The sequence below is a fragment of the Methylobacterium sp. ap11 genome, from assembly GCF_900110515.1.
GTDB classification, from domain to species: Bacteria; Pseudomonadota; Alphaproteobacteria; order Rhizobiales; family Beijerinckiaceae; genus Methylobacterium; species Methylobacterium ajmalii.
Genome location: NZ_FOEB01000018.1, coordinates 1 through 115,343, shown reverse-complemented (window position 1 = coordinate 115,343; position 115,343 = coordinate 1). Strand labels below are relative to the sequence as shown.

Annotated in this window: 79 protein-coding genes, 2 tRNA genes, 1 rRNA gene and 2 pseudogenes (1 of these 84 running past the window's edge); 32 read left to right on the top strand and 52 right to left on the bottom strand. The window is 70.7% G+C overall.

The annotated features are described in order from the left end of the window. From BMX97_RS33885 to BMX97_RS22695, 5 genes and pseudogenes are all read right to left on the bottom strand, one after another. A protein-coding gene (locus tag BMX97_RS33885; RefSeq protein ID WP_091753513.1) for a calcium-binding protein crosses the window boundary here: on the bottom strand, positions 1-16,085 show its 5' portion. It extends 3,610 nt beyond the left edge of the window; the window shows 16,085 of its 19,695 coding nt (coding positions 1-16,085); the start codon lies at positions 16,083-16,085; its stop codon lies off the left edge, out of view. Positions 16,086-18,132: 2,047 nt separating this feature from the next. Further along, positions 18,133-18,624: a hypothetical protein gene (locus BMX97_RS32320; RefSeq protein ID WP_143074697.1), complete on the bottom strand. Its 492-nt coding sequence runs from the start codon at positions 18,622-18,624 to the stop codon at positions 18,133-18,135. Between the two features lie 178 nt (positions 18,625-18,802). Next, positions 18,803-19,423, bottom strand: coding sequence for a hypothetical protein (locus BMX97_RS32315; protein WP_143074696.1), 621 nt, complete (start codon positions 19,421-19,423; stop codon positions 18,803-18,805). A gap of 80 nt (positions 19,424-19,503) precedes the next feature. Continuing rightward, positions 19,504-20,043, bottom strand: coding sequence for a toxin-activating lysine-acyltransferase (locus BMX97_RS22700; protein WP_091753512.1), 540 nt, complete (start codon positions 20,041-20,043; stop codon positions 19,504-19,506). Between the two features lie 540 nt (positions 20,044-20,583). Further along, positions 20,584-21,690, bottom strand: a pseudogene (locus BMX97_RS22695) (hypothetical protein). Positions 21,691-22,112: 422 nt separating this feature from the next. Here BMX97_RS22695 and BMX97_RS22690 point away from each other — a divergent pair. Then, positions 22,113-22,551, top strand: a pseudogene (locus BMX97_RS22690) (LysR substrate-binding domain-containing protein); the annotation flags it as partial. Between the two features lie 271 nt (positions 22,552-22,822). Continuing rightward, complete coding sequence (locus BMX97_RS22685; protein WP_091753528.1) at positions 22,823-24,172, top strand: pentapeptide repeat-containing protein; 1,350 nt, start codon at positions 22,823-22,825, stop codon at positions 24,170-24,172. Between the two features lie 36 nt (positions 24,173-24,208). Here BMX97_RS22685 and BMX97_RS22680 read toward each other — a convergent pair whose 3' ends face one another. The 6 genes from BMX97_RS22680 to BMX97_RS22655 all read right to left on the bottom strand — a co-directional run bounded on the left by BMX97_RS22680 (position 24,209) and on the right by BMX97_RS22655 (position 29,476). After that, on the bottom strand, positions 24,209-24,958 hold the full coding sequence (locus BMX97_RS22680) for an ABC transporter ATP-binding protein (RefSeq protein ID WP_091753511.1): 750 nt from the start codon (positions 24,956-24,958) through the stop codon (positions 24,209-24,211). Beyond that, entirely contained in the window at positions 24,946-25,701 is a 756-nt protein-coding gene (locus BMX97_RS22675) for an ABC transporter permease (protein ID WP_091753510.1), read from the bottom strand. The genes BMX97_RS22680 and BMX97_RS22675 overlap by 13 nt, the downstream gene beginning before the upstream one ends. 10 nt (positions 25,702-25,711) lie before the next feature. Continuing rightward, positions 25,712-26,752 carry an ABC transporter substrate-binding protein gene (locus BMX97_RS22670; RefSeq protein ID WP_091753509.1) on the bottom strand — a complete coding sequence of 347 codons (1,041 nt, stop codon included), beginning with the start codon at positions 26,750-26,752 and terminating at the stop codon, positions 25,712-25,714. 192 nt (positions 26,753-26,944) lie between these two features. Continuing rightward, entirely contained in the window at positions 26,945-27,268 is a 324-nt protein-coding gene (locus BMX97_RS22665; protein ID WP_091753527.1) for a YnfA family protein, read from the bottom strand. 263 nt (positions 27,269-27,531) lie between these two features. Further along, entirely contained in the window at positions 27,532-28,530 is a 999-nt protein-coding gene (locus BMX97_RS22660) for an SDR family oxidoreductase (protein WP_091753508.1), read from the bottom strand. A 97-nt stretch (positions 28,531-28,627) separates the two neighbouring features. Next, entirely contained in the window at positions 28,628-29,476 is an 849-nt protein-coding gene (locus BMX97_RS22655) for a formyl transferase (protein WP_091753507.1), read from the bottom strand. A 598-nt stretch (positions 29,477-30,074) separates the two neighbouring features. On the opposite strand from BMX97_RS22655, the gene BMX97_RS22650 reads away from it, so the two are divergent. Continuing rightward, on the top strand, positions 30,075-31,307 hold the full coding sequence (locus tag BMX97_RS22650) for an ATPase (RefSeq protein WP_091753506.1): 1,233 nt from the start codon (positions 30,075-30,077) through the stop codon (positions 31,305-31,307). Beyond that, a complete protein-coding gene (locus BMX97_RS22645) occupies positions 31,304-31,963 on the top strand; it encodes a hypothetical protein (protein ID WP_091753505.1) in 660 nt (219 codons plus the stop codon). Before BMX97_RS22650 ends, BMX97_RS22645 begins: the two co-directional genes overlap by 4 nt. A gap of 31 nt (positions 31,964-31,994) precedes the next feature. Here the strand turns inward: BMX97_RS22645 and BMX97_RS22640 are convergent, their stop codons facing one another. The 5 genes from BMX97_RS22640 to BMX97_RS22620 form a co-directional block, all read right to left on the bottom strand. Further along, positions 31,995-33,056: an MBL fold metallo-hydrolase gene (locus BMX97_RS22640; protein ID WP_091753504.1), complete on the bottom strand. Its 1,062-nt coding sequence runs from the start codon at positions 33,054-33,056 to the stop codon at positions 31,995-31,997. 508 nt (positions 33,057-33,564) lie between these two features. Beyond that, positions 33,565-33,957 carry a PilZ domain-containing protein gene (locus BMX97_RS22635; RefSeq protein ID WP_091753526.1) on the bottom strand — a complete coding sequence of 131 codons (393 nt, stop codon included), beginning with the start codon at positions 33,955-33,957 and terminating at the stop codon, positions 33,565-33,567. Positions 33,958-34,082: 125 nt separating this feature from the next. Beyond that, positions 34,083-34,310 (bottom strand): hypothetical protein, encoded by a 228-nt coding sequence (locus tag BMX97_RS22630; protein WP_048431149.1) that lies wholly within the window; start codon positions 34,308-34,310, stop codon positions 34,083-34,085. A 241-nt stretch (positions 34,311-34,551) separates the two neighbouring features. Continuing rightward, entirely contained in the window at positions 34,552-34,953 is a 402-nt protein-coding gene (locus BMX97_RS22625) for a cysteine hydrolase family protein (protein WP_091753503.1), read from the bottom strand. 78 nt (positions 34,954-35,031) lie between these two features. Next, complete coding sequence (locus BMX97_RS22620; protein WP_091753502.1) at positions 35,032-37,074, bottom strand: NAD(+) synthase; 2,043 nt, start codon at positions 37,072-37,074, stop codon at positions 35,032-35,034. 1,261 nt (positions 37,075-38,335) lie between these two features. On the opposite strand from BMX97_RS22620, the gene BMX97_RS33880 reads away from it, so the two are divergent. The 3 genes from BMX97_RS33880 (at position 38,336) to xth (ending at position 43,622) form a co-directional block, all read left to right on the top strand. Continuing rightward, on the top strand, positions 38,336-41,668 hold the full coding sequence (locus BMX97_RS33880) for a DNA translocase FtsK (RefSeq protein WP_244538596.1): 3,333 nt from the start codon (positions 38,336-38,338) through the stop codon (positions 41,666-41,668). Between the two features lie 154 nt (positions 41,669-41,822). After that, on the top strand, positions 41,823-42,791 hold the full coding sequence (locus tag BMX97_RS22610; RefSeq protein ID WP_091753501.1) for an outer-membrane lipoprotein carrier protein LolA: 969 nt from the start codon (positions 41,823-41,825) through the stop codon (positions 42,789-42,791). A 21-nt stretch (positions 42,792-42,812) separates the two neighbouring features. After that, positions 42,813-43,622: an exodeoxyribonuclease III gene (gene xth / locus BMX97_RS22605; protein ID WP_091753500.1), complete on the top strand. Its 810-nt coding sequence runs from the start codon at positions 42,813-42,815 to the stop codon at positions 43,620-43,622. A 98-nt stretch (positions 43,623-43,720) separates the two neighbouring features. On the opposite strand, the gene BMX97_RS22600 is transcribed toward xth, so the two are convergent. After that, on the bottom strand, positions 43,721-44,254 hold the full coding sequence (locus BMX97_RS22600; RefSeq protein WP_091753499.1) for a YciE/YciF ferroxidase family protein: 534 nt from the start codon (positions 44,252-44,254) through the stop codon (positions 43,721-43,723). Positions 44,255-44,572: 318 nt separating this feature from the next. Here BMX97_RS22600 and rpsO point away from each other — a divergent pair, with 318 nt between their 5' ends. Then, complete coding sequence (rpsO, locus tag BMX97_RS22595) at positions 44,573-44,842, top strand: 30S ribosomal protein S15 (protein ID WP_048427462.1); 270 nt, start codon at positions 44,573-44,575, stop codon at positions 44,840-44,842. Between the two features lie 245 nt (positions 44,843-45,087). Then, on the top strand, positions 45,088-47,256 hold the full coding sequence (gene pnp, locus BMX97_RS22590; protein ID WP_091753498.1) for a polyribonucleotide nucleotidyltransferase: 2,169 nt from the start codon (positions 45,088-45,090) through the stop codon (positions 47,254-47,256). Positions 47,257-47,367: 111 nt separating this feature from the next. Here pnp and BMX97_RS22585 read toward each other — a convergent pair whose 3' ends face one another. The 4 genes from BMX97_RS22585 to BMX97_RS22570 all read right to left on the bottom strand — a co-directional run bounded on the left by BMX97_RS22585 (position 47,368) and on the right by BMX97_RS22570 (position 50,821). After that, a complete protein-coding gene (locus BMX97_RS22585) occupies positions 47,368-47,877 on the bottom strand; it encodes an OsmC family protein (protein WP_091753497.1) in 510 nt (169 codons plus the stop codon). A 116-nt stretch (positions 47,878-47,993) separates the two neighbouring features. Then, entirely contained in the window at positions 47,994-48,776 is a 783-nt protein-coding gene (locus BMX97_RS22580; RefSeq protein WP_091753496.1) for an ABC transporter ATP-binding protein, read from the bottom strand. Between the two features lie 236 nt (positions 48,777-49,012). Continuing rightward, positions 49,013-49,765: an ABC transporter permease gene (locus BMX97_RS22575; protein WP_244538595.1), complete on the bottom strand. Its 753-nt coding sequence runs from the start codon at positions 49,763-49,765 to the stop codon at positions 49,013-49,015. A gap of 84 nt (positions 49,766-49,849) precedes the next feature. Beyond that, complete coding sequence (locus BMX97_RS22570) at positions 49,850-50,821, bottom strand: aliphatic sulfonate ABC transporter substrate-binding protein (protein ID WP_091753494.1); 972 nt, start codon at positions 50,819-50,821, stop codon at positions 49,850-49,852. Between the two features lie 253 nt (positions 50,822-51,074). Here BMX97_RS22570 and BMX97_RS22565 point away from each other — a divergent pair, with 253 nt between their 5' ends. Beyond that, positions 51,075-53,915, top strand: coding sequence for a [protein-PII] uridylyltransferase (locus BMX97_RS22565; protein ID WP_091753493.1), 2,841 nt, complete (start codon positions 51,075-51,077; stop codon positions 53,913-53,915). Positions 53,916-53,974: 59 nt separating this feature from the next. Then, a complete protein-coding gene (gene grpE, locus BMX97_RS22560; protein ID WP_091753525.1) occupies positions 53,975-54,571 on the top strand; it encodes a nucleotide exchange factor GrpE in 597 nt (198 codons plus the stop codon). Between the two features lie 44 nt (positions 54,572-54,615). Here the strand turns inward: grpE and BMX97_RS22555 are convergent, their stop codons facing one another. Further along, positions 54,616-57,747: an efflux RND transporter permease subunit gene (locus tag BMX97_RS22555; protein WP_091753492.1), complete on the bottom strand. Its 3,132-nt coding sequence runs from the start codon at positions 57,745-57,747 to the stop codon at positions 54,616-54,618. A 20-nt stretch (positions 57,748-57,767) separates the two neighbouring features. Continuing rightward, positions 57,768-59,150 (bottom strand): efflux RND transporter periplasmic adaptor subunit, encoded by a 1,383-nt coding sequence (locus BMX97_RS22550; protein ID WP_091753524.1) that lies wholly within the window; start codon positions 59,148-59,150, stop codon positions 57,768-57,770. Between the two features lie 166 nt (positions 59,151-59,316). Between BMX97_RS22550 and BMX97_RS22545 the strand changes: the two genes are divergently transcribed. Together BMX97_RS22545 and BMX97_RS22540 are read left to right on the top strand one after the other, a co-directional pair. Further along, positions 59,317-59,994 carry a response regulator transcription factor gene (locus BMX97_RS22545; RefSeq protein WP_091753491.1) on the top strand — a complete coding sequence of 226 codons (678 nt, stop codon included), beginning with the start codon at positions 59,317-59,319 and terminating at the stop codon, positions 59,992-59,994. Next, the gene (locus BMX97_RS22540; RefSeq protein WP_091753490.1) at positions 59,987-61,360 is read left to right on the top strand and encodes a sensor histidine kinase; all 1,374 of its coding nucleotides are present in this window, start codon (positions 59,987-59,989) and stop codon (positions 61,358-61,360) included. Before BMX97_RS22545 ends, BMX97_RS22540 begins: the two co-directional genes overlap by 8 nt. A gap of 6 nt (positions 61,361-61,366) precedes the next feature. On the opposite strand, the gene BMX97_RS22535 is transcribed toward BMX97_RS22540, so the two are convergent. The 10 genes from BMX97_RS22535 to glmU all read right to left on the bottom strand — a co-directional run bounded on the left by BMX97_RS22535 (position 61,367) and on the right by glmU (position 73,515). After that, a complete protein-coding gene (locus tag BMX97_RS22535) occupies positions 61,367-62,725 on the bottom strand; it encodes a DUF2254 family protein (protein WP_177202313.1) in 1,359 nt (452 codons plus the stop codon). A gap of 97 nt (positions 62,726-62,822) precedes the next feature. Further along, positions 62,823-63,485, bottom strand: a complete 663-nt coding sequence (locus BMX97_RS22530; protein WP_091753488.1) for a glutathione S-transferase family protein — start codon at positions 63,483-63,485, stop codon at positions 62,823-62,825. Further along, positions 63,482-64,705 carry an ABC transporter substrate-binding protein gene (locus BMX97_RS22525; RefSeq protein ID WP_091753487.1) on the bottom strand — a complete coding sequence of 408 codons (1,224 nt, stop codon included), beginning with the start codon at positions 64,703-64,705 and terminating at the stop codon, positions 63,482-63,484. Before BMX97_RS22525 ends, BMX97_RS22530 begins: the two co-directional genes overlap by 4 nt. A gap of 351 nt (positions 64,706-65,056) precedes the next feature. Then, the gene (locus tag BMX97_RS22520) at positions 65,057-66,670 is read right to left on the bottom strand and encodes an acyl-CoA synthetase (protein ID WP_091753486.1); all 1,614 of its coding nucleotides are present in this window, start codon (positions 66,668-66,670) and stop codon (positions 65,057-65,059) included. A 314-nt stretch (positions 66,671-66,984) separates the two neighbouring features. After that, positions 66,985-67,809 carry a carbohydrate ABC transporter permease gene (locus tag BMX97_RS22515; protein WP_091753485.1) on the bottom strand — a complete coding sequence of 275 codons (825 nt, stop codon included), beginning with the start codon at positions 67,807-67,809 and terminating at the stop codon, positions 66,985-66,987. Next, entirely contained in the window at positions 67,806-68,744 is a 939-nt protein-coding gene (locus BMX97_RS22510) for a carbohydrate ABC transporter permease (protein ID WP_091753484.1), read from the bottom strand. The genes BMX97_RS22515 and BMX97_RS22510 overlap by 4 nt, the downstream gene beginning before the upstream one ends. Next, complete coding sequence (locus tag BMX97_RS22505) at positions 68,744-70,081, bottom strand: ABC transporter substrate-binding protein (protein WP_091753483.1); 1,338 nt, start codon at positions 70,079-70,081, stop codon at positions 68,744-68,746. Before BMX97_RS22505 ends, BMX97_RS22510 begins: the two co-directional genes overlap by 1 nt. A gap of 617 nt (positions 70,082-70,698) precedes the next feature. Continuing rightward, a complete protein-coding gene (locus BMX97_RS22500) occupies positions 70,699-71,436 on the bottom strand; it encodes an anti-sigma factor (protein WP_091753482.1) in 738 nt (245 codons plus the stop codon). After that, a complete protein-coding gene (locus BMX97_RS22495; RefSeq protein WP_091753523.1) occupies positions 71,433-72,026 on the bottom strand; it encodes a sigma-70 family RNA polymerase sigma factor in 594 nt (197 codons plus the stop codon). Before BMX97_RS22495 ends, BMX97_RS22500 begins: the two co-directional genes overlap by 4 nt. Positions 72,027-72,171: 145 nt before the next feature. Then, a complete protein-coding gene (glmU, locus tag BMX97_RS22490; protein WP_091753481.1) occupies positions 72,172-73,515 on the bottom strand; it encodes a bifunctional UDP-N-acetylglucosamine diphosphorylase/glucosamine-1-phosphate N-acetyltransferase GlmU in 1,344 nt (447 codons plus the stop codon). A gap of 279 nt (positions 73,516-73,794) precedes the next feature. Here glmU and BMX97_RS22485 point away from each other — a divergent pair, with 279 nt between their 5' ends. Next, positions 73,795-75,390, top strand: coding sequence for an OpgD/OpgG family glucan biosynthesis protein (locus BMX97_RS22485; protein ID WP_348273134.1), 1,596 nt, complete (start codon positions 73,795-73,797; stop codon positions 75,388-75,390). A gap of 29 nt (positions 75,391-75,419) precedes the next feature. Continuing rightward, complete coding sequence (gene mdoH, locus BMX97_RS22480; protein ID WP_091753522.1) at positions 75,420-77,534, top strand: glucans biosynthesis glucosyltransferase MdoH; 2,115 nt, start codon at positions 75,420-75,422, stop codon at positions 77,532-77,534. Between the two features lie 47 nt (positions 77,535-77,581). Here mdoH and BMX97_RS22475 read toward each other — a convergent pair whose 3' ends face one another. Both BMX97_RS22475 and BMX97_RS22470 read right to left on the bottom strand, forming a co-directional pair. Next, on the bottom strand, positions 77,582-78,085 hold the full coding sequence (locus BMX97_RS22475; RefSeq protein ID WP_091753479.1) for a GNAT family N-acetyltransferase: 504 nt from the start codon (positions 78,083-78,085) through the stop codon (positions 77,582-77,584). A 28-nt stretch (positions 78,086-78,113) separates the two neighbouring features. Further along, complete coding sequence (locus tag BMX97_RS22470; protein WP_091753478.1) at positions 78,114-78,818, bottom strand: class I SAM-dependent methyltransferase; 705 nt, start codon at positions 78,816-78,818, stop codon at positions 78,114-78,116. Between the two features lie 145 nt (positions 78,819-78,963). On the opposite strand from BMX97_RS22470, the gene BMX97_RS22465 reads away from it, so the two are divergent. From BMX97_RS22465 to BMX97_RS33000, 4 genes are all read left to right on the top strand, one after another. Then, positions 78,964-79,614: a GntR family transcriptional regulator gene (locus BMX97_RS22465; RefSeq protein WP_091753477.1), complete on the top strand. Its 651-nt coding sequence runs from the start codon at positions 78,964-78,966 to the stop codon at positions 79,612-79,614. A gap of 103 nt (positions 79,615-79,717) precedes the next feature. Next, positions 79,718-80,275 (top strand): biotin transporter BioY, encoded by a 558-nt coding sequence (locus BMX97_RS22460; protein ID WP_091753476.1) that lies wholly within the window; start codon positions 79,718-79,720, stop codon positions 80,273-80,275. Continuing rightward, positions 80,272-81,255, top strand: coding sequence for a biotin synthase BioB (gene bioB / locus BMX97_RS22455; RefSeq protein WP_091753475.1), 984 nt, complete (start codon positions 80,272-80,274; stop codon positions 81,253-81,255). The genes BMX97_RS22460 and bioB overlap by 4 nt, the downstream gene beginning before the upstream one ends. A 139-nt stretch (positions 81,256-81,394) precedes the next feature. Beyond that, positions 81,395-81,532: a hypothetical protein gene (locus BMX97_RS33000; RefSeq protein ID WP_167543904.1), complete on the top strand. Its 138-nt coding sequence runs from the start codon at positions 81,395-81,397 to the stop codon at positions 81,530-81,532. Here the strand turns inward: BMX97_RS33000 and BMX97_RS22450 are convergent. Then, complete coding sequence (locus BMX97_RS22450) at positions 81,505-82,725, bottom strand: DUF2336 domain-containing protein (RefSeq protein ID WP_091753474.1); 1,221 nt, start codon at positions 82,723-82,725, stop codon at positions 81,505-81,507. The genes BMX97_RS33000 and BMX97_RS22450 overlap by 28 nt on opposite strands. Before the next feature lie 40 nt (positions 82,726-82,765). After that, the gene (locus tag BMX97_RS22445) at positions 82,766-83,791 is read right to left on the bottom strand and encodes a transglycosylase SLT domain-containing protein (protein ID WP_091753521.1); all 1,026 of its coding nucleotides are present in this window, start codon (positions 83,789-83,791) and stop codon (positions 82,766-82,768) included. A 354-nt stretch (positions 83,792-84,145) separates the two neighbouring features. Here BMX97_RS22445 and BMX97_RS32310 point away from each other — a divergent pair, with 354 nt between their 5' ends. The 3 genes from BMX97_RS32310 to BMX97_RS22435 all read left to right on the top strand — a co-directional run bounded on the left by BMX97_RS32310 (position 84,146) and on the right by BMX97_RS22435 (position 86,277). Then, positions 84,146-84,379: a hypothetical protein gene (locus BMX97_RS32310; RefSeq protein ID WP_143074695.1), complete on the top strand. Its 234-nt coding sequence runs from the start codon at positions 84,146-84,148 to the stop codon at positions 84,377-84,379. 64 nt (positions 84,380-84,443) lie between these two features. Continuing rightward, the gene (locus BMX97_RS22440) at positions 84,444-85,151 is read left to right on the top strand and encodes a spermidine synthase (RefSeq protein WP_091753473.1); all 708 of its coding nucleotides are present in this window, start codon (positions 84,444-84,446) and stop codon (positions 85,149-85,151) included. A 97-nt stretch (positions 85,152-85,248) separates the two neighbouring features. Continuing rightward, positions 85,249-86,277 carry a helix-turn-helix domain-containing protein gene (locus BMX97_RS22435; protein WP_091753472.1) on the top strand — a complete coding sequence of 343 codons (1,029 nt, stop codon included), beginning with the start codon at positions 85,249-85,251 and terminating at the stop codon, positions 86,275-86,277. 15 nt (positions 86,278-86,292) lie between these two features. Here BMX97_RS22435 and BMX97_RS22430 read toward each other — a convergent pair whose 3' ends face one another. Then, the gene (locus BMX97_RS22430) at positions 86,293-86,640 is read right to left on the bottom strand and encodes a hypothetical protein (RefSeq protein ID WP_091753471.1); all 348 of its coding nucleotides are present in this window, start codon (positions 86,638-86,640) and stop codon (positions 86,293-86,295) included. A 258-nt stretch (positions 86,641-86,898) separates the two neighbouring features. Here BMX97_RS22430 and BMX97_RS22425 point away from each other — a divergent pair, with 258 nt between their 5' ends. Then, the gene (locus BMX97_RS22425; protein ID WP_091753470.1) at positions 86,899-88,074 is read left to right on the top strand and encodes a multidrug effflux MFS transporter; all 1,176 of its coding nucleotides are present in this window, start codon (positions 86,899-86,901) and stop codon (positions 88,072-88,074) included. 132 nt (positions 88,075-88,206) lie between these two features. Next, positions 88,207-88,845, top strand: a complete 639-nt coding sequence (locus BMX97_RS22420; protein WP_091753469.1) for a transglutaminase-like cysteine peptidase — start codon at positions 88,207-88,209, stop codon at positions 88,843-88,845. A 2-nt stretch (positions 88,846-88,847) separates the two neighbouring features. Here BMX97_RS22420 and BMX97_RS22415 read toward each other — a convergent pair whose 3' ends face one another. Then, positions 88,848-89,111 carry a hypothetical protein gene (locus tag BMX97_RS22415; RefSeq protein ID WP_091753468.1) on the bottom strand — a complete coding sequence of 88 codons (264 nt, stop codon included), beginning with the start codon at positions 89,109-89,111 and terminating at the stop codon, positions 88,848-88,850. A 289-nt stretch (positions 89,112-89,400) separates the two neighbouring features. On the opposite strand from BMX97_RS22415, the gene BMX97_RS22410 reads away from it, so the two are divergent. Then, complete coding sequence (locus tag BMX97_RS22410) at positions 89,401-90,777, top strand: DUF459 domain-containing protein (protein WP_091753520.1); 1,377 nt, start codon at positions 89,401-89,403, stop codon at positions 90,775-90,777. 46 nt (positions 90,778-90,823) lie between these two features. Here the strand turns inward: BMX97_RS22410 and BMX97_RS22405 are convergent, their stop codons facing one another. From BMX97_RS22405 to gltB, 4 genes are all read right to left on the bottom strand, one after another. Further along, positions 90,824-92,848 carry a TonB-dependent siderophore receptor gene (locus tag BMX97_RS22405; protein ID WP_244538594.1) on the bottom strand — a complete coding sequence of 675 codons (2,025 nt, stop codon included), beginning with the start codon at positions 92,846-92,848 and terminating at the stop codon, positions 90,824-90,826. Positions 92,849-93,382: 534 nt separating this feature from the next. Beyond that, positions 93,383-94,810 (bottom strand): glutamate synthase subunit beta, encoded by a 1,428-nt coding sequence (locus BMX97_RS22400; RefSeq protein WP_091753466.1) that lies wholly within the window; start codon positions 94,808-94,810, stop codon positions 93,383-93,385. A gap of 45 nt (positions 94,811-94,855) precedes the next feature. Next, positions 94,856-95,458, bottom strand: a complete 603-nt coding sequence (locus tag BMX97_RS22395; protein ID WP_091753465.1) for a glutathione S-transferase family protein — start codon at positions 95,456-95,458, stop codon at positions 94,856-94,858. A gap of 226 nt (positions 95,459-95,684) precedes the next feature. Continuing rightward, a complete protein-coding gene (gltB, locus tag BMX97_RS22390) occupies positions 95,685-100,394 on the bottom strand; it encodes a glutamate synthase large subunit (RefSeq protein ID WP_091753464.1) in 4,710 nt (1,569 codons plus the stop codon). A 718-nt stretch (positions 100,395-101,112) separates the two neighbouring features. Here gltB and BMX97_RS22385 point away from each other — a divergent pair. Beyond that, positions 101,113-102,174: a threonine aldolase family protein gene (locus BMX97_RS22385; protein ID WP_091753519.1), complete on the top strand. Its 1,062-nt coding sequence runs from the start codon at positions 101,113-101,115 to the stop codon at positions 102,172-102,174. Positions 102,175-102,177: 3 nt separating this feature from the next. On the opposite strand, the gene BMX97_RS22380 is transcribed toward BMX97_RS22385, so the two are convergent. Further along, entirely contained in the window at positions 102,178-102,807 is a 630-nt protein-coding gene (locus BMX97_RS22380) for a carboxymuconolactone decarboxylase family protein (RefSeq protein WP_091753463.1), read from the bottom strand. A 182-nt stretch (positions 102,808-102,989) separates the two neighbouring features. Here BMX97_RS22380 and BMX97_RS22375 point away from each other — a divergent pair, with 182 nt between their 5' ends. The 6 genes from BMX97_RS22375 (at position 102,990) to BMX97_RS22350 (ending at position 109,608) form a co-directional block, all read left to right on the top strand. Beyond that, positions 102,990-104,045, top strand: coding sequence for a hypothetical protein (locus tag BMX97_RS22375; protein ID WP_244538598.1), 1,056 nt, complete (start codon positions 102,990-102,992; stop codon positions 104,043-104,045). Between the two features lie 217 nt (positions 104,046-104,262). After that, complete coding sequence (locus BMX97_RS22370; RefSeq protein ID WP_091753461.1) at positions 104,263-105,477, top strand: ABC transporter substrate-binding protein; 1,215 nt, start codon at positions 104,263-104,265, stop codon at positions 105,475-105,477. 90 nt (positions 105,478-105,567) lie between these two features. Beyond that, complete coding sequence (locus BMX97_RS22365) at positions 105,568-106,440, top strand: branched-chain amino acid ABC transporter permease (protein WP_060848453.1); 873 nt, start codon at positions 105,568-105,570, stop codon at positions 106,438-106,440. A gap of 78 nt (positions 106,441-106,518) precedes the next feature. Next, positions 106,519-108,573: a branched-chain amino acid ABC transporter ATP-binding protein/permease gene (locus tag BMX97_RS22360; RefSeq protein ID WP_091753460.1), complete on the top strand. Its 2,055-nt coding sequence runs from the start codon at positions 106,519-106,521 to the stop codon at positions 108,571-108,573. A 4-nt stretch (positions 108,574-108,577) separates the two neighbouring features. Beyond that, complete coding sequence (locus BMX97_RS22355) at positions 108,578-109,300, top strand: ABC transporter ATP-binding protein (RefSeq protein WP_091753459.1); 723 nt, start codon at positions 108,578-108,580, stop codon at positions 109,298-109,300. 89 nt (positions 109,301-109,389) lie between these two features. Then, the gene (locus tag BMX97_RS22350) at positions 109,390-109,608 is read left to right on the top strand and encodes a putative hemolysin (RefSeq protein WP_244538592.1); all 219 of its coding nucleotides are present in this window, start codon (positions 109,390-109,392) and stop codon (positions 109,606-109,608) included. 90 nt (positions 109,609-109,698) lie between these two features. On the opposite strand, the gene BMX97_RS22345 is transcribed toward BMX97_RS22350, so the two are convergent. The 8 genes from BMX97_RS22345 to rrf form a co-directional block, all read right to left on the bottom strand. Continuing rightward, positions 109,699-111,306: a B12-binding domain-containing radical SAM protein gene (locus BMX97_RS22345; RefSeq protein WP_091753457.1), complete on the bottom strand. Its 1,608-nt coding sequence runs from the start codon at positions 111,304-111,306 to the stop codon at positions 109,699-109,701. Positions 111,307-111,503: 197 nt separating this feature from the next. Next, positions 111,504-112,211 carry a 50S ribosomal protein L1 gene (gene rplA / locus BMX97_RS22340; protein WP_091753456.1) on the bottom strand — a complete coding sequence of 236 codons (708 nt, stop codon included), beginning with the start codon at positions 112,209-112,211 and terminating at the stop codon, positions 111,504-111,506. Positions 112,212-112,223: 12 nt separating this feature from the next. After that, positions 112,224-112,673 (bottom strand): 50S ribosomal protein L11, encoded by a 450-nt coding sequence (rplK, locus tag BMX97_RS22335; RefSeq protein WP_048430287.1) that lies wholly within the window; start codon positions 112,671-112,673, stop codon positions 112,224-112,226. A gap of 181 nt (positions 112,674-112,854) precedes the next feature. Continuing rightward, the gene (nusG, locus tag BMX97_RS22330; RefSeq protein WP_048435103.1) at positions 112,855-113,388 is read right to left on the bottom strand and encodes a transcription termination/antitermination protein NusG; all 534 of its coding nucleotides are present in this window, start codon (positions 113,386-113,388) and stop codon (positions 112,855-112,857) included. A gap of 63 nt (positions 113,389-113,451) precedes the next feature. Beyond that, positions 113,452-113,736, bottom strand: a complete 285-nt coding sequence (gene secE, locus BMX97_RS22325) for a preprotein translocase subunit SecE (RefSeq protein ID WP_060848447.1) — start codon at positions 113,734-113,736, stop codon at positions 113,452-113,454. A 193-nt stretch (positions 113,737-113,929) separates the two neighbouring features. Then, positions 113,930-114,006: transfer RNA gene (locus BMX97_RS22320), tRNA-Trp, on the bottom strand. A 1,081-nt stretch (positions 114,007-115,087) separates the two neighbouring features. Then, positions 115,088-115,164 (bottom strand) — tRNA-Met (locus BMX97_RS22315). Positions 115,165-115,213: 49 nt separating this feature from the next. Then, positions 115,214-115,329, bottom strand: a 5S ribosomal RNA gene (gene rrf / locus BMX97_RS22310). Positions 115,330-115,343 lie beyond the last annotated feature (14 nt).

Below are 115,343 nucleotides of genomic sequence, written 5' to 3'. Positions count from 1 at the left end.
ATTCCCGCCGTCGAGCGGTCGCCGGTCGCCCGGAAGCGCAGGGTGTCGCTGCCACCGCCCGCCGTGAGGATCACGGTCGCCATGCGCGGCTCGGCTTGGTCGGCGGTGAGCGCGGAGACGGTCGCGCCGTTCCACATAACCTCGAGGCCACGTGTCCCGGCTTCCGCCGGCAGGCCGTAATCGAAGTGCAGCACGAGCCGCTCCCCGGCCCGCAGGCCGGGGACGACCTGGCTCACGTCCATGTGGGCGAGGAACGCCTCCATGTCGACGGCGTAGCCGTCGGCGCTCCCATCGGGACGGTAGCGGAAGGCCCGGCCGGCCGCCTCGGTCCAACCCGGGATCGTGCGCAGGCGCAGCGTCCCGCCGGTATCCTCCAGCACCTCGTCCGACGCGTAGGCGGCAAAGCCGCCATTGGTCAGGAGGTTGTCCTCGCGCCGGGTCGGGAGGGCCAGCCGGTCGCCGCCGTCGCCGCCCTTCTGCGCGCGCGCCAGCACGTCGCTCCAGCTCCAGTTCCCATCCGCGAAGGTGATCGTCTCGATGGCGCTGGCGCCGTCGAGCGCGCCGAGAATCCGGATGCGGCCGCCATCCTCGGCGATGCGCAGCTCCACGGCCCGCCCGACCTGGACGACGTTCACCTCGGCGCTGGCGATGCCCGAGAACACGATGCGGTCGGTGCCGCCGAGGTCCGAGAGGGTGTCGCGCCCGTCGCCGCGGGCGAAGCGATAGGTGTCCGTCCCGGTCCCGCCGGCGAGCCGGTCGTCGCCGCGCCCGCCCGCGAACACGTCGATATCGGTCGCGAGGCTGCCGTCGCCGTAGCCGACGAGGACGTCGTCGCCCGCGCCGCCGGCCATGACGTCGCTGCCGCCGCCGCCGACAATCCTGTCGGCTCCCTCCTCGCCCGCGATCTGATCGTCGCCGAGTCCCCCATCGATGAGGTCGCCGTCGGTGCCGCCGGCGAGGCGGTCGTTGCCGGCCAAGCCCCGGATCGTGTCCGCCCCGCCGTTGCCGAAGATGCGGTCGTCGGAGGCGGAGCCGTCGAGGCGGTGGCCGCCGTCGTCGTCGCCGAGGCTGACGGCGTTGTCGACCGTCACCGGGACGCCGTCGAAATTCGCCGCGGTCAGCGCCGTCGCCTCGACGCCCAGGAGGCGCACCAGCACCTCGTCGGGTCCGCTGGCCGCGCGGCGCAGGACGAGCGTGTCGGCGCCCGACTGGCCGAGCCGGATCAGGCCGGCCTCGAACGGGTTGGGATGGGCCATCGCGAGCCGGATGACGTCGCCGCCGGGCCCGGCCCGAAAGTCCGTGATCACGTCGGCGACGATCGCGCCCTCCCCGCCCACGGGCAGGAACGCGTAGATGTCGCGGCCGTCGCCGCCCGTCAGGGTATCGGTCGAGCCGTCGACGGACAGGTCGAGGAAGAGGTCGTCGCCCCCGCCACCGGCGAGGACGTCCGCGCCCTCCCCGCCCCGCAGGACGTCGTCGCCGTCGCCGCCGGTCAGGCTGTCGTCGCCGAGGCCGCCCGCGAGCCACCGCCCGCCGGCCGCGACGTCGTCCACCAGGCGTGCGCGGATCTCGTCCAGGGACAGGACGAGGCCCGAATCCGCGACCTCGACGGAGTCCAGGCGCGCGCCCACTTCGTCGCCGAGACCGCCCAGCACAGTGATGCGGTCGGCACTGTCCGCGAAGCGGATGACGAGGTCGCGGCCGCGGGCGCCGAAGCGGATCCGCTCGAGGGCGTGGCCGGCGATCCGCAAGGTGTCGAACGCGCCGTCGCCCCGCTCGTCGATCGTGTCGGCGCCGTCCCCGGCCGTGAAGAGATAGAGGTCCGCGCCGGCGCCACCCACGAGGGTGTCGCGGCCGCGCCCGCCCGCCAGCCGGTCCGCCCCGCGCCCCCCGCGCAGGACGTCGTCCCCGTCGCCGCCGGCGAGCGCGTCGTCGCCCTCGAGACCGTCGAGGACGTCGTTGCCGGCCCCGCCGTCGATCCGATCCGCACCGGCGCTGCCCGCCGTGACGTCGTCACCGTCGCCGCGGGCATAGGACAGGTTCCTGATGTCCGCCGCGGACCAGGCCGTCCCATCCGCGAAGACGACGCTCTCGATCGCGTTCGCGGCGGCGGAGAGGATGTCGGTGAGCACCAGCTCCTCGCCGGTGTCGCGCAGGCACAGCACCAGGCTCGTCGCGCCACGGATGCTCACGCGCAGGTCGCTCGGCGCGACGCCGGCGCCGATCTCGACGCGGTCGGTCCCGCCGCCCTCCGTGAGCACGTCGTTGCCCGAGCCGCGGCCCCAGCGATAGACGTCGTCTCCGGTCCCACCCGCCAGGGTGTCGTTGCCGGAGCCGCCGTCGAGAAGGTCGGCGCCGGCGGAGCCGGTGAGGACGTCGTCGCCGGCTTCGCCGAGCAGAGTGTCGCGGCCGCCGGCGGCAATCAGCCGATCGTCACCGGCGCCCCCCGCCAGGATCTCGTCGGGGCCGGTGCCCAGGATGACGTCGGCGTCCGCGGTCGCGGTCTTCCACCGCGCCGCGAGGTCGTCGCGGGTCCAGACCGTGCCGTCGGCGAAGGCGATGATCTCGATCGAGGCGGCGTCGGCAATCGTGATCCGGTCGTCGCCGCCGCGGAGGACGAGCGCCAGGGTCGTCGCATCGCCCAGGAGCCGCACGGTCACGTCGGCCGGCGCGATTCCCCTCGCGAAGACGATGCGGTCGGTCCCCGCGGTGTCGGTGATCGTGTCGCGCCCGTCGCCGGGCGAGAAGTGGTAGATGTCGTTGCCCGCGCCGCCCGCGAGCCGGTCGACCCCGCGCCCGCCCGTCAGGGTGTCGTTCCCGGCGCCGCCGTCGAGAACGTCGTTGCCGTCGCGGCCGTCGAGGACGTCTTGGCCGCCGCCGCCCGCGATCGTGTCGTCGCCGCCGGAGCCGCGCAAGGTGTCGTCGCCCTCGAAGCCCGAGAGGAGGTCGTGTCCGACGTCGGCGCTGGCGATCCCCTCGGCCCGGGTGAGCCGGACGTTGTCGAGCGAGGCGCCGTATCCGTCCGACGATCCGATGCCGCGGAAGCCGAGCCGGTTGGTGCCGGCGCTGGCGGTGACCAGCACCGCCCCCGCCCGCATCCGGTTGTCACCCTCGACGACGCTCGCCACGACGGCGCCGTTCCACAGGACCTCGAACGCGCCGGTGGCGCTGGCGGCGCGGTTGGCGGAATCGAAGCGGATCAGCATCGCCTCGCCCTCGGCGAGGCCCTGGACGTCCTGGGCGAGATGCACGTTGCCGCTGCCCCCCGGGCCCGGATCGGCATCGAGGTCGAGCCAGTAGGTCCCGTCGCTCGCCGCGACCCGGTCCACGCCGGAGGCGACGCGCTGGAAGCCGCGGGCGGTGGCGGGCTGGTTGCTATCGAGGCGCGTCCAGCCGGGCAGGCTGGTCGAGGCCTCGCCCCACCACGGCTTGGCGGCGTCGGCCGCCCCCTGCTCGAAGCTGCCGTTGACCAGAAGGTTGTCGCCGACCGGCAGCCACCGGAGGGATCCGGTCCCGTCGATCTCGTCCGGCCCGGCGGTACCGGTCAGGGTATCGCTGCCGGCGGTGCCGACGACGCGCGCGCCGCCGGTCGAGCCGGCGATCGTCGGAGCCTCGACGTAGGTCAGCCGCGACTCGATGTCGGCGGCGCTCCAGACGGTCCCGTTCGCGAAGCGGATCTCGGCGATCACCGCGTCGTGGCCCGAGCGCGAGACCCAGATCCGGTCCTCGCGGCCGGCGACCGACACGGAGAAGCTGCCCCAAAGGTCGGAGGCCCGGGCGCAGATCTCGACCTGCCCCGGGTCGACCGAGGCGTCGAGCACGATAACGTTGCGCTCGCCGGCGGCAGCGGAATCGTAGATCCAGTCCTCGCCGGATCCGGCCGAGAAGACATAGGTGTCGCTGCCGGCCTCGCCGTAGAGCGTGTCGCTCCCCGCGCCGCCGGTGAGCACGTCGTCGCCCTCCAGGCCTTGGAGCGCGTCGTTGCCGCCCCGCCCCTCGATGGTGTCGGCGCCGGCCGAGCCGCGGATCACGTCGTCGGTCGCCCCGCCGATCATCGGGATGCCGCTCTGGTCACCCGATAGCGTCGACGGCGCGACCTCGACCGCCGCCGCTTCGATTTCGGCAGGTGTGACCGTCGTACCGTCGGCGAAACGGATGTCGTAGCGGATCTCGTAGCCCGGCGCGCCGAACCCGTTCCGCAGGGTGATGCGGTCCTCACTCCCGGCGATCCGCAGCACGATGTCGCTCGACGGACCGTACTCATTGCTCGGCCGCTCGACGACGAGGGCGCCCCGGGTGATCGTCGCGTCGAAGACGATGTGGTTGACGATGTCCGCCGCGCCCCACGCCTCGGCGATCGTGTCCTGGCCGAAGCCGGCGGAGAACCGATAGGTGTCGGCGCCCTCGCCGCCTTCCAGCCGGTCGTCGCCGCCGCCGCCCTCCAGGGTGTCCTCTACCCTTGAGCCGCGAAGCGTGTCGTCGCCCCCGCGGCCGGAGAGGTGTGAGGCGCTGTCCGGGATCGCGTCGAGACCGTCCGGTCCCTCCGTGCCGAGGAGTTCGCTGCCCTGGTCGCCATGCCGCTCGACGCCCTCCGGGTCCGCGAGCCTGGCCGACATGTCGGCGTAGGACCAGACCGTGCCGTCGGCGAAGCTGATCGTGTCGAGGTCGTCGAAGCCGATGATCTCGAGGCTGTCCGTGCTGCCCGCGATCGTCAGCACGATGCCGTCCGCGGGGTGCATCCCGCGCGAGGCCAGCCGGACGTCGGCCGCTGCGATCGTGGCGTCGAACGCCACGACGTCGGCGTCCCGCGGGCCGTAGCCGTGCCCATAGGAGGAAGAAGCGACCCGAACCAGGTCCTGGCCGAATCCGGCGGAGAACCGATAGGTGTCGGCGCCCTCGCCGTAGCCGCCGTCGAGCGTATCGTTGCCGCTGCCGCCCTCGAGCGTGTCGTCGCCCCATCCGCCCTGCAGGCTGTCGTTGCCGGCCCCGCCGAGGAGCAATTCGTCGCCCATTCCACCGGTGATGACGTCGTCGAAGGCCGAACCGGCGAGCGTCCCGTCGGCTTCGCTGCCGGCGAGCGCGATGCCGGGCGCCGCCGCGGCCATGGCCCGCAGCTGGTCGCGGGTCCAGGCGGTCCCGTCGGCGAAGCGGACCTCGTCGACACCGTAGGCCCCGTTCAACCAGGCCGCTTCGAGCGTGATCGCGTCGTCGGACACCCGCGAGCGCAGGGTCAGGCCCCAGCCGTCCGGCGAGACCTGGACCGCGATGTCCGCCGCCGTCACGGTCGCGTCGAAGACGATCGCGTCGACCATCCCCTCCTCGCGCCGGTCCCGGATCGAGTCGGTGCCGAAGCCGGCGGAGAAGCGGTAGGTGTCGCCGCCGCTGTCGCCCATGAGCGTGTCGGACCCGGCCCCACCCTCCAGGACGTCGGCGCCGTCGCCGCCGACGAGCAGGTCGGACCCCGCCCCGCCCGTCAGCGTGTCGCGGCCGGCCCAGCCGATCAGGGTGTCTGCCGCCGCGGTTCCCGCGAGGCGGTCGTCGGCGGGCACGCCACGCTGCACCAGGCCACCGGCCGGAACCGCCGCCGCGGCGAGGTCGGCGAGCGTCAGGACCGTCCCGTCGGCGAAGCGGATCCCCGCGACGGCGTCCGCGCCCTCCCGCAGCGCGTCGGGCAGTTCCACGACGTCCGCGGTCCCGCGCAGACCGACGAGCAGCGTATCGGAGAGCTCGCCGGCATCCCACGGCCTGGCGGGCCGCCGCACCACGATGTCGGCGCGGTCGACGGTGGCGTCGAACACGATCCAGTCGCGGCCGGCATCGCCGGGCGAGACGACGTCGTGGCCGAACCCGGCCGAGAGGCGGTAGACGTCGGCACCGGCGCTGCCCTGCAGATCGTCGTTGCCGGTCCCGCCGATCAGGACGTCGTTGCCGGTGCCGCCTTCCAGGGTGTCGTTGCCGGCGCCGCCCTCCAGGGTGTCGTCGCCTCCGCCGCCGTCGAGAGACTCGTCCCGTGCCGAGCCCGCAAGCCTGTCGGCGACGCCGAAATCGGAGGAATCGAGCGCGCGCTCGATGCTGCCGTAGGCGACCGAGCGCGCGATGATCTGCTGGCGGTCGAGGGTGGTGCCGTCGGCGAAGCGGATCCGGGCGATCGCGTCGAGGTCGTTGATGGCGATCCGGTCCTCGGTCCCGGCGAAGCTCAGGCGGGTCCGTCCGTAATCGATCCGTCCGCCCCAGGACATGCGGCTGACCTCGATCACGAGGTCGGCAGCGGAGAGCGAGGCGTCGAACTCGATGGTCGTGTCGGCGTTCGACCAGTCCCATTCCTCGATCGTATCCTGGCCGAACCCGGCGGAGAACCGATAGGCGTCGGCGCCCGCGCCGCCCGCCAGGCTGTCGTTGCCGGTGCCACCAATGAGCACATCGGCCGCGCCGCTGCCTACGAGGGTGTCGTGCCCGCCCCGCCCGTCCAGGGTGATGCCGGCGGCGAAGGCGGAAGCGTCGAGGCGCTCGGCACCCCCGCCGCCCACGATGCCGCCGGACCCGGCCCGGCCGGCGATGGAAAGGCCGCCGGCCTCGGCGGCGATGCGGGCCTGAAGGTCCGCGAAGGTCTTCACGGTGCCGTCGGCGAAGCGCAGCTGCTCGACGCGGTAGTAGGTGTTCGTGAACCCGTTGACGACGCGCAGCCGGTCCGCGGTGCCGAGGAACCTGATCACCAGGTCGTCGCCTGCGGCCGAGAGCGCGAGATCCGTCCAGCCGATGCCGGGGCCGAACGCGATGGCGTCGTTGCCGCCCGAGGCGAAGTCGTAATCCTCGCGCCGGTCTGTGATCGTGTCGTCGCCGTCGCCACGCTCGAACACGTAGACGTCGTCGTCGCCGCCGCCCTTCAGCGCGTCGTTGCCGCGTCCCCCCACCAGGGTATCGTTGCCCCAGTAGCCCGACAGCGTGTCGTCGCCGGCCCCGCCCCGGATGAGGCTCGCGCGGGAATCGTCGAGGAGCGCGTCGTCGCCATCCGCGCCGGTGGTCAGGATGTCGAGGATCGCGTCGTAGCTCGCCGTCGTGCCGTCGGCGAAGCGCAGGGTCTCGATGCGGTAATACGGGTTGCGGAAGCCGTAGACGATGCGGATCCGGTCCTGGCCGTCTCCCACCTTGACGAGGAGGTCGTTGCCCGCGGCCGCGAATCTCAGGTCGGCGAGCGCGATGCCGGGGCCGAACGCGATCGTGTCGTTGCCGCCGGAGGCGAAGTCGTAGTCGTCGCGCCGGTCGGTGATCGTGTCGTCGCCGTCGCCGCGCGAGAAGACGTAGACGTCGTCGTCGCCGCCGCCGAGGAGTGCGTCCCGGCCGCGCCCGCCCACCAGGGTATCGTTGCCCCAGTAGCCCAACAGCGTGTCGTTGCCCGCCTCCCCGGTCAGCAGGCCTGCACCGGAATCGTCGACGAGGCCGTCGTCGCCGGCCCCGCCGGTGGTTAGCCGGCGCATGAGCGCGTCGTAGCTCAACGTCGACCCGTCGGCGAAGCGCAGGGTCTCGATGCGGTAATGCGGATTGCGGAAGCCGTAGACGATGCGGATCCGGTCCTGGCCGTCTCCCACCTTGACGAGGAGGTCGTTGCCCGCGGTGGCGAATCTCAGGTCGGCGAGCGCGATGCCGGGGCCGAACGCGATCGCGTCGTTGCCGCCGGAGGCGAAGTCGTAGTCGTCGCGCCGGTCGGTGATCGTGTCGTCGCCGTCACCGCGCGAGAAGACGTAGACGTCGTCGTCGCCGCCGCCCTTCAGCGCGTCGTTGCCCGGCCCGGCGACGATCCGGTCCGCGCCGGCATGGCCGAGAAGCGTGTCGTTGCCGAAGCCGCCCTGGAGCAGGTCGGCCCCAGTGGTGCCCTCGACGGACCGGTCTGAGACGACACCGAAGCCGGCACCCGCGAAGTTGACGGCCGTGAGGCTCGCCGCCGGGACGTTGGCGAGGCGCAGCAGCAGGCGCGCATCCTCGAGCCGCCGCACGCCCTCCTCGACGAAGTAGACCAGGGTGTCGGCGCCGCTCGCCCGAGCGAGCAGCATGCCCGGCAGCCCCTGCGCGACCGCGACGTTCAGGACGTCGCCGGTGTCGCCGGGGCGGAAGTCTGTGATCGCGTCGACGCCATCGCCCCAGCGGGCGAGCGGCACGAACACGTCGTAGGTGTTGCGTGCGGCCGCTCCCGCGAGCTCGCGCGAGAACAGGCCCGAGCCGATCTGCCCGACAGTCCCAACCGTCGACGGATCGGCGCCCAGGCCCTCCACCGTGGCGACCGAGACGATCTCGACCCGCTGGTCGTTGGTTGCGCCGCCGGTCGCGCCGCCGAAGCCGTACCATACCTTGGACTCGCCGCCGAACAGGGCCGCGACCGGATCGTACACTTTGCTGCCGGCCAGCACGCCGTCGACCCGGTAGGCGAAGGTCTTGCTCGGCGCGTCCCAGGAGATGACGACGTCGTGCCAGGTCCCGTCCTCGAGCTGTTCGAAGTCGCGCCGCGGCTCCGCACTCGCGCTGCCGACATCGCCGTTGACCACGATACGGCTGAAGTCGGTCCACTGGCCGTAGGTGTCGAACAGGATGCCGTAGGAGCCGGGGACCAGGGCGCCCATGTGGGAGACCGAGGGCAGGATCGCGGTCGGCCCGGTCTTCTGAAGCGCGAAGGCGACGCCGTCGGCCCCGCCCTCGGCTGCGCCGAAATACATCCGCGTCGTCCAGACGACGCTCTGAGACAAATCGATCGTGCCCCAGACCGTGCCGGCCTGCCAGCCCTTGTCGGGGGTCAGCTGATAGAGGCCGCCGCCGAGCGAGGAGGCGGAACCGACCGCGGCGAGGTCGTGGACCGGCCGCAGCCGGGTCGGGAAGCGGGCAAGGCCGATCGTCGAGGCCCGCAGGGCGCTGCCGGCGCCCGTTCCGCTGCCGGTGCCGGAGAACGCCGGATCGGCGAAGGGATCGCCGGCGCGGGCGGGCGCGAGGGCCCGCTCGGCAGCCTCCGGCGGCAGGATCCGGGCCGCCAGCATCGCGGCGGACCACTGCGTACCGTCGGCGAAGCGCACGCGGTCGATCGGCGGGGCGCTCGCCGTGGCCTGCCCGCGCAGGGTCAGGCGGTCGTCGCTGCCGACGAGGCGTAGAACGAGGTCGTCGCCGCTGCGCATCACCACGAGGTCGGCCGGCGCGATGCCGGCGCCGAGCCGCAGCGTGTCGGTCGATTCCGTCCAGTCGGCCCCCTCGACGATCGTGTCGCGGCCGGAGCCGCGCCCGAACACGTACGTCGTGTCGCCGCGGCCTCCGGCCAGGAGATCGTCGCCGGCGCCGCCGTCGAGGGTGACGGCGACCGCCGACCGGGCGCCGAAGTCGATCGTGTCGCTCCCCGCGGTCGCCGAGGCGGCGGCCCGCGCCAGGATGTCGGCGAATTCCCAGACGGTCCCGTCGGCGAAGGCGAACCGCTCGACGCTCGTATCGGTCGATCCGCCGGCGCGGAACATGTCCCGGATGGTCAGGCGGTCGTCGCTGCCGGCAAGGCCAATGACGAGGTCGCGCGGCCCGACCGACAGGAACCGGACGTCGCCCGGCTGGATGCCGGCGGAGAAGCTTACCCGATCGGGGCTCGCGCTATCCGCGGTCGCGATATCCGCGATGGTGTCCTGGCCGTCGCCGCGCCCGAACACGTAGGTGTCGGCGGCCTCGCCGCCCTCGAGCCGGTCGTCGCCCCGGCCGCCCGTGATGACGTCCGCCCCGCGTCCGCCCTCGATCCAGTCGTTGCCGGCGCCGCCGACGATCTCGGAGCCGATCCCCGGCTGCGCGAGGTCGGACGGGACGACGACGTGGTCGTCCCGGTCGCTCGGCGCGATCGAGGCCGCCAGCGCCCGATAGCCGAGTCGCCGCCCGTCCGCGAAGGCGATCACGGCGACGACCGGGTCCGGGTCGCCGGCAGGGTCGACCAGCGTGACGCGGTCGTCGGTGCCGCGGATCGTCAGCACCACGTGGCCGTCACGGTCGCGGGTCGCGTCCAGGTCCTCCGGCGCGATGCCGGGCCCGAACAGCAGCGTGCCGCGGCCGTCCGCGTTTCCGGTGCTCTCGATGCGGTCCTGGCCGTCGCCGCGCCCGAAGCGGTAGACGTCGTCGCCGCCGCCGCCGCGGATCACGTCGTCGCCGCGCCCGCCCTCGAAGGTCTCGTCGCCGGAGGTGCCGACCAGGCGGTCGTCCTGAGGGGTTCCGGCCGCGGTGACCATCTCGCGCAGGCGCGCCAGCGTCAGCGCAGTGCCGTCGCCGAACCGGACGGTGTCGATCCCGCTCCAGTCGGCGGTGTAGCGCAGGAGGATCTGGTCGGCCGAGCCGGCGAAGGTGAGCACCAGCTCGGTCCGGGACGGATCGATCTGCGACACCCGCAGCTCGTCGGGCCGGTAGCCGGCGATGGCGAGCACGTCGCGGCCGGCGGCGTCCTCGATGACGTCGCGCCCGTCGCCACGGGCGAAGGTGTAGGTGTCGTCGCCGTCACCCCCGCTCAGCGAATCGTCGCCCGGGCCGCCCGCCAGGGTGTCGGCCCGGCCGCTGCCGGCGACGATGTCGTGGCCCGGGCCGGCCTGGCCGGCGATCGCCGCCCGCATCAGGGCGGCCTCGTCCCAGACGACGCCATCCGCGAAGGCGAAGTCCGGCAGGCGGCCGGAGCCGAGAGCGCCCCGGACGACGATCTGCGCGCCGGTGGCGAAGGCCAGGACGAGATCGCGCGACCCGAGCGAGGCCCGGCGCACCGCGACGTCGGTCGAGGTCGCGCCCTCCAGCAGCACCGTGGCGTTCTCCACGCCGTCGGACATCTCGACCCTGTCGATGCCCTCGCCGGGGCCGACGACGACCCTCGCGCCCTCCGCCAGGATCAGCCGGTCGTGGCCGGCGCCTGGACGCGGGGCCGCGCCCTCCGGCAGCCCGGCGAGGTCGACGAGGTCCTGGCCGGCATTCGGCAGCGCCTCGCGGATCAGGCCGCGCACCTCCGCGATCGACAGGGCGGTGCCGTCCGCGAACTCGAACCGCTCGACCGGCCGGGCGCGCAGGCCCGACAGCACCACGAGACGGTCGTCGCCCCCGAGGCCGGCCTCGACCGCGCCGAAGGCGACCACCAGGTCGTCGCCGACCGCGCGGAACCGCACGACGTCGCGGGTGATCCCCTGCCCGAACATCACCCGGTCGACGCCGCCGGTGTCGATGATGCTGTCGCGGCCGTCGCCGAGGCCGAAGCGGTAGGTGTCGTCGCCGCGTCCGCCCTCGAGCGCGTCCGAGCCGGCCCCGCCCGAGAGCGTGTCGTCGCGGCCGTCGAAGCCGACGAGGTGCTCGTCGGCGTCGGTGCCGGCCAGCATCCGGTCGACGATCGCCTCGATCGACAGGGCGGTGCCATCCGCGAACTCGAACCGCTCGATCCGGCGGTCCGTCAGGCCCTCGACGACCGTCAGCACGTCGACGCCGTTGCCGAGGTCGAGCACGAGGTCGTCGCCGCGGCGGGCGACGCGCAGGTCCTCTCGGCGCACCGAGGCGCCGAACACCACCCGGTCGACGATGCCGGCGCGGTCAGACCGCTCCAGGATCCGGTCGAAGCCGTAGCCGGCCGAGAAGGCGTAGGTGTCGGCGCGCTCGCCGCCGTGCAGGGTGTCGTCGCCCTGGCGCCCGTCGAGCACGTTCTCCCGGTCGACCAGGCCCTCGACCAGGTTGTCGCCGCGGTTGCCGCCGGCGATCTGCAACAGGTCCTCGACGTCGGAGATCCGGATCTGCGAGCCGTCGAAGAAGCGGAACAGCTCGACGCCGTCCTCCGCGTCGCGGAACTGCGCCCGGACGCGAAGGGTGTCGGGCCGCCCCTTCAGCGAGATCAGCAGGTCCTGGCCGTCCTTGGTGAACACGACCGAGTCGCGGGCGATGCCGCCGCCGAACTGCACCACGTCGTCGACCGGGACGCGCACGCCGCGCCGGTCGCTCCAGCCCGCCCGCGCCCGGCGGTCGACGATCACGTCCGCGCCGTAGCCGGCGTCGAACAGGTAGGTGTCGCCGCCATCGCCGCCGGTCAGGGTGTCGTCGCCCGCTCGGCCGTCGAGGCGCTCGGCGAAGTCCGAGCCGGTGATCGCGTCGGCCCCGTCGGTCCCGACGAGGTCGATGTCCTCCGGGTTGACGTCGACGAACGAGACGGTGTGGTCGGAGAAGACCAGGGATTCGACCGCGAAGGCCTGCTGCCCGTCGCGGACGTACTGGTTCTCGAGGACGAAGCGCTGGCCGGTGGCCCGCACGGTGACGACGAGGTCCAGCGCGGTGCGGGAGAATTCGACGTCGCCGGAGGCGATCCCCTCGAACGCCACCCGGTCCTCGCCCGAGGAATCGACGATGGTGTCGCTCCCCTCCCCGGCCGCGACCCGATAGGCGTCGTTGCCGCCGAAACCCACCAGCCGGTCGTCGCCGGCCCCGCCGTCGATCGCGTCCGAGAGCGCGTCGTAGCCGTAGATCGTGTCGTTGCCGACGGTCCGCGCCACGTCGATGACGTGCTGGGCGAGCTTGAACCCGCTCCAGGTGGTGCCGTCGCCGAAGACGATCTCCTCGATCAGGTTGACGAAGCCGAAGATCGGCACCGTGTCGAGGAAGTCCTGCAGCACCACCTCGTCGCCCGTGCCCTTGACGCGCAGGCGCAGGGTGTCGCTCGGACCGTCGCGCAGGAAGTCGAGGTCGGTCCAACGGATCTCGTCGATGAAGGTGAGCCGGTCGTGCGCCGGCGGGTCGAACAGGCCGTTGAGCCCGTTGTCGAGGATCACGTCGCGGCCGTAGCCGCGGCCGAACAGGTAGGTGTCGTCGCCCTCGCGGCCGGACAGGAAGTCGTCGCCGGCGCCGCCGTCGAGCGTGTTCGAGTTCAGCATGCCGAAGATCGCGTCGTCGCCCGCAGTCTTGGCGTTCTTCAGGACCTTCTCGACGATCTGCCCGAAATCGAGGCTGGTGCCGTCGTCGAACAGGAAACGCTCGATCAGGTTCGGGGAGACGTAATCGAGCCCGTCGCTGCTCTCGAGCATCTTCGCGAAGATGCCGACGCCGGTGCGCACGCCGCCGAACTGGCCGACGATCTCGATCGCGTCGCCGGTCTCGCGGCCTTCCGCGTCGAGGATCACGATCTTGAGGTTCTGGCTCTCGCCGTCGCGGATCAGCCGGAGGTTGTCGGCGGTGATGCCGCCCTTGAAGGCGAGGACGTCGATGCCCGCCTTGGCGATGCCGAACGAGAACGCGCCCTGGTCGTCGATGACGTCCTGGCCGTCGCCTCGGGCGAAGACGTAGATGTCGCCGCCCGCGCCACCCGACAGGTAGTCGTTGCCGCGTCCGCCCCACAGCACGTCGGCCGAGCCCGAGCCCATCAGCGCGTCGTTGAACACGCCCGCCGCCCGGGCCTTGTCGACGACCTCCATCGACATCCGGAAGCGGTCCCACACCACCCCGTCGGCGAACACGATCGACGCGACGCCCGAATCCGCCCGGCCGCCGCCGGGCAGCAATCCGTTCAACTCACCCAGGAACTGATCGGCAAGACGCAACGAAAAGTTGTGTCCGCGGGCGTGCAAAACCAGATCCTGCCCGTCGCGCACCGCCTCGACCTCGTCCGACAGGACGTCGGTGAAGCGTAGCTGGTCGGCCTCGCCGTTGTCGCGGTCCTCGACGACGTCGTTGCCCGACTCGCGCCCGACGAAGTAGACGTCGGCGCCGCGCCCGCCGCGCAGGGTCTGGTCGCCCTTCGTCAGGTAGAAATAGTCGATGCCGCCGGTGCCGGCGACCGCGGTCGCCTCGGCCGCATGGGTGACGAGGCGCTCCTCGCTGATGCCGAGCGCGTGGGCGACGCCGCGGATGTCGAGATCGAGACCGACGGTCTCGAAGGCCGGCAGCAGCATCTGCAGCACGAAGGGCTGGTCCACCGCCAGCGTGCTGCCGACGAGGTTGCCCTCGCCCGAGGGGCGGTAATCCGGATAGACCTGGGACAGCACGCCGTGCCAGCCGGTCAGGTAGTCGAGGACCGCGTCGTCCCGGTTGCTCGCCGGTGCCTGGCGGAAGATCGCCTCGAAGAGCGGCGCGAGCTCGCGGTTCGTCGTCGGCCGGTAGCTGTCGGAGGCGACGTCGTAGGCGATGCCGGCGAAGGCGTCCTTGAGGCCGCCCTGCATCGCGAGCCGCACGGCGTAGCGGCGCGAGGTCGCGACGTACTGCTCCATCACCGGCTGCAAGAGCGCGATCATCGCGTCGATGCCCGAGACGTAGGCCGCCGGGTCCGCCGACAGGTTGGCCCGCCCCGTGGGCCCGACCGCGTAGGCGAGGTGCCCGGTGGCCGAATCGAGCCGCGCCGTCAGCATCTCGGGCCGGAAGTCGATGCCCGCGAGCGAGGTCGCGAAGTGCACTTGCGCCGGCGTCAGCATCTCGACCCGGTAGGTCGAGGCATCGGTCGAGCCGACCTCGTCGAGGTGATCGACGTCGATCGCGTCGTTGCGCAGGTTGAATTCGCGGCTGTCGCCGGTCTTCCACTCGAGCTGCAGCGCCCGGTCGAGGTTGCGCGCCCAGACGTGGAACGTGCCGTCGCGGTCGGTGACCTGCACCGTATAATCGACCGCGATCCCGTCGGTGAACCGCACCCCGATCCGGTCGACCGGCAGGGCGGCGAGCGGGTTGAAGCCCAAGGCCTCGCGCCGCCACTCCGTGCCCGCCGGATGGGCAAGCGCCAGGATCGCCTCGGCGCTGGCGTAGCGGGTGCCGGGGTCGGAGGCGAGGATCCAGCTGCCATCGGCCTGGCGTACGCCGTGATCGAGGATCACCGCGCGGCCGTCCACCACCCGCATCAGGTAGGGCGCCGCCTCGCGGTGGCTGAGCGCCGCGGCGCGCTCGGGAGGCGACCAGGTCTGCTCCAGGCGCCAGCCGGCGCCCTGCGCCAGCACGTCCTCCAGGGTGGCGCGGGCGATCACCGCACCGGCGGCATCGCGCAAGGCGGCGCCCGAGGCGAGCGTCCAGTACCCGCCCGCCGCATCCTCGACGTAGATGCCGCGGTCGAGCAGCACCGGCGCACCGGCGGCGTCGAGGCCGGTCAGCACCGGGGTGAGCTCGCGGGTCTCTTCCTGGCTCGCCCCCCAGGCGCCGAGCAGGTCGCCGACCTGGGCGACGAGGTCGCGCATCCGCGGCGCCGTCATCGCGGCGGCGGTGGCGGCGTCACGCTGTCCGAGCGCGATGTCGTTGGCGGCGGCGACCGCGAGGTCGGTGATCCGGCCGAAGCCCTTGAGGTCGAGGCGGGTTTGGCCCTGCCAGGCGGCGCGGCCGGCCTCGCCGGCATAGCGGGTGTCGGTGTCGTTGGCCGGCAGCACCGCGTCGAAGATGCGGCGGGTGCGGCCATCGGCGAAGGTGACCTGGCCGGCGGCGGTCAGGCGGGTGCCCTGCGGGGTGGTGGCGTCGAGACCTTGCGTGGCCAGGCCGATCTCCCTGATGCCGAGGGCATCCAGCGTCATCAGCTCGCCGACATCGGTCTGTCCGTCGCCGTCGCGGTCGCGCCAGACCTGGAGGGTGGACCAGAGCAGGTCGGCCTTGGTGATGCGGCCGTCCCCGTCGGAATCGAGCGCCGCGAGGTCGGCGAAGCCTGAGCGCCCGACGCCGCCGAACATCTCCGAGATGTCGTCGATGCGGCCGTTGCCGTTGCGGTCGCGGACCAGGAAGCCGTCATCGGCGCCGATCCATCCGGTGCGCTCGGCGAAGAGATCCTGGTCGAGGTCGAAATAGACGCCGGAGGTGGCGAGTTCGGTGGTCTCGATGCCGTCGCCGTCGAGGTCGATGACGAGGGGGTCGGTGCCGGTGGCCCAGGCGGCGCCCTTGGCGAAGCGGGTGGTGGCGGCCGACAGCGTGAGGGCCTGCTCGACGAGGGTGAGGCCGCCGAGCGAGGCCGCCAGCCCCTGACCGATGGCGGTGTGGAGCAGCGGCGCCATGAGGGCGAGAAGGTCGGCGATTGGGTTGGCAGCCTTGAACACCATGTTGAAGGTGCCCCGGCGGTCGAGCCCGGTTTGCAACGCGCCAAGATAGCTGCCGACGAGGTCGAAGTTCTCGACCTTCATCCAGCCCTTGAGGATGCCTTGCTTGTCGAGTTCCTGCTGCGCCTTGTAAGCCTCGCTTGATGTTCCGCCGAAAATGGCGGTAAAAAGTTGGTCAAATGTATTCGTAACATACATGTCGAGATTGCCCCTAGCGTTGGGGCGGAAAATATAAGTCATCCACGGAAAAAGATGGTCGAAGTAGATTGAACGAGCGGGATCGTATTTTCCTCTTTCGTCAAGAGAAATGGCGAGATTAGCCAGTCCGGCCACGGCGCCGACCGCACCAAAATTGATAAGCCCAGCTACGCCGCCTTCAGCGTTTCCACCGGTCAACGTAAGTCCGTAAAACTTGAGAAAATCGTGATGTTGCGCATCTTTGACAACAGTGTTTGGTGAATACCAAATATTGTCGCTATTTTCTACACTATCTTTGATCGTATAAATTTCTGTCTTTTTTGTTCCGTCAGGATTGAGGACGATATTACCTTGTACATCACGAATTAATTTTTCATACGTCCCACTCGAGGTATCACCATAGATGATGCCACCTTTTGAGCGATTGTAGATCCAATCCCGGCCTGCGCCGCCAGCTGTCAGAACGCCTTCGCCGCGAATTGCGAATACGATATCGTTGTCGGCACCGCCATCTAGTCGGAGCACGCGATCGATCAGCGACTTCGGGCTATCCGGAAGATCCGGTAACTCTTTGAGCAAAGGCAAAGATAAATTTACACGTTCTACGTTTTCAATTTTTATTCTATTATTTTCCTGACGCCGCTCCTCCGCAGCCTCATCCATCCATGGCTGCAGAGAATCTCCTGCCTTTACTACTTTTCCATCGATACCGACAACAATATCCTGCCCTTCGTCTCCGTTCGACGACCCAAACCCCACGTGATATATTTCATCCGCGCCGCCGCCGCCTCCTATAGTCGAACCATTTCTACCATAGAACAACTCGCTTCTTTTTGTTCCATTGACTTGATCAGGATAATTTAAATCGGCACCGTCGGCGATATATTTTGTGTCAATACCAGGAATAACGGGCAAACCAAGATCGCTAGCGCCAGCAATCGAGTCTTTTACCCAATTGTATAACACTTCTTCACCAAGCTGCTTGATGAAGTTGGTATTTTCCTGTATAACGTTTGGTATCGCCCCGATATTATCGGGAACATTTTTGATACCTGCAGCATCTTTAGCAATTTTTGCGATTATATTTCCGATTGAAACACCCGCATCAATTACACCCAGGATACCTAATCCAGCTGCGACGAATGGAGCGGCGGCAGTTCCTGCAACTAACGATGTAGCCAGAGCAATACCTGCAAATCCGAGCGCGGCCGCCTGTCCAAATTTTGCGCTTTCGATCCAGAATTGCGCCCACTTCTTATCTTTAGCACCCGCTCTAAAAGCATCATATACGGTATCTGCGTACCCGACACCTAAACCGCCCATCGAGGCTTTGAAGCCTGTGAGCCGATTTTCTCCAAGCTGAGCTGCGATTGACGTCGCTTTCTGACCAATCGTAATAGCACTGCGGTGGATAGCGCGACTCGCTTCCTGGTCAAATTCCGAAAAATGTTCAGGAAGGCTGGATCCATGTTGATTTAGCAGCTCGACAAATTTAGTCTGATTCTGGACTTCAGCCTCCAATTTTTGCAGAGTGGCATTTCTGTCAATTATGCCGATTGCTAACCCTTCAGCCAAGGCGCGATTAAAAAATCCTGGCACGTCTCCGATATTTACTTCTAAATTGCTGGAAAGATCACGATAGAGCAAAATTCCAGCATTACGTATGCTTGCTTCGCCCGTTCTGGACTGTCCAAGCATATTTAACACATCATTATATTGATCTGGGTTAATGCTTCCTCGCGCAATAGCCTCTGCGGCTAGTTTTTCGACCGATGCAAATCGCGCTGGATTATCTGCAAGCTGATGAGTCATCGAACTAGCCGACAGCACTTTAATATGTGCATCGAGACGCTCTCGCACATTTTTTTCTAAAGCAACATCTAATTTATTAAATATACCTGGATCGAAAGCCCCGTCGCGGATTTCAAATGCATTATAAAAAATCTTTGTCAGTCCCCAAAACACCCAGGGGTACACCGGTTGCCCCTTTGATTCTGCCAATTGCAAGGTCATCAGTAAATTTATGCAAATCTATTATGGCATATTTTAAACCGTCTTGGGATATATAAAGCGGATCGGCCGATGACAACTCTGAACGCGCGATCCACGAATCAATCAGCTCGATTTGAAACTGAGTTTTTCCTTCCTGAAATCCGCCAACGTTAGTATCACCTCCGCGGTGGAGAACAGTGCCCCAACCAGATTCGATCAGCGTGGTTTTAAATGGATGGTCATCAGGTATGCTTGCCAATTGATTAATGATGTCTGCGCTCGTGAAAAGCGAACGCCGATTGCCCATCATATCCCTTGTCAGACCAAATTTGTTTAATACTTGGGAACGCTTAGGCGATTCAAATACTTTTTTTGAGTACAGATGTTCGCTTTCAAATTCTCCGAAGAACTGAGGTCCGCTCATCCGCGCCATAATCTATCTCCTTGGCATGTATGCAAGATTGTACGCAGGAAAGCGGCACTCTACGGAGACAAATTGCTCCGCATAACGATTATAAGCTTTGTGGTTTTGCGGTACAGTTTTTTTGGCGCTGCTTTCATATCTCTTCAGGCAGCGATACTGCATGTCGATGTATTATCACCAATATACTTCATGATATATAAGACTTTACAATGCGAAATGGCTTATCTAATTCCGCTTCACTAAGCGCGTCTCCCAGCGACTTACTTAGAAACAGAGATTTGAATAGCATCTTATCGATCCATACGTCTGGGCCGATTGCCGATTGACTCGAAACAGCAATATCACCATCATGTAGGGCTCCTGGTAGAGTCCACCATAATCCTGGAATTGCAGGCTTTCTAAGATTTTTTGACATATCTGGAAGAAATGCATCTTTGACACATCCAAATGTCCAGCAAAAATAATTTCCGTCTAGGCGAGTCTCCCGATCTGTCTGAAACACGCCTTCCCTCACGGGATAAAGCGCACCCTCGCCCAGTGAGAACCCGCTGATTATATCTGCGGCCCTCTCTGAAACTATCCACTGGCCTTTCGCCCAAAACAAATCTGGCATTTTTCTCATTTTTCTCTTTGTGTCATGCAACCATATTTTTTTAGGGCATAAATCTTCTGGGACATGCATTCCTTTGCTACTAAGATCTTCACCTCTAATAGCCATTTCAGTATTTCCTATAGATATATCCGTTTCGACAGGCATTATCAAACGGGTGTCCTGCCGTGCATCGCTCAACCATACATATTCATTCATGATTTTGATTCCTAATCAGCAAAATAGCCAAGATCATTGGCGCGACCCTTATATTTAATAACGAGCCAAGGCTATGGTTCCTACGGAATTCTAATACGCATCCGCTCCAACACCGCCGGATCCACAAGCTGCGCCACGACCGGATGTACCCGCACCGCACGGTCCTGCACCACCTGACGAAAATTCGCCAGAACCGCCGTCGCCACCCGCTGCGACGGCGCGATCACGTCCAGAAGCCACGCCGTCTCCCCGCTCGTCCACTCCTCCGGCTGCAGACGAACCGGGAATACCCGCGCCTGAACCTGCTCGCGGATCTTGGCGTCCACCGCGTCCGACACGCTCGCCCAGATCGCGATCCCCGCCGTCTCCTCCAGGCGCCCCTCCCCGCCCGTCCGCGCGATCGCGATCCGGTCCCGCGTCAGCGGCTCGATCACCAGAGGCAGAAGCTCCGATACCGCGAGGTGCCGGTAGCGCGGCAGGCTCACCAGGGCCAGCACCACCTCGCCGAGGCTCGCCTGCAGCCGGGTGCGGAACGCCGTCACCTGCGCCAGCAGCGCCGGATCGAGCGCCCCGTCCTGACCTGTCTGCGCCGCCGCGCTCGCCTGGATGCCGTCCGCCATGATGCGTCCTCTGCGTCAACCAACTGTCGTGCCGCCGGCCCGGTCCACATGGGAACCGGACCCGCCACCCGTCGGTGCGGCCCGCCTCCGATGAAGCACCGGACCACGAGCCGTCTTCCTCTGCGTCACGTCCCATGCGGGGCGGCACGCGCGAGCCTCTCCGCTCCACGGAATAGCAAAGCTTGCGCAACGTCGAGGATAATGTAGATATCTCTTATTTTTCTTAATCGGTCATTTGCTGACGGATTCGCAATTGGGATGGTCGATAAAAAGGCAACAATTGCTGCTATCAAAGCAGATTTCCAAATACAATTTTGATTTATTATTCGATTAAATTGGTATAAATCGAATCTAACTAATGAATTATCCGATTTTGATCAACAGACTGCCTGGAAAATTCATCGTAGCGCCATTCAAACAGGACAGAAAATTACCTCGCTAGCGGCGCAGATTGTGGTAAATTGACTTACGGGCTTCAAAGATTCTACCGCTGTCTGGGGTACCGGATATATTTATGCCGTCTACGATACATTTAAAAAACTAGGACGCCAAAGTTTGCTGGTAAGCTTGGCTTTCGAGTTCGGCCAAGTAGGCGTCTGCATCCTGGCGGAAGCGGGTGCGGGCGGTCCGGGCCTGCCGGCGCTTGTCGAGCGAGCGACGGAGATCTCGCCAGCACGCATGCTCGACCTGGCCGTGGTCGCTTGCGGATCTGATCTGTGCCCGCGTGCCGAGGCCTGCGATCAGCCGCACCGATCCCCGCAGGACTGCGCTTGGGTGAGGCGGTCTTGCGTCCGGTGGCGCGCCGCTCGTGGTAGCGATATGAACCGAACAGTTGCTCCAGGCCGTCGTCCGAGATCGCGCTGCGGACCGCCGCCGCATAGCCGCGCACCAACTCCGCGTCCGGATCGTCCCGGCCCTCCACGGCCCGCTCGATCGGCCGCACGCCGTGCATGCGCTTCTTCAACTCCTTCTTGGCGTGCCGGTCGGCCTCGAAGATCGGCAGCGCCGCCTCACGCAGGAAGTGGAAGTGACGGAGCTGGTGGGGCACGCCCGGCAGGGCCGTGGCGACCGCCTTGCGGATCGGGTGCTGGCCGTCGCTGATCACCCCCGCCACCGGCAGGCCGGCGGCCGCGACCGCCTCGTGCAGGAGCGGGCGAAAGCCTCGCCCGTGCTCGACAGAAGGCTGCGTGCCATGAGCGCCAGGCCCGAGAGACAGTCGCGCAGCACCCGCGGCACCTCGTGGCCGACGTCGGGCTGGAGCCCGTCGAGCGCCAGGACGATCCGGTCCTGCACGGCCAGGTACGCGCGCAGATGCTGCGGGTCGGCCAGTTGGGCGGCCAGCACCTCGTCGTAGCGGTCGACGACGGTGGTGACGCCGCGCTCGGCGATGGCCACGCCGCGGCCGAGCAGCAGGGCGTGGATCTCCGGGACCGAGCGGTGCTCGCGGTCGCGCAACGCGCCCACCAGCGCCACGACGTCGAGGCCGAACTCGTGCGGGGGCAGCGCGAGGGCGCCCTCGGCCTCAGGGCGGTAGGGCTCGTGGAAGCGGGGGCAGTCCGCCGCTTCGCAGCGGCGGATCTTGAGCCGCAGCCGGACCGTGCCGGTGAGCGTCACCAGCGTACGCCGGTTCTCGCAGCGGATCGGCATGGCTTGGCCGCAGGCAGGACAGGCCCGGCAAACCGGCGTCGGGATCTGCTCGCGATCAGCAACGCGGACCTGAATGCGGGACATGAGTGGCACCGCCCGCCTGCCATCCTAAACCCGCACCCCAAAACACAGCAAATGTTGTCGTCCTGGAAAAAAAACATCTGACGCGCCAGTCCACCCAGGTGGCACGCTCCAAGCTCTCCTGCTTCACCCGGGGCCTGCGCCGGATCGCAAAGCTTATGCAGGCCATGCGGATAACATAAAAACTGATACATGGTCAGATCGCCTCCCGCTCGTCTGTCCCCGTCACTGGAAGCGTGTGACCATCACCGAAGATCGGGCCCACCGCAGCCATGAAACGGGCAACGAGGATCACGACGCGAGCGACTTCGTGAGGCTCAATCGGATACATGATCGGCCCCCACGAGGTGGTCCGTCGCGGCGAAATGGTGTGCGTCATGGCGCCCGATCATCCGCTGAGCGGCCGGGCCACGGTCACCCCGGCGGACCTGGCGCGCCATCCGTTCATCGGCCTGGAGTGCGGCACGCGCCTCGGCGAGGCGGTGCGGGACAGCGTCGCGCGGGCCGGCGTACCGTTCGCCGCGACCGTGGAGGTCCGCTACTGCAACACGGCCTGCGTGCTCGCCGGGGCCGGCGTCGGTATCGCGGTGGCCGATCCGTTCTCGCCCGCGCAGGGCGGCGCGCATCCGGTGGTGGTCCGCGCCTTCGCCGGCGACGCCGGTCGAGGCCTTCATGCTGTGGTCCGAGGCCGAGCCGCTGTCGCGCCTGGCGCAAGCCTTCCTGGCGGAGGTGCGGGCGGCGCGGGTCGGGACGGTGGGCAGCGACTCCGTACCCGGATGATCGGGCTACCCCTGTCCTCGCCCCACGTCCTCTCCTTACCCCGTCCTCTCCTTGCCCCGTCCTTTCCTGGCCCCGTCCTTTCCTGGCCCCGTCCTTTCCTGGCCCCCGTCCTTTCCTCGCCCCCGTCCTTTCCTTGCCCCTTGCCCTTGGCCCCGCCGTTGCATTCCCGGCGGGTCCGTGGCTGATACCGCCGGCATCTCCACGGTCTCGACAAGGAACACCCCTGCGCCATGGCATGGACGGGCTCGTCACGCGCGATCGGTTCGAAGCGATGACCCTTCGACCCCAGACCCCGCTCGACCCGCGCGTCGGCACGCTCCTCGCCGAGATCGCGGCGGAGGCCGGCGCCTTCCGGAGGGACGCACTCGACCTGCGCGAGGCGAACCTGAGCCGCGACCGGCTCGCGCCGCTCGCCGGGGCAGCGGCCTGGTGGGACGCGGACCGCCAGGGCCTGAACCTCGCCGGGGCCGAGATCCCCGGCAGCAACCTCGAACAGGCCGACCTCACCGGCGCCACCCTAAAGCGGGCCCGGCTTCCCGGCGCGCTCGCCCGCTCGGCCGACTTCACCGGGGCCCTGATCGAGGAAGCCGATTTCGGCAAGGCGGACCTCAGCGGCGCCCGCTTCGTCGGCGTGGCCGGCGGACAGGCCGACTTCACCGAGGCGATGCTGGAGGATGCGAGCTTCCGGGATGCCTCGCTGCGCTTCGCCCGCCTGTCCCGCAGCCTGCTCGACGGCGCGGATTTTTCCGGCGCCGACCTCTGGGGGGCCGACTTCACCGGGGCGGATGCCGACTACACCACCTTCCGCGGCGCACGCCTCGACGAGGTGACGCTGTCCGACACCAACCTGACCCACGCCGATTTCGAGGGCGCGAGCCTGACCAAGGCGCGGCTCGTCGGCTCGCGCCTGCGCAACGCCAAGCTCACCGGCGCCAAGCTCGACGGGGCCGACCTGTCGGGGGCCGACCTGGCGGGAGCGACGCTGGTACGGCTCGACCTGACGTCCTGCGCCCTGCGCGGTGCCCGGTTCGCCGGCGCCTGGCTCAACGGCACCCGGTTCCGGGCGGCGCAGATCGGCGAGGCGGTCGGCGAGGAGATCGCCGGCGACTACGAGGCCGCGAAGGCGAGCTACCTCGCCCTGGAGCAGAATTTCGAGAGCATCGGCAGCCGCGACGAGGCCGGCTGGGCCTATCGCCGGCGGCGGCGGATGGGCCGCCTCCATGCCGGCGCGCTGTTCCGGACGTCCTGGCGTGACCGCGACCGCCGCGGCCTGCTGCGCCACGGCTACCGCTGGATCGCCGACCGCTTCGTCGAATGGCTGTGCGACTACGGCGAGAGCCTGTCGCGGCTGTTTCGCGCCTTCGCGATCCTGATCGTGATCTTCGCCGGGCTGTTCGGCCTCACCGGCGGGCTGATCCCGGAGGGCACGAGCGTGGCGACCTACAACGCCCTCGACCTCCTGAGCTACAGCGCCCTCAACATGATGACGGCGAACCCGCCGGAGATCGGCATCAAGCCGGTCGGCCGGGTGACCAACCTGCTGGTCGGCGTGCAGGGCGGGACCGGCATCGTGCTGATGGGGCTGTTCGGCTTCGTGCTCGGCAACCGGCTGCGGCGCTGAGCGGGACGGCGCCCCGGGGCGGCGGGGGCCGGCTCGTCAGCCCCCTGCCCCCATCAGTTTCTCCCGGATCACCTGCATCATCGCCTTGAGTTCCGGCGCGACCCGGTCGCGCGGCTGGGCCGCCGCGATCCGGTGCGCCGCGACGATCCGGCCGGGGCTGCCCGCCAGCACCACCACCCGATCGGCGAGATAGACCGCCTCCTCGATGTCGTGGGTGACGAACAGCACGGTCTGGCCGGAGGCGCGGCAGAGCCGGGACAACTCGTCCTGGAGCGACTCGCGGGTGAGCGCGTCGAGGGCCGAGAACGGCTCGTCCATCAGGAGGACGTGCGGCTCGACCGCGAGCGCGCGGGCGAGCGAGACCCGCTGGCGCTGGCCGCCGGAGAGCTGGAACGGCCAGCGCCCGGCCAGCTCGGCGAGGCCGACCCGCTCGAGGGCGGCGAGCGCCCGCCGGCGGCGCTCGGCCCGGGGCAGGCGCAGCTTCTCGAGCCCGAAGGCGACGTTGTCGAGCACCCGGCGCCAGGGCAGCAGGCGCGAATCCTGGAAGACCAGGGCGACGGCCCGGCGGCCGGGCTCCGGCGCGCTCACCGAGACGGTTCCGGCGCTCGGGCGCACGAGGTCGGCGATGACGCGCAGCAGCGTCGACTTGCCGACGCCGGAGGCGCCGACGATCGCCAGGAACTCGCCGGGCTCGATGTCGAGGTCGAGATTCGACAGCACCGTGGTGCTGGCACCGTCGCGGGTGAAGGTCAGGGCGAGGCCCTGGATCGCGATCAGGCCCGCCATCTCAGCATCCAGCGTTGGAGGGCGGTGAAGCCGGCATCGAACACGCCGTAGAGCAGCGCCATGGTGAGCATGTAGACGACCACGATGTCGGTCGCGAGCAGCGTCGAGGCCTGCATCATCCGCTGGCCGAGGCCCGCGACCCCGAAGATCTCGGCCGCCACCACGGCCATCCAGGCCTGGCCGATGGCGGTGCGCACGCCGACGAGGATGCCCGGCATCGCGGCCGGCCACACCACGGTGACCAGGCGCTCCGGCCCGGAGCGGAAGCCGAAGGCGGCGGCGAGCTCGATCAGGTCGCGGTCGACCCCGCGGATCGCCCCGTGGGCGGCGAAGTAGACGATCCAGAACACGCCGATCGCGACGATGAACAGGGCCGCCTCCGGGCTGACCCCGAACCAGATGATGGCGAACGGCACCCAGGCGAGGCCCGGCACCGGGCGCAGCACCCGCACGATCCAGGCGGTGAGCCCTTCCGCCGTGCGCGACATCCCCGTCAGCGTGCCGGCGGCGATGCCGAGGCCGACCCCGAGCGCGAGGCCGGCCAGGTAGTGGCCGAGGCTGCCGGCGACCGCCGCGAGCCACTGGCCGGAGCGCAGCTCGCGCAGGAAGGCCTCCGGCAGCACCGAGGGCGGCGGCAGGAAGGCCGGGTTGACGAGGCCGAGCCGCGGCACGGCCTCCCACAGGGCGAAGAAGGCCGCGAGCCCGACGAGCGGGAGCAGGGCCGCGGTGGCGCGGGCTCTCACGGGGCCGGTCTCACTTCCCCGCGACGGCACGCTCGTAGAAGCGCGGCTCGAACAGCCCGTCGAGGGGCACCTCGCGGTCGAGCGCGCCGAGCTTCACCTGGTAGCGCTGCATCGCCGCCGTCGCCTCGACGATGGCGCGGGGATCGGCGGCAAAGCGCGTCGCCGGCGAGACGAGGGCGCGGCGGATGGTGGCGGTGTCGACGAGGCCCTTGCCGAGGCTCGCCTCGATGATCGGGGCGACGCGCTCGGGGTCGCGCCCGATGAGGTCGATCGCCCGCACGATGCCGGTCACGATCGCCTGGACGGCGTCGGGCTCACGATCGAGGAGCGCCCGGGTGACCGCCACCACGGTGCCGGGCTGGTTGGGGAACATCTCGCCGCCGAGCGCCATCAGGCGGATCGCCGGGTTGCGGCCGGTGACGATCGAGACCGCGGGCTCGCGCAGGATCCCGCCCTCGACCGCGCCGGCGAGGACCGCCTGCTGGGTGGCGTCAATCCCCATCGACACGATGGTCACATCCTTCGGGTCGGCCTTCGCCACCTCCCACAACCAGTGCTGCAGGGTGGTGTTGGGCACCGAGCCGAGGGGCTGGGTCGCGAGCCGCGCCGGCGTGCCGGCGGAGTCCCGGTAGCGCTTGAATACCTCCGCGGGGGCGACGCCCTTCTCGGCGAAGCGGGCGAGCTTCGGGCCGGCGACGAAGACGTTCTCCTCGACAGAGGTCGCCGCCACGACCTTCACGTCGATGCCCTTCGCGCGGGCGACGCCGAGCGGCGCCACGCCGGCGACGTAGACGTCGAGGGTACCCGAAGCCAGCGCCTGGATCATGTTCGGGCCGGACTCGAAGGTCGTGATACCCAGCGAGAGGCCGGCCTCCTTCAGCCAACCCTCCTTCTCTGCGACGATGATCGGCGCCACCGCGAGGATCGGGATCAGGCCGACGCGCAACGGCGCGCTCCGCGCTTGCGCGAGGACCGGCGTCCCGGAGCCCAGCACGGCCCCGGCCGCGAGGGCCGGGGCGGCCGCGAGGATGCTGCGTCGCGTGAGGGTCATGGCGGGCCGTCTGACAGGAAGGACAGCGCCCGCTTAGGGTATCCTCCTGTCGGAGCGCAAGAATAGCCCGGATATAAGATCGGACACCTCTCGATACGGGGTATAATAGATGGAAATTCTCCTCCGGGGTGTCGAGAGAGAAGAATGTTCGGCGAGTCCCGGGTGCGGCGACACCGCTCGCGCCGACCGGTCTCAGCCGCGCGGTGCGAGCAGGATCACGGCGGCGCCGGCGAGGCAGAGGGCGGCCCCGGCGCAATCGAACCGGTCGGGCCGCTGGCCCTCCGCGGCCCACAGCCAGACGAGCGAGGCCGCGATGTAGATCCCGCCATAGGCCGCGAAGGCGCGGCCCGCCGCCTCCGACTCGGTGAGCGCGAGCAGGAACGCGAAGGCGCCCAGTGCCGCCGCCCCCGGCACGAGCCAGAGCGGCGAGGCGCCGAGCCGCCACCAAGCCCAGACCGAGAAGCATCCGGCGATCTCGGCCAAGGCCGCGGCGGCGTAGAGTAGGAGGGTCGGCATCGCAGGCGGCATGGTGGGCTTGTCCCACGCCATGCCGGCCCGGGGAAGCGATCTTATACGCTTTCCGATTGATTGCTTCGCGATGCGGAAAGCGGCTTCGCTCAGGCGCCGCGCTGGCTGGTGATACGAGATCCGCAAGTCATCTTCCGGATCTCGTATCATACCCTCCCGCCTCGGCGTCGAGGCGTCCGTGGCATCGGCGCCGACGCTCGTTCGGGCTTGCCTTGCACCGTCGAACAGCACCGTTCGACGGCACGGCGGCTTCAGGCCCGCCGCTTCATCAACGCCGCCGCCGCGAGGCCGACGCCCGCCATCACGGCGCCGGTGGTGAGCGGGTGGAGTTTCGCCCGCGTGTAGGTGCTGGTGTGGCGCACCATCCCCGGATGGTCGCCGCGGACATGGCCGTCCTGGCCAGGCCGGTGGAGCGCCCCGTGCGGATCCCGTGGCGGCTCGGATCGCAGTTGCTGGCCGGCCATCACGGCGCCCAGCCGGTCGAAGGTGCCGGGGGCGAACTTCTTGAAACCGGTCATCGCCCGGCCGCCGCCGCCGACAATGATGTCGCGCTGCGGATAGATGGCGGCGTGCAGGATGGCGTGGGCGACCTCGTCCGGGTGGTAGACCGGCGGCGGCAGCTTCGGCTCGCGGTCGAGGTAGTTGCGGGCGTGCTGCGGCAGCGGCGTGTCGATCGCCGAGGGCTTGATCAACGTCACCGAGACGGGGGCCCGGTCCTGTTCCAGTTCCGAGCGCAGGGCGTCGGTGAAGCCCCGAATGGCGTGCTTGCTCGCCGAGTACATGCCCTGGAGCGGTATCGCCATATCGGAGGCGATGCTGCCGAGGTTGATGATCGCCCCGCCGTGCCGGCGCAGGTGCGGTGCCGCCACCAGCGAGCCGTAGACCACGCCCCAGAAGTTGGTCTGGAACAGGCGGTCGTGGTCCTCGTCCGAGACCTCCTCCAGGCGGCCGTAGAGCGAGATGCCGGCATCGTTGACCCAGGTGTCGAAGCCGCCGAAGCGCTGCACCGCCTTGTCGGCGATGGCCTGCACGTCCTCGCGCCGGCCGACATCGGCGACGACGTGGGTCGCCTCCCCGCCCGCCGCCTCGATCTCCTCCTGGATGGTCGCCAGCGCCTCGGCGTTGCGCGCGGCGAGGACGACCCGCGCGCCCGCGCGCGCCGCCATCCGGGCGGTGGCGAGCCCGATGCCGCTGGAGCCGCCGGTGATCACGATCACCTGCCGGTCGAGAGGCTTGTGCGCTCGGCTCATGAAATCCTCCGTACAGGGTGGGGGTATCATGGCCACAACGAAGCCGGGCGCGCTTCGTTCATTCGGGTCGGCGCCCGCGGGTCTTAGGGCTCGGATCTCAGGGCTTGAGCGACAGGCTCAGGGCCTCGCGCAGGTCCCCGGCATCGACCAGGCGCCGCCCCCGCCGCTTGAGGTCGCGCAGCTGGGCCGGGCTCGGGAAGCCGCAATAGGGCAGCACCGGGACGCGCCGCCCCTCGGGCAGCGCGCCCGACCGCTCGGCCTCGACCAGGACGCGCTCGAGCAGCGGCCGCCCGGCTTCGTGCAGCAGCACGGCGGCGCGCGAGGCGGTGACGTCGGGTGGCAGCGCCACGGTTTCCTGCGCCAGGATCCCTCCGGCATCGATCTCCGGCGCGAGGCGGTGCACCGTGACGCCGAATTGCGGCGTCTCATCGAGGAGCGCGTGCAGGGTCGGCACCGGGCCGCGGTGGCGCGGCAGCAGCGAGGGGTGGACGTTGAGCCCGCCCCCCGGCGCCGCTGCCAGGGTCGCGGCGTCGAAGATCTGGTCGAAGTGGAACGACAGGATTAGGTCGGCGCGGTGCTGGCGCAGGTGCCCGGTCGTCTCCGGCCCGTTCACGTCGGTGATGGTGGCGTGCGGCAGGCCGAGGCGCCGGCACAGGGTTCGCAGCGGAGTGGCCTCGGGCACGTCGCGGCTGCCCGCCAGCGCCTGGGTCGCGGGAGCGAGCCCGCGGGCAAGGTCGGGCAGCCCGAAATTGACCGCCAGGTAGGGCAGGAAGCCGGGACCGGAGCGTCCGAGATGGCGCCGGACCTGGCCGGTCAGTCCGCCGGTGCTCGGTCGCTCGGGATCGGACAGGCCGACGAAGGCGATCCGCGCGGCGTTGTCGGCGACGAAGCGGCGCACCGCCCGGGCGTTGGGCAGGGCTTCGAGGGTGAACAGGGCGATCCGCAACCGGGCTTTCTCCGCGACGAGATTTTTTTCTCTAGAGCATTTTCCGACCAAGCGGATGTCGGTCCGGCGAAAAAATGCCCGCGGAATCGAGGATCTCATCAGATAGCCCCGGTTCACCATGGGTACACGACACTGACGAAGGTGGATGCCGGCATGCAGGCGTTCCGAGAAGGCTCGCCCCCTTTCCCGGACGACTGCAGCGAAGCGCGAGGAGATCCGGAATCCAGCGGAAAACGTGCCGCGAAGCGGCTCTTCATCTTTCACCGTTGCAGACGCACGGACGCTTCGCGGCTTGTTGCGCTGGATCCCGGATCTCCTTGCGCTTCGCTGCAATCGTCCGGGAAAGGGGTTGGCCGGCCGTGATCCGTCGCATCTCCGCCGCGAGTCGGTCGCACCACGACGGCTATCCGTCGAGAACCCGAAACCAAGCTGCTCGGCGCGGCCCGCCGCGTTTTGCGGTGCGTAATGCGGAATCGGGACGCTGCGCCGCGGCATGCCCGGCTCGCCCAGGGCGCAATTTCGGCGCAAAACCCGCATAGCGGGAAGGATTGAGATTCCGTGTACGCACCCGCCCTCCGAGGGGGCGAGGCGAGGAGTTGTGATGGGCCGACAGCCTCCCGATCGGGTGATCGTGCGCGAGCGGCGCGCCTGGGCCGACGAGTCCGACGCCTGGAAGCAGGACCGCGCGGTCCGCAAGGGCTATCGCATCCGCTGGGGCTACGTCGGCATCGCCTACGTGGTCGAGGCGCTGGTGATCTGCACCTCGCTCGCCGGCGCGTGGTTCTTCGCCGAGACCTATGCCGACCGCAACGACCAGAGCTTCTGGTTCATGCTGATGGCGCCGATCGTCTACGCGGCGATCGAGCTGTGCCGGGTACCGCTCGGCATCCTGATCCGGGTGCAGCGCGACTGGCTGATCAAGGGCCTGGCGATCGTCGGCATCGTGATGGCGGCGGGCGTGACCACCAAGTCGGTGTCGCAGCTCGGCGAGATGATGTTCCATCCCCGCCTCGCAGAGGCCTCGAAGGCCCGCACCCTGCTCAAGGAGGCCGAGGCCGACCGGGGCACGATCGACAACCGCATCGCCCAGGCCGATGCCCGGGTGGCGCAGTACACGGCGGAGGCCGCCGCGCTCGAGAAGCGCAGCGCCGAGGCCTCGTCGCAGCTCGCCGGCCTGCCGGGGCAGCGCTGCGAGCGGCTGTCGGGCACCAACAGCCGCGGCAAGCGCTACAGCTACATGCGCTGCGTCACCGATCCGCGCACCGCCACCATCGCGGGCAGCCTGAAGAGCGCCGGCGACGAGCGCGCGGTGGTGGCCAGGAACCTGGCGGAGGCCCGCGCCGCCCGGGCGCAGCTCGACCGCGCCGCCGCCGACCGCCGGGTGACCGAGGCCGAGGGCGCCTACCGAGACGCGGTGCGCCGCTCGCAACTGCACTCCTTCACCGCCATGGTGTACGGCGCCGATCCGGTCGACGTCACCGACCAGCAGGTCCACGCCTTCCTGCGCATCTTCGTCTTCGCGCCGGCGCTCTGCGCCGCCTTCGCCTCGACGCTGCTCGCGCTCTGCGCCGTGCAGGTGCGCAAGACCTACCGCGACGAGGACGACCTCGACACGGTGATGCAGGCCGAAGGCATGCCGCTCCTCCTCAACCAGATGGCCGAGAGCGCGACCCAGATCCAGGACGCGCAGCGGGCGATGCGCGAGGCCGCGGTGGCGTCCGGCGCCGCCATCCCGCTCGACCAGCGCCGCTCGCCCACCGTTCCCCAGGCCGGCACGCCCCCCGCTCCCCCGGCGCGCGACGACGACCGCATCGAGAGACCGAGACCGTGAGCTACCTCGCACCGGGCACGCCGGAGAACGTCGCGCTCGCCCAGCACGTCAACGGGCGCCTGCGGGCGGAGGCGCGGATCTCCAACGCCCGCGCCTTCCTCTTTCGCGCGATCGGGTTCGGCGCCTTCGTCGGGCTGGCCGGCGCCGGGCTGGGCGCCGCCTTCTACGGCTACGCGACGATGAACGAGGTCGGAAACGCGTCGGACACGCTCGCCAAGGCCCTGACCCAGGCCCTCGAGACAACGACCCTCAAGACGAGCGGCGAGGTCCGGCTCGCCGACAACACCCTCAAGATCGAGGGCGGCCTGCCGGTACCGGCCTCCAAGGGCCTGCCCGACGTGTCCTCGCTCACCGGCAACCAGGGCAAGTCGGAGGCGCCGGCCAATGCCGCGGTGCGCACCAGCTTCACGGTGTTCAAGACCGTTCCGTTCCTCGACGGCACGATCGTGACCGGCTGGAACTTCAAGGGCGACGAGCAGAAGCCCGAGCAGCAATACTGCTACCTGACACGGCCGCAGACCTTCGGCGACGGCACCACCTCGCAGCAGATCACCGTGGCGATGGACGGCAAGGTGCTGCCGCAGCCGGCGAAGTCCGAGATCAACTTCGCCACCATCGCCCGCAGCTGCATCTGGTTCGACCCCTCGAAGCTCTGAAGAGGTGAGGCAGGGCCCGCCCGGGCTCCCCTCACCCGCCCCAGACCTGCCCCGGGCGCAGCGCCAGGAACGCGTCCGCCGGGAACTCCGCCGCCGCGAGGGCCCGGCCCAGCGCCTCGGCGGGCTCGCCCGGGCCCTCGTTGGTCAGGCGGAACGTGCCCCAATGGTGGCCGAGCGCCTGCTCGGCCCCGACCTCGCGGAACACCCGCACCGCCTCCTCGGGGTTCATGTGCTGGGGCTGCATGAACCAGCGCGGCTCGTAGGCGCCGATCGGCAGGGTCGCGAGGCGCGGCGCGCCGAAGCGCTCCCGCACCGGACGGAAGATCGCCCCGTCACCGTAGCCGGTATCGCCGACATGGTAGAGCACGCCCCGCGGCGTGGTGAGCACGAAGGCGCACCAGAGCGCCATGCGCCGGTCGTTCACGCCCCGGGCCGACCAGTGATAGGCCGGCACCAGATGGACCACGATCCCGCCGCCGAGATCGACCGATCCGCCCCAGTCCCGGGCCTCCACCGGGATCGTGGCGTCGTAGCTGCGGATGATCGCGTCGTTGCCGAGGGGGGCCACGAAGGTTGGGGCGTGCTCGGCCCAGAGCCGGGCCAGGACCGGCCCGTCGAGATGGTCGTAGTGGTTGTGGGTGATCAGCACCGCGTCGATCGGCGGGAGCGCCGAGAAGGCGATGCCCGGCGGATTGACGCGCTTGGGGCCGGTGAAGCCCACCGGGCTCGCGCGCCGCGCGTAGACCGGATCGACCAGGATGTTGCGGCCCGCGACCTGGATCAGCAGGCTGGCGTGGCCGATATGCACGACCCGCAATCCCTCGACCCGCTCCGGCGGCGCGTCCTGCGGGAACGGGCTCGGGACCCGGGCCGGCCAGGCCTCCCGCCCACCGCCGAGCTGCCAGCGCGCCACCTCGCCGACGCCCTTGTCCTGCGGCTGTCCCGGCGAGAAGAACCGTACCCCGTCGAAATGATCGCTCGCCGGCCCCTTGTAATAGGGGTTGCGGTTGCGCCGGTGCGCGGCGTAGCCGACGCCGCCGAGCGTCATCACCGTCATGGCGCTGGCGAACTTGAGGAAGCCACGGTTCTTCATGCCTGCGGAGATGCCCGGTCGCGGGCCGAGGTCAAGATGCGCTCCCGCGGACCCTTCGCCGCGCCCGAACCGCATTGCACAAATCCGGCGAACGGTTACATTCATCCCATCAGCAACAACAGGAAGGAGGTGATCCAGTGTCTCATTGTCATCAGCCGCGGTCGTCTGCGCGCCGGACCTGGATCGTCGCCTCCGGCTTCACGGCCTGAGCGCACGACGAGCTATCCGGGATCGGTAATGATCCTGCGGAATTGCTGATGCAATTCTGATCGATCGGTCGGACCGCGGTTCGGCAATGGAAGGGCTGCCCTGGCGACGGGGTGGCCCTTCGCATGTTGGGGCGGGTGGTCGCATGTTCGGTCAGGTGACCGTCCCGGCAAGCGCGGTCACGCTGCACCCTGCCGAGCAGGCAGGCCGTGCGGCGATCCGACGACGCGCATCGGCGCCACGTCGAGGCGGCCTTAGCGCCTCCCCGTGACGACAATGGTTCGATCGGATCGGGAGATCCTTACGCGGTCCGCTCCAGCAGCATCGCCTCCGCTTCCTTGAGCTGCCGCTGCAGGGCGGCGTTCTCGGCTTCGAGCTCGTGGATGCGGGCGAGCAGCGCGGCCATCGACGGCTCCGCGGCGGCCGGCGCCGGGGCGCGGACCGGCTCGTCGGCGAAGGTCACCCCGATGCTGTCGTCCTTGCGCCAGCGCAGGGTCGCCTTGTGGGTGCGGTCCTTGGCGGGGATGAACAGATCGAAGCCGCCTGGCAGCGTCGCGGTCTGGCTCAGCATCAGCCTCGCTCCGGAGCCCGACAGGTCCCGGACCAGGCAATCCATGCTGGAATTGCCGTTGTTGAAGATGATGCGTCCCTTCAGGAACGTCCGCAGGCGGGTCTCCCTGCGCAGCTCGGACATGTCGGACATCACGGCCAGCCCCGTTCGGCCTCGCGGGTTTCGGTTCGCGGCCATGATGCCTCGCGGACCTTTAAGGAATGTTCGCCGCGATCCGCGAGTCCCCGTCCCTGACGGCGCACCCGATCTCAGCCGTGCCCGCCGCCCATGCTCTGGAACAGGTAGAAGCCGTTGAAGCGCACCGCGGTCGCAGCCGCCGCGCCGTCGAAGCCGACCGGCCGAGGCGTGCTGCCGTCGAGCTTGCCGCCGAAGGCCCAGCGCGCCTCGGTGACGAAGGCCGGCACGGCGTAATCCTCCGGCACCGCACAGACCAAGCCGTCGAGGCTCTTCAGGCAGAACAGGTTGTAGCTTCGCATCGGATCGCCTCCGCTCGCAGGTGCTGCCCTCGCAGGTGCTACCATGGCGTCCATCCGGTAAGGCCCGATTGGGCCGAGACTATGTCGCGCCGTCCCGCATGGCGATACCGCAATCTCGACCGTTCCGCCAAGTGCGGTCCGGCACAGAGCCGTGCAATCACGAAAACGTGCGACCCGGGAACCGTGGGACGACACGGGAAACAATGCGAAAAGCAGGGATATGACGGGGGCGTGCGCGGTCTTATCGCTCCATCAACTCGGACAAATTCCAGTTGTGCAGGATCCGGTCGACGGTCGCGACCTCGAGCTGCCGACCGAAGCGCTGCCCGTAGAGAGTCATCATCGCGTCGTGGGTCTCGTCGGACGAGGAGCACACCCCGTCGGCGGCGAGCACGATGCGGTCGCGGCGGTCGAAGGCCCCGAGCACGCTCGCCGGTACGCAGATGTCGGTCTCGCCGCAGGTGATCACCAGGGTCTCGGCCCGGCGCGCCTGCACCGCGCTCTTCAGCCCCGGCTCCATCCGGGGCGTGTTCGAGTCAGTCTCTTCTGCGAAGAGGTTCGGCATGTCGACGCAGACAGGCACGGCCCGCTTATCGAGCGGGCCGTTCGGCAGGGCGTCGGTCTGCGTGGGAATGGTGGCCATCGCGGTCGGGCTCCCGTGAGGGGGCTCCTCACGGCCCCGGGGCCCGACCGGCTCCGATACTCCTATGGGGTTTCTGGTCTAGTCGTGCGGGACGTTGCGCTCCAGCTCGTCGAGCCAGATCCGGGCGTTGCCGTCGGAGGGCGCGCGCCAGTCGCCGCGGGGCGAGAGGGCGCCGCCCGCCGCCACCTTCGGCCCGTTCGGCAGGGCCGAGCGCTTGAACTGGCTGAAGCCGAAGAAGCGGCGCAGGAACACCACGAGCCAGGCCCGGATCTCCGGCAGGGCGTACGCCCCCCGCTTCGCCTCCGGGAAGCCGGGCGGCCAGGGCCCGCGGCCGGCATCCTCCCAGGCCATCAGCGCCAGGAAGGCGATCTTCGAGGGGCGGTAGCCGTAGCGCAGCGTGTAGAACAGCGTGAAGTCCTGCAGCGCGTAGGGGCCGATCTTCGATTCGGTGCTCTGGATCGTCTCGCCCTCCCGCACCGGCACCAGCTCGGGCGAGATCTCGGTGGCCAGGATGGCGTCCAGGGTGGCGCCGACCTCGGCCTCGAACCGGCCCGAGGCGATGACCCAGCGGATGAGGTGCTGGATCAGGGTCTTGGGCACCCCGGCATTGACCGCGTAGTGGGACATCTGGTCCCCGACGCCGTAGGTGCACCAGCCGAGCGCCAGCTCCGACAGGTCGCCGGTGCCGATCACGATGGCGTCGTGCTGGTTGGCGAGCCGAAAGAGGTAATCGGTGCGCAGGCCCGCCTGCACGTTCTCGAAGGTGACGTCGTAGACCTCCTCGCCCCGCCCGAACGGGTGGCCCATGTCGGCGAGCATCTGGCGGGCGGCCGGGCGGATGTCGAGCTCGGCCGCGCGGGTGCCGAGCGCCGCCATCAGCCGGTGGGCGTTGCCCTTGGTCTCGTCCGAGGTCGCGAAGCCCGGCATGGTGTAGGTGAGGATGTCGGTGCGCGGCAGGCCGAGCTCGTCGAAGGCCCGGGCGGCGACGATCAGCGCGTGGGTCGAATCGAGGCCGCCCGAGATGCCGATCACCACCCGCCGGGTGCCGATCGCCCGCAGGCGCTGGACGAGGCCGGCGACCTGGATCGTGTAGCCCTCGTAGCAATCCTGGGCGAGGCGGGCGGGATCGGCCGGCACGAAGGGGAAGCGCTCGACCGTGCGGCGCAGGCCCAGATCCGCCTCCGGCGGCGCCACCCGGAACGGCACCCGGCGGAAGGCCGGCGCGGCGCCCAGGACCTGCCGGGCGTTGTCGTCGAAGCTGCCCATCTGGGCCCGCTCCTGGACCAGCCGGTCGAGGTCGATGTCGGCGCTCGTCACCTGCGGCTCGGCCGGGAAGCGCGGGCCCTCGGCGATCGCCTCGCCGTCCTCGTAGATCGCGGTCTGCCCGTCCCAGGACAAATCGGTGGTCGATTCGCCCGGGCCCGCCGCGGCGTAGATGTAGGCGGCAAGGCAGCGCGAGGAGGCCGAGCGGCAGAGCAGCGCCCGGTTGTCGGCCCGCCCGATGGTGATCGGGCTGCCCGAGAGGTTGGCCAGTACCGTGGCGCCACCGAGCGCGGCCAGCGCCGAGGGCGGCACCGGGATCCACATGTCCTCGCAGACCTCGACCCCGAGGACGAGGCCCGGCAGGTCCTCGGCCGGAAACAGCAGGTCGGTGCCGAACGGCGCCTCCAGGGCGCCGACGCGGATCGTCTCGCCGGTCACCCCGGCGCCGGAGGCGAAGTGGCGCTTCTCGTAGAATTCGCGGTAGTTCGGCAGGTAGCTCTTCGGCACCACCCCGAGCAACCGGCCGCGATGGATCACCGCGGCCGCGTTGTAGATCCGGTTGCGATGGCGCAGGGGGGCGCCGACGACGAGGACCGGCATCAGCGCGCGGCTCGCCGCGACCAGGCCGGCGAGCGCCGCCTCGACCCGTTCGCGCAGCGTCTCCTGCAGCAGCAGGTCCTCGAGCGCGTAGCCCGACAGGCACAGCTCGGGAAACACCGCCACCGCCGTGCCGTCCGCGTCGCAGCGCTGCGCCAGCCGCAGGATCTCGGCCGCGTTGGCGTCCGGGTCGGCGATGTGGGTGCGGCCGACGCAGGCCGCGACCCGGGCGAAACCGTGCCGGTAGAGGGATCGGAACATCGTGCGGGCAGCCCCTTCTCGCCGGAAATGCGCCCGTTCCTTAACGCGCCGGCCCGCGGCCCGGTACCCGGGGTCCCGTGCCTAATCCGGCGTTAACGATGCCGTGGCTAACTGGGCCCATGCGATGCGGCCGCGGGCCGCCCACACTCAAATCGGCATCATGAGACAATCGGGACGGCCACCCTTCTCCGACTCCTCGCCGCGTGCGCCCCAGCGGGTGCGCGACCATCTGCGCCCGTCCGAGCACCGGGGACGCCCCCTCGGCGTCCTGGCGCAGACCGTGATGAACCTGCGGGCGATCCTCGCCCGCCGTTTCGCGCCGCCGGCCCCGCCGGCCCAGCGCGACTACACCCTGAGCCGCCGCGCCACCCCGAGCTGGATGGCCGACGCGCTGGTGCGGCCGACGCCGCCCGAGCCCGGCCCGGTTCCGGCCGCCCCGCCCGAGCCCTGGACCCAGAGCCCGTTCGCCCCGCCGGCCCATCCCGCGCCCCGGCCGGCGCGGGCGGCGGCGTCCTTCGCGCCGCAAATCGAAGCTTTTTCGCCCGAATCTTTTTCGCAAGAGGCTTTTTCTCCCGAGCCCTGGGTCCCGACGCCCGCCCCCGTCCCGACCGAGGCGCCGCGACCCGTCGCGCCCCGTCCGGTGCAGGTCCGCGAGCGGGAGGCCCACGGCTACGGCCCCGCGGCGTCTCCCGGGGCGCCGGCCCGGTCCACCGCTCCGCCGCGGGCCGCCGATGCCTTCGTGCCGCCGGCCGCGCCCGCGCCGGTCGAGTCCTTCCTTCCCGACGAGCCGGAGGGCCTGGCACCCCCGGCCGTGATGGTCGCGCCCGAGCCGGCGGCCCCGCGCCGCGCCTCGACCTGGGCGCCCGATCCGGCCCTCGTTCCCGAAGGCGGGTGGGCCATGCCGATCCCGCCCGCCGGCCCGGCCCGGGCCGTGCTGACCCGCGCCCGCCGCCGGGACGCCGAGCCGGACGCGCCCTGCGAGCCCGAGGCGCGGGCGCGGGCGGTGCCGGAGCGTGCACCCGAGGCCGGCGTGCGCTTCACCCGCACGCCCGACCACGTACTCCAGATGCGCCAGCGCCGGCGCGAGCAGGCCGTTCGCGAGAGGGAGGAGGCCCAGCGCGCCGCGGAGGCCGAGGCCGAAGCCCGCGCCGCCGCCGAGCTCGCGGCCGCCCAGGCGGCGCAAGCCGAGGCGGAGGCCGCCCGGATCGAGGCGGAAGCCGCCGCGGCCGCCGCGGCGGTCCCGATCTGGCGCCAGCCCTTCGTGCTGCCGCCGGGCGTGCGCTTCACCCGTACCCCGGACCACCTGCTACGCCATCCCGCCGAGGAGGTCGCCCCGGTCGAGTCCGCTCCGACCGAGCCCGCGCCGCAGGCCGCGGTCGGCGACACGGAGTCCGAGTCCGTGCCGGCGGCCGAGCCGATCGCCGCCGCGACGGTGGAGCCCTTCGCGGACCTCGTCACCCCGGAGACGTCAGCCGGGGCCTCTCCGGTCGCGGACCCCTCCGGCGTCGCGCCGGTGGCCGCCTGCTTCGTCGCCGCGCCGATCTCGGTCGAGCCGGTGCGGTTCGAATGCGCGCAGGTCGAAACGGCGGCCGTCCGGCCCGTCGTCTTCGGTCCCGCACCCCTGTTCGGTCCCGCCACCCTGTTCGCTCCCTTGCCCGAACCGGCGCCCGGGAGCGTCGCGGCGATGCCCGAAGCGCTGCCGCCGGTGCCCGACCTTGCCGTCGAGGCGGCGGACGCCGCAGCCGCGCCGGCCGTGACGTTCGACGTGCCCGACGCCGCCATCCTGGTGCCGGTCGACGTCTCGCATCTGCGCTCCCTGCCGCCGCGCCCGGTCTACGCCCTCGACCGCCTGCTGCAGCACGACTGGACCCACCCGCTCTCGACAGCCGAAGAGCAGGACAACCGTCCGCTGCAGGAGCCGGAGCCCGAGCCGGTCGAGGCCGTCGTGCCGGAGACGGCGGTGTCCGCGCCCATCGCCGACTGGGTGGCCGAGGTCGCCGCGTCCGCGATGCCCGCCCCCTCGACGGAGCCGTATTCCGTGCCGGCGCAGGACGTCGCCCGGGTCGAGGCTGTCGCCCAGGTCGAGGGTGTCGCCGAGGTCCGGGATATCGCCGAGGTCGAGGAGTCCGCCCCGATCCATGCCGGCCCGGCCGTCGAGGCCGTCGAGGCTCACGGGACGTTCCCGCCTGCCACGATCCTGCTGCCGGCGCCCGCGCCGATGCTGGCGCTCACCTATGCGCCGCTGGCGGACGCGATCCTCCTGCCTGCACCCGCGGAGCCCGAATTCGTCGCGCCGGCCCTGCCCGCCCCCGCGGTCGAGGTCGCGCCGGTCGTCGCCGACGAGCCCTCCGAGCCGGTCGTCGGCGGGTTCGCGGCGATCGACTCCGCGGTGCCTGCCTTCACGCCGGCGTCCCTGACCGCGACGGGCTTTGCCGCCACGTCCTTCTCCTTCGCGCCGGTGCCGTGGTCGTTCATCGCCGCGGATGCCCAGCCGCTGGGATCGGCGATCCCGTCCGAGCCGCTGCCGGTCGCCTCCACTCCCGCGGAGCCCGCCCCGGCCGCGGCGCCCCAGGTGGTCCAGCCCTTCGTGTACGTGCCGACCGGCCGCCAGAACGCGCAACCGCCGGCCCCGACGCTGCCCTCCCCGCCGCGCCCGCCGCGCATCATCCTGCCTGTTGCCGTGCAACAGGAGCCTGTTGCCGTGCAACAGGAGCCTGTCGCGGCGCAATCGGAGCCTGCCGCTCCGCAACCCGAGCCGGGCCTCGCGCAGCCGGAGACGCTTGCGGCGCCCGCCATGCCGACGGCCGCGGGCTTCGCGCCGCAGCCGGCGTCCTCCGACGTCATCGCCATCGACCCGTCCGCCGAGCGGTACTCCGCCGCGGCACCCGCGTGGTCGCCCGCCCCGTCCGAGCCGCAGGGCCTCGTGATCGGCACGACCGGGCTCGCCGTCGATCTCGGCCTCGATGCCGACGACGACGGGGAGGACGAGGACGACATCCTGGCGCCGGTCGCCACCATCCCGCTGCGCCAGGCCGCGCGTTTCGAGGTTCCCTACGAGCTGCCCTCGGTCGACCTCCTGGCCGAGCCGCGGGAATCGGACGGCAGCAACCTCGATCCCGAGATGCTGGAGGACAACGCCCTCCAGCTGCAGCAGGTGATCCAGGATTTCGGCGTGCGCGGGGAAATTCTCGCCGTGCGGCCGGGCCCGGTCGTCACGCTCTACGAGATGGAGCCGGCGCCCGGCACCAAGTCGAGCCGCGTCATCTCGCTCGCCGACGACATCGCCCGCTCGATGTCGGCGATCTCGGCCCGCGTCGCGGTCGTGCAGGGCCGCAACGCCATCGGCATCGAGTTGCCGAACCTCAAGCGCGAGACCGTGTACCTGCGCGAGCTCCTGACCTCGCCGGTCTTCACCGAGACCAAGCAGAAGCTCGCGCTCTGCCTCGGCAAGAATATCGGCGGCGAGGCTATCATCGCCGACCTCGCCCGCATGCCCCACCTGCTGGTCGCCGGCACCACCGGTTCGGGCAAGTCGGTCGCCATCAACACCATGATCCTGTCGCTGCTCTACCGGCTGAAGCCGGAGGAGTGCCGCCTGATCATGGTGGATCCGAAGATGCTGGAGCTGTCGGTCTACGACGGCATCCCGCACCTGCTCTCCCCGGTCGTCACCGACCCCAAGAAGGCGGTCATCGCCCTCAAATGGGCGGTGCGGGAGATGGAGGAGCGCTACAAGAAGATGGCGCGCCTCGGCGTTCGCAACATCGACGGCTTCAACGCCCGGGTGGCGGAGGCCCGCGCGCGGGGCGAGGTGATCACCCGCACGGTCCAGACCGGCTTCGACCGCGAGACCGGCGAGGCGGTCTACGAGGACGAGGTCATGGACCTCTCCGCCCTGCCCTACATCGTGATCGTGGTCGACGAGATGGCCGACCTGATGATGGTGGCGGGCAAGGACATCGAGGGGGCAATCCAGCGTCTTGCCCAGATGGCGCGGGCCGCCGGCCTGCACCTGATCATGGCGACGCAGCGCCCGTCGGTGGACGTGATCACCGGCACGATCAAGGCGAACTTCCCGACCCGGATCTCCTTCCAGGTGACGAGCAAGATCGACTCGCGCACGATCCTGGGCGAGATGGGCGCCGAGCAGCTTCTGGGCCAGGGCGACATGCTGTTCATGGCGGGCGGCGGGCGCACGACGCGCGTGCACGGCCCGTTCTGCTCGGACGACGAGGTCGAGCAGGTGGTGGCGCACCTGAAGCGCCAGGGTCGTCCCTCGTACCTCGAGGCGGTCACCGCCGACGAGGAGGCCGAGGAGGCCGCGGCCGCCGCCGCGCAGGACACCCCGGTCATGGACCAGGGCAGCTTCGGCGATCCCACCGCCGACCTTTACGACCAGGCGGTGGCGGTGGTCCTGCGCGATAAGAAGGCGTCGACGAGCTACATCCAGCGCCGTCTTCAGATCGGCTACAATCGCGCCGCCTCGCTGATGGAGCGGATGGAGCGCGAGGGCATCGTCGGCCCCGCCAACCATGCCGGCAAGCGCGAGATCCTGATCGAGCCCGCCCCGCAGCCCGGATCGGACGAGGCGTGAGCGGCCCCGCCGTCGCATATTCGCCACAGGGGGCGGCTCTATGGCGAGACCGTCCCCTCGTGGCACATCCGCTTCCCGGGTGGGCGGGGCACCGGCATCCCCGTGCCGGCCTGCTCCGGTCCCTCCCCGTCCGCCCACACGGAGAATCCTGCCGATGACCGGCCGTCCCCGCTCCGGCCCGCTTCGCGCGGCGTCCCTCGGCGCCGCCCTCTCGGTCGCCGCCCTGCTGAGCGTGGCCCCCGCCGAGGCGCAGGTGTCGTCGTTCCTCGACGGCCTGTTCGGCCGCAAGGACCCGGCCGCCGAGGCGCCGCAGCCGGACGCCGCGCCGGGCCAGGCCCCGACGGCCGGCCAAGGAAGCGGCCAAGCAAGCGGTCAAGCAAGCGGTCAGGCGTCCGGCTCCTCCGCCAGGGCGCCGCTGCCGCCGCGCCGGCCGGCCTCGCTCGGCGGCGGCAAGGGCGCCGCGCCCGAGCCGGTCGAGACCGCCGCGGTGCCGGCCGCCGCGCCGGCGCAGGTCGCCGCCGTCACCCCGGCCACCGCCGTCGATCCCGGTAACCCGGCCGCGGTGATCGAGCGTGCCAACGCCTACTTCAACGGCGTCACGACGCTGACCGGCAACTTCGTCCAGATCGGCGCCGACGGGCGCAAGATCGGCGGCAAGCTCACCCTCGCCAAGCCCGGCCGCCTGCGCTTCGACTACGACCAGCCCTCGACGCTGGAGGTGATCGCCGACGGGACCTCTGTGGCGGTGCGCGACCGCAAGCTCGCGACCCAGGACCTCTACTTCATCTCGCAGACGCCGCTGAAATTCCTGCTGCGCGACAAGATCGACCTCGCCCGCGACCTGACCGTCACCGACGTCTCGGCCGAGCCCGGCGGCATCCGCATCGTGCTCGACGACCGCTCGACGCTCGGCGGCACGTCGCGCATCGCGCTCTACTTCGACGACGCGATGAAGACCTTGAGCCAGTGGCGGATCACCGACCCGCAGGGCTACCAGACCACCGTGCTGCTCTCCAACCTCCAGCGCGGCCGCGCCGTCGACGGCATGCTGTTCGTCATCAATTACGGACGGGCGGTCGACAAAGAGCTCGAGGCCAAGATGCAGCAGGCCCGCCCGAACTGATTTTTTGCGAGTACCCGACCGTTGCGCCTCACCGTCAGTACCTGGAACATCAACTCGGTCCGCTTGCGCATCGACCTCGTGCGCCGCTTCCTCGACGAGGCGAAGCCCGACGTGCTCTGCCTGCAGGAGACCAAGTGCCCGGACGACCGCTTCCCGCTCAAGGAGCTGCAGGGCTTCGGCTACCCGCACGTCGTCTTCGCCGGGCAGAAGGGCTATAACGGCGTCGCGATCCTCTCGCGCCTGCCGCTCGTCACCCGCGAGGTGATGAGCTTCTGCGAGCGCCAGGACGCCCGCCACATCTCGGCGGTGCTCGGGCCCGAGGCGGGCCCTGCGGCCGGCATCGCGATCCACGACTTCTACGTCCCGGCCGGCGGCGACGTGCCGGACGTGAAGCTCAACGACAAGTTCGCCCACAAGCTCGCCTTCATGGACGAGCTGCGCGCCTGGGGCGGCCGGCGCCCCGCCGGGCCGGCGATCCTCGTCGGCGACCTCAACGTGGCGCCGCTCGAGCACGACGTCTGGTCGCACAAGCAGCTCCTCGACGTGGTCAGCCACACCCCGATCGAGACCGAGCGCCTGGAATCCTTAAGGGGCGAGGCCGGCTGGATCGACACGATGCGCCACCTGCGCCCGCCGCCGGAGAAGATCTATACCTGGTGGAGCTACCGCTCCCCCGACTGGGCCGCCGCCGACAAGGGCCGGCGCCTCGACCACATCTGGGTCACGCCCGACCTCGCCGAGACAGTGAAGTCGGTGACGGTGGCGCGGCATGCGCGGGCCTGGGAGAAGCCGTCGGACCATGTGCCGGTGACAGTGGAAATGGAGCTGTAGAGGCTCGACGGGAGCCCGGCTTCGAACCGCTATCGTCAGGAGCGGAAGAGTGAGGCCGCCAGATGCAACGCGCCGCTGGCGGCCTCGCGCGGTCCGCCCTACCGGTCCGCCTTCTCGCCGCGGGCCTCCCGGGCGACGAACCCCTTGGTCACCGGTACGATCTGGGCAAACACCGCCTCGGCCATCCGCTCCTCCTCCTTGAGCGAGAGGCGCAGGATCTCGATGTCCCGGCCGTGCCCCGCCTCCTCGGCGAGCGCGATCAGCGAGGTGTAGGCGGCGATCTCGTAGGTCTCGACCGAGTAGTCGGTATAGAGGTTCTTGAGCACCTCATCGCCGGTCACGCTGTGGACCAAGGCCGCGACGTTGCCGACGGTCTGGGTCACCACGTCCTTCAGGAGCGAGCGGTCCTCGCCGTGGCCGTGAAGCAGGTCGGCGAGGCGGGTGACCTGCTGGTCGGTCTCGCTCTTGTGCAGCCGCAGCGCCTGGGTCAGGTCGGGATAGGTCTCGTAGCGCTCGATCTGGCGCTGGATCATCTGAGCCGCCTGCTTCTCCAGGGCGTGGGTGTTGCGCAGGGCCGTGACGTAGATCGCCTGCACGGTCTCGGCAGCAGTGTGGGCCGCGGTCGGGGTCATCGCGCATCCTTTCGGGGCGTTGGGAGTGGCGGGCAAACTGCTTGGGGGTATTCGGGTTCGAGCTCGGCCGTTCCCACACCCCCGGATGAGGGCGTGACGAAACCGCGCGTGGGGAGTGGACCGCCACGGAACCCGGGGGAGTGGCAAGGACCGGCGGATCGTGTATAGGCTCCACCACCCTCGCCCGCACACGGCGAGGTTTTTCGCCTTGGCAGACCGCGCTGGACGACATCCCGGCCCGGCCGAGCCCCGTGCGAAAGGCGGCCTCCTCGCGGAGCCCGCGCACCTCGTGAACCCGTAACACCGAAAGGACACGCGATGTCGATCACGGCGGAGCGCAAGACCGCGCTCATCAAGGAACACGCCCGCGGCGGGACCGACACCGGCTCGCCGGAAGTGCAGGTCGCGATCCTCACCGAGCGGATCCAGAACCTCACCGGGCACTTCAAGACCCACACCAAGGACAACCACTCGCGCCGCGGCCTGCTCAAGCTGGTCTCGCAGCGCCGGTCGCTCCTCGACTACCTGAAGCGCAAGGACGAGGCCCGCTACCGCGCCCTCATCGAGCGCCTCGGCATCCGCCGCTAAGGTGGACCTCACGCGGTTCGGGCACCGGTCCGGGCCGCGTTTTCGCGAGGAGGCCGAACTTCTCCGTAGGAGGGGTTTCCTCGTCCCGGGTGGGCCGGAATGGGTCCGGCCGCCCTTATTCCGGGACCCGCACGTCAAGACGCGGGCCGCGACCGCCAGGGCAGGATCGCCGGTGGCTCATCGGATGAGCCCCTCGCCGTCTTGCGCTGGCGCCGCCCTCCCGGACCGCAGGAAGGCATGACAAGATGTTCGACGTTCAACGCGAAGAGCTGCTGTGGGGCGGGCGCAAGCTCGTGCTCGAGACCGGCAAGGTCGCCCGCCAGGCCGACGGCGCCGTGATCGCCACCTACGGCGAGACCTCGGTGCTCGCCACCGTGGTGTCGATGAAGGAGCCGAAGCCCGGCATCGACTTCCTGCCGCTCACGGTGAACTACCAGGAGCGCACCTACGCCGCCGGCCGCATCCCGGGCGGCTACTTCAAGCGCGAGGGCCGTCCCTCCGAGAAGGAGACCCTGGTCTCCCGCCTGATCGACCGGCCGATCCGCCCCCTCTTCGTCGAGGGCTGGCGCAACGACACCCAGGTCGTCGTCACGGTGCTCTCGCACGACCTCGAGACCGATCCCGACATCCTCGCCATGGTGGCGGCCTCCGCGGCCCTGACGCTGTCGGGCGTGCCGTTCATGGGCCCGATCGGCGCGGCGCGCGTCGGCTATGTCGGCGGCCAGTACAAGCTCAACCCGCCCATCCAGGAGATGGAGGGCTCGACCCTCGACCTCGTCGTCGCCGGCACCCAGGACGCCGTGCTGATGGTCGAGTCCGAGGCGAAGGAGCTGCCCGAGGACGTGATGCTCGGGGCCGTGATGTTCGGCCACAAGCATTTCCAGCCGGTCATCGAGGCGATCGTCCGCCTGGCCGAGAAGGCCGCCAAGGAGCCGCGCAACTTCCAGCCCGCGGACAATTCCGAGGTCGAGAAGGCCGTGCTCGAGGTCTGCGAGACCGACCTGCGCGAGGCCTACAAGAAGACCGTCAAGCAGGAGCGCTACGCCGCCGTCGACGCCGTGAAGGCGAAGGTGATGGCCGCGCTGGCGCCGGCCGAGGGCGAGGCCCGCTTCGAGGCCGAGAAGATCAAGGCCGCCTTCAAGGAGGCCCAGTCGAAGGTGGTCCGCTGGAACATCCTCGACACCGGCTCGCGCATCGACGGCCGCGACGTGAAGACCGTGCGTCCGATCGTCTCCGAGGTCGGCGTGCTGCCCCGCACCCACGGCTCGGCGCTGTTCACCCGCGGCGAGACCCAGGCGCTGGTCGTGGCGACGCTGGGCACCGGCGACGACGAGCAGTTCATCGACGCGCTCTCGGGCACCTACAAGGAGACGTTCCTCCTTCACTACAACTTCCCGCCCTATTCGGTGGGCGAGACCGGCCGCATGGGCTCGCCGGGCCGCCGCGAGATCGGCCACGGCAAGCTCGCCTGGCGCGCCGTGCACCCGGTCCTGCCGGCCGCCCACGAGTTCCCCTACACGATCCGCGTCGTGTCGGAGATCACCGAGTCGAACGGCTCGTCCTCGATGGCCTCGGTCTGCGGCGCCTCGCTGTCGCTGATGGATGCCGGCGTGCCCCTGCGCCGTCCGGTGGCCGGCATCGCCATGGGCCTCATCCTCGAGGGTGAGCGCTACGCGGTGCTGTCCGACATCCTGGGCGACGAGGATCACCTCGGCGACATGGACTTCAAGGTGGCCGGCACGGAGGAGGGCATCACCTCGCTCCAGATGGACATCAAGATCGCCGGCATCACCGAGGAGATCATGCGGGTGGCCCTGGCCCAGGCCAAGGACGGTCGCAGCACCATCCTCGACGCGATGGCGACGGCGCTCACCGCCGCCCGTCCCGAGCTCGGCGAGCACGCGCCGCGCATCGAGACGATGCAGATCCCGACCGACAAGATCCGCGAAGTGATCGGCACCGGCGGCAAGGTGATCCGCGAGATCGTCGAGAAGACCGGCGCCAAGATCGACATCCAGGACACCGGCATCATCAAGATCGCCTCGGCCGACGGCAAGGCGATCAAGGCGGCCTACAACTGGATCCGCTCGATCGTGGCCGAGGCCGAGGTCGGCATGATCTACGAGGGCACCGTCGTGAAGACGATGGAGTTCGGCGCCTTCGTCAACTTCTTCGGCGCCAAGGACGGCCTCGTCCACATCTCCGAGCTCGCCGCCCAGCGCGTCGCCAAGGTCACCGACGTGGTGAAGGAGGGCGACAAGGTGAAGGTGAAGTTCTTGGGTCAAGACGATCGCGGCAAGATCCGCCTGTCGATGAAGGTCGTCGACCAGGAGACCGGCGAGGACCTCACCGAGAAGCTGAAGGCCCAGCGCGACGGCGACCGCTCGCGCGAGCGTCAGCCGCGCGGCGAGTGATCGCCTGACGATCGGCGGGGCCCTCGCGGGTCCCGCCGTCACTTCAGGAAAGCGCGGTCCCTCGGGGCCGCGCTTTTTTCGTGGGCGGGGCGAGAAAGTCCCCGGGGGCGGTCAGCCCCGTGTCATCACCACGTCGAGCTGCGGCTTCTGGTTGATGGTCTGGAAGACCACGCAGTAGCGCTCGGTGAGCTTCAGGAGCTGGTCGAGCTTCTCCTGGGGTGCGTCCGCGTCGACCTCGAAGGTCAGGCGGATCACCCGGAAACCGACCGGGGCGCCCTTGTCGACGCCGAGCGTGCCGCGGAAGTCGAGGTCGCCCTCGGCCTTGACCAGCCCCTTGCGCAGCGGAATCTCCAGCGCGGTCGCCACTGCCTTCAGGGTCACGCCCGCGCAGGCGACCAGGGCCTCGAGCAGCATGTCGCCGGAGCACAGCTCGGCGCCCGAGCCGCCGCTCGCCGGGTGGAGGCCGGCCACCGCCAGCGCCCGGCCGGTCTCGACCTTGCAGGCGATGCCGCCGTCGTCGAGGGAGCCTTGCGCCTTCAGGGTGATCACGGCCGCGTCCGGATCGCTGCGGTAGCGGTCCTTGATCGGGGCCTGGAGCGAGCGCAGTTCGGTGGCGTCCATGGCGTGTCGTCCTCCCGGGGTTATGGGCGAACGGCTTAGCACCCCGTCCCGGCCGCTCGCCAGGGGACGGGACTCACGACCAAAGGCGGATCGACCGGACGGCTCGCCCGCCGGGCTCACCACCACAGCGCGGAGGCGTCGGGCTTTTCCCGGTCGGCCGCGCCCTCCGGGCGCAGCGAGCGGTCGAGGCTCGCCAGGATGGTGCGGGCGGCGGCCTCGCTGCCGGGCGAGGAGGGCTGGCGCGGGCGGCTCAGGGGCAGCGGGATCGTGTCGTCGATCCGGCCGGGCTTGGGGCGCAACACCACGGCCCGGTCGGCCAGCGCCACCGCCTCGGCGACGTCGTGGGTGACGAGGAGCACGGTCGGCCGGCTCTCCTCCCACAGGGTCAGCAGGTGGCGGTGCAGCCCGGCCCGGGTCAGGGCGTCGAGGGCCGAGAACGGCTCGTCGAGGAGCAGCACCTTCGGGGCGGCCACGAAGGCGCGGGCGATCGCCACCCGCTGCTGCTGGCCGCCCGAGAGGTCGCGGGGCCAGCGCCCGGCATGCTCGGCGAGGCCGACGCGCTCGAGGGCGTGCGCCACCCGGGCCCGGCGCTCGGCCCGGGGCAGGTCGGCGAGGCCGAACCCGACATTGTCGGCGACGCTGAGCCAGGGCAGCAGCCGCGGCTCCTGGAAGACGATGCCGACGCCCGGATGCGGGCCCGCGATCCCCTCCCCGTCGAGGCGGATACCCCCGGCGCTCGCCCGGTCGAGCCCGGCGATCAGGCGCAGCAACGTGGTCTTGCCGCAGCCCGAGCCGCCGATCAGCGCCACGATCTCGCCGGCCCGCACGGTGAGCGAGATGTCGGCGAGCGCCCGCGTGCCGTCGGCGTAGGTCTTCGACAGGTGGTCGAGGATCAGCATGATGAGCCCCGATTGACCTGCGAGAGTCGGATCGCGACGACGTGTTCTATCCCACCCGCGACCTCATCCTGAGGTGCGACCGACGGGAGCCTCGAAGGAGGGCTCCAGGACACGCGGCGACTGCTGGAGCCCTCCTTCGAGGTCAGTCCATCTCCGATGGACTGACACCTCAGGATGAGGTCGTAAATGGGAGAAAACCGGTCGATCACGTCGGATAGTCTTTCATCCTCGGCGTATCAGAGCGAATCCCGCGCGGTGTCCTGCCAGCGCGCCAGCGGCGCGGTGAGCCCCACCAGCACCGCGTCGCACAGCTTGCCCAGCGCCGCGAAGGCCAGGATCGCCGCGACGATCTGGTCCGGCTTGCCGAGCTGCTGGCCGTCGAGGAGGAGGTAGCCGAGGCCCTCCGAGGCGCCGAGCAGCTCGGCCGCTGCCACGAACATGAAGCCGAGGCCCAAACCCGTGCGGAGCGCCACGAGGGTCGCCGGCAGCACTGCGGGCAGCAGGATGCGGCGCGCCAGCGCGAGACGCGAGAGCCGGAACACCCGCCCCACCTCGACGAGCTTGCGGTCGACCCCCGCGATGGCGCCCGCCACCCCGAGATAGACCGGGAAGAACACGCCGACCGCGATGAGCGTGATCTTCGAGGCCTCGAAGATGCCGAACCACAGGATGAACAGGGGCACCCAGGCGATCGACGGGATCGCCCTGAGCGCCTGGAGGCTCGGATCGATCAGCCGGCGCACCGGCGGCAGGGTGCCGGTGAGCGCCCCGACCAGGATCCCGGCGAGCGCGCCGAACCCGAACCCGGCCACGACGCGGGTCAGGCTGGCCAGCACGTGGGTCCAGAGCTCGCCGCTCGCGGCAAGCCCCCACAGGGTGGCGATGACCCGGCCCGGCGGCGGCACCAGCCGCCCCTGGGCCCACCCCGCCCGCACCGCCGCCTCCCAGGCGAGGGCGAGGCCGACCGGCAGGACGAGCCCGACGAGCATCCGGCCGCCGGGCAGGCGCACCGGGCGCCGCGCGGCGGGGACGAGGGGCGCGGCCGCCACGGGTAAGGGGCTCGCCTCCATGGGTTACGGCGCGGCCGGCCCGAAGCGCGGGTCGATCAGCGCCTGGACCGCGGCGCCGACATCGGTGCCGGCCGGGATCACCCCGGCATCGAGGAGCGCGGTGCCGGCATCCAGGATCGTCTCGGCCTGGAGCTTGCCGATCACCGGCTGCGACAGGTCGGTGCGTTCGAGCTGGCGCGCCACCACCGGCTCGGGCAGCTTCGTCGCCGCGGCGAGGATGCGCTTGAGTTCCTGCGGGTCCGCGAGGGCGAGCTTGCGCGCCTCCTCGTAGGCACCCAGCACCGTGCGGGTCAGGTCCGGGTTCTGCCTGGCGAAGTCCTCGCGGACGTTGAGCACGCCCCAGGTGTTGGCCGCCGCGTCGCGATGGAACAGCACGTCGCCGTTCTCGATCTCGGCCGCCGCCATGATCGGGTCGAGGCCGGCCCAGGCATCGACGTCGCCGCGGTCGAGCGCGGTGCGCCCGTCCGGGTGCTGGAGCAGCACCAGCTTCACGTCGCGCTCGGTCAGGCCAGCGCCGCGTAAGGACCGGATCAGGAAGATATGCGGGTCGGTGCCGCGGGTGACGGCGACGCGGCGGCCCTTGAGGTCCTTGACCGCCTTGATGCCGGTCTCCGGCCGGGTCACCAGCGCGGTCCATTCCGGCCGCGAGAAGGCGTAGACCGCCTTGATCGGGTTGCCGTTGATCCGCGCCAACAGGGCGGCGGCGCCGGCGGTCGAGCCGAAATCGATCGAGCCGGCGTTGAGGAACTCGAGCGCCTTGTTGGAGCCGAGGGACTGGACCCAGCGCACCGTGATCCCCTGTGGCACCAGCGCCTTCTCCAGGAGGCCCTTGTCCTTCAGGACGAGGCTGACGGGGTTGTAGGTCGCCCAGTCGAGGCGCACCTCCTTGACGGCCTGCGCGCGGGCCGGCGCGCCGGCGGCGAGGCAGAGGCTTCCGAGGGCGGCCCCGATCAACGCGCGGCGGTGGATGCGCATCCGTCTCTCCCTGGCTGGCCGCGCCTTCCATGGCGACCGGCCGGGAAGCTAGGGCGCACCGTTCGGAGTGTCAAACGATCCGGCCGGTGAAGCGGATTAGCCTTTCGGAGCGAACGCCCGGCCGCACCCTGCGGAAGCGTTGGCTTTCGGCGGGCCGGGATGCCAAACAGGCGGGGACGCGACGGGATCCGGCCGCGCCTCCTGATTCCCGCCCCCTTGGTCCCCGCCTCCCCCTCGCCCGAACCCGGCTGCCATGCCCGACACCACCGTCATCGATCCGTCCGACACCGAGGCCGCCCTGCGCGCGATGCTGGCCGGCATCGACCAGTCGCTCAGCGACCCGACCCGCCTGCGCGAGCGGCTTGTGCCGGAACTGCGCCGCATCATCGAGGCCGGCCGGGCCGAGGCCGAGCGGCGGCTCCTCGCCGAGCGCGACGGCCACGCCTGCGCCGGGCTGATCTGCGCCCAGATGGATGCGGTGATCCGGGCGATCTACGACGCGGTGGTCAAGCGGCTCTACCGCTCCGACAACCCGACCGCCGCCGAGCAGATCGCCGTGGTGGCGACCGGCGGCTACGGCCGCGGCCTGCTGGCGCCGGGCTCGGACATCGATCTCCTGTTCCTCCTGCCCTACAAGCAGACCGCCTGGAGCGAGAGCGTCGTCGAGGCGATGCTCTACGTGCTGTGGGACCTCAAGCTGAAGGTCGGCCACGCCACCCGCTCGGTCGCCGACTGCCTGCGCGAGGGCCGCGGCGACATGACGATCCGCACGGCGCTGCTCGAATCGCGTTTCCTGTTCGGCGACCGCGCGCTGTTCGACGAATTGGAGACCCGCTTCGACCGCGAGGTCGTGCAGGGCACGGCGGCGGAGTTCGTCGAGGCCAAGCTCAAGGAGCGCGACGCCCGCGTCCAGAAGAGCGGCGCCTCGCGCTACCTCGTCGAACCCAACGTCAAGGACGGCAAGGGCGGGCTTCGCGACCTCAACACCCTGTTCTGGATCGCCAAGTACACCTTCCGGGTGAAGCGGGCCGAGGACCTGGTCGAGGCCGGCCTGTTCACGGCCGACGAGTTCCGCCTGTTCGAGCGCTGCGACGAGTTCCTGTGGCGGGTGCGCTGCCACATGCACTTCGTCACCGGGCGCTCCGAGGAGCGGCTGGGCTTCGGGCTGCAGCCGCGCATCGCCGAGCGGCTGGATTACGGGGCGCGGGGCGGCCTCGCCGCGGTCGAGCGGTTCATGAAGGCCTACTTCCTGATCGCAAAGGACGTCGGCGACCTCACCGCCATCGTCTGCGCCGAGATGGAGGCGCGCCACGCCAAGCGCCCGCCGGTGCTCGACCGCTGGCTGCGCCGCTTCAAGCAGCATTTCCGCGCCCCCGACCTGGAGGCGGACGATTTCCGCATCCATACCGGCCGGCTCGACGTCCGCGACGACGCCGCCTTCGAGCGCGACCCGGTCAACCTGATCCGGCTGTTCTGGCTCTCGGACCGGCACGACCTCGCGATCCACCCCGATGCCAGCCGGCTGGCGACGCGCTCGCTGGCACTCCTCGGCCCGATGGTGCGGGTCGACCCGGAGGCCAACCGGCTCTTTCTGGAGCTCCTGACCTCGCAGAACGCCCCCGAGACGGTGCTGCGGCACATGAACGAGACCGGGGTGCTCGGGCGCTTCGTGCCGGATTTCGGCCGCATCGTCGCGATGATGCAGTTCAACATGTACCACCACTTCACGGTGGACGAGCACCTGATCCGCTCGCTCGGCGTGCTGGCAAAGATCGAGGCGGGGGAACTCGAGGACGAGCACCCGCTGGCCCACCGCATCGTCGGCACGATCCAGAACCGCCGCGCCCTCTACGTGGCGATGTTCCTGCACGACATCGCCAAGGGCCGGAAGGAGGACCACTCGATCGCCGGCGCGGCGGTGGCGCGCAAGCTCGGCCCGCGCTTCGGGTTGGATGCCGCCGAGACCAGCACCGTCGCCTGGCTCGTCGAGCACCACCTCCTGATGTCGATGACGGCCCAGAGCCGCGACCTCTCGGACCCCAAGACCATCGAGACCTTCGCCAGCGTGGTGCAGAGCCTGGAGCGGCTGAAGCTGCTCCTGGTCATCACCATCGCCGACATCAAGGCGGTCGGCCCCGGCACCTGGACCGCCTGGAAGGCGACGCTGCTCCGCACCCTCTACTACGAGACCGAGATGGTGCTCTCGGGCGGCCGCTCGGAGATCCCGCGCACCGATCGGGTCCGGCTGATCCAGATGCGCCTGCGCGAGCAGCTCGGCGACTGGACGGCCGAGGAGTTCGACGCCTACGCCGCGCGGCACTACCCGCATTACTGGCTCAAGGTCGATGCCGGGCGCCAGCTCAAGAACGCCCGCTTCATCCGCGCGGCCGCCGAGGCCGGCAACACCGTCGCCACCGCCTTCGAGACCGACCCGTCCCGCGGCGTGACCGAGCTCTGCGTCTACTCCCCCGACCACCCGCGGCTGCTCGCGATCCTGACCGGCGCCTGCGCGGCGTCCGGCGGCAACATCGTCGACGCGCAGATCTTCACCACCGCGGACGGCTTCGTCCTCGACACCATCACCCTGTCGCGGGCCTTCGAGCGCGACGAGGACGAGATGCGCCGGACCGGCCGCATCGCCACCGCGATCGAGCGGGCGCTGAAGGGCGAGATCCGCATCGCCGACCTCGTCGCCGACAAGCACCCGGTCAAGGACCGGCCGCGCACCTTCCAGGTCGCCTCCGATTTGTCGATCGACAACGCGCTCTCGGCCCGCGAGACCGTCCTGGAGATCTCCGGCCTCGACCGGCCGGGCCTCCTGTTCGATCTCACCTCGGCGCTCGGCCGGCTTAACCTCAACATCACCTCGGCCCACGTCGCGACCTTCGGCGAGCGGGCGGTCGACGTGTTCTACGTCACCGACCTCACCGGCACCAAGGTGACCCAGCCCGACCGGCAGGCGACGATCCGCCGGGCGGTGATGGCGGTGTTCGAGGCCGACCTGCCCCGCGGCGACCGTGGCCGCCGGTCCGGGACCAAGGCCTCTCTTAAGGACGAGCCGAACCGGGCGGCGCCCGCGTCCGGCGAAGCTTGATTTCGGGGGCCGTCCACCTGATATCGGGGTCACTCCCAGATCCCTTTTCCGGAATGACGATGACGCCGAACGACACGGAGAACGCCGCGCGGGCGCACGAGCCCGAGGCTGCCGAGGGCGCTCCCGCCTCCGCGCCGGAGGCCGCCCCCAAGGGCGACGCGCTGGCGACCCTCGAGGCCGAGAAGCTCGACCTCAAGGACAAGCTCCTGCGCACGCTGGCCGATATGGAGAACCTGCGCCGGCGCACCGAGCGCGAGGTGGCCGACGCCCGCACCTACGCGGTGACGAACTTCGCCCGCGACATGCTCAACGCCGCCGACAACGTCCGCCGCGCCCTCGAGAGCGTGCCGGTCGAGGCCCGCGAGACCGCCGAAGGCGCGCTCAAGGCGCTCGTCGACGGGATCGAGCTGACCGAGCGCGATCTGCTCAAGACCCTGGAGCGCCACGGCGTGAAGCGGGTCGACCCGCAAGGGCAGCGCTTCGATCCCAACCTGCACCAGGCGATGTTCGAGGTGCCGAACCCCGATGTCACCTCCGGCACCGTCGTGCAGGTGGTGCAGTCGGGCTACGTCATCGGCGAGCGCGTGCTGCGCCCGGCCCTCGTCGGCGTCGCCAAGGGCGGCCCGAAGGCCGAGGCGAAGCCCACCGAGGCGTAAGGGCCTTCCCAACCGATTGCGGGGCGCCGGCCGGCGCCCCGCGCTCACGCCTCCTCGGCCGCCCGTTCCCGCGCCCCAGACCTGCCCGTGCCGGCCGGCGGCGTGCCGAAGGGCAGGCGCAGCCGGGCGATGCGGGGATAGATCGCCGGCAGCACCACCAGGGTGAGGAGCGTCGCGGTGACGAGGCCGCCGATCACCACCGTGGCGAGCGGGCGCTGCACCTCGGCGCCGGCGCTGGTCGAGAGCGCCATCGGCAGGAAGCCGAGGGCCGCCACCAGGGCGGTGGTCATCACCGGCCGCAGGCGCATCTCGGCGGCCCGGGTCGCGGCCTCCTCCGGGTCGAGGCCGCTGCGCTCGAGGTCGCGGATGTAACTCGTCAGCACGACGCCGTTCAGCACCGCGATGCCGAAGGTGGCGATGAAGCCGATCGCCGCCGAGACCGAGAACGGCAGCCCGCGCAGGTAAAGCGCCAGGATTCCTCCGGTCGCCGCCACCGGCACGTTGAGGAAGATCAGCCCGGCGAGGCGGATGTCGCCGAACATCACCACCAGGAGCACCAGGATCGCCGCCATCGCTGCCGGCACCACCACGACGAGCCGCGCGGTCGTCTCCTGCAGGTTCTGGTACTGGCCGCTCCATTGCAGGGCGTAGCGCGGCGGCAGCGGCACCTGGGCGGCGACCGCCGCTTGCGCCTCCGCGACGAAGCTCTGCACGTCGCGCCCGCGGACGTTGGCCTGGACCGAGATGCGCCGCTGCAGCCGCTCGCGGCTGATCTGGGCCGGGCCGGTCTTCACGCTCACGGAAGCGACGAGGGAGAGCGGCACCTGGGCGCGGCCGTCGCGCCCCACCGGCAGGGCGCGGATGCGCTCGAGGTCGGCCCGGTCGTCGGGGCTGAGGCGCACCACGATGTCGGTGATGGCGTTGTCGTCCCGGTAGACGCTTCCCGCCATGCGCCCGCCGATCGCCTCGACGACGTCGAGCACGTCGCCGACCGCGACCCCGTACCGGGCCGCCGCTGCCCGGTCGACCTCAATCGACAGGGCCGGCATCCCGGCCTGGGCCTCGGCCTTGACGTCGGCCGCCCCCGACACCGCCCCGACCGCGCGCACGATCGCGTCGGCCTTGTCCTTCAGGACCGCGAGGTCGTCGCCGTAGAGGCTGATCGCCACGTCGCCGCGCACGCCCTCGATCAGGTCGTCCATCCGCATCTGGATCGGCTGCGAGAAGGCGTAGGCCACGCCCGGCACCTCCTCGCGCAGGCGCTTGTCGAAGGCGGTGACGAGGCCGTCCTGGCTCGTCGCGGTGGTCCAGGTCGCCGGGTCGGCGAGCGTGATGAAGCTGTCGGTCGATTCGACGCCCATCGGGTCGGTCGGGATCTCGGCGCTACCGGTGAGCGAGACCACCCGCTTCACCTCCGGGAAGGACTTGAGCACCGTCTCGATCCGCCGCACCGCCTTCAGCGAGGCGTCGAGGTTGATGCCCGGCAGCTTCTCGGAGGTGAGCACGATCGAGCCCTCCGAGAGCTTGGGCAGGAACTCGCCGCCGAGCCGCGTCGCGAGCCAGCAGCTGCCGCCGAACAACGCCAGGGTGAGGAGCACGGTGGCCCCGGCCCGGCGCTCGGCCAGCCGCAGCACCGGCGTGTAGAGCGCCCGCATGCCGTGGACGAGGCGGGTCTCGCGCTCGCCGATGCCGGGGCCCGCCAGCATCAGCGCGGCGAGCGCCGGCATCAGCGTCAGGGTGAGGACGAGCGAGCCGGCGAGCGCCAGGATCACCGTCAGCGCCATCGGCCGGAACATCTTGCCCGCCACCCCTTCGAGGGCGAGCACCGGCAGGTAGACCAGGATGATGATCGCCACCGCGAACAGGATGGGTTTCGCCACCTCCGCGGCGGCGTCGCGGATCACCGCGAAGGCCGGGCGGTCGGGATGCTCGCCGCGGGCCCGCAGCACGTTCTCGACCATCACCACGGCGCCGTCGACGATGAGCCCGAAATCGATCGCGCCCAGGCTCATCAGGTTGCCCGACAGGCCGAGCACCCGCATGCCCGCGAACGCCATCAGCATCGAGAGCGGGATCGCGGCGGCGACCACGAGCCCGGCCCGCAGGTTGCCGAGGAGCAGCAGGAGGACGACGACGACCAGCACCGCGCCCTCGACGAGGTTGTGCGCCACGGTGTGGATCGTGCGCTCGACCAGCGTCGAGCGGTCGTAGTAGGGCACGATGGCGACGCCGGGCGGCAACTGCCCGCGCAATTCCTCGATCGTCGCCTTCACCCGCGCCACCACGGCGCTGGCATTCTCGCCCTGCTGCATCATCGCGATGCCGACCACCGTCTCGCCGGCGGCGTCGTGGCTCACCGCGCCGAGGCGGACCTTGGGCGCCTCGACCACCGCGCCGAGGGTCGCCACCGTGACCGGCACGCCGCCGGACCGCGTCGCCACCACGATGCCGGCGATGTCCTCCGGACCCTTGGCGAGGCCGAGGCCCCGGATCACCTCCTGCTGGTCGTTGTGCTCCAGGTAGGCGCCGCCCCGGGCCATGTTGTTCTCGGCGAGCGCGGCGTAGACCTGGGACAGGGTGACGCCGTAGCGGCGCAGGTTCTCGGCCGAGACCCGGACCTCGTAGGTCGGCAGCTGGCCGCCGTAGATGTTCACGTCGGCGATGCCGGGGGTCAGCTTCAGGCGCGGCGCGATCGTCCATTGCAGCAGGCGCTTGAGCTCCATCGGCGAGTAGGCCGGGCCGCGCAGCTCGAACTGGTAGATCTCGCCGAGACCGGTCGCCATCGGGCCCATCTGCGGGTCGCCGACGCCCGCCGGCATCATCGCCTTCGCCTGGGGCAGGCGCTGGAAGACCTGGGCGCGGGCTTCCGCGAGCGGCACCCCGTCCTCGAAGGTGACGTAGACCGCCGAGACGCCGTAGCGCGAGGTCGAGCGCAGGCCGGTGAGTCCGGGCGCCCCCGCCATCGCGCTCTCGACCGGAAAGCTCACCAGCCGCTCGACCTCGAGCGGCCCGAGGCCGGGCGAGAGGGTGAGCACCATCACCTGCTTGGGCGAGATGTCGGGCACCGCGTCGATCGACAGCCCGCGCAGGTTGGCGAGGCCGCCGGCGGCACCGGCGAGCGCGATCATCAGCACCAGCCAGCGGCGGCGCACGAGGAGGGCGAACCAGGTCTTCATCGGATCAATCCTTTGGAGGGTCAGTCCGTGGAGCCGAGGAGCGCACGCAGCAGGATCGCCTTGAGGCCGAAGCTGCCGGTCGTCGCCACGGTCTCGCCGGGCTTGAGCCCCGACGTGACCTCAACCCAGTCGGCCCGCTGCACTCCGAGGGTAAGCGCACGCTTCTCGAACCGGTCCTCGCCGGTGCGCACGAAGGCGACCGGGCCGTCCTCGGTCAGCTGAAGGGCGGCGGCCGGCATGGTCGTGCCGCTGCGGCCGAGATCGGCGGCGATCTCGACCGAGACGAACATGTTGGCCCGCAGCCGCCCGTCCGGGTTGGCGATCTCGATCCGGGCCGGCGCGGTGTTGCTCGCCGGGTCGATCGCGGCGTTGACCGAGCGCACCCGCCCCTCGAAGACCGGGCGGTCGGGCATCGGTGCCGTCACGGTGGCGGTGTCGCCCGCCTTCACGGCGTCGATGTCGCGCCCGTAGAGATTGGCGAGCACCAGGATCCGGCGCGGATCGGCCACCGTGAAGGCGTCGCTGCCGGTATCCACCACCTGGCCGAGGCTGAGGCTGGCACTGGTGACGACCCCGTCGATCGGCGAGACGATGGCGCTGGTCTCCGGGCTCGCGCCGGGCTCCGGCGCCAGGCGGGCGACCTGGGCGGTGTAGAGCCCGACCCGGGCCCGGGCCGAGGCGGTGGCGGCCTGCGCCTTGGCGAGATCGACCCGGCGCCGGTCGACCTCGGCCTGGGCGACGCCGCTCACCTTCATCAGGTCCTGGCCGCGGGTGAGGTTGAGGGCGGCGACCGCCTCGGTGGCCTGGGCCTCGGCGAGGCTCGCCTGCGCCTCGGCCAGCCCGTTGCGGGCCTCCAGCAGGCCGGCGGCGTCCAGGGTGGCCAGCGTCTGGCCCGCCCGCACCGCGTCGCCCGGCTGCACCGCGAGCGACAGCACGCGTCCCGCCGCCCGCGGCTTCAGATGGGTGACGCGGCGCTCGTCGAAGGCGATCGTGCCGGGGGTGCGGACCGGCAGGACGATGTGCCGGGTCTCGACCGGCCCGAAGGCGAGGCCGAGGCGCTTCTGCCCGGCGGCGTCGAGGGTGACGAGGTTCGGATCCGTAGGCGCGTCCTTCTGGGCCTCCTTCGCCGCATCCCGCTCGGCGGCCGGCGTGTCGAGGAGCGGCGCCAGCAGCGGGATAAGGCGCGCCGGCACGAGCGGCGCGAGAAGTTCGCGCGCCGCGTCGCGCTGCCACCAGCCGAACCCCAGCACGCAAGCGACGGCGAGGAGGACGATCGCCCATCGCGACGGCCCGCCGCCCGGCCCGCGCCCCGACGGGTGCTGCCGCGCCGGCTGAACGGGTGCAGCGATCCGCCCGCGCGGGGCTTGGTCCTCGTCGCGGGCGAGGTGCACCGCCCTCTCCATCGTCACGCCCACGACCGCCCTCGCCTCTCCAGATTGGAACCGTTCCAGCACCTAGCGAGAGCCGTCCGGCCCGCCATTAAATTCGCGTTCATCGTGCGATTCCGCCGAGGATCGCGGCGCCGTTCGTGAGACAAGGCGTCGGGTTCACGCAGCGCGGCGAAGGACGGTGGCGAAGCTTCTGCTGATCGAGGACGATGCCGAGACGGCGACCGAACTGCTCGGCGACCTGCGCGGGCGCGGCTATGCCGTCGACTGGGTCGCGACCGGGCCGGAGGGCGCGGCGCGCGCCCGGGCGGAGCCCTGGGACGCGATCATCCTCGACCGGATGCTGCCGGGCCTCGACGGGCTGAGCCTGCTGCGCGACCTGCGCGGGGCGGGCGACCGCACCCCCGCCCTGGTGCTGAGCGCGCTCGGCGACGTCGACGAGCGCATCCGCGGCCTGCGGGCGGGGGGCGACGACTACCTCGCCAAGCCCTTCGTCCTCGCCGAGCTCGCCGCCCGGATCGAGGCGCTGCTGCGCCGCCCGGCCGACACCCGCGAGACGCTGCTGCGGGTCGGCGACCTCGAGATCGACCTCATCGCCGGCACCGGCCGGCGCGGCGCCCGCGACCTCGACCTGCTGCCGCGGGAACTGAAGCTCCTCGAATACCTGATGCGCCGGCCCGGCCAGGTCATCACCCGGGCGCTGCTGTTCGAGGAGGTGTGGAACTACCGCTTCACCCCGAAATCCAACCTGATCGACGTCCATCTCGGTCGCCTGCGCCGCAAGCTCGAGGCGGAGGGCGAGGCGCCGCTGATCCACAGCGTGCGCGGCATCGGCTTTGCCCTGATGCCCGATGCCTGACCTCTTTCGCTCCACCGGCTTCCGCTGGGCGCTCGGCATCGCCGCCTGGACCACCGTGATGGCGCTGACGATGTTCGCCTTCGTCTACTGGCAGACGGCGGACTTCATGCGCGAGGAACTGGCCGAGACCCTGCGGCTCGAGGTGCGCGCCGCCGCCGCCCAGCCGGCGGCGACGCTCGACCGGGTCGAGACCTGGATCGCCATGGACCGGCACGCCACCCATTATGGCGGCCTGTTCGGGCCGGACGGGACGCGGCGGGCCGGCAACCTCGTCGCCCTGCCGGCCGGCCTGCCGCGCGACGGCGATTCCACCCGGGTCGACGCGGTGCTCGATCTGAGCCAGGGCCGCGTCGACGACGCGATCTGGGCCGCCGCCCTGGCGCTGCCCGACGGCGGCACGGTGGTCATCGCCCACGACACCGACGAGGTCGACCGGGTGCGCACCACGACCCTGCGCGCGCTCGGCCTCGGCCTGGTGCCGACCCTGGTCCTGTCGGGGCTCGGCGGCCTGGTGCTCGCCGGCCGGGCGCGGCGGCGGCTCGCCACCACCGAGGTCGCGGTGGCGGAGGTGATGCGCGGCGATCTCGGCCGGCGCCTGCCGGTCGGCCGGGCCAACGACGAGTTCGACCGCCTCGCCGGCACGGTGAACCGGATGCTCGACGAGATCGAGCACCTCGTCCACGAGGTCCAGAGCGTCGGCGACGCGGTGGCGCACGACCTGCGCACGCCGCTCACCCGCCTGCGGGCCCGGCTGGAGCGCAGCCGCGAGCAGGCGACGAGCGTCGCCGAGCTGCACGCGGCCATCGACCAGGGTCTCGCCTGGATCGACCAGACCCTCGCCATGGTCACCGCCGTCCTGCGGATCGGCGAGATCGAGCACGGGCGCCGTCGCGCCGGCTTCGCCCCGGTCGATCTCGGCGAGGTGGTGCGCGAGGCCGCCGAGTTCTTCGAACCGGTGGCCGAGGACAAGGACGTCGCCCTCGCGCTCGCGGTGGATCCCGAACTGGCGCCGGTCGAGGGCGACCGCGACCTCCTGTTCGAGGCGGTCTCGAACCTGATCGACAACGCGGTGAAGTTCACCCCGGCCGGCGGCACGGTGCGGGTGGCCTATGCGGCGAGCGAGGCCGGCCGCGCGGTCGTGGTCTCGGATACCGGGCCGGGCATCCCGGAAGCCGAGCGGGCCCAGGTGTTTCGCCGCTTCTACCGGGCCGAGCCCGCCCGCCACACCCCGGGCCACGGCCTCGGTCTCGGCCTCGTCGCGGCGATCGCCCGGATGCACGGCTTCTCGGTCGCGGCCGATGCGGCGCCCGGCGGGGGCGCGCGCTTCACCCTGCTCTGCCCCGCTGGCCCGTCGCGCAGGACGTGAACGCCTTCACCCGCGCTCGGCCGTCTCCCGACTCTCCTCGACGACGTGGGCCAGGATCTCCGACAGGCGCGCCGCCGCGTCGGGGCGGCCGGTCCGCCGGAACGCGGCGATCAGGCCGGCGGCGTCCTCGCGCAGCATCCGGGTCGGCAGGTGGCTCGCCAGCGACGGCGCCACGGTGGCGACGAGGCGGGCGACGCCGTGCTGCTGGGCCGCCGGCAGGACCGGCAGGCTGCGCGCGAGCGCCCGCAGGATCAGGGCCAGGCTCTGGTGCTGGCGCGATTCGGCCGCGGCGACGACGAGGCTCTCGATCGCGTCGAGGACCTGGTCCGGCAGCCGGTCGCGATAGGCGATCCGGGACGCGGGCGCGCGCGGCACCGGCGCCGCCCAGTCGTGCAGCAGGCGCTGGAGGGCGTGGACCGCAATGGCCCCGACGGCGGGATCCGAGCGGGCGGTCGAGATCGCGGTCCAGCCGATCGTGCCGATATGGTCGAGGCTGAAGGCCGGGTCGTGGGCGACGTCGCGCTGGTCCTCAATGGCGATGGCGGCACCCACCACCTCGACCAGGGCCGGATCGGCGGGGCCGCCGACGACGACCGCGACCGCCCCGCCCGGCGGCACGAAGCCGCCGACGGGGAGCGTCAGGACGAGATGGCGTCCCGGATGCGCCTCCAGCGCCCGGGCGAGCCCGTCGACGTCGATCCGCGTCAGGTAGCCTCCGGTCGTGGCGGGGACCGGGACGCCGTCGCCGGGCGGGCCGGAGGGCTCGGCGGTCGCGGCGAGCAGCGGCAGCTGGCGCGCCCGCGCCGCGACCGCGGCCTCGCGGATCGTCGCGATGGCGGTGACCGGCCGGGTCTGGTCGATCGTGGTATAGATCAGCACCACCAGGGCGACGAGGGAGACCGCGCCGAGGAGCGTCGAGATCATCACCCCCAGCACCGGCGCCGTGGTGTGGGTGGTCTGGACCAGGGTGACGAGGACGAACAGCGACACGCCGACGAAGAAGCCGAACCAGGCGCTGTTGGCGCGCCGGCGCAGGTAGTGGTCGACGATCTGCGAGTTGAGGGTGGCGGCGCCCTGCTGCACCGCCAGCAGCAGGATCGAGAAGGTGATCGAGGTGACGCTGATCAGGCTGCCGGCGATGGTCGACAGCATGCTGATCGCCGACTGGGTGTCGCCGACATACTGGCTGAGGAAGGTGCGCAGGGGCCCCCATCCCTCCCGCGGCCCGGCGGTGTTGTCGATCCGGTCGATCGTGTGGGCGAGCACCACGAAGCCCAGCACGATCACGACCGGCAGGCCGAGGAATTCCGAGAACGAGCGCCGCAGGCCGGACAGGGCGCGCGGCGTCGCGAGGCGCGCGGTCATGCGGGCGCTCCTCCGCCCGTGCATCGTCCCGCCATGAGAATCCCCCCGTCGTGCTCGGCGGGGATCTGGGGCGTTTCCCTACGGCATCAATCCAGGATCAGCCGCCGAGGGGCGAGGGCACCGGCGACACCCCCTGCTCCCCGGCCGCCCGCCGCTCGGCCGCGAGCGCCCGGGCGTAGGACGGCTCGGCCTGCAGGCCCGCCCAGTACGCCCTGGCGAAGTCCGGCAGCTGCTCGCCGAGGCCCGCGAACTCGGCCAGCATCAGGGCGTAGCCGACCGAGATGTCGGCGGCGGTGAAGCGCCCGGCGGCGACGAAGCGGCGCTCGCCCAGCACCGCGCCGAAGCCCTTCAGCCGCGACAGGAACCATCGCGAATAGTCCTCGACGAGGCCGGGGTTGCGCCGCTCCGGCGGCTCGAACCGGCCGTAGCGCAGCACCAGGGTCTGGGGGAAGGTCAGCGTCGCCTCGCCGAAATGCAGCGCGTTGAGGTAGCGGCCGTAATCCGGCTCGTCGGGCCGCACCCCGAGTCCGCCGGCGCCGTGGCGCGCCGCCAGGTACTCGCAGATCGCCGCTGATTCGGTCATCCGCACCTCGCCATCCTCGAGGAGCGGGATCGTGCCGAGGGGGTTGAGGGCGAAATACTCCTTGGCGTGGACCCGCGGCGGGAACGGCAGCATCGCCAGTTCGTAGGACAGGCCCAGCGCCTCCAGGGCCCAGAGCGGCCGGAACGAGCGGGCGCCGACGCAGTGATGCAGCTTCATTTCGTCACCAGGGGGCAGTTGCCGGCCTTCAGCGGCCGGAAGGCCTGGTCGGCGGGAATCGTCGAGACCAGGCGGTAATAGTCCCACGGGCCCTTCGACTCGGACGGCTTCTTGACCTCGAACAGGTACATCGGATGGGTCACCCGTCCGTCGGCCCGCACCTCGGAGCGGCCGAAGAGCGGGTCCTCCGCCGGTACCCGGCGCATCTCGGCGGTCACCGTGGCGGGGTCCTTGCTGCCGGTCGCCTTCACGGCCTTGAGGTAGTGCATCATGCCGGAATAGACGCCGGCCTGAACCATGGTCGGCATCCGGCCCTTGTGGCGCTCGGCGAAGCGGCGCGACCAGGCGCGGGTGCCGTCGTTGAGGTCCCAGTAGAAGGCTTCCGTCAGCACCAGACCCTGCGCCACCTTGAGGCCGAGGGAATGCACGTCGCTCAGGAAGACCAGGAGGCCGGCGAGGCGCTGCCCGCCCTCCGCGACGCCGAACTCGGCCCCTTGCTTGATGGTGTTGATGGTGTCGCTGCCGGCGTTCGCCAGCCCGACCACCTTGGCCTTGGACCCTTGAGCCTGGATCAGGAACGAGGAGAAGTCGTTGGCCGCCACCGGGTGGCGGACCGAGCCCAGCACCTTGCCGCCGTTGCGCTCCACCACCTCCGACACGTCGCGCTCCAGCGCCTTGCCGAAGGCGTAGTCGGCGGTGACGAAGAACCAGGTGTCGCCGCCGCTCCGCACCATCGCCCCGCCGGTGCCGTTGGCGAGCGCCCAGGTGTCGTAGGTCCAGTGGATGGTGTTGGGCGAGCAGAGCGCCCCGGTGATCTCCGAGGCGCCCGCCCCCGAATTGATCATCAGCCGGTTCTTCTCGCGCACGATCTGGTGCACGGCGAGCGCCACCGAGGAGAACGGCACGTCCAGCACCACGTCGAGGTCGTCGCGGTCGATCCACTGGCGCACGATGCCGGCGCCGACATCCGGCTTGTTCTGGTGATCGGCCGACAGGACCCGGATGTCGAAGTCCGGGTTCTGCGCCTTGAAGTCGGCCGCCGCCATCTCGGCCGCCACCACCGAGCCTTCGCCGGCGAGGTCGGAATAGGGCCCGGCGCGGTCGTTGAGCACGCCGAGGGTGACGCGGGTGGAGGCGGCCTGGGCCTCGGCGAGGCAGAGGAGCGAGGCGGCGGCGAGCGTCAGCCATCGCGTCGAGCGGCGGAGCTTGGATGTCGGCATGGTGTCCTCCCGGTGTGTAGTGGCATCCGGTCGTTGGTCGCCGGATGTTCCTTGGATCTCCATCGTCCTCCCGGGGCCGCGCAGCGGAACCCGGGATGGCGGCGTGTGTCTGAGAGCCTGATTGCTCGATTCAGGCCATCCATCCCACCCGCGACCTCATCCTGAGGTGTCATTCCATCGCAGATGGACTGACCTCAAAGGAGGGCTCCAGGGGTCTCAGCGATTTCTGGAGCCCTCCTTCGAGGTCAGCCGATTTTCAATCGGCTAACGCCTCAGGATGAGGTCGCGGATGGGAGGCAGAATTCTTTTGTTAGCCTCTGATATGGAGCGATCATGAGGCCGGGATGATCGTCACGCCCCTCCCCTCTCCCTGAGCGCCCGCCGGATGATCTTGCCCGTCGCGGTCATCGGCAGCTCCTCGACGAAGGCGACGTGGCGCGGGTATTCGTGGGCGGCGAGCCGGGTGCGGACGAAATCCTGGATCTCGCGGGCCAGCTCCGGCGTGCCCGCGACGCCGCCCTTGAGCACGACGAAGGCCTTCACCGCCTCGGTCCGCACCGGGTCCGGCACGCCGACGACCCCGCACAAAGCCACCGCCGGGTGGCGAAGCAAGCAATCCTCGATCTCTCCTGGGCCGATCCGGTAGCCCGACGAGGTGATCACGTCGTCGTCGCGGCCGACGAACCACAGGAAGCCGTCCGGGTCGCGCCGGCCGAGATCGCCGGTGATCAGCCACTCGCCGATGAACTTTCTCTCGGTCGCCTCGGCGTTGCGCCAGTAGCCGAGGAACATCACCGGGTCGGGCCGGCGCACCGCGATGTGGCCGGTGGTGCCGTCCGGCACTTCGCGGCCCTCCCCGTCGACGATGCGCACGTCGTGGCCGGGCACCGGCTTGCCCATGGCGCCGGGCCGGGCCGGGAACAGATCGGCGCAGGAGGAGACGACGAGGTTGCACTCGGTCTGGCCGTAGAACTCGTTGACCGGCACCCCGAGCACCGCCTCGCCCCAGGCCAGCATCTCCGCCCCCAGGCTCTCGCCGCCGCTGCCGACCGAGCGGAGGTTGAGGCCCGGATAGGGCGTCGTGCGGGTCTGGCGCATCAGCTTCATGGCGGTGGGCGGCAGGAAGACGTTCCTCACCCCCTGCTCGGCCATCAGCCGGAACGCCGCCTCCGGATCGAACTTCTTGGCGCGGTGCGAGACGACCGGCACGCCGTGATGCAGGGCCGGCAGCAGCACGTCGAGGAGGCCGCCGATCCAGGCCCAGTCGGCGGGAGTCCAGTACCGGTCGCCGGGCTGCGGCAGGAAGCGCTGGGGCATCTCGACCCCCGGCAGGTGGCCGAGCAGCACCCGGTGGGCGTGGAGCGCGCCCTTCGGATCGCCGGTGGTGCCGGAGGTGTAGATGATGACCGCCGGGTCGTCGGCCGCGGTGTCGACCGGCATAAAGGCGTCGGAGGCTTGGTCGCAGAGGGCATGGAAATCCTCCGCGCCCTCGCCCGCGCCGTCGATGCAGTAGACCCGCTCCAGGCCGGGGAGCGCGTCGCGGATGCCCGCCAGCAGCACGGCGCCGGCCCGGTCGGTCACGACCGCCCTGGCACCGCTGTTGCCGAGTCGATAGGCGAGCGCATCCGGCCCGAACAGCACGAAGAGCGGGATGGTGATCAGCCCGGCCCGGAAACCCGTGATGTGGGCGACCGCCGTCTCGGGTGATTGCGGCAGCAGCACGCCGATCCGGTCGCCGCGGGCGAGCCCGTGCGCCGCCAGCACGTTGGCGAAGCGGTTCGACCAGCGCCGCAGGTCGTCGAAACCGTAGCGCGTCACGGCGCCATCCTGGTCGAGGTGGATCAGCGCCAGCGGGTTGCCGGGGGCGTGCCGGTCGCAGACATCGGTGCCGATGTTGTAGCGGGCTGGAATCCGCCAGCGAAAGTTTTCGAGGAGGTCGGCGTAGCTGTGCGTGCGTTGCAGCATCGGCGTTCCCACCCGTCTTTCTTATGCGGACCGTTCGGCGGTCCTTCGATTGAAACGATCGTTCATTCGTTTTTGGGTGTCAACATCGATGGGAGGACGGTCGGGACAGCGAGTGCACGATCAGGACAATTAACTGCGTCCCACCCACAACCTCATCCTGAGGTGTTGGCCGATTGAAAATCGGCTGACCTCGAAGGAGGCCTCCAGAACACTGCGCGATCCCTGGAACCCTCCTTCGAGGTCAGTCCATCCCGATGGACTGACACCTCAGGATGAGGTCGCGGTTGGGGCGGATGGAAGGAAGCGCGATCTCCTCACCCCCCCTTCACCGCCCCCGCCGTCAGCCCGGCGACGATCTGGCGCTGGGCGAACACCGTCAGCACCAGGACCGGCAGCGTGACGATGAGGGCGGCTGCCGCGAGCGGCCCCCAGCTCAGCTGGTCGAACGAGATCATGTTGTAGACCGCCACCGGCAGGGTCCGGGTCTCGCGTCCGGCGAGCACGATACCGAAGACGAAGTTGTTCCAGGAGAAGATCACCGCCAGGATCATCGCGACGGCGATGCCGGGCTTGGCGATCGGCAGCGCCACGTAGCGAAACACCTGCCAGCGGCTGGCGCCGTCGATGACGGCCGCCTCCTCCAGCTCCATCGGCGTGGTCTCGAAGTAGCCGATCATGATCCAGATCACGATCGGCACCGTGACGACGAGGTGGATGATGATCTGCGGCCACAGCGTGCCGAGGAGCCCGAGCCACTGGAACAGCAGGAAGAGCGGGATCAGGTAGGACAGGCCCGGGGTGATGCGGGCGACCAGGATCACCACCGCGGCCTTCGCCGCCTTCATCCGGGCGATGCCGTAGCCGGCCGGCACCCCGACGAGGAGCGCGAGCCCCGTCGCCGTGCCGGTGACCAGCAGGCTGTTGAGGAAGTAGGTCGAGAACCGGTTCGATTCGAGGACGTCGATGTAGTTCTTCCAGGCGAAGCGCTCGGGGATCAACACCGGCGGATAGGCGGCGTTGTCGATCTCGTACTTGACCGAGAGCGACAGCATCCAGACGAAGAACAGGATCACCGGCGAGACGATGACCAGGACGGCGAAGAGCAGGGCGGCCTGCCGGAGGAGCCAGCGGACATTCATGCCACCGCTCCCTGCGTGCGCTTGCGGACCACCAGCAGGGCGGCGGCGAGCGCGATGATGAGCAGGAAGAACACCACGGCGATCGCCGAGCCGTAGCCGACGTCGTAGTAGGCGAAGGCGACGCTGTAGAGGTAGATGTTGATCGTCTCGGACGCGGTGCCGGGTCCCCCTTGGGTGATCGCGAAGATGATGTCGAAGCTCTTCACGGCGTCGATCATCCGGATCATCGCGGCCACGAACAGGAAGGGTGCGACCAGCGGCAGGGTGATGTGGCGAAACACCTGCCAGAGCGAGGCGCCGTCGATCTGCGCGCTCTCGTAGGGCTCGGTGGGGAGCGCCGCGAGGCCGCCGAGCACGATCAGCATCACGAGCGGCGTCCACTGCCAGGTCTCGACCAGCACCAGCGACGGGATCACGGTCGCCGGGTGAAAGACCCAGAGCTGGGGCGGGATGCCGACCAGCGAGAGCAGGTAGTTCAGCACCCCGAGCTGGGGGTGGAACATCATGGTCCAGACGAGCGCGATGGCCACCGGCGTCGCCATCATCGGCAGGATGAACACCCCGCGCAGGAAGCCCCGCAGGGGGAACCGGGCGTGGAACACGCAGGCCGCCAGCGTGCCGAGGATCAGCGGCAGTACCACCGAGAGCGCGGTGTAGACGAGCGTTTGCCACACCGCGTCGAGGAAGCGCGGATCGGTGGGCAACCGCGCGTAGTTCGACAGGCCGACGAAGGCCGGCGCCGCGCCGACCTTCCATTCGTGCAGGCTCATCCACAGGGTGAAGGCCCAGGGAAACACGATCACCCCGACGACGACGACGAGGGCCGGCACCACGAAGGGCCAGTAGCCCGGCGGCTGCCAGCGGGGGCTGAGCACCTCGGCGGGCGCCAGTTCCTCGGTCGGGGCGACCGGCGGCGCGAGGCCGGCCCGGGCCATCAGGCCTTCTCGCTGCGCTCGAGGATCGGGCGGTACTGCTCGGCTGCCTTCTTCAGCTCGGCCGCCGGATCGGCTCCCGACAGGGTGGCGGTGACGGCGGAGCCGACGATGTCGCGGAACTCCGCCACCGGCACCACGACCGGCAGGCCGAGCTTGCTGATCTTGGCCGAGCCGATCGCCGAGTCCAGCCACTCGCGCGGCATCTTCACGCCCTGCTGGACCTCCGCGTCGCCGAGGATCGAGTCGCGGAACGGCACGCCGCCGCCCGCCTGGAGCAGGCGCGCGCCCATCAGCTTCGAGACCGCCCACTGGCAGTAGAGGTAGCCCGCCTCCTTCTTGGTGCTGGCCGCCGCCACCCCGATGCCGTCGCCGTAGGTGGCCGCCGCGTGGTCCGCCGGCCCCTTCGGCACCACGGCGTAGCCGACCTTGCCGACGACCCGCGACGCATTGGGGTCCTCGAGCGGCGGCGCCCAGCCGACGCCGTCGAGCCACATCGCGGCGCGGCCCTGCGTGAACGCCGCCATCGACTCCATCCAGTTGAAGCCGACGACGCCGGGGGGCGCGGTCTTGGTGAGGAGCCGCTGGTAGAGCTTCGTCGCCTCGACCGCCTCCGGGCCGTCGATCAGCAGGTTGCCCCTGTCGTCGAGGAAGCGGCCGCCATAGGCGAGGAAGAACGCGCCCCACAACGCCATGTTGGCGTTGCGCAGGCCCCGGCCGACGAAGCCGTAGGTGCCGGCCTTCGGGTCGGTCAGCGTCTCGGCCGCCCGCATCATCTCGTCGAAGGTCGTCGGGAGCGCGACGTTCTTCTTCTGGAAGAGTTCCTTGTTCCAGTACAGGATGAAGTAGTCGACCGAGAGCGGCAGCGAGCGCATCTCGCCGTTCGGGGTCTTGGCGTAGAGAAGGCCGGCCGAGCTGAAATCGGCCTCCTTCAGGGAGGGCTCGGTCAGGGCCGGGTCCTTCATGAACCCGGCGAGGTCGGCGAGCCAGCCGGCCTTGTCGAACTGGCGCTTCTGGACGTGGTAGCTCAGATGCACCACGTCGAAGCTCGGCCGGCCCGAGGTCAGCTCGATGACGATCTTCTGGCGCTGCTGCTGCTCGGGGATCACCTCGGAGGAGACCTTGATCCCGGTGAGCGCCGTGAACTCGGCGGCGCTGCGGTGGAGCAGGTCGCCGCGCGGGCCCTTGATCAGGTTGACCTCCAGGGAGGTGCCGGCATGGCGCTTCCAGTCCACGGCCGCGAAGGCCGGGCGCGCGCCGATCAGTCCCAATCCGGCCGCGGCGGCGCCGGAGGCCAGGATGGTGCGGCGGCTGACAGCGCCGCGAAACGTCTCGCCCATGGTGTCCACCCTTGCGATTCCGCCCGGATCTGACGTCCGGGCTGGTTCGAGGCGGGGCCGGTGTTCCGGTCCCCGTCGTGCCGCATCGCCATTGGCGTCGCGAAACGGCAGCGCTGCCGCCCAGCGTAGTGCAAGAGGCGCGACCGTGGAAAGCGGCTCGCCGCAAGGACCCGGGAAAAATCCGCGACCAGGTGCCGAGGGTCACGAACAATCGAATCGGCCGTGCGGCAACGGCCGACGAGCGTCGTCATGCGGGACTGTCCGCCGCGTCGCACTCCCGGAGGTCGTGTGTCTGAACGAGGTGATGCGGGTCGATCTCGAACCGGTCCGGGTCTTCGGTCCAGGCCCGACGGATGGTTGGGAACGGGGTCTTCCAGCGCAGCACCTCGAGGTGTTTGGCGAAGTTGCAGGCCGTCACCGTGGGGGGAAGGTCGCCATGACGTCGAGCGCGCGGCGACTTGCTTTCGACGCTTGGAGTTCGGCTCGTCCTTCGACAGGCTCAGGATGAGGGACGCGGCGGCGTGCGGGCGCTGCCGTGATAGAGTTCCTGCCGTCGTGCATCCTCCGCCCGACGACTCAGCGCCGGTGAGGCGCCCTCCCGCTCCGGGACCAAACATCTAGTCGGTGATCAGGCGTCCGCTGTAGATCGCCGGCCCGGTCGGAGCGCCCGAGGGCGAGCCCCCCGGTGGCTCGACCGTCACGGCGAGGCTCGCGCCGTCGAGGAGCGGGCGGTCGCCGGCCGGCAGGGCGAGCCGGGTGTCGGCGGCATCCCTGACGAGGCCCAGCGAGCGCGGAACGCCGGAGGCCGGAACCACCCACAGTTCGAGGCTGCGGTCCCGGGGCGCCTCGGCGGCGAGCGCCCGGACCTGGACCGTGCCGGCCCGCGTGTCGACCCGCACCACCAGTGCCGGCAGCTCGCCGCCCCGATTCACCACCGCGAGGTACTGCGCCGGCTCCGCCCGGGGGGCGAGGCGCTCGACGGCGATGAACAGGGCGAGTCCGGCGGCCAGCGAGCCGGCCGCCACGGCGGCGCGGCGCCAGCGCCGGAGCGCCGGACGCAGGTCGACGACGGGCGCGGCGGGACGGTCGGACACGCGGGTGGAGATCCCGGGCGCCTCGGCCGGCAGCCGGGCGGCGATGCGGTCCCAGGCCCCGGCCGGCGGGGCGATCCCCGGCACGGCCGCGGCCAGCGGAGCGAGGCGCGCCTCCCAGGCGCGCTCGGCCGCCTGAAGCGACGGAGAGCCGGCGCGCTCCTGCCGGTAGGCCTCGCGCTCTGCCCGGCCCAGGGTACCCAGCACGTATTCGGCGGCCCGCAGGCCGGCCTCGTCGGAAGGGGCGGTGTCGGGCGTGCTCATGCGACGGCGTCCAGGCAGCCCCGCAGCGAGGCGAGGCCGCGATGCAGCCACGTCTTCACGGTGTTGACCGGCCGGTCGTAGCGGGCGGCCAGCTCCTCCCGCGACAGACCTTCGCAATAGGCCAGCACGATGCAGTCGCGCTGCGCCGGCTCGAGCCGGCCGAGGCAGGCGAGGAGCGCGTCGCGGTCCAGGAACTCGGCCTCGCTGTCGCGCGGATCGGCGATGCGGGCGAGCCAGTCCTCCTCGTCGTCCTCGCCCGCTGGCATCGTCACCTCGCCCCTCCGGCGTACCAGGTCGATGGCGCGGTGGCGCGCGATCGCGGCGAGCCAGGCCATCGGCCGTCCCGCCTCCGGGGCGTAGCCCGCCGCACCCTGCCAGACCCGCAGGTAGGCGTCCTGCAGCACGTCCTCGGCCGCGCCCCGATCCCGGACGATACGCAGGATCAGCCCGAAAAGTTTCGGGGCGGTCCGGTCGTAGAGATCCCTGAGGGCGTCCTGCCGCCCGGTCGCGACCAGGGCGATCAGGTCCGCCAGGACCGCCGCCTCGTCGTCGGGCCGATCTCGGGTGGGGCGATCCTCGACGCGCACCATCGTTCCTGTCCCGGGGGCGCCCCGCGCCGCCCCTTCCGGAATGTTGCCATAGATCAATCGCGCCCGGCGGACCACCGGCACGATGGCGATCATGGGCACGCGGATCGCCGGACGATTCCTCCGCCGGGACCGGGCGCGTCGCGGGCTACCGCTTCGTCGGCTTCGCCCAGCCGGTCTTCACCACCTGGCGGCCGCGGCCGATCGCGAGGGTCCCGGGGGGCACGTCGTCGGTGATGACCGAGCCGGAGCCGACGAAGGCGCCGTCTCCGACGGTCACCGGGGCGACGAGCGCCGAGTTCGAGCCGACGAAGGCGCCCGCCCCCACCACCGTGCGGTGCTTGTTCACGCCGTCGTAGTTGCAGGTGATGGTGCCGGCCCCGAGATTGGCCCCCGCCCCGATCTCGGCATCGCCCACGTAGGACAGGTGGTTGACCTTGGCGCCGGCCCGGATCGCCGCGTTCTTCACCTCGACGAAGTTGCCGATGCGGGCGCCCCGCTCCAGCACCGCACCGGGCCGCAGACGGGCATAGGGGCCGATCTGGACGCCCTCGGCGAGCGTCGCCTTCTCGAGATGCGAGAAGGCGTGGATGGTGCAACCATCGCCGACGACCACGCCGGGGCCGAACACGACATGGGGCTCGACCACCACGTCGCGGCCGAGCGCCGTGTCGTGGCTGAAGAACACGGTCTCGGGGGCGACCAGGGTGGCGCCCGACAGCATGGCGTTCCGGCGCAGGCGCGCCTGCACGGTCGCCTCGGCGACGCTGAGCTGCACCCGGTCGTTGATGCCCTGCGCCTCGGCCTCGTCCACCGGCACCACCGCGACCCGGTGCCCGTCGGCCACCGCCAGCGCCACCGCGTCGGGCAGGTAGTACTCGCCGGCCGCGTTGGCGTTGCCGATCCGCTCCAGGAGCCCGAGGGCCAGCGGGCCCGAAAGCGCCATCAGCCCGGCATTGCTCAGGGTGACGCGGCGCTCGGCCGCGCTCGCGTCCTTCTCCTCGCGGATCGCCGTCACCCGGCCGTCCTCGACCAGCACCCGGCCGTAGCCGGTGGGATCGCGGGCCTCGAAGGCCAGGACCGCGACCGCCGCCCCCTCGGCCAGCGGCGCGCGCAGGCGGGCATAGGTCTCGGCGGTCACGAGCGGCGTGTCGCCGAAGGCCACGACCACGTCGTCGGCGCCGGATACCAGGGCGGCGCGGGCCGCCAGCACCGCGTGGGCGGTGCCGAGGCGCTCGGCCTGCGGGAAGGTCTCGGCGCCGGGGAACTCCGCGACCACCTTGGCGACGTCGTCGCGGCCGGGCTCGACCACCACGGCGAGGCGCCCCGCCCCGGCCTTCGCCACGGCGGCGAGCACGTGGGCGAGCATCGAGCGGCCGGCGATCGGGTGGAGCACCTTCGGCAGGTCGGAGCGCATCCGCGTGCCCTTGCCGGCGGCGAGGACGACGGCGAGGAGCGAGCGGGCCCCTGCGGGCGAGGAGGTGGTGGTCATCGGCGGCCCGTGGCGTGTGGCGGAACTCTGCCGCCCGTCTAGAGCAGCGCCCGATCGCTCCGCAACCGGACCCCGCTCCAGGTCTTCGACGCCACCGCACCGTCCATCGGCGAACCGGCCCCCGCTCCGCCGGACGATGCTCCGGTCGATCGACCTGCCGGGACATGCGCCGGCGCGCCTCTCCCCAACGGCATCGGACGGGCGATTCTTAACCTCCGGTTCACGCCGGATCGTGGTAAACGGCCGGCGCCCCTTCGACCCGGTACGGTATCCCTGGCCTTGACGACCGAGCTTCCGCCCGCCCTCCCCCCCTGCCCCGACCTCGACCGACGCGCGATGCTGGCGCTCGCCGGAAGCGGGCTGACGCTCGCCGCGATCGGTGCCGCGCACGCGCAGCCGGCAGAGCCGGCCCCCCTGTCGGACGGGCAGCGCTTCGATCCCGGCCAGGTGGTCGAGCTCGCCCGGGCGCTGGCGAAGAAGCCCTACGCCGCCCCGGCGGCGGACCTGCCGGACGCCTTCAAGACCCTCACCTACGAGCAATATATCGGCGTGCGGGCGCAACCCACCGCCCTGCTCTGGGCCGGCGAGGGCCGGGGCTTCGTGGTCGAGCCGCTGCACCGCGGCTTCGTGTTCACCACGCCGGTGGCGCTGCACGCCGTCGAGGACGGGGTGGTGCGCCGCGTCGGTTACGACCGCAACCGCTTCAGCTTCGGCAAGGTGGCGCCTCCCGAGGAAGGCCGCGACATCGGCTTCTCGGGCTTCCGGCTCTATGCGAGCTTCAACGGCGCGGCCCCCACCGACTGCGCGATCTTCCAGGGCGCCTCGTTCTTCCGGGCGCTCGCCGCCGGCCAGAGCTACGGCGTCACCGCGCGCGCCCTCACGCTGAAGCCCGCGGAGGCCAAGGGCGAGGAGTTTCCGCTGTTTCGCGCCTTCTGGCTCGAGCGGCCGGGGCCGGGCACCGGCCAGATCGTGATCCACGCGCTCGTCGATTCCGAATCCGCCACCGCGGCGATGCGCATGACCCTGCGCCCGGGCGACGCCACCATCGTCGACGTCGAGGCGACATTGTGCCCGCGCACGCCGCTGGACCACGTCGGCATCGCCGGCATGACCGGCGCCTACCTGTTCGGGCCGACCGACCGCCGCGGCGTCGACGACGCCCGCTCGGCCGCCCACGAGGTCGACGGGCTGCAGATCCGCAACGGCTGGGGCGAGGCGATCTGGCGCCCGGTGCAGAACCCCGAGACCCTGCAGATCTCCGCCTTCATGGACCAGGACCCGAAGGGCTTCGGCCTCGTCCAGCGCGCCCGCGCCTACGGCGACTACCAGGACGACGTGCAGCGCTGGGAGAAGCGTCCGAGCCTGTGGATCGAGCCGCTCGGCAGCTGGGGGCCGGGGGTCCCGCAGCACGGCTGGGGGGCCGGCGCGGTCCAGCTCATCGAGATCCCGAGCGAGTCCGAGGTCAACGAGAACATCCTGACCTACTGGCGCCCGAAGGAGCCGGTCGCCAAGGAGACCGCCTTCAGCTACCGCCAGTTCTGGTGCTGGAGCGTGCCGGGCGCGCCGCCGCTCGCCGCCTGCTCGGGCACCCGGGTCGGCAAGGGGGCGGGCGGCAAGCGCCGGCTCTTCCTCGTCGACTTCACCGGCGAGGCGCCGTTCGCCGAGGGGATGGACCCCAACGCGCTGCAGCTCGCGCTCGGCACCGCCCCCGGCACCCTGGCGCGCCAGCGGCTCTACGCCTACCCGGAACGCAAGACCCTCCGAGTGGTCTTCGAGCTCGATCCCGGCAACGACACGTCCTGCGAGCTGCGCCTGGTCGTCAAGGCCGGCGACAAACCCGTGACTGAGACATGGCTGTACCGGTGGACCCCGTGACCCTCGACCTCGACGCGCCGTCGCGCGCCATGCCGAAACCCGCCCCGGTCGCCCCCGCGGTCCCACCGGAATCGCCCCTCGCCATGCCGGTGCAGGACCTGACCCGGTGGTCGGAGGCGGACGCCCACCCGGTGCCCGGCCGCCGGTCGCCCTGGGGCGCCCGCGCCTTCGTGTTCGGCGGCGGCGCCCTGCTCACCGCCTACGGCGCGGTGCAGATGTACGAGGTCGTGTCGGTCGCCGGGTCGACGACCTGGCTGCAGTGGCTGCTGCTCGCTCTGTTCGCGCTCAACTTCTCGTGGATCGCGCTCGCCTTCACCTCGGGCCTGCTCGGCTTCCTGGCGCTCCTGCGCCGGCGCCGGCCAGAGGTCCAGGCGGGCCCGCTGACCACCCGCACCGCCGTGGTGATGCCGGTCTACAACGAGGCCACCGCCCGCACCTTCGCGGCGGTGGAGGCGATCCGCGATTCGATCGAGGCGACCGGCGAGGGCGCGGCCTTCGACTACTGGATCCTGTCGGATTCGACCCAGGCCGACGCTTGGATCGCCGAGGAGCGGGCCTACTTGGCGCTTCGCGCCCGCCTCGGCGAGGGCGCGCGCCTCTATTACCGCCACCGCCAGAAGAACCACCACCGCAAGGCCGGCAACATCGCCGACTTCGTGACCCGCTGGGGCGGGCACTACGACCACATGCTGGTCCTCGACGCCGACAGCCTAATGAGCGGCGACTGCGTGCTGACGCTCGCCCGCGCCATGGAGGCGGACCCGGATTCCGGCATCATCCAGTCGCTGCCGCTCATCATCAACCGCAACACCCTGTTCGCCCGGGTGCAGCAATTCGCGGCGCGCATCTACGGGCCGGTGATCGCCACCGGCCTGGCGCTCTGGTCGGGCCGCGACGGCAACTACTGGGGCCACAACGCGATCATCCGCACGAAGGCCTTCGCCGACCATTGCGGCCTGCCCGACCTGTCCGGCAAGCCGCCCTTCGGCGGCCACGTGCTGAGCCACGACTTCGTCGAGGCGGCCCTGATCCGGCGGGCCGGCTGGAGCGTCTACATGCTCCCCGAGCTCCAGGGGTCCTACGAGGAGAGCCCTCCCTCGCTGATCGACGTCGCGATCCGCGACCGGCGCTGGGCGCAAGGCAACCTGCAGCACAGCCGGATCATCGGCACGGCGGGCCTCAAGCTCGCGTCGCGCCAGCACTTCGCCACCGGCATCGCCGGCTACCTCGCCTCGCCGCTCTGGGCGGCGCAGCTCGTGGTCGGCATCGCGCTCGCCCTCCAGACCGCCTATATCCGTCCCGAATACTTCTCGACCGAGTTCCGCCTCTACCCGGTCTGGCCGCGCTTCGACCCCGTCCGCGCGCTCCAGCTCTTCGGGATCACGATGGCGATCCTGCTCGCGCCGAAGCTGTTCGGGCTGATCCTCGGCCTCCTCGACCGCGAGGTGCGCCGCGCGAGCGGCGGGGGGGTGCGCCTCGTGCTCTCGGCGCTGATCGAGACCCTGCTGTCGGCGCTGATCGCCCCGATCGCGATGCTGGTCCAGTCCGGCTCGGTGATCCAGATCCTGCTCCGGCGCGATGCCGGCTGGAACCCGCAGCGGCGCGACGACGGCTCGATCCCGCTCGCCGACATCGTGCGCCGGCACCGCTGGCACACCATCCTGGGGCTGGTCGCCGGCGTCTCGGCCTTCGCCATCGCCACCTCGCTGTTCCTCTGGATGTCGCCGACGATCCTCGGCCTCGTCCTGGCGATCCCGATCTCCTGGGCGAGCGGGCAGCTCTTCCTCGGCCTGGCGCTCAAGCGCGCCGGCCTGCTGATGACGCCCGAGGAGCGCGAGCCCCCGGCGATCGCGACCGCCGCCAAGGCGATCGAGGCGCGCAACGCGGCGCTCGGCTACGACGACGCCGACGGCCTGCGGGCGCTCCACGCCGATCCGGACCTCCAGGCCGGCCACCTCGTCTTCCTGCCCCCGGCCGAGCGCCGGTCCCGCGGCGCGCCGCAAGCGGACCACGTCATGGCCCAGGCCAAGGTGGTGGAGGCCGAGACGATCGACGAGGCGGCCGACTGGCTGAACGCCAAGGAGAAGATGGTGCTGCTGCACGACCGGGCGCTGCTCGACCGGCTGGCGCGGCTGGGCGGGTGATCCATCGCCACCCCGTCCGGGTCGGGACGGGGTGGCGCGGGGCGTGCTCAGAACCGGCACCGCATCAGCACGGCCGGGAACCGGACCGTGTCGCCCATCGGGATCTCCCGCCGCTCCAGCGCGTGAAAGCCGAGGGCGCGGTAGAACGGTTCGGCGTTGAGGCTGGAATAGCACTCGAAGACGCAAAAGCCGCGGTCTCCGGCCTGGCTTCGGCACGCGGCGAACAGGCTGCGCCCGACGCCCCGCCCGGTCCGGGCCGGGTGCACGGCGAAGTGGCGGATATGGCCGAGGCCGGGCTCGACCTCGCCGGTCCCGGGCCTCTCCGGCGTCCAGCCTCCGACCCCGACGACCTCGCCCGAGACCTCCGCCAGATGGAAACTACCGGAGGCGAGCAGGGCCGGATTGGCGCGAACCATCAGCGGCAGCGCCCGGGCCAGCATCGCGGCCTCGTAGGAGGCGGTCATCAGGACCGGGTAGCTCGCCGTCGGAACCGCCGTCACGGCATCGGCGTCGGATGACCGGGCGGGGCGAACGGCCACCTTCCGCGACATCGGGCTCGTCCTCGTCGGGGGCGACGGTTCATGGGGCTGCCTTCTCCCACTCCATCACCAGGAACCACGGCACGCGGGCGTAGCGCGCGGCCTTCGCCGGGTCGCCGCCCTGCGGCATCGGCTCGTCGAAGTACCGCAGGACCAGTCCCTGTCCGAGCAGGAGTCCCATGTACAGCGAGAGCGGCCGGTGCCAGTTGTGGACGCGGATGCCGTGCCACTCCGCCCATTCCGCCCGCTCCTCCGTGTAGCGATCGATCCGGAAGCGCCGGTGCCCGTCGGGATCCTCGGCCCAACCGCCGGCGGTGGCGAAGCCGTTCAGGTTGGCGATCAGGAGCGTGCCGCCGGGGGCGAGCACCCGGGCCATCTCGGGGATCGCCGCGCGGACATCCGGGATGTCGATCAGCGTCAGGTAGCTCACCACGAGGTCGAAGGCGCCGTCGGCGAAGGGCAAGGCCTCGGCGCGGCCATGCATGTAGGTGCCGGCGGGGTCGCGGTCCCGCGCACGGCGCAGCAGGGCGCCGGTCGGATCGATCCCGACGGTCGCGATCCCGAGGTCCTGCATCCGGCGGCAGAAGCGGCCCTCGCCGCAGCCGACGTCGAGGGCCCGGCGAAAGCCCCTCCCCGACAGCCGGGCGAGCATCGGCGCGTCGAGCACGCTGGCGCGGCCGAAATCGCCCGCCTCGCCCATGTCGGCGATCCAGGCGGCGGCGGACTCGTCCCAGCCGTTGCTCATCGCGGGCCTCGCTGATTGCGTCGGGGAGATTCCCCCAAAGGCAGATCCCCCGAGGCAGATCCCCCAAGAACAGAGTTTCGCACGCGCGAACCGGGCCTGCCACCTCCCGGGTGACGCCCCGCCTCCGCTCGATTATCGATAATTCATGACGACAGCCAAAGACGAACCGATCGCCGTGCGGATCAGCCGGGCCCTGGCCGAGCGCATCATCGCGGGGACGCTGGCGGCGGGATCGCGCCTGCGCCAGGACGCGATCGCGGAAGAGTTCGGCGCCAGTCACGTCCCGGTGCGGGAGGCCTTCCGCCGCCTCGAAGCCCAGGGGCTGGTGGTGAGCGAGCCGCGCCGCGGCGTGCGCGTCGCCGGCTTCAGCCCCGACGAGGTGCACGAGGTCGCCGAGATGCGCGCCGCCCTCGAGGTGCTGGCCCTGCGCCACGCCGCCCCGCACCTCACCGCGGCGATCCTCGACCGGGCCGAGGCGGCGACAAGGGCCGGTGACCGCGCCGGCGGCGACGTGCAGGCCTGGGAGGAGGCGAACCGCAGCTTCCACCGCCTGATCCTCGCCCCTTGCGGCATGCCGCGCCTGCTCAGGTCCATCGACGATCTCCAGGCCGCGAGCGCCCGCTTCCTGTTCGCCGGCTGGCGCGCCGAGTGGGAGGCGCCGACCGACCGCGACCACAGGGCGATCCTGGTCGCCCTGCGGGCCGGCGACCTCGATACCGCGGCGGCGGTCCTCGCCCGCCACGTCCAGTGGGTCGGGCACCGTCCCGGCCCCGCGGCCGCCCGCCAAACCGGCTGATCGGAAATTATCTATTATCTGTCATCAATATTGCGTTCAAGACGCGGCTGTGGATCTCTGCCGTCGTCGATTCGATGTAATTATCTATAAAAAGGAGATCCCGATGACCGCCCTCGTTGTCGGCGCCGTGCCCCTGCGCGCCGCCCGCAGCCTCGCCGTCGTCGTCGCCGGCGTGCTGCTCGTCACGCTCGCGGCCAAGGTGCAGATCCCGTTCTGGCCGGTGCCGATGACGCTGCACACCCTCGCCATCATGGCGCTGGCCGTGGGCCTCGGACCGCGCCTCGCCGTCGCGACGGTGCTCGGCTACCTCGCGGCGGGCGCCGCCGGCCTGCCGGTCTTCTCCGGCACGCCGGAGCGCGGCATCGGGCTCGCCTACATGGCGGGACCGACCGGCGGCTACCTCGCGGGCTACCTCGCGGCGGCCGGGCTGACCGGGGCGCTCGCTGCTGGCCGCGGCCTCCTCGGCCGGGTCACCGCGATGCTGGCCGGCCTCGCGGCGATCTACGGCCTCGGCCTCGCCTGGCTGGCGCTGTTCGTGCCGGCCGACCGGGTCGTCGCCCTCGGCCTCCTGCCCTTCCTCCTCGGGGATCTCGTCAAGATCGGCCTCGTCGCCGCCGGCTGCTCGGTCCTGCCGGGCCTGCGCCGGGTTCTCGCCCGATGAGTGCCCACGAAGACGGAGCGATCCGGCACGACTGGCGCACCGACGAAATCGTGGCGCTGCACGACCTGCCGCTCCTGGAGCTGGTCGGTCGCGCCAACGCGGTCCACCGCCGCCACCACGATCCGAACCGGATCCAGCGGGCGAGCCTCCTGTCGGTGAAGACCGGCGGCTGCCCGGAGGATTGCGCCTATTGCCCGCAATCGGCGCATCACCGCGAGGTCGACCTGACCCGCGACCGGCTGATGGACCCGGCCGTCGTGCTGGCCGAAGCCGCCCGCGCCAAGGCGGCGGGGGCCGACCGGTTCTGCATGGGGGCGGCCTGGCGCCAGGTGCGCGACGGCGCCGAGTTCGACGCGGTGGTGGCGATGGTCGAGGGGGTGCGGGCGCTCGGAATGGAAGCCTGCGTCACCCTCGGCATGCTGAAGGCCCACCAGGCCGCGCGGCTGGCCGAGGCCGGGCTCACCGCCTACAACCACAACCTCGATACCGGCCCGGACTACTACAACCGGATCGTCACCACCCGCACCTACCAGGACCGGCTCGACACGCTGGCGACGGTGCGGGAGGCCGGAATCGGCCTGTGCTGCGGCGGCATCGTCGGCATGGGCGAGGCGGTGGCGGACCGGGCCGGGCTGCTGCGGGTGCTCGCCGGGATGGCGCCCCATCCCGAGAGCGTGCCGATCAACGCCCTGGTCCCGGTCGAGGGAACGCCGCTCGCCGCGCGCCCGCGCATCGAACCCCTCGATCTCATGCGGATGGTGGCGACGGCGCGCCTCGTCCTGCCGGCCTCGATCGTCCGGCTGTCGGCGGGCCGCTCGCAACTGGGGCGGGAGGCGCAGATCCTGTGCTTTCTCGCCGGCGCGAACTCGATCTTCGCCGGCGACACCCTGCTCACCACTCCGAACGCCGAGCCGGACGAGGATGCGCTCCTGTTCGCCGCCCTGGCGCCCCGGAGCGGGGCCGCGGCGGCGGCGGCCTGACAAAGCACGGTCCCGGCGGCGCACGTGGAGCGCCGCCGGTTTCATCCGTCCCTCGACACGACGATGTTTGCCGCGCCCGGCTTGCGACCCGGGCGCGGTGCGGCGTAATCTTGGCTCGATCTTGATTCGCGAGGCTTCGATGAGCGTCACCGCCCATTTCATCCCGCCGATCCATCCCGACACCGTGACGATGTCGATCGCCGGCTACCTCGCCGCCGCCGTGCTCTGCGCCGACCGCCGGGCGGTCGCTCAGGCGGCCAGCCGCGGCCGGTCCTGACGGTAGCTCTCCATCAGCCCTGCGGGGATCGTTTCCAGCACCGCATCGACCGCGGCCTCGCTCGCCAGCGCCCGGGCGAGGTCGCGCGCCTCCTCCCGGGCCGCCTCGGCATCGAAGCGGTTGAGCAGGGCGACGATGGCGTGCGCCTCCGCGAAGGGCAGGCGCTCGCAGGCCGTGACCGCCCGCTCGATCATCCGCCGCGACAGGCCGGCGACCCCGCTCTCGCGCAGCCCGGTCGCCTCCTCGTGCCAGGCCGACATCGCCGCCGCGAAGGCGGGCTCGAGGGCGGCCGGCAGGCCGGCCCGGCGGTAGAGCGCCGCCATCCCGCTGCCGCGGGGATCGTGCAGCAGCCCGGCGACCCGGCCCGCGGTAAGGCCCGAGAGGTCGGTCAGCGCCGCCTCGGTGAAGGCCATCCGGCCCGACAGCATCGCCCGCAGGATCAGGCCCGGGGTGAGCTGGCCGGCCTGGCGCAGGTAGGTGACGAGCCGGGCGAGGTCGGCACGGTCCGAGCCCTCGGCGAGGCCGAGCGTCGTGCGCTCCCGCGCCTCCCGGGTGACCCGCTCGCTGCGCTCGGGCGAGAGCCAGCCGCAGCCGGTGACGAAGGCCGAGAGGGCGCTGGCGAGGCGGGCGGTCACCGCCTGGCGCACGTCGAGGGGCAGGTCGGCCCGGGCGAGCAGCGCCTCGCGCAACGCGGCGTCGCCGCCGTGGCGCTCGACGATCCGCATCAGGCTGTTGCGGGTGATCTGCGCGCCCGGATTGGCGGCGAGCGCCCGCAGGGCCGTCGCGCCGGCGATCTCCGCGAGCGCGCCGCAGAGCATCGGCGACAGGGTGGGCCGGTTCGCGATGGCGATGCGGCCGGCCTCGTCGCCGACGGCGGCGCAATCGACGAGGTCGGCGTCGGACAGGACCGGCGAGCGGGCGAGCACCAGCCCGGCGATCTCGGCCTGGTCCTGGGCCAGCGCGACCACCAGGGTGCGGGGCGCCTCGGCGGCGTTGGCGCAGGCCTCGGCGAGCGCCCGTCGCACCAGCGGCGAGGGGTCGTCGAGGAGCGCCGTGATCGCGGTCTTGGCCTCCCAGCGGGCGGCGGCGTCGAGGTTGGCGTAGAGGTAGGCGCGGGCGAGCGACGAGGCCGCCTCGGCCCGCCGGCCGGCGGATTCGTGCTGCGTCCAGAGCAGGAACTGGCGGATGATCATCGGCGCGGCTCCGTGGCGACGGCCAGGACTGGGACGGGGGTCAGGATTCGAGCGACGTCGGACCGAGGGCCGCGGAGCGTCCGCGCCCGCCATATTCCGGCGGTCGCGGCGGCGGCAGCGGCACGCCGTCGGCGCTGGCGTCCGGCGTCGCGGGCGCGGCGGCCGGCAAGGTGACCGAGACGGAAGCCGCGGCGACCAGCGGTCGCTCGGAGGAGCGCGGGAAGTAGCTCGGCGCGGCGCTGCCCCCGCCCCCGCCTCCCCGATTGCCCCACAGCCGCGCGACGCTGTCGGAGACCGGGCCGCGGCGGGCATCGGTCTGGAACAGGGTGCCGATGCCGCTGCCGGCCTCCGGGGCGTAGGCGGTCGGCGCGTTGGCCTGGGCGACCAGCGTCGAGGCCGGCGCCGGGCTGCCGGGGCTGGTGCCCAGCACGGCGTAGAGCTCGGAGGCGCTGCGGGCCCGGCCGGCACGGTCGTAGAACAGGCCGCGGTTGCCCGACGCCGCCTCGGGCAGGTCGGCCGCCGCCGAGCGACCGGGGGCGGTTTCGGCGTTGCGGATCAGGGTCAGCGCGCCGCGCACCCCGAGCAGGTGGGCGGCGTAGAGATCGGCCTTGTTCGGCTCGCGTCCGAGCGCCGCCGAGAGCGCGTCGGCGTTGCGGCGGGTGAGCGCGCCGGCCATCGCGGAGGCGACCTCCGGGTCGCGGCGCAGGTCGAGGATCGCCTGCCGGGCGGCCGGGTCGCTCACCGTGTAGCCACCCGAGCCCCGGGCCGTGATGGCGTCGGCGTACGAGCCGAGCCCGAGGGACGGGCCGTCCTGCTTCATCACCCCGAGCCAGGTCTGCTCGATGAACTGGAACAGGCCCGTGGCCGAGGACGAGCCGGCCTTGGCGCTCGGGTTCAGGCTCGATTCGCGCTGCGCCGTCGAGAGCAGGTAGTCGAAGGCCGCCCCGGTCTTCTCGGCGCCCTGGCGGATCGCGTCGATCACCGGGTTGCCCGCCCCCGTGCGGCCGGTCCCCGAGGCTCCCGGGCCGGTCGATCCCTGCGAAGGCGTGCTGCTGAACAGGAACATGGCGGCCCGCTGGAGCGGCACCGCGACGCGCGGGCCGGCTCTCTCATGGACCGCAGGATGCTGTTGTTATGGTAAAGAAAGATTGAAGCGGAGATCGGTCGCAGCGTCCCGCACGCCGATCGGAAGTCGCCGACCGGCAGGGTCGAGCGGCGCCTCCCGAGGCTGGACCTCCGGGATCGGGTTCCGGCGCAAGGTGACGGCGGCCTCCCGGCGGCGGTGCCGGGTGCGCGTCTCGAGGACCGTTTCGGTCCATGCCGCCCGCTCGATCCGGCGTGTCGTCACCCACCTTCCTCGCCACCTTCGCTCCGAAGGATGCCGAGGCGGTCGATCCGGAGAATGGAGCGGAGACCAACCGTGCTGGTTCAAATGGCTTTCCGGTCGCCCATCGCGCCGAGCTGCACGCCATCCAATCCGTTGGCGCGCCTCGACGGCGAGATCGAGCAGCGCGTCGACGCCATCGACCGCGGTCCGACGCGGCCGCATCGTCGCCGCGATCCCGCTCGAACGGATCCGGAGTTCGTTCGCGCGCCGCCATCGGGCGCGCGGAAGCCGGGGATCAAGCAAATCTTCAGCTCGCCCCTGGCATGAGCGGAAGGGACGACCCACGCACGAGGCACCCGCCCCTCTTCCCGGCGGCGGAGAGTAGTGAGCGATGAGGCGTTCCCGCGTGCCCGGCGCAGGCCTGGCGTCCTGGACCGAGATCGACACCGGCCCGATCCCCGGGGGCGGCGCCCTGCGGCTGGTGCGGCGCGACGACGAGTTCCTGATCGCGGTCGACGGGATGGAGCTGATGGGCAGCCATCGCAGCGGCTCGGAGCGGGAGCTCGCCGACCTCGCCTGCGGTGCCTTGCGCGAGCATCCGGCCCCGCGGGTCCTCATCGGCGGGCTGGGCATGGGCTTCACCCTGCGGGCGGCGCTCGCGGTGCTCGGGCCGCAGGCCCGGGTGGTGGTGGCGGAGCTGGTGCCGGCGGTGGTGGCCTGGGCCCGTGGGCCGCTGGCGCACGTCTTCGCCGGCTGCCTCGACGACCCGCGGGTCGAGATCCGCGAGGCCGACGTCAACCGGGTGATCCAGTCCGGGCCCGAGACCTGGGACGCCATCCTGCTCGACGTCGACAACGGCCCGCACAGCCTGGTCAGCCGGGCGAACGACCGGCTCTACGATTCCTGGGGCCTGAAGCGGGCGCGCTGGAGCCTGCGGCCAGGGGGCCTGCTCGGGGTGTGGTCCGGCTGCCCGGACCGCCAGTTCAAGGCGCGGTTGCAGCGCACCGGCTTCGCCGTGACCGAGCACCGCATCCGCTCCGAGCGGCCGGGCCGGACGCCGCACGTGGTCTGGATCGCCGAGAAGCCCACCCTGGATTGACGCCGGAGCGGCGCTCCCGCAACCCTGACGCGCGGGGACGGCACGCGGGACCGTCGCCTCCCGTCGCGGCGCGGCGGAGCGAACGGATGCCGGCGCGATGGCGGAGCAGGAGACCACGGATTTCAAGCTCGGGCGGCTCGCGGCCGAGCAGCAATTCGCGCTCTGGCACGACCTCGTACGGCCGCTGTTCCGGGTGGGCCTCGAGGACGCGGAGGCCGCGGGGTCGTTCCGGGCCGAGGTGAAGGCCGCCCCGGTCGCCGACGCCCTGCTGACGACCTGCACCGCCCGGGCGCAGACCTTCGAGCGCGACCACGGCGACGTCCGCAGCTCGGGCTGGGACCACGTCGTCATCCAGCACTACGTCGCGGGCGGCTTCGAGGGCGCGTGCGGCGACCGGACGGTCGCGGTGACGGCCGGCGACGTCAACGTCCTCGACCTCAACCGCACCCTGCGCACGCGAGCGCCCGACTTCTCCAACCTGACCCTGATCCTGCCGCGCGACCGGCTGGCGATCGCCGGCACGCACGACCTGCACGGCCGGGCGCTCAAGGGCGGCGACGCGATCGCGGCGATGATCGGCAGCCACCTGCGCAGCCTTTCGGCCCATGCCGGTGCGCTCACGCCGCGGGAGGCCGGCAGCGCCCTCGACGCGCTGTGCCTGCTGCTCGCCGGCAGCGACCTGCGGGAGGCCGACCCGCTGGTGCGGGCGGCGGCCTCCGCCAGCGCCCACGAGCGGATCTGCGCCCATATCGACCGCCACCTCGACGACCCGGACCTGACCCCCGCCGGCATCGCGGCGGCCTGCCGGGTGTCACGGGCGACGCTCTACCGGCTGTTCGGCTTCGAGGGCGGCGTGATGGCCTACATCGCCGGGCGCCGGCTCGACCGCGCCTTCACGGCCCTGTGCCGGCCCGAGGCCGAGCGCACCAGCATCGCCGAGGTCGCCTATCGCAGCGGGTTCACCAGCGAGGCGCATTTCAGCCGCTCGTTCCGGAGCCGCTTCGCGATGGCGCCCCGGGAGGCCCGCCGCCGCGCCCGCGAGGGGCTGGCCCCGGCCCGGGTGGTCGCGGGCCTCGGGCCGAACGACTGGATCGGCACGATGCGGCGCCTGCGCGAGACGTTCTGACCCCGCGGGGGCGCCTCAGGGCAGCGCGCCGATCTTCTCCTTGGCGCGGGTCATGGTGTCGTTGCAGGCATCCGCCTGGCCGGCGCGGTCCTGCTCGCGGGCCTTGGCGATCAGGGTCCGGGCCTCGGCGATGTGGCCGGCCTCGGGCTTCGTCGCCGGGTCGCTCGGCTGGCCGGGCGGCGGGGCCGGCAGGGCCTTCGGCGAGCCGGTCGTCGTCGGAGTCTCGCCGGTCACCCGGGCGGCGCCGGGGCTCTCGAGCCGGCGCTCGATGGTGGCGATCTGCTCGGCGCACGGCGTCGCGGACGCGGCGGTGGCGAGGAGCGGCACCAGGGCGGCCGCCCCGATCAGAATTGCGCGATTCATCGGTAACGCTCCTCGTGCGGGTCCACCCCCCTCGGGCGGCGCCGAGTTGCAACGGCGGGCGGGCGCCGCGGTTCGGGCGCGCTCCCGCGGCGGCGATGTCGCAGGGCCGGCGCCGCCGGCGGCGCGATCCGCGCCCGGCGCCGGATCTGGCGCTCGCCGGCACCCTGCCATTCCGGTCCGGCATGCCTCTCCCGGCCGCCCCCGTCTTACAGGTGAGCCTTCCCGTCCTTCGATAGCCGCGAGCGGACTGAGAGCAGGATGACGCATTCCCCGAGGCCGTCCGCCCAGGCATCGCTGCCGCTCCTCGTCGCCGTGACGATGACCGGGACGGTCGCCCTGCACATCTTCGTCCCGGCGCTGGCCGCCGCCGCGGCCGATCTCGGCACCACGCCGGTCGCCGCACAGCTCACGATCACCCTCTACCTCGTCGGGCTCGCCTGCGGGCAACTCGTCTACGGCCCGGTCTCGGACCGTTTCGGCCGCCGCCCGGTGCTGATCGCCGGGCTGTCGCTCTACCTCGCGGGGCTGCTCCTCGCGATTCCCGCCACCTCGATCGAGGTGCTGATCGTCGCCCGGGTGCTGCAATCGCTCGGGGCCTGCGGCTCGCTGGTGCTCGGCCGGGCGATGGTGCGCGACGTCTCGACCGCCACCGACGCCGCCCGCAAGATCGCGATCCTCACCATGGCGATGACGCTGACGCCGGCGCTCGCCCCGGCGATCGGCGGTCTCGTGGCCGGCGCCTTCGGCTGGCGGGCGGTGTTCGTGGTGCTGGCCGCGGTGGTGGCGGGCCTCGCCGCCCTGGTGGTGCGGACGCTGCCGGAGACGAACCGGCACCCGGTCGCGCTGCCCGGCATCGGCGCCGTGGCGGGGGCCTACCTGAGGCTCCTGCGCAACCCCGCCTACCGGGCCTACATGCTGGCCGGGGCCTGCGCCGGCACCAGCCTCTACGCCTTCCTGGCGGTGGCGCCGTTCCTCCTCGTCGACCGGCTCGGCCGCTCGTCGCAGGAGGTCGGGCTCGACTGCCTGATCGTGGTGGCCGGGATGGTGGTGGGCTCAGGGATCGCCGGGCGCCTCGCCGGCCGGATGCCGATCCGCCGCGCGGCCCGGATCGGCAACGGCATCTGCCTCGCCGCCGCCCTGGCGCTGCTCGCGATCGACCGGAGCGGCGCGCTCACGGTGACGACCCTGCTGGCGCCGCTGGTGCTCTATGCCGTCGGCATCGGCCTCCTCGGGCCGAACGCGGTGGCGGGGCTGATGAACGTCGACCCCCACGCCGCCGGCTCGGCCTCGAGCCTCTACGGCTTCATGCAGATGGCGCTCGGCGCCCTGTTCACCCTCGCGGTCGCCACCTGGCACGACGGCTCGGCGATGCCGGTGGCGGTCACGCTCATGGCTGCGTCCGTGATCGCCGCCCTGGCGCTGCGCCGAGCCTGAGCGGCGGCCCCGTCACCCACCGGCGAGCCTGTGAACAGACGTTAACCTTTCCTTAACTCGGCCGTTGCCCCGACGGACCCGGCGTGCGACCAACTCGTTAACGAGAGCTTAACGGGTGCGGGTGCGGGTCGGATGCGTATCGCGGGTCGCAAGAACGAAATCGGACGGGCCGCCCTGGCGGCCGTCGCCCTCCTGGCCTCGGTGACCGGGGCCGGCAGCCAGACCCTGGCGGCGCTGCCCGCCGTCACCATCCCGGCGGCCCCCGTCGGCGAGGCGCGGCCGGTCCCTGCATGGACCGAGTTCTGCGCCCGCTACGCCTCGGAATGCGCGGTGAACCCGAACGAGCCGGCGCAGGTCACGCTGACCCCGCGGCTGTGGCAGACGGTCACGACGATCAACCGCCAGGTCAACACCAGCCTGCGCGCCGTCACCGACCAGGAGCACTGGGGCGTGCCGGATCGCTGGGACCTCGCCGAGGACGGCTCGGGCGATTGCGAGGACTTCCAGCTCCTCAAGCGCAAGCTGCTGGCCCAGGCCGGCCTGCCCCGCCGGGCGATGCGCATGACCGTGGTCATCGACGACAAGGGCGAGGGCCACGCCGTGCTGATGCTGCGCACCGACCGCGGCGACCTCGTCCTCGACAACAAGACCAGCGCCGTGCTGCCCTGGCACAAGACCGGCTACACCTACATCAAGCGCGAGGCCGACGAGTCGATGCGCTGGGTCTCCCTCGGCCGGGCGGTGTCGCCGGTCGTCACCGCGAACCGCTGATCTCACCGCTCGAACCGGGCCGCCAGGGCCTCGCTCGCCAGGATGGCGCTGCCGTTGGCCCAGGGCAGCGGCAGGATCACCCGCATGCCGGGCGGGGGTTCCGGTACGACCGGCCGGGCGAGCGGCGCGGCGATCGGCACCGGATCGAGGCCGGGCCGCAGCGTGAGCGCCGCAGCCTCCCGGCCGCCCCGGGCGATGAGCGCGACCGAGCCGATCGCGGCGACGAGCGCGGCCTGGAATCCCAGCCGGCGTAGGGTCCGCACCATGTAAGCACTCGCCTGTCCTGCGGCGACGATGTTCGGGATCGGTCGCTCGTTCGAACAGACTATCGGCCCGGGCCGCTTAACGGCCGGTCGTCGGCGCGGCCGACTCCGCCTTCGCATGACGACGACTTGCCGCGATGCTGAACGGAGGTTTTACACTGGCCGTCCCACTTCGGTAACCTTGACGGAACGGTCGCGCGAAGGCCGGGGGCCGCATCACGCCGCGGGATGGGCCGGAGCGGCCGCCCGCGCTATATTCGAACCCATGACGATGCGGTCGAGGACGATGCGGATGGGTTGGCCGGCGGGACGCACGCTGTCGCGGCTCGTCCTGTGGGGCCTGCTGGCGGGCCTCGCCGCGCCGGGCCCGGCCCACGCGCAATATTACGACGAGGGCTACGCGCCGCGCCGCGCCGCCGAGGGCGCCTACGGCTATCGCCGGCGCGATCCCGGCTATCGCCCCGCCCCCGAGCCGCAGCGCCAGTTCTACTGGCCGTGGGAGGATCGCCCGGCGGCGGCACCCCAGGTCCAGGATTACGGGCAGCCCGCCCCGCGCGGCGCCTACCGCACGCCCCGCCCGCGGCGCGAGCGCGAGGTCGTCCACAGCCGCGAGGGCCGCTCGGTGCAGCGACCCAAGCCCCGCCCGGCCCCGGTCGTGGCCCGGCCCGCCGCCCCGAAGCCGAAGACCGACCCGGCGACCCAGATCGCGGTGTTCGGCGACTCCCTCGCCGAGCTGCTGGGCCAGGGCCTCGACACCGTCTACGAATCCTCGCCCGACGTCGCGGTGATTCGCCGCGCCAAGGGCGACAGCGGCCTCGTGCGCAAGGACGTGGTCGACTGGCCGAAGGCGGCCGAGGACTATCTCAAGACCAACCCGAAGGTGTCCTACGCCGTGGTGATGGTGGGCGCCAACGACCGCCAGCCCCTGCGCGACGGCGACCAGTCGGTCGAGCCGCTGAGCGAGCGCTGGCGCACCCTCTACCGCGACCGGGTCGACGCGCTCCTCAAGGTGTTTTCCGACCGCAAGGTGCCGGTGGTCTGGGTCGGCGAGCCGCCGATGAAGAGCGACACCCTCTCGGCCGACATCACCTCGCTCAACGAGATCTTTCGCGACCGAGTGCAGCGGGCGGGCGGCGTCTACGTCGACATCTGGCCGGCCTTCGTCGACGAGAACAACCGCTACGCCGCGACCGGGCCGGATCTCGAGGGCCAGCAGGCGAAGCTGCGCACCGCCGACGGCGTGCACTTCACCCAGGCCGGCGCCCGCAAGGCGGCGCATTTCGCGGATGTCGAGATCAAGCGGCTGATCGAGGCCAAGGGCGGCACCCCGACCCCGCCGGAGGCGGTGGCGGCGGTCAGCCCCGAGGCGCCGCCGCCCGCCGCCGGCACCGCGAAGCTCGACGACGACGCGGCGATCGACCGGCTCATCACCGCGATGCTGCCGAGCCTGCCCGAGCCGCCCGGCATCCCGGCACTCCCGGTCAAGCCGGCCGCCGGCCCGGTGGTGCCGCTGACCCGCACCGAGGTGGCGCCCAACGGCCAGCTCGTCACCGGCCGGCCGCGGATCGACCGCGACACCGGCTACACCCTGGAGCGCAGCCTCAACCGCGGTATCGCCCCCCCGCCCCAGCCGGGCCGGGCCGACGATTTCCGCTGGCCGCGGGGGTGATGCGAAGTCCCGCTTTGCGACGCGAGCGATCGCAACGCGGAAGGCGCTACAGCCGCGCCGTGAGCGTCGCCAGCACCGAGAACGGCGCGCCCGGGATGTTGTTGAACTGGTTGAACGGCGCCTCGATGTAGCGCGCGTTGGTCAGGTTCTTCAGGTTCAGCGAGAACCGGGCGTGCTCGTTGAGGTCGTAGAAGACCGCCGCATCGACCCGGGTATAGGCGCCGACCTTGTAGGTGTTGGTGATGTCGCCGAAGCGCGCGCCGACATGGGTCACGCCGGCCCCGAGCCCGAGGCCGCGCCAGAACCCCTCGTCGAACTGGTAGGTGGTCCAGACGCTGCCGCTGAATTGCGGCGCGCCGTCGAGACGGTTGCCGACCGGAATGAATCGATCGCGCGTCACCCGGGCATCGGTGTAGCCGACGCCGCCGATGACCTTCCAGCCCGGCAGGATGGTGCCGGCGAGATCGGCCTCGACGCCCTTCGAGCGCTGCTGGCCGGTGATGATCGAGAAGCCGGTATTGACCGGATCGTTCGCCGCGACGTTGTTGCGGGTGATGTCGAACACCGAGGCGGTCAGGCTCAGGTCCGGCGAGAACTCGAACCGGGTGCCGACCTCGACCTGCTCGCCGGTCTCCGGCGGCGGGTTGGCGGCACCGAAGACGTTGGCGGTCTGCGGCTTGAACGAGGTGGTGTAGCTAGCGTAGAGCGCCAGCGGCTCGGCGACCCGGTAGATCAGCCCGACCCGCGGCGACACGCCGGAAAGCTCTTGGTCCGGCGGGATCGTACGCGATGTCGGGGTGCGGCTGAAGTAGAACTGCGAGCCGGTGTCGTACCGCACGCCCAGCAGCAGCTGCAGGCCGTAGCCGAGGTCGATCTGGTCCTGGGCGTAGAGCCCGGTCAGCTCGGTCTTCTGCTTGAGATCGCTCTGCAGCGACAGCGCGCCCGGCAGCGAGAGGCCGGGAACGGGGTTGAGGAAGCTCACCGAGGCGAGCGGACCTTGCGTGGTGATCGCCCGCCGGTACCCGTTGACGTACTCGACCCCGAGGAGCGCCGTGTGGCGCAGGCCGAGCCAGTCGAACTTCGCCACCAGCTCGGTCTGGCTGTCGACGGCGGCGTAGGTCGAGGTGGTCGCGGTGGTGCGGCGGGTGAGCGTGAGCCCGTTGGCCGAGACGCCGATGGCCCGGGCCGCGATCGCGTCGAAGCTGCCGCCCTGCGCGTTGATCACCTGGCGCAGCATCAGGTGCTCGTTGAAGTCGTGCTCGACCTTCAGCGTGCCGAAATTCGCATTCGCGTTGTAGCGCGAGAACGGCTCGCCGTAGTAGCGCGAGATGTTGTCGAGCGGTACGCGGCCGTTCCGGGCGACCAGCCCCTCGTCGTAGACCGTGTCCTGGCGGGTGAACTCGCCGATGAACGTGACCCGCGTGTCCGGGCTCGGGTTCCAGCTGAAGGCCGGCGCGATGAAGAACCGGGAATTGTCGCGCCCGGCGAGATCGCGAAACGTCGGGTCGACCTGCGTTCCGAAGCTCAGGCGGGCGGCGAGCCCGTCGGTGCCCGGCACGGCCCCGGAGGCCGAGGCCTGGACCCGCCGGAAGCCGAAGCTGCCGGCCTGGATGCTGGCCTCCGCCGTCGGCACCAGGGTCGGCTGGCGGGTGACGATGTTGATGACGCCGCCCGGATCGCCCCGCCCGTAGAGCACCGAGGCCGGGCCCTTCAGCACCTCGATCCGCTCGACGTCGGCGAGGTCGCGCTGGACCGGGTAGAAGGTATTGGCCTGGTTCATGAACACGCCGTCGATGGCGTAGGTCTGGGTCCGGAAGCCGCGGATGATGAAGGTGTCGCTGCGGCCCTGGATGGTGCCGCCCGGCTGCACGTTGCTGACGTTGAACAAGGCGTCGGCGAGCCGCGTCTCAGCCCGGTCGACCAGGACCTCGCGCGGCACGACGTTGACGGTCTGGGGGACGTCGCGCAGGGGCGTGTCGGTCTTGGTCGCGGTGGCGCTGCGGGTGGCGCGGTAGCCCTGGACCGGGCCGATGGCCGTCTCCCGGAAGGCCGGTGCGCCGGCGACCGTGATCGCGTCGAGGGCGATGGCCTCACCCGCCTCCTGCGCCGTCGCCCTGCCGCCGGCCAGGACCGGCGCCGCGCCCGCGAGCAGTGCGAGGACGAGCGACGACCGGTGTCGGCCGGCGGGACGAGGGGTTGGGTGCACGGGAACCTACCAGGGAAGACGACGATCTCCTGGCGGCGTTAGGCGCTCGCCCGTCGGCAATCAATCGCCATGTAGAGCCAAGATCTGGAACGATTCCAGCCCCGGTCGCAATCGCCATCGGTGTGGCATCGAGGCATCTTCGACAGTGTTCGTGCCAGTGGATAACTCGCCTTCCACTGAGTGAATTAGAATAGATATAAGAAGGTTGGCGTCGCGCATCGATCCTTGGGGCATCCGGCTGGGCGGGGTCGACCGCCCTACCCTCGCGGGGTTCGGAAAACGACGACGGGACCCGCCCCGGATGGAGCGGACCCCGCGATCGGCAGCCACGCATCGTGCCGGCGGGGCTGGGCCCCGCCGAGAAATCCGCGCAGGAAATCCCGCCCAGAAAATCCCGCCTCAGAGTGGCAGGGTCGTCGTCCCCATCAGCGCCTCGTCGATGGAACGGGCGGCCTGCCGACCCTCGCGGATCGCCCAGACCACCAGGGACTGGCCGCGGCGCATGTCGCCCGCGACCCAGACCTTGTCGGTCGAGGTGCGATACTGGACGTCGTCGGCCTGGACGTTGCCGCGCTTGTCGCGAGCCACGCCCGATTCCTCGACGAGGCCCTGGGCGACCGGACCGGCGAAGCCGATCGCCATGAAGACGAGGTCGGCCGGCAGCAGGAACTCGGAGCCGGCAATGGGCTTGCGGGCCTCGTCGACCCGGGCGCAGACCACGCCCTTCACCTTGCCCTTCTTGTTGCCCTCGATGCGCAGCGTCGCGGCCTGGAACTCGCGCTCGGCGCCCTCCGCCTGGCTCGACGAGGTGCGCATCTTGGTCGCCCAGTAGGGCCACACGGTCAGCTTGTCCTCGCGCTCCGGCGGGCGCGGGCGGATGTCGAGCTGGGTGACCGAGAGCGCGCCCTGGCGGAAGGCGGTGCCGACGCAGTCCGACGCGGTGTCGCCGCCGCCGATCACCACCACGTTCTTGCCGGCGGCGAGGATCGGCTCCTCGGGGGTCGCGGCCTCGTGGCCGACGCGGCGGTTCGACTGGACGAGGTAGGGCATGGCGAAGTGCACGCCCTCGAGCTCCTGGCCCGGCAGGCCGGGATCGCGCGGGGCCTCGGCGCCGCCGGCGAACAGCACGGCGTCGAACTCGTCGTGCAGGCTGGCGAAGGAGCGGGTGACGCCGACATTGACGCCGTAATGGAACTGCACGCCCTCGGCCTCCATCTGCCGCACCCGGCGGTCGATGTGGCGCTTCTCCATCTTGAAGTCGGGAATGCCGTAGCGCAGCAGGCCACCGGCCTTCGGCTCGCGCTCGAAGACGTGGACGTCGTGGCCGACGCGGGCGAGCTGCTGGGCCGCAGCCATGCCGGCCGGACCCGAGCCGATCACCGCCACCTTCTTGCCGGTCTTCACCGCGGCGGGCTCGGGCACCACCCAGCCCATGCTCCAGGCCTTGTCGGCGATGGCCTGCTCGATGGTCTTGATCGCGACCGGCTGGTTCTCGAGGTTGAGGGTGCAGGCCTCCTCGCAGGGCGCGGGGCAGATGCGGCCGGTGAATTCCGGAAAGTTGTTGGTGGAGTGCAGGTTGCGCGCCGCCTCCTCCCAATCCGCGTTGAAGACGAGGTCGTTCCAGTCCGGGATCTGGTTGTGGACCGGGCAGCCCGTCGGGCCGTGGCAGAACGGGATGCCGCAATCCATGCAGCGCGCCGCCTGCTTCTTCAGGTCGTGCTCGTCGAGCGGCAGGGTGAATTCGAGGAAGTGACGCACGCGGTCGGCCGCGAGCTGATACTTCTGCTCCTGCCGGTCGAACTCGAGGAAGCCTGTGACCTTGCCCATCGGGTGAGTGCTCAGTTCATGAAGTGATCGGGCCGGCGGCGGGTCTTAGGCGACCCCGGCGACGGTGGCGGATGTGGGGAGCGCGTCCCCGCAGCGGGTGAGCCAGGCCCGGATCGCGGGCCGGCCCGAGAGGTCGAATCCGCCCTCGTCGGCGAATTGCGTATAGGCGAAGAGGGCGACATCCGCGATGCTGACGGCATCGCCGACGAACCACGCGGCGGTAGTCAAGTGTCGCTCCATCCGGTCGAGGGCAGCCTCGCCGCCAGCCACCTTCTTCGGGTCGCGGGTCTCGGCCGGCTCGCCCCGGTAGCGCATGTGGAACCGGCAGACCGCGATCGTCGGCTCGTGGTTGTACTGTTCCCAGAACAGCCACTCGTCGATCCTGGCCTGGGTCCAGGCATCGTCGGGCAGCAGGGTGGAGCCGCGGGCGAGATACCGGATGATCGCGTTCGACTGGGCGAGGCAGCGTCCATCCGGGAACTCGACGCCGGGCACCTGGCCGGCGGGGAAGCGGGCGAGATACTCGGGCGTCCGGGTCTCGCCTGTCATGATGTCGACCGGGATCCAGTCATAGGCGAGCCCGAGGTGGTCGGCGACGTACCGCACCTTCAGGCAGTTGCCCGACATCATGTCGCCGTAGACCTTCACCGCAGTCTCCTCTTCGATCCCCGATCGTCGATCAGTCGCCACCCCAACCCTCCCCCCTCTGCGGGGGAGGGTGGCGAGCGTAAGCGAGCCGGGAGAGGGGACGCCGCGTCCGGAAAGGTCGCGACCATCATGACAGGCGCCATCTGAATCAGCGTCGCGCTGCCCCTCTCCCGCCCCGCTCCGCGGGGCACCCTCCCCCGCAGAGGGGGGAGGGTTCAGGTTGGCGCTACTCCGCCGCCACCGGCATCCGGGCCCGCTCCATCTCGCGAAGCGCCCGGCGGTACTCGACCGGCATCACCTTCACGAACTTGGTGCGGTAGGTGTCCCAGTTGTCGATGATCGCTTTGGCGCGCACCGAGCCGGTATACTTCAGGTGGTTGTTGATGAGGCCGACGAGGCGCTCCTCGTCGTGGCCCGACATGTTTTCCAGGATGTCGATCCGCCCCTTGGTCTCCAGGTCGCCGTCCTGGTGGAAGCGGCGCATGAACTCGTCCTCCTCCTCGACCGGCTCGAGATCGACCATCGACAGGTTGCAGCGCTTGGCGAACGACCCGTCCTCGTCGAGCACGTAGGCGATGCCGCCCGACATGCCGGCCGCGAAGTTGCGCCCGGTCTCGCCGATCGACACGACGACGCCGCCGGTCATGTACTCGCAGCCATGGTCGCCCATGCCCTCGACCACCGCGATGGCGCCCGAGTTGCGGACCGCGAAGCGCTCGCCGGCCGCGCCCCGGATGTAGGCCTCGCCCGCGATGGCGCCGTACAGCACCGTGTTGCCGACCATGATGGTGCGGTCCGACGGCGAACCCAGCGCATCCGTGGGCCGGATGATCAGCTTGCCGCCCGACAGGCCCTTGCCGACGTAGTCGTTGGCGTGGCCGGTCAGGCTGAGCGTCACGCCGGCGGCGAGCCAGGCGCCGAAGCTCTGGCCGGCGGTGCCGGTGAGCTTCACCGTCAGGGTGTCGTCCGGCAGACCCTCGTGGCCGTGCGCCTTGGCGACGGCGCCCGACAGCATCGCGCCCGCGGCCCGGTCGGAGTTGCGGATCGTGTCCTCGACGGTCACCGCGACACCGGTCTCGATCGCGTCGCCGACAGCCGCGATGAGGCGACGGTCGAGGACCTGGTCGATCGGGTGCTTCTGGGTCTCGACGTGACGGAGTGCCACCGTCTCCGGCACCTCCGGCTTGTGGAACAGCCGGGTGAAGTCGAGGCCCTTGGCCTTCCAGTGCGAGATCGCCGCGAGCTTGTCGAGGTACTCGGACCGGCCGATCAGGTCGTCGAGCTTGGTGATCCCTAAGGCCGCCATCAGCTCGCGGACCTCTTCGGCGACGAAGAAGAAGTAGTTGATGACGTGCTCGGGCGTGCCCTTGAAGCGCTTGCGCAGCACCGGATCCTGGGTCGCGACCCCGACCGGGCAGGTGTTGAGGTGGCACTTGCGCATCATGATGCAGCCCGCCGCGATGAGCGGCGCGGTCGAGAAGCCGAACTGGTCGGCGCCGAGCAGCGCCGCGATCAGCACGTCCCGGCCGGTGCGAATGCCGCCGTCGGCCTGGAGCGCCACCCGGCCGCGCAGGTGGTTGAGCACCAGCGTCTGCTGGGTCTCGGCCAGCCCGATCTCCCAGGGACCGCCGGCATGCTTGATCGAGGTGAGCGGCGCCGCACCCGTACCGCCGTCGAAACCCGAGATGGTGATGTGGTCGGCGCGCGCCTTGGCGACGCCGGCCGCCACCGTGCCGACGCCGACCTCCGCCACCAGCTTGACCGACACGTCGGCCGCCGGGTTGACGTTCTTGAGGTCGAAGATCAGCTGGGCCAGATCCTCGATCGAGTAGATGTCGTGGTGCGGCGGCGGCGAGATCAGGCCGACGCCCGGGGTCGAGTGGCGGACCTTGGCGATCTTGGCGTCGACCTTGTGGCCCGGCAGCTGGCCGCCCTCGCCGGGCTTGGCGCCCTGCGCCACCTTGATCTGCATCATGTCGGCGTTGACGAGGTATTCCGTCGTGACGCCGAAGCGGCCCGAGGCGACCTGCTTGATCGCCGAGCGGCGCGAGCGGCCGTCCGGCAGCGGCCGGAAGCGCTCGCGCTCCTCGCCGCCCTCGCCCGAGTTCGAGCGGCCGCCGAAGGAGTTGACGGCGATCGCGAGCGTCTCGTGCGCCTCCTTGGAGATCGAGCCGTAGGACATCGCACCCGTCGCGAAGCGCTTGACGATCTCGACCGCCGGCTCGACCGCGTCGATCTCGACCGAGGTCCGGCCGAGCTCCGCCGCGCTCTTGATCCGGAACAGGCCGCGGATCGTCTTGAGGTGGTTCTCCTGCTCGTTCACCATCTTGGCGAAGGCCCGGTAGCGCTCGGGCAGGTTGAGCCGGACCGCGTGCTGGAGCGTCGCGACGGTGTCGGGCGTCCAGGTATGGGCCTCGCCGCGCAGGCGGTAGGCGTACTCGCCGCCGACATCGAGGGCGGTGCGGTAGACCGGCGCGTCGCCGAAGGCGTCGCGGTGACGGCGCACCGTCTCCTCGGCGACCTCGGCCATGCCGATGCCCTCGATGGTGGTCGCCGTGCCGAAGAAGTCGCGCTCGACGAAGGCCGAGTTCAACCCGATCGCGTCGAAGATCTGCGCGCCGCAATAGGACTGGTAGGTCGAGATGCCCATCTTGGACATCACCTTGAGCAGGCCCTTGTCGATCGACTTGATGTAGCGATAGACGATCTCGTCGTCGGTGAGCTCCGGCGGCAGCTCGTCCTTCATCGCGATCAGCGTTTCGAAGGCAAGATAGGGGTTGATCGCCTCGGCGCCGTAGCCGGCGAGGCACGCGAAGTGGTGCACCTCGCGCGGCTCACCCGATTCGAGCACGAGCCCGACCGAGGTGCGAAGCCCCTTGCGGATCAGGTAGTTGTGGACCGCCGCGGTGGCCAGCAGCGCGGGAATCGGGATCCGGTCCGGCCCGACGGCGCGGTCCGAGAGCACGATGATGTTGTAGCCGCCGCGCACCGCCGCCTCGGCGCGGTCGCAGAGACGGTCCAGCGCGCCCTCCATCGCCTGCGCGCCGGTCTCGGCCGGATAGGTGATGTCGAGGGTCTTGGTGTCGAAGCGGTCCTCGAAGTGGCCGATGCAGCGGATCTTCTCCAGGTCCGCGTTGGTCAGGATCGGCTGGCGCACCTCGAGGCGCTTCTTGCGCGAGGTGCCCTCGAGGTCGAGGATGTTCGGCCGCGGCCCGATGAACGAGACGAGGCTCATCACGGCCTCCTCGCGGATCGGGTCGATCGGCGGGTTCGTCACCTGCGCGAAGTTCTGCTTGAAGTAGGTGTAGAGGAGCTTGGGCTTGTCGGACAGCGCCGAGAGCGGCGTGTCCGAGCCCATCGAGCCGACGGCCTCCTGGCCGGTCACGGCCATCGGCTGCATCAGGAGCTTCAGGTCCTCCTGGGTGTAGCCGAAGGCCTGCTGGCGATCGAGCAGCGACACGTCGGTGCGCGACTCGCGCGGCTGCACCGGACGCAGGTCCTCGAGCACGATCTGGGTGCGCTTCAGCCACTCCTTGTAGGGGTGGGCGGCGGCGAGCTCGTTCTTGATCTCCTCGTTGGAGACGATGCGACCCTTCTCGAGGTCGATGAGCAGCATCCGGCCCGGCTGCAGGCGCCAGGACGAGACGATCTTCTCGTCCGGGATCGGCAGCACGCCCATCTCGGAGGCGAGCACGACGAGCCCGTCGTCGGTGACGAGGTAGCGGGCGGGGCGCAGGCCGTTGCGGTCGAGGGTGGCGCCGATCTGGCGGCCGTCGGTGAAGCAGAGTGCGGCCGGGCCGTCCCACGGCTCCATCAGGGCGGCGTGGTACTCGTAGAAGGCGCGCTGCTCCTCGCTCATCAGCGGGTTGCCGGCCCAGGCCTCCGGCACGAGCATCATCATCGCGTGGGCGAGCGGGTAGCCGCCCTGGACGAGGAACTCGAGCGCGTTGTCGAAGCAGGCGGTGTCGGACTGGCCCTCGTAGGAGATCGGCCAGAGCTTCGAGATGTCGTTGCCGAACAGCTCCGAATCGACGCTGGCCTGACGCGCCGCCATCCAGTTCACGTTGCCGCGCAGCGTGTTGATCTCGCCGTTATGGGCGACCATCCGGTAGGGGTGCGACAGGCGCCAGGTCGGGAAGGTGTTGGTGGCGAAGCGCTGGTGCACGAGCGCCAGCGCCGAGACGAAGCGCTCGTCCTTCAGGTCGAGGTAGTAGTGGCCGAGCTGGTTCACCAGCACCATGCCCTTGTAGACGATGGTGCGCGAGGACAGGGAGACCGGATAGAACTCCTTCAGCCGCTCGTCCTTGAGGGTGTAGACGGCGTTCGAGATCACCTTGCGGACGAGGAACAGCCGGCGCTCGAAGGCGTCCTGATCGGCGCTCGACGCCGGGCGGCCGATGAACACCTGGCGGTGGCGCGGCTCGCTCGCCTTCACGCTCTCGCCGAGGTCGGAGGGATCGACCGGCACGTCGCGCCAGCCGAGCAGCGCCAGGCCCTCGTCGGCGATCGCCTTCTCGACGATCTTCTCGACGAGCTGGAAGCCCTCCTCGTCCCGCGGCATGTAGAGCTGGCCGACGCCGTAATGGCCGGCCTCCGGCAGCTTGATGCCGAGGCGCTCGGCCTCCGCCGCGAAAAAGCCGTGCGGGACCTGCACCAGGATGCCGCAGCCGTCGCCCATCTTCGGGTCGGCGCCGACGGCGCCGCGATGGTCGAGATTCTCCAGGATCTGCAGGCCCTGCTGCACGATGGCGTGGGTCTGGCGGTTGTGCATGTCGGCGATGAAGCCGACGCCGCAGGCGTCCTTCTCGTTGCCCGGGTTGTAGAGGCCCTGGCGCGCCGGCAGGGCCGGATCGCGCACGACGAGGGCGGGGACCGCCTGCCCGCGGGAGGGGTGCTGGGTCCCGGTCCGGGACCGCGACTGATCCGTGCCGCTCATGGTCTCATCTCCCATTAGGCTCGCGGGCGAGCGCGCTCGTTCATGTCGAAGGCGGCAGGTGCGCCACGTCGCGCGCCGGCCGTGATGGGACTGCCCGCCGCACGGACCGGCGCGCCTGCCGATGAGGCAGGCCCGGTCCGGGGCGAGTTATACCCGCTTCCCGAGCGGGCGAAGTGGCGCGGCCGACGCAGGGTCGCCGCAGGGGCGTGCGGGCCGAGGGCGCGGCCGCCGCCTCGTGTTGTTTCAGTCCGCGGGAGGGTCGGTCGCGTCTCGCGAAGGGAGCGCCCGCACCTCGCGAGCGCCCGGCAGGCTGGTGTCAGCCCGCGTGCGCCCGCACCGCCCGAATGGCGGCGCGTTTGGTATCTCGTTTGGCCGTCGTGCAAGCCACAAGCCAGCGCCCTTGCGACCCGGGGGGCACGGGGCCCGGCCGGGAAAATGGGACAGCGGTACTGTCCTAACTCGAGGAACCTGCCAGATTTCAATCGGTCCAGCAAGAGCCCATTCCGTCCTGGCTTGTGCTTTTCTTGCGTTTCGCGTTCCCGGGTCGCAACGAAACGCCGAATTCGCCCGGAACCGCGCATCTTTCCCCTGTCGAACGTCGCACGGCCGCCCGGCAGAGCATGACCGGCATGAGCCGGGACGACTCGTGCGGACCCGCCGCACCCGCCATGATGGCTGCATGCGGGCCCGGCTCGCGACCGCGGGAGCCTTCAGGCCGATGAACTTCGCCAGCGACAACGTGGTGGGCGCGAGCGCGCCGATCCTGGAGGCGATCGTGCGCCACAACGGCGGCGCGATGCCGGCCTACGGGGCCGACCCGCTGACGCTCGGCCTGACCCCGCGCTTCCGGACGCTGTTCGAGCATCCCGACCTCGCGGTGTTCCCGGTCGCGACCGGCACCGCGGCGAACGCGCTGGCGCTCTCCGTGATGGTGCCGCCCTTCGGCCTGTGCCTCTGCCACGAGGAGGCGCACGTCATGGAGGACGAGTGCGGCGCGCCTGAATTCTACACCCACGGCGCCAAGCTGCAGGGCCTGCCCGGCGCCGGCGGCAAGATCGCGCCCGAGACCCTCGACCGGTTCCTCGGCGGGCTGACCCGGCACGTGAAGCAGATGCCGCCGCGCGCCCTCACCCTGTCGCAGCTCACCGAGAGCGGGCAGGTCTACACGGTCGACGAGATCGCGGCGCTCTCGCGCATCGCCCATGCGCACGGCCTCACCGTCCACATGGACGGCGCGCGCTTCGCCAACGCCCTCGCGGCGCTCGGCTGCTCGCCGGCCGCGATGACCTGGCGGGCGGGCATCGACATCCTGTCCTTCGGGGCGAGCAAGAACGGCGCGCTCGCCGCGGAAGCGATCCTGGTCTTCCGCCCCGACCTCGCCGAGACGCTGGATTTCCGCCGCAAGCGCGCCGGCCACATCCTGTCGAAGGGCCGCTTCCTCGCCGCGCAGCTCGACGCCTATCTCGCCGACGACCACTGGCTCGCCAATGCCCGTCATGCCAACCGGATGGCGGCGCGGCTTGCCGCGGGCCTGTCCGAGATGAGTGGTGTGCGCCTCGCCTGGCCGGTCCGGGGCAACGAGCTCTTCCCGATCCTGCCCGCCCGCCTCGACGCCGCCCTGCGGGAGGGCGGCGCGCTCTACTACGACTGGACGAGCCGCAGCCTGCCCGCGGGCGAGGCGGTGCGCGAGGACGAGCGGATGATCCGCCTGATCACCGCCTTCTCCACCACCGAAGCGGAGGTGGAGGCGCTCCTCGCCCTGGCGCGGCGCTCCGCCTGAGGGCTACTCCGGCAGCCGCGGCAGCGGCGTGCCGTCCTTCGGCAGCGGATAGCGGGCGACGTTCAGCTCCATCGCCAGGAAGGTGTAGTACCCGCTGACCGCCGTGAGATCGACGACGCCCGGCTTGCCGAAGAGCTTCTCCGCCCGGGCGAAGGTCGCGTCCGAGACGCGCTTGTTCTGCAGGAGCTCTGCGGTGAAGTCGTAGGCGGTCTCCTGGTCCTCCGGCAGGCCGGTCGGGCGGCGGCCGTCGCGGATCGCCGCGATCGCCTCGGGGGCGATGCCGACCTTCCTGGCGATCGGCGCGTGGACGTACCACTCGTAGTCCTGCGTCCAGTGGCGGGCATTCACCAGGATCACGAGTTCGGACAGCGTGGTGCCGATCTTCGGCTTGTAGCGCAGGTAGTCGCCCATCGAGCGGGCGAGCGTCATCACCTCGGGCGAGTGCATCAGCGGCTCGAACGGGCCGAAGACCGGCACCTTGCGGGCGGCCTCGAAGGCCTCGGCGGCCTGCTTCTGCTCCGGGCCGTACTGGGCGGGCGGGATCGTCGGCAGCCGGTCTTCGGCGAGCGCCGCGCCGGACCAGGCGGCAGCGGGCAGGAGCGCGAGGAGTAGGGCGGGCAGCAGGCGCGGCATGGCGTGATCCTCCGGGGAGACGATTCGGGTGTCGTCCCTTAGCCGAAAGACCGGCTCCCATGCCGGCCGCGCTCCCGCAATCCCGCCTCATTCCCGCGGTTAACAGGTTATTGTCCGAGCACGAGGGGAATGCGGGGCCTCACCCGCCCGGCACGACCCCGGAAACAAGGGAATGCGGGACGATGACTGCACTGCCGTCCAAGACGGGTTCGCGGTCCGTGACGGGCGCGGCACTTCTTGCTGCGCTCGCCGCCACGCTGATGACGGGCGCGATCCTGCCCGCTCAGGCCCAGGGCTACCGCCCGGGCTACCCGGTCGCCATCGAGGACGAGGACGACGCGATCCTGCCGCCGCGCGCGGTAATCTTCCGCCTCGGCCGGGCCGGCTTCACCGGCATGACCCATCCGCGCTTCGACGGCGAGACCTACCGGGTCGAGGCCGACAGCCCGTGGGGCAACCGGGTGCAGCTCGTCGTCGATGCCCGCACCGGCCGCATCCTCGACCGCGAGCGCCTGGAGGCGCCGCTGATTCCCCCCGGCACCGTGCCCGGTGGCCGCCGCCCCGGCTACGGCTGGACCGAGGCCGACAGCCGCCCGCCCTGGCCGCGCGACGAGGCCTTTCGCGATCGCGCCCCGCGCGGCGGCGACGGCTGGCGCGAGGAGGGCCGCTACGCCCCCGTGCCGCTGCCCCGCGCCGAGCCGCTGCCCCCCGGCGAGCGTCCCGAGGAGCGCCGCGTCGCCGCCCGTCCGCTGCCGCAGGGCGCACCGCAGTTCGAACCCGCCGCCCCGGCGGCCCGCGTCGCGCCGGCGCCCCGCGCCTCGACCAATGCCGGGCCCAACCCGCTCGGCCTCAATCCCGACAGCACGGCCGCCCGCACCGGCGTCGCGCCGCGCCGCGAGACCCCGCTCGAGGGGGTGAAGTCCGAAGCCCCCAAGACCGAGGGAACCAGGCCGGAGGCGCCCCGCCGGACCGCGGCGCGCCCGAACCCGCCCGAGCGGATCGAGGCCCCCGCCGCGCTGGTACCGCCCCTGGCGCCCAAGCCCGCGCAGGCCGCCAGGCCCGTGCCGGCCACCAGGGAGCCCGCCCCCGCGAAGGCGGCCGAGGCCGCACAAGCCAAGGCGCCCGACGCCAAGCCGGCGGAGGGCGGCTGGAAGACCCCGCCCGAGGGCAACCGCCCGGTGCGGGTGATCGGCGGCATCACGCAGGTCCCGGGCAAGGACGAGCCGGCGAAGGATTGAGACGGTCCTCGGCCGGGTCTCGACAAGTCCAGGAGCGCCGATTTCGGCGGGGCGGCGGGCCCGGTCAGTCCTTGGCCGTCGCGCCCCGCCCCCGCATCTGTTTCTAGATCGAAAGACGCGCTCGACAAGCGCTGCCACTTTCGGTTCTATCCGGCACCCCGATCTCCGGCCGCGACAGGCCGGGACGGCAAGAAACGGTCCCCCGGAGGAACCCCAGATGCGCTCATCCCTGACCGCGCTCGCGGCGGCGCTCGCCTGCGCGACCGCCTTCGCGGCCCCGGCCCTGGCGGCCGACCCGATCAAGATCGGCGTGACCGGCCCCTATACCGGCGGCTCGTCCTCGATGGGCGTGTCGATGCGCGACGGCGTGCGTCTGGCCGCCGAGGAGATCAACAAGAACGGCGGCGTGCTCGGGCGCCAGATCCAGCTCGTCGAGCGCGACGACGAGGCCAAGAACGAGGTCGGCGCCCAGGTCGCCCAGGAGCTGATCAACAAGGAGAAGGTGGTCGCCACCCTCGGCTTCATCAACACCGGCGTGGCCCTGGCCGCCCAGCGCTTCTACCAGGAAGCCGAGATCCCGGTGATCAACAACGTCGCCACCGGCACGATCATCACCAACCAGTTCAACCCGCCGGACTACGACAACAACTACGTCTTCCGCACCTCGGCCTACGACGTGCTGCAGGCCGGCATGATGGCCGACGAGGCGATCGCGCAGGGCTTCAAGAAGATCGCGATCCTGGCCGACTCGACCAATTACGGCCAGCTCGGCCGCGAGGACCTCGAGAAGTACTTCAAGGCCAAGGGCGTCAAGCCGGTCGCGGTCGAGAAGTTCAACATCAAGGACGTCGACATGACGCCCCAGCTGCTGAAGTCGCAGCAGGCGGGCGCCGACGTGATCCTGGCCTACGGCATCGGCCCGGAGCTCGCCCAGATCGCCAACGGCATGGCCAAGCTCGGCTGGAAGGTGCCGATGATCACCTCGTGGCCGGCCTCGATGCAGAGCTTCATCGATATCGCCGGCACGAACGGCAACGGCGTGATCATGCCCCAGACCTTCATCGAGGATAAGACGCTGCCCAAGCGCAAGTCCTTCCTCGACGGCTACTACGCCAGCTTCAAGGTCAACAAGATCCCGACCCCGGTGGCGGGCGCGCAGGGCTACGATTCGGTCTACCTGCTCGCCGCCGCGATCAAGCAGGCGGGCTCGACCGACGGCGCGAAGGTCCGCGCCGCGCTCGAGGATCTGAACACCAAGGTCGAGGGCGTGGTCACGACCTACGACAAGCCGTTCACGGCCAAGGACCACAACGCCATCAGCCGCAACATGGTGGTGTTCGGGAAGGTCCAGGACGGCAAGATCGTCTACGCCAAGGACGAGGACGCCAAGAACGCGGGCGTCGTCCGCGTCAAGGAGAAGGCCTCGAACTGAGGCCGCATCCGGGTCCCGCGCGCGAGGCGCGGGGCCCGCCCCCGCAGCGCGACGCGCGGGGCCCGCCCGACGAAGACGAGCCCATTTCCCATGCAGATCTTCCTTCAGCTCGTGGCGAGCGGCGTCGCCGTCGGCATGATCTACGCCGCGATCGCCTTCGGCTACCAGCTCACCTTCGCCACCTCGAAGACCCTGAACTTCGGCCAGGGCGAGGCCCTGATGCTCGGCGCCCTGTTCGGCCTGACGCTGGTGCCGTTCACCGGCTACTGGCTGATGTTGCCGCTGGTCCTGGTCTTCGGCTTCGCGCTGGGCGCCGTCGTCGAGCGCCTCGGCGTGCGCCCGGCGGTCAAGATCAAGTCCGAGTACGGGTGGATCATGGCCACCATCGCGCTCGGCATCATCTTCAAGAACGTCGCCGAGAACATCTGGGGCCGCGACGACCTGAAGTTCCCCTCGCCGCTGCCGGAGGAGGCGCTGACCTTCGGTGGCGTCCGGGTGCTGCCGATGGAGCTGATGATCGTCGCCGGCGCGCTCCTGATGATGCTCGCGGTCGAATTGTTCAACCGCCGCTCGATCTGGGGCAAGGCGGTGGTGGCGACCTCGAACGACATCGACGCCGCCGGCCTGATGGGCATCAACACCCAGAAGGTCATCACCCTGTCCTACTCGATCAGCGCCATGACCGCCGCCTTTGCGGGCGTGCTCGTCGCCCCCGTGACGCTGACCGGCGCCACGATGGGCTCGGTGCTGGCGCTCAAGGCCTTCGCGGTGGCGATCATCGGCGGCCTCGAATCCGGCCTCGGCGTCATCGTCGGCGGGCTGATCCTCGGCATCGCCGAGACGCTCACCGGCTTCTACATCTCGACCGGCTACAAGGACGTGCCCGGCCTGATCCTGCTGCTCGCCGTGCTGGCGGTGCGCCCGGTCGGCCTGTTCGGCAAGGCCGTGATCAAGAAGGTCTGACCACTCTTCCGCCCGCGCCGCTCCCGGAACGCGGGAGCGGCCTCGTCGCTCCCGTCTCGTCCAGGGTTCCCCACCATCATGGCGCAGTCCGCCTCCGCGCCGGCGCTGGCCCGGCAAACCGCCCCGCCGGTCCCTCAAGCCGGACTCGGCCGCTTCGTCGGCCTCCTCGGGGCCGTGTGCCTCGTCGTGTTCCTGGCGGCCTTCCCGCACGTCGTCACGAGCCAGTACTACATCCACCTGCTGGTGGTGATCGCCATCTACGCGATCCTGATCCTCGGGCTCGACATCGTGGTCGGCTATACCGGCCAGGTCTCGCTGGGCCATGCCGGCTTGTTCGGCATCGGCGCCTACGCGGCCGCCGTCTTGTTTCTCAAGTTCAAGCTCGGGCTGTGGTTCGGGCTGCTGGCCGGCATCGGCGTCACGGCGGGCTTCGGCCTGCTGCTGGCGATCCCGGCGCTCCGGGTCAGCGGTCCCTACCTCGCCATGGTGACGCTGGCCTTCGGCACCATCATCCAGATCTTCATCAACGAGATGACGGACCTGACCAACGGCCCGCTCGGCATCACCCTGCCGCCGGCCCGGGTCCTCGACTTCTCGCTCATCGGCCTGCAGGCGCCCTGGGGTGCGGCCGGCCGCAAGCTCGAATTCTACTACCTCGTCTGCGCCTGCCTCTTGCTCACGATCCTGGTGGTCAACCGGGTGGTGCGCTCGCCCTTCGGCCGCGCCTTCGAGGCCCTGCGCGACTCGCCGATCGCCTGCGACTGCATGGGCGTCAGCGTCTACCGCTACAAGGTCTACGCCTTCGTGATCTCGGCCGCGCTCGCGGGCCTCTCGGGTGCGCTCTTCGCCTGGTCCGAGCGCTACGTCGCACCGAACTCCTACGGCTTCGAGCTGACGGTGCTGTTCCTGCTCGCCGTCACCATGGGCGGGCGCAAGTCGCGCTCCGGACCGCTGATCGGCGCGGCCATCATCGTGATGATGCCCAACATCCTGGCCGACATCGCCCTGGTGCGGATCATGGCCGGCATCATCGCCGCGCTGGCGGTCGTCGTGGTCGGCCTCGCCTTCCTGCGGGGCAAGGACAACCGGATGAGCCTGCTCATCCCGGGCGCGCTCTGCCTCGCCTTCTTCCCGGCGACGCTCGCCATGGATTCGGTGACGGATTTCCGCCTCACCGTCTTCGGCCTGATGATCCTGTTCGTGGTCTACTACCTGCCGGACGGCATCGTCGGTTTCTTACGCGAAAAGCTGCCCTTCCTGCGCCCGGCCCATACGGGGGCGACCCAGGCGCTCGCGGCCTCGGGCGACGCGCTGATCCGCCAGGGCGGCCGCTCCGGCGCCGATCCGCTGCTCACCGTCGAGCGGGCGCTGATGCAGTTCGGCGGCCTCAAGGCCCTCAACGAGGTCGACCTCGCGGTGCGCCCGGGCACGATCCACGGGCTGATCGGCCCGAACGGCTCGGGCAAGAGCACGATGATGAACGTGCTCACCGGCATCTACAAGCCGACCGCCGGCAGCGTGACGCTCGCCGCCGGCACCGACGCCGCCAAGCGGCTCGACGGGCGCACCCCCTCCGAGATCGCGCTCTCGGGCGTCGCCCGCACCTTCCAGAACGTCCAGCTCTTCCGCGAGATGACGGCGCTGGAGAACGTGCTGGTCGGCCTGCACCACAGCTTCCAGGGCACGCTGTTCGACGCGATTCTCGGCACGCCGCGGCGGCGACGCGAGGAGCGCGAGGCCCGGGCCCGCGCGATGGCGATCCTCGACTTCGTGGGCCTCGGCGCGCTCGCACAGGTCGAGGCCCGCAACCTGCCCTACGGCAAGCAGCGGCTCCTCGAGATCGGCCGGGCGCTCGCTCTCGATCCGGTGCTCCTCCTCCTCGACGAGCCGGCCGCCGGCCTCACCGCGCCCGACATCGCCGAATTGACGGTGATTATCCGCAAGATCCGCGACGCCGGCATCACGGTGATCCTGATCGAGCACCACATGGACGTGGTGATGGGCCTGTGCGACCGCGTCAGCGTGCTCGATTTCGGCCACAAGATCTCCGAGGGCGGTGCCCGCGAGGTCCAGTCCGACCCCAAGGTCATCGAAGCCTATCTCGGCAGCCCGGTTGCCGACGCCGCGGAGTAGAGAGATGCTCGATGTCAGCGGCCTGTCGGCCGGCTACGGCCAGATCGAGGTCCTGCACGGCCTCACCTTCACGGTCCCCAAGGGACAGGTCGTCACCCTGATCGGCTCCAACGGAGCGGGCAAGACCACGACGATGCGGGCGCTGTCGGGCATGATCAAGCCGCGCTCCGGCTCGATCAAGCTCAACGGGCGCGAGATCGGCGGCCTGGAGAGCCACGACGTCGCCCGCACCGGGCTCGCCCACTCGCCCGAGGGGCGGCGGGTCTTCCCGACCCTGTCGGTCGAGGACAACCTGACGCTCGGCGCCTTCCCGCGCCTCACCGGCTCGCGGCCGAAGGGCGACGTCAACGCCGACCGGGAGCGGGCCTACACCCTCTTCCCGCGCCTGCGCGAGCGCCGCACCCAGCTCGCCGGCACCCTGTCGGGCGGCGAGCAGCAGATGCTCGCCATGGGCCGGGCCCTGATGCTGCGCCCCGAGATCCTGCTCCTCGACGAGCCCTCGATGGGCCTCGCTCCGAAGCTGGTGGAGGAGGTGTTTCGCATCATCCGCCGGCTCAAGGAGGAACAGGTGACGATGCTGCTCGTCGAACAGTTCGCCATGGCGGCGCTCGGCGTGGCCGACCACGCCTACGTGCTGGAGAACGGCCGCATCCGCTTCCAGGGCCCGGCGGCACAGCTGCGCGACGATCCGCAGGTGCGGGCGGCCTATCTCGGCGGCGGCCACTGACGATCGGACCGGCGGGACGCCGTCGCGTCACCGCCGGTTCATCGCCTCTCCCCAATCCTGCCGTCCGGCATGAGAACGGGAGAGGTGCCGTGACACGGGTCATGATCGCAGCCGCGCTGCTTGCCACCACCGTCGGGACCGGTCGGGCCTGGGCCATGGCGAACCCGGCCTCGGCCCATTGCGCCCCGCTCGGCGGGCGGCGCGTCGAAATCCGCAAGGAAGCCGCCGGCGAGGCCGGCTATTGCCACCTGCTCGACGGTCGGGTGGTCGAGGAGTGGCAGCTGTTTCGCGCGGCAAAGCAACGGTAGGCGGATCACCGTCGCCCCCCCGCGCCACATCCCAGGGCTTCGGCCGCGCCGAGCCCCGGGATGCCGCCCTCGATGACGGTCGAAGGCCGATCAAGCCGCCTGCCGGGCCCCGGCCGCGGCGTCCGCCTTCGCCTTGTCCTGGGCCGCGTAGAACGAGGCGTTGTGCTCGCCCCGCAGGGCCTCGCGGGTGAAGCGGATCAGGTGGTGGGCGACGAAGCCCATGTTGAACACCGCCTCGATCTGGCCGCGCTTGAGGGCGTAGCCGGCGGCCTGCCAGAACGCCCGGCGATAATCGGAGAACAGCCCGACCCGGGTGACGATGTTGAAGCCGAGGATCAGCCCGCGGCGCAGGTTGGTGAAGGTCAGCTTGCCGGCGGTCGGCGTGGTGATCCGGTTGGGATAGGTGACGTCGCACTGGCGCTTGAAGCGCTCGAACAGGTGCTCGGGCGAGTAGGCATGGGCGATGGCCCGGCGCCAGGATCCCACCACCTCGTCGTGCGGGCGCTTGAACAGCACGTTCGATTCGAGGCTGGCATCGTGGACGAGCCGCCCCTCCCGCTCCAGCCGGTCCCAGAGCGGCGTCTTGGGCAGGGCCTGGAGCAGGTTGATGGTCAGGACGGGAATGGCCGACTTGTCGATGAAGTCGATCAGGTTCTGCTCGGACTTGTCCGAATCGGTGTCGAGGCCGAGGATGATGCCCGAGGTGACCTCGAGCCCGTACGAGTTCAGGGTCTCGATCGCCTCGTACATCGGCACGGCGGCGTTGTGGGTCTTGTCGATGCCCTTGAGCGCGTCCGCCTCCGGCGTCTCGATGCCGACGAACACGGTCATGAAGTTGGCCTGGCGCATCAGCTCGAGGATCTCGGGCTGCTTGGCCATGTTGAGCGTCGCCTCGCAGGCGAACTGGAGCGGGTAGTTGTTCCGCTTCTGCCACTCCACCAGGTGGGGCAGCATGTCCCGCGTCGCCTTGCGGTTGCCGATGAAGTTGTCGTCGACGAAGTACACCACCGCCGGGTGGGCCGGCTGCGCCACGATGGCGTCGAGCTCGCCACAGAGCTGCTCGGGGGTCTTGAGTCGCGGCTGGCGGCCGTAGAGCTGCGGGATGTCGCAGAACTCGCAGCGATACGGGCAGCCCGACGAGAATTGCAGCGAGCCGATCAGGTAGCGCTTCAGCGGCACGCGCTCGTAGGCCGGCGCCGGGAAGTCGGCGAGCGCCAGGCGGTCGGCCGTCTCGAATCGCTCCGGTTCGGACGGCACCGCGACGGTCGCGTCGAGGCGGCGGATCAACGCGTCGGTGGCGTCGCCGATCTCGCCGAGATGCAAGTAGTCGAAATCCGGGTACTTTTCCGGCGCGCCGGAGACCGAGGGCCCCCCTAAGACGGCGACCTTGCCGGCGGCATGCGCCCGGCGGCCGATCTCGTGGATCTGGCCTTCCTGGATGTGCATGCCCGACACGAACACCGCGTCGGCCCAGGCGAAATCCTCGGGGCCGGCCCGAGCGATATTCTCGTCGACGAATCGCACCTCCCATGCCTCCGGCATGTAGGCGGCGATCACGAGCAGCCCTTGCGGTGGCATGAAGGCCTTGACGCCGCCCATCAGCGGATAGGCGTGCGAGAAGGTGCCGAACGAGGGCGTGTAGGCGGGGAAGACGCAGAGGATGCGTCGCGAAGAGGAGACCGGGACGGTGCTGCGCATGGAAACGTATCTAGCACAGCCCCGCCGGAAGGCTGCCCCGCCACGTCAGCTTTTCGCCACGCCGCGCCGCACAGCCGCGAGTCGCAATGCCGCAGCGTCACGCCGCCCGCATCGGGCCCTCGACAGCAAAAACGCGAAGCGCCCGGTCCGTTGCCGGACCGGGCGCTTGCGATGGTATCGCGACAGTCGCGTCGGCGTCAGGCGCCGTGGGCGGCCAGCACGCTCGAGGGATCGACCTTCACGCCCGGGCCCATCGTCGAGGAGACGGCGATGCGCTGGATGTAGGTGCCCTTGGCGCCGGCGGGCCGGGCCTTGGCGACCGCATCCGCGAAGGCGCGGATGTTCTCGACGATCTTCTGCTCGTCGAACGAGACCTTGCCGATACCGGCGTGGACGATGCCCGCCTTCTCGACGCGGAACTCGACCGAACCGCCCTTGGCGCCGGCGACGGCGCCCTTGACGTCCATGGTGACGGTGCCGACCTTCGGGTTCGGCATCAGGCCGCGCGGGCCCAGCACCTTACCGAGGCGGCCGACCAGCGGCATCATGTCCGGGGTGGCGATGCAGCGATCGAAGTCGATCGTGCCGCCCTGGATCGTCTCGAGCAGGTCCTCGGCGCCGACGATGTCGGCACCGGCGGCCCGCGCCTCGTCGGCCTTCGGGCCGCGGGCGAACACCGCCACCCGCACGGTCCGGCCGGAGCCGTTCGGCAGGTTGCAGACGCCGCGGACCATCTGGTCGGCGTGGCGGGGATCGACGCCGAGGTTCATCGAGACCTCGAAGGTCTCGTCGAACTTGGCCTTGGCCCGCTCCTTGATGAGCTTCACCGCCTCGTCGAGCGGGTAGAGCTTGGTGACCGCGATGCCCTCGCGGGCGGAGCGGATGCGCTTGCCTGTCTGTGCCATGTCGCCCTCCCCTTACGCGGTGATCTCGAGGCCCATCGCGCGGGCGGAGCCGCGGATCATGGCAACGGCGGAATCGACCGAATCGCAGTTCAGGTCGGGCATCTTCTTCTCGGCGATCTCGCGGATCTGCGCCTCGGAGACCTTGCCGGCGGGCGCGCCCTTGCCGGGGGTCTTCGAGCCGGAGGCCGGCTTCTTGCCGATCTTCAGGCCGGCGGCCTTCTTCAGGAAGAAGGAGACCGGGGGCTGCTTCATCTCGAAGGTGAAGGAGCGGTCCTGATACGCGGTGATGATCACCGGGATCGGGGTGCCCTTCTCGATCTGCGCGGTCTTCGCGTTGAAGGCCTTGCAGAATTCCATGATGTTGAGGCCGCGCTGACCGAGCGCGGGACCGATCGGCGGCGACGGATTGGCGGCGCCGGCCGGGACCTGAAGCTTCACGTAGCCCGTGATCTTCTTCGCCATGGGACTGCTCCCAGAATAGCCCTAGACAATGAGGGCGGTTGCAGGTCGCGGTGCGGCCCGGGCTCCCGGAGGCGTTTCCGGGCGGGCCTTCCGCGGGTGAGGGGCGGATGGGACGGGAACGGAAAAGACGAGGCGCGCTGCCGCGCCCCGTACGGTTCCCGAACCGCTCCGCCGGGTACGATCAGAGCTTCTCGACCTGACCGTATTCGAGCTCGACCGGGGTCGCCCGGCCGAAGATGGAGACCGCCACCTTTAGGCGGGAGCGGCTCTCGTCGACTTCCTCGACGACGCCGTTGAAGGAGGCGAACGGGCCGTCCGCGACGCGGACCTGCTCGCCGACCTCGTAGGAGATCGAGGCCTTGGGGCGGTCGGTGCCTTCCTGGACCTGGCCCTTGATGCGCTCGGCCTCGGCGTCGGGGATCGGCACCGGCTTCGACTTGTCGGCGCCGAGGAAGCCCGTGACCTTCGGGGTGTTCTTGATGAGGTGGTAGACCTCGTCGGTGAGGTCGCACTTCACCAGCACATAGCCGGGGAAGAACTTGCGCTCGGCATCGACCTTGCGGCCGCGGCGCACCTCCACGACCTTCTCGGTCGGAACCATGACCTCGTCGAACTTCTCGGTCAGGCCGCGCTGCGCCGCCTGATCCTTGATCGACTGCGCGACCTTGTTCTCGAAGTTCGAATAGGCGTGGACGATGTACCAGCGCTTCGACACGGCGTTCACTCCAGTCCGGCGGCGGCCCCGTCGCGGGCCAGCATCAGCCGGGTCGTTTCTCGATCAGGCCCCGATGCCCAGCACCAGCGTCACGGCGTAACGCAGCACCTGGTCGACGACGGTGAAGAACACGCTCGCCACCACCACCATGACGAACACCATCAGGGTGGTCACCAGGGTCTCCTTGCGGGTCGGCCAGGTGACTTTCCGGCCCTCGTCGCGGACCTGCTGCAGGAACTCGAACGGGCCGACGCGCTTCGGCGCCGGACGCGCGGGCGGCGCCGGCGGGGTGCTGCGGGAGGCGTTGCGCCCGAGGTCCATCTTCTTCGTCGCTTCGTTCGATGCCATGGCTCGGACAACCGATGCGCTCGAAACCAACGGCGGCGGCGGGCTGAAGGATCACCCCCGGCCCGCGAAGCCGCCTGTTCGATCTGGGATGGGGGCAGCGTCTAGCGCAGTTGCCTGCGCTTGTCGACTGTCCCGAACGGATTGTTACGAAGTTGCCGGCGGGTGACGGTAACTCCGGTCGGCTCGCGGTTCCTGGCAGGAGTGGAGGGACTCGAACCCCCAACCCCCGGTTTTGGAGACCGGTGCTCTGACCAGTTGAGCTACACTCCTGCAGCGCCGCGGCGCGCTCGCTCTCTAGCCGGATCCTCGGCCCGGATGCAAGCGGAATGTCGCGCGATCCGGTGCGAGAGCTCGCGGGCCGAGGGCATCCTCCGGGACCACCACCGGCCGATCGACCGCGCTCGGCGCCCGCTTCGGAGGCCATCGTGTTGATCGCCTGCAACGGAAAGGGCCAACCGAAGTATTTGACAGTATAATTTTTCTCGGCCGGGATGGCCGATACGGGCGTGAGAACGCCGCCTGCACCCAGCGCTCTCGCAGCGATCAAGGCACGGGTGGCGTCACTCGGCAGCCGCCCCCATCGGCGCGGTCAAGCCCCGTCAGCAGAGCTGCTGCGTCCGGTGCGGCCTTGGACGAGCCTCCAGCGCCGAATGTCACCCTTCAGAGCGCCGATGCAGGCGCAGCTTGCCGGCGGGCGCTGCGGAGGTCGCACCGCTCGTGGCAGACCATACCGACGGCCGACGCGATCCTCGTGCCGGGCCAGTCAGATCGAGGCGCCCCATCGGGCGAGCAGCCTTCGGGATCGGCGGCGGCGTCTTGCATCTTGCCTCCGATTCCCGGCCCTGCGGACGATGACGACGCAAAACATTGCCATCGATATCCCGCGAGCGGGGATTAGCGCAGGCGAGATCATTCGATTTGCGGCGGCACGACGAAAGCCCTGCCGCAGCGGAGATTCGCCACGGCCGCACACTTGGTCCACGTCGATTGCGGGAGCCGATAGCGTCCCACCCGGCTGCCGCACGGCCTTGCGAATATGCTTGGGGTGCGATGACGTCTCGTTCGACGGGAACAGGCGACCGGAAAGGCCCCTCCCCCGCCAGCGCCCTTATCGCCAGTGGTGCAGCGCTACGATCCCTGCGGGAGTGCCGCGGGCCTCAACGATGGTTCGATCAAGTCGGGCACTGAGCTCGCCAAGACCAGGCTTCGACGGAGAGGAATCAAGCTCGTCGTCGAGTTTCACGGTGGGGGTGTCGACTGGCCTGCGTCGGGTTCTGCCTCGTACCGAGTGGCGTATCATTGCAAAGACAAAAAGCCCGCCGGCTGATCGCCGGCGGGCTTCTGATTGGTTTGGTTGCGGGGACAGGATTTGAACCTGTGACCTTCAGGTTATGAGCCTGACGAGCTACCGGGCTGCTCCACCCCGCGCCAAGGCGCGATCCGGATCGTGTCGAGGGAAGGTGTACGTGCTTGGCAGGTCTGGCGGTGACCGACTCTCCCGTGTCTTGAGACACAGTACCATGGGCGCTGGGGCGGTTAACGGCCGAGTTCGAGATGGGATCGGGTTCTGATCACCCCGCTCTGACCACCAGACCGGCCAAGCACGT

What these genes read in the sequence shown, in the direction of transcription:
- BMX97_RS22435 (WP_091753472.1), top strand. Translation starts at nt 85,249, where the DNA reads ATGGCGGAGCAGGAGACCACGGATTTCAAGCTCGGGCGGCTCGCGGCC.
- BMX97_RS22500 (WP_091753482.1), bottom strand. Translation starts at nt 71,436, where the DNA reads ATGAGCACGCCCGACACCGCCCCTTCCGACGAGGCCGGCCTGCGGGCC.
- bioB (WP_091753475.1), top strand. Translation starts at nt 80,272, where the DNA reads ATGAGTGCCCACGAAGACGGAGCGATCCGGCACGACTGGCGCACCGAC.
- BMX97_RS22570 (WP_091753494.1), bottom strand. Translation starts at nt 50,821, where the DNA reads ATGCGCATCCACCGCCGCGCGTTGATCGGGGCCGCCCTCGGAAGCCTC.
- rplK (WP_048430287.1), bottom strand. Translation starts at nt 112,673, where the DNA reads ATGGCGAAGAAGATCACGGGCTACGTGAAGCTTCAGGTCCCGGCCGGC.
- BMX97_RS22505 (WP_091753483.1), bottom strand. Translation starts at nt 70,081, where the DNA reads ATGGGCGAGACGTTTCGCGGCGCTGTCAGCCGCCGCACCATCCTGGCC.
- grpE (WP_091753525.1), top strand. Translation starts at nt 53,975, where the DNA reads ATGACGCCGAACGACACGGAGAACGCCGCGCGGGCGCACGAGCCCGAG.
- BMX97_RS22475 (WP_091753479.1), bottom strand. Translation starts at nt 78,085, where the DNA reads ATGTCGCGGAAGGTGGCCGTTCGCCCCGCCCGGTCATCCGACGCCGAT.
- BMX97_RS22360 (WP_091753460.1), top strand. Translation starts at nt 106,519, where the DNA reads ATGGCGCAGTCCGCCTCCGCGCCGGCGCTGGCCCGGCAAACCGCCCCG.
- BMX97_RS32320 (WP_143074697.1), bottom strand. Translation starts at nt 18,624, where the DNA reads ATGGCGCGGATGAGCGGACCTCAGTTCTTCGGAGAATTTGAAAGCGAA.
- BMX97_RS22445 (WP_091753521.1), bottom strand. Translation starts at nt 83,791, where the DNA reads ATGTTCCTGTTCAGCAGCACGCCTTCGCAGGGATCGACCGGCCCGGGA.
- BMX97_RS22420 (WP_091753469.1), top strand. Translation starts at nt 88,207, where the DNA reads ATGCGTATCGCGGGTCGCAAGAACGAAATCGGACGGGCCGCCCTGGCG.
- BMX97_RS22580 (WP_091753496.1), bottom strand. Translation starts at nt 48,776, where the DNA reads ATGCTGATCCTCGACCACCTGTCGAAGACCTACGCCGACGGCACGCGG.
- BMX97_RS22380 (WP_091753463.1), bottom strand. Translation starts at nt 102,807, where the DNA reads ATGCCGCGCCTGCTGCCCGCCCTACTCCTCGCGCTCCTGCCCGCTGCC.
- BMX97_RS22565 (WP_091753493.1), top strand. Translation starts at nt 51,075, where the DNA reads ATGCCCGACACCACCGTCATCGATCCGTCCGACACCGAGGCCGCCCTG.
- BMX97_RS22540 (WP_091753490.1), top strand. Translation starts at nt 59,987, where the DNA reads ATGCCTGACCTCTTTCGCTCCACCGGCTTCCGCTGGGCGCTCGGCATC.
- rpsO (WP_048427462.1), top strand. Translation starts at nt 44,573, where the DNA reads ATGTCGATCACGGCGGAGCGCAAGACCGCGCTCATCAAGGAACACGCC.
- BMX97_RS22355 (WP_091753459.1), top strand. Translation starts at nt 108,578, where the DNA reads ATGCTCGATGTCAGCGGCCTGTCGGCCGGCTACGGCCAGATCGAGGTC.
- gltB (WP_091753464.1), bottom strand. Translation starts at nt 100,394, where the DNA reads ATGAGCGGCACGGATCAGTCGCGGTCCCGGACCGGGACCCAGCACCCC.
- BMX97_RS22700 (WP_091753512.1), bottom strand. Translation starts at nt 20,043, where the DNA reads ATGGCGGACGGCATCCAGGCGAGCGCGGCGGCGCAGACAGGTCAGGAC.
- mdoH (WP_091753522.1), top strand. Translation starts at nt 75,420, where the DNA reads ATGCCGAAACCCGCCCCGGTCGCCCCCGCGGTCCCACCGGAATCGCCC.
- BMX97_RS33000 (WP_167543904.1), top strand. Translation starts at nt 81,395, where the DNA reads ATGAGCGTCACCGCCCATTTCATCCCGCCGATCCATCCCGACACCGTG.
- BMX97_RS22685 (WP_091753528.1), top strand. Translation starts at nt 22,823, where the DNA reads ATGACCCTTCGACCCCAGACCCCGCTCGACCCGCGCGTCGGCACGCTC.
- BMX97_RS22465 (WP_091753477.1), top strand. Translation starts at nt 78,964, where the DNA reads ATGACGACAGCCAAAGACGAACCGATCGCCGTGCGGATCAGCCGGGCC.
- BMX97_RS22520 (WP_091753486.1), bottom strand. Translation starts at nt 66,670, where the DNA reads ATGCTGCAACGCACGCACAGCTACGCCGACCTCCTCGAAAACTTTCGC.
- BMX97_RS22415 (WP_091753468.1), bottom strand. Translation starts at nt 89,111, where the DNA reads ATGGTGCGGACCCTACGCCGGCTGGGATTCCAGGCCGCGCTCGTCGCC.
- BMX97_RS22370 (WP_091753461.1), top strand. Translation starts at nt 104,263, where the DNA reads ATGCGCTCATCCCTGACCGCGCTCGCGGCGGCGCTCGCCTGCGCGACC.
- BMX97_RS22510 (WP_091753484.1), bottom strand. Translation starts at nt 68,744, where the DNA reads ATGGCCCGGGCCGGCCTCGCGCCGCCGGTCGCCCCGACCGAGGAACTG.
- BMX97_RS22575 (WP_244538595.1), bottom strand. Translation starts at nt 49,765, where the DNA reads ATGCTCGTCGGGCTCGTCCTGCCGGTCGGCCTCGCCCTCGCCTGGGAG.
- BMX97_RS22620 (WP_091753502.1), bottom strand. Translation starts at nt 37,074, where the DNA reads ATGTTCCGATCCCTCTACCGGCACGGTTTCGCCCGGGTCGCGGCCTGC.
- rplA (WP_091753456.1), bottom strand. Translation starts at nt 112,211, where the DNA reads ATGGCACAGACAGGCAAGCGCATCCGCTCCGCCCGCGAGGGCATCGCG.
- BMX97_RS22600 (WP_091753499.1), bottom strand. Translation starts at nt 44,254, where the DNA reads ATGACCCCGACCGCGGCCCACACTGCTGCCGAGACCGTGCAGGCGATC.
- BMX97_RS22425 (WP_091753470.1), top strand. Translation starts at nt 86,899, where the DNA reads ATGACGCATTCCCCGAGGCCGTCCGCCCAGGCATCGCTGCCGCTCCTC.
- BMX97_RS22680 (WP_091753511.1), bottom strand. Translation starts at nt 24,958, where the DNA reads ATGGCGGGCCTGATCGCGATCCAGGGCCTCGCCCTGACCTTCACCCGC.
- BMX97_RS32315 (WP_143074696.1), bottom strand. Translation starts at nt 19,423, where the DNA reads ATGAATGAATATGTATGGTTGAGCGATGCACGGCAGGACACCCGTTTG.
- BMX97_RS22470 (WP_091753478.1), bottom strand. Translation starts at nt 78,818, where the DNA reads ATGAGCAACGGCTGGGACGAGTCCGCCGCCGCCTGGATCGCCGACATG.
- BMX97_RS22630 (WP_048431149.1), bottom strand. Translation starts at nt 34,310, where the DNA reads ATGCGAAGCTACAACCTGTTCTGCCTGAAGAGCCTCGACGGCTTGGTC.
- BMX97_RS22635 (WP_091753526.1), bottom strand. Translation starts at nt 33,957, where the DNA reads ATGTCCGAGCTGCGCAGGGAGACCCGCCTGCGGACGTTCCTGAAGGGA.
- BMX97_RS22665 (WP_091753527.1), bottom strand. Translation starts at nt 27,268, where the DNA reads ATGCCGACCCTCCTACTCTACGCCGCCGCGGCCTTGGCCGAGATCGCC.
- secE (WP_060848447.1), bottom strand. Translation starts at nt 113,736, where the DNA reads ATGGCATCGAACGAAGCGACGAAGAAGATGGACCTCGGGCGCAACGCC.
- BMX97_RS22555 (WP_091753492.1), bottom strand. Translation starts at nt 57,747, where the DNA reads ATGAAGACCTGGTTCGCCCTCCTCGTGCGCCGCCGCTGGCTGGTGCTG.
- BMX97_RS22430 (WP_091753471.1), bottom strand. Translation starts at nt 86,640, where the DNA reads ATGAATCGCGCAATTCTGATCGGGGCGGCCGCCCTGGTGCCGCTCCTC.
- BMX97_RS22610 (WP_091753501.1), top strand. Translation starts at nt 41,823, where the DNA reads ATGACCGGCCGTCCCCGCTCCGGCCCGCTTCGCGCGGCGTCCCTCGGC.
- BMX97_RS22625 (WP_091753503.1), bottom strand. Translation starts at nt 34,953, where the DNA reads ATGGCCACCATTCCCACGCAGACCGACGCCCTGCCGAACGGCCCGCTC.
- BMX97_RS22495 (WP_091753523.1), bottom strand. Translation starts at nt 72,026, where the DNA reads ATGGTGCGCGTCGAGGATCGCCCCACCCGAGATCGGCCCGACGACGAG.
- BMX97_RS22535 (WP_177202313.1), bottom strand. Translation starts at nt 62,725, where the DNA reads ATGACCGCGCGCCTCGCGACGCCGCGCGCCCTGTCCGGCCTGCGGCGC.
- BMX97_RS22515 (WP_091753485.1), bottom strand. Translation starts at nt 67,809, where the DNA reads ATGAATGTCCGCTGGCTCCTCCGGCAGGCCGCCCTGCTCTTCGCCGTC.
- BMX97_RS22460 (WP_091753476.1), top strand. Translation starts at nt 79,718, where the DNA reads ATGACCGCCCTCGTTGTCGGCGCCGTGCCCCTGCGCGCCGCCCGCAGC.
- BMX97_RS22410 (WP_091753520.1), top strand. Translation starts at nt 89,401, where the DNA reads ATGGGTTGGCCGGCGGGACGCACGCTGTCGCGGCTCGTCCTGTGGGGC.
- BMX97_RS22375 (WP_244538598.1), top strand. Translation starts at nt 102,990, where the DNA reads ATGACTGCACTGCCGTCCAAGACGGGTTCGCGGTCCGTGACGGGCGCG.
- BMX97_RS22660 (WP_091753508.1), bottom strand. Translation starts at nt 28,530, where the DNA reads ATGAGCCGAGCGCACAAGCCTCTCGACCGGCAGGTGATCGTGATCACC.
- BMX97_RS22385 (WP_091753519.1), top strand. Translation starts at nt 101,113, where the DNA reads ATGAACTTCGCCAGCGACAACGTGGTGGGCGCGAGCGCGCCGATCCTG.
- BMX97_RS22440 (WP_091753473.1), top strand. Translation starts at nt 84,444, where the DNA reads ATGAGGCGTTCCCGCGTGCCCGGCGCAGGCCTGGCGTCCTGGACCGAG.
- BMX97_RS22550 (WP_091753524.1), bottom strand. Translation starts at nt 59,150, where the DNA reads ATGGAGAGGGCGGTGCACCTCGCCCGCGACGAGGACCAAGCCCCGCGC.
- BMX97_RS22365 (WP_060848453.1), top strand. Translation starts at nt 105,568, where the DNA reads ATGCAGATCTTCCTTCAGCTCGTGGCGAGCGGCGTCGCCGTCGGCATG.
- BMX97_RS22345 (WP_091753457.1), bottom strand. Translation starts at nt 111,306, where the DNA reads ATGCGCAGCACCGTCCCGGTCTCCTCTTCGCGACGCATCCTCTGCGTC.
- BMX97_RS22585 (WP_091753497.1), bottom strand. Translation starts at nt 47,877, where the DNA reads ATGGACGCCACCGAACTGCGCTCGCTCCAGGCCCCGATCAAGGACCGC.
- BMX97_RS22450 (WP_091753474.1), bottom strand. Translation starts at nt 82,725, where the DNA reads ATGATCATCCGCCAGTTCCTGCTCTGGACGCAGCACGAATCCGCCGGC.
- BMX97_RS22670 (WP_091753509.1), bottom strand. Translation starts at nt 26,752, where the DNA reads ATGACCCTCACGCGACGCAGCATCCTCGCGGCCGCCCCGGCCCTCGCG.
- glmU (WP_091753481.1), bottom strand. Translation starts at nt 73,515, where the DNA reads ATGACCACCACCTCCTCGCCCGCAGGGGCCCGCTCGCTCCTCGCCGTC.
- BMX97_RS22640 (WP_091753504.1), bottom strand. Translation starts at nt 33,056, where the DNA reads ATGAAGAACCGTGGCTTCCTCAAGTTCGCCAGCGCCATGACGGTGATG.
- BMX97_RS22400 (WP_091753466.1), bottom strand. Translation starts at nt 94,810, where the DNA reads ATGGGCAAGGTCACAGGCTTCCTCGAGTTCGACCGGCAGGAGCAGAAG.
- pnp (WP_091753498.1), top strand. Translation starts at nt 45,088, where the DNA reads ATGTTCGACGTTCAACGCGAAGAGCTGCTGTGGGGCGGGCGCAAGCTC.
- BMX97_RS22530 (WP_091753488.1), bottom strand. Translation starts at nt 63,485, where the DNA reads ATGAAGCTGCATCACTGCGTCGGCGCCCGCTCGTTCCGGCCGCTCTGG.
- BMX97_RS22525 (WP_091753487.1), bottom strand. Translation starts at nt 64,705, where the DNA reads ATGCCGACATCCAAGCTCCGCCGCTCGACGCGATGGCTGACGCTCGCC.